Source organism: Archangium gephyra (assembly GCF_049060025.1).
Classification (GTDB): domain Bacteria; phylum Myxococcota; class Myxococcia; order Myxococcales; family Myxococcaceae; genus Archangium; species Archangium gephyra_A.
Genome location: NZ_JBMEQQ010000002.1, coordinates 3551914 through 3664829, shown reverse-complemented (window position 1 = coordinate 3664829; position 112916 = coordinate 3551914). Strand labels below are relative to the sequence as shown.

The window sequence follows — 112916 nt, the reverse complement described above, 5'->3', positions numbered from 1 at the left end:
AGATGCGCGACCGCAACGTGCTCGTCACCGGCGAAGTCATCCAGTTCATCTCCTCCCAACCGTGAGACTTCCTTCCATGCGTCTCCTCGTCGCGCTCGCGCTCGTGGCGCTCACCGGCTGCACCGTCATCAACACCGCCTCCGTCCCGTCCGACCGCAGCGGCAGGGACGTCTTCGTGACGGCGGGCGACATCCCCGAGCCCTATGAAACGCTCGGCATGGTCCAGGCCACGCGCTCGGGCGTGCTGCTCTTCGGCTTCGTGGACGTGATTGGCACGGACCTGAATGCCGGCTTCAAGGAAGTGCTCATCCCCCAGGTGCGGGAGATGGGGGGAGATGGGGCCATCAACGTCCGCTTCCGCCAGACGCAGTACCTGCCGGTGACGAAGGTGTTCGGCGCCATCCTCTTCTTCATCCCGCTGCCCAGCAGCGTGACGGTGACGGCCGAGGTGGTGAAGCTGCAGCGCCGCGCGGACCGGCCTGCCGGTGACGCGGCGCCCGTGGTCTCCCGCTGAGACTGCCGGCGCCTGCCGAGAGCCCGGGGGCGCTGTCATCTCGTCTGCCATGACCGGGAGCTCGTGCGAGCTCCAGTCTTGGAGACGGGTGAGCGTGCTGCGGCCGGAGGAAGGGCAGGTGGGCCAGAAAAGGCGAAGGGCCCGGAACCTTGCGATTCCGGGCCCTTCTATTGGCGAGGAGTACGGGACTTGAACCCGTGGCCTCCGGCGTGACAGGCCGGCGTTCTAACCAACTGAACTAACTCCCCACGACACCGCTGTGCTGCTCTACCACTCTTACTGCTTGGGCGGAACAGGGATTGAACCTGTGACCCTCGCCTTGTAAGGGCGACGCTCTACCGCTGAGCTATCCGCCCCTCGCTTGCGTCACCGCGTTGCGACGGGGCGGGCTTGTATCGGCCACGCCCGTCACTGTCAAGCATACGTTTTGGACGGACGGATCATTCCGGACCGCCCTGACACGAGCGTTGACCCTGGCGATGGCACCTGACAACCCTCGCCCCCGCCCACTCCTCAGGGAAGAGGGGGCAGACACGGAGCCCACCCCTTGAACGATCGCCTCCTGCGAGCCGCCCGCCGCCAGCCCACCGACACCACGCCGGTGTGGCTCATGCGCCAGGCCGGCCGCTACCTCCCCGAGTACCGAGCCATTCGCGGCACCATCGCCTTTCTCGACCTGTGCAAGAACCCGGACCTCGCCGCCGAGGTCACCGTCCAGCCCATCACCCGGCTGGGCGTGGATGCCGCCATCATCTTCTCGGACATCCTCATCCCCGTGGAGGCCATGGGCATCGAGCTGGAGCTCGGGGACAAGGGGCCGCACTTCCCCAACCCCGTGCGCTCCGCCGCCGACATCGAGCGGCTGGGCGTGCCCGACCCCGTCCAGGGCACCGGCTTCGTCGCCGAGGCCATCCGCCGCACCCGCCGCGCGCTCAATGACTCGGTGCCCGTCATCGGCTTCTCCGGCGCGCCCTTCACCCTCGCCGCGTACATGGTCGAGGGCGGCGGCTCCAAGAGCTACATCCAGATCAAGCGGCTCCTCTTCGAGCAGCCGAAGCTCGCCCACACCCTCTTCGAGAAGCTGACGAGCACGCTCATCCCGTACCTGCTGATGCAGGTGGAGGCCGGCGCGAGCATCGTGCAGATCTTCGACTCGTGGGGCGGGGAGCTGTCGCCCTGGGACTACGAGCGCTTCTGCCTGCCGTACCTCACGCGCATGGTGAAGGAGGTGCAGGCCAAGGGCGTGCCCGTCATCGTCTTCGGCACCGGTATGTCCAACCACCTGCCGCTGCTCAAGCGCACCGGCGCGGACGTCATCGGGCAGGACTGGCGCACGCCCATCGACGAGGCCCGGCGCGTGCTCGGGCCCGACGTGGCGGTGCAGGGCAACCTGGATCCGCTCCACCTCTTCCTGCCGCGCGAGGAGCTGGAGCAGCGCGTGGTGGACATCCTCCGCCGCGCCGGGTCCGTGGGGCACATCTTCAACCTGGGCCACGGCATCCTCCCGCCCACGGATCCGGACGCCGCGAAGTTCATGGTGGACGCCGTGCACAAGCACGGTGCCGCGCTCCGCCAGGGCACTTGATGACGTGACCCCGTGAGTCGGCCGGGGATGTCAGGGGCACCCGGTAGGGTGGCGTGAGTGGGGTCGGGGAAGGGGACGGGTGCCGTGACAGATGAGGGCAGGGGCGGCGAGTACCAGCGCAGGGTGCTCGCGCTCGATCATTCAGGGTTGATGGAACTGTGGCAGGGCCTTCGGGCGGGAGTCTCGCCCCCCGAGTGGCCCGCCGGTGTGCTGCTGGAGTACCTGCTCTTGAGGGCCTTCCAACTGGAGGGCGCCGAGGTGACCTGGCCCTACCGGGTCTACCAGGCGAGGGTCCTCCTGGAGCAGATCGATGGAATCATCTATTTCGATGGGGTGTCCTGTCTGGTAGAGTCCAAGGATGTGACCAGAGCGGTAGATGCCATTGCCATCGTCAAGCTGAAGTCGCAGCTCCTGCGCCGTCCGAGAACGACGATTGGGGCGGTGTTCAACACGGGCAGGTTCTCGCCCACTGCGCTGTCGTTGCTGCCGATGCTCCCGCCGCCGGATGTGTTGCTGTGGGAGGAAGATGAGATTGACTTTGCCCTCCAGGGACAACGGCTCCTCGAGGGGATGAGGAGGAAGTTGCGGCACGCGGTGGAGATGGGATTCGCGGATTTGAATCTGGTGAAAGGGAGGAACGCCCGATGAGTGCGGTCATCGTGACCACGGGAGCTGTGGCGGGAGGGCTTTTCGAGCGGATGGTGGCAGGTCATCCCCGTCTGCGAGAGCAGGGCATCCAGGTTGAGACAGCGACGGGCAATGGTTCAGCTTCATCCATTGCGAGAGACATCCTTCTGCTCCAGGGGGAGCCCGTGGCCGTGGTGGGCGATGCGGAGACGCTCACGCTGGATGTGATGGCGGAGCAGCGCGGTTTGATGGAGTACATCGTGGGGGCAGGGGGACCCCTGAGTGAATGGCGGGTCCTGTTGATCGCGCCCGAGGTCGCCACGCTCCTCTTCCGGGACGAGCACCTGCTGCGCTCCCTGTTGCCGGTGGAGCCCTCGTTCGAGCAGCTCATCCGGGGCCGCTACGAGCCCAACCGGGTGCTCGCCGAGCTCTTCGCGCAGGCGGGGGTGCGGCCCTTCCCCGAGGCCCTGCTGCGCCAGCTCGAGCAGGCGGACCTGTCCTCGCTCTGGGCCGCTCCGGAGCTGCGTCCCCTGGAGGAGTTCCTCCTGGAGAAGTCGGCTGCTCAACAGCCGGGCACCGCTCCCTGAGCCGCCCACCGAGGGGCAGAGGGGGCCTCGTTCCACCCGGTTGACTCCGGAGTCAATCTCCCGTTGACGCGATGCGACACGGCCCATTAGATGCGCCTCACCTACGTCGTGAAGGTGAGGCACACATGGCTCGCGAGAAGCAGCGTAACGGTCACCGCAGGGTGGCCATCGTCCGCGGATTGCGGACGCCCTTCGTGAAGGCGGGAACCGACTTCGCCAGGCTCACCGCGCTGGACCTGGGCCGCATGGTGGTCCAGGAGCTGGTGCAGCGCGCGGAGATCGATCCCCAGGAGATCGACCAGGTGGTGTTCGGCCAGGTCATCCCCACGCTCACCGCGCCGTCCATCGCGCGCGAGGTGGTGTTGGCCGCGGGGCTGCCGCGCAAGATTGAAGCGTTCACCGTGGCGCGCGCCTGCGCCACCTCCATCCAGGCCATGACGACCGCGGCCAACGCCATCTCGGTGGGCGAGGCGGACGTGGCGCTCGTGGGTGGCACCGAGTCCATGTCGGACGCGCCCATCTTCACCAGCCGGCCGCTGGCCCAGGCGCTGGTGGCCGCCTCCAAGGCGCGCAGCCTTCCGGAGAAGCTCAAGGCCTTCCAGACGCTCAAGCCGCGCGACCTGGTGCCCGTGCCCCCGGCCATCGCCGAGTACTCCACCGGCCTCACCATGGGCGAGAGCGCCGAGAAGATGGCCAAGGAGAATGGCATCTCCCGCCAGGAGCAGGACGCCATCGCCTTCACCTCGCACCAGAACGCCGCGCGCGCCTGGAAGGACGGCTTCTTCGACGCCCAGGTGATGCACGTGGTGGTGCCGCCCAAGTACGAGAAGGTGTCCCAGAAGGACAACATCGTCCGCGAGGACACCAGCCTGGAGGCCCTCTCCCATCTCCGGCCCGTGTTCGATCGCAAGTACGGCTCCGTCACCGCCGGCAATGCCTCGCCCCTCACCGATGGCGCCGCCGCGCTGCTGCTGATGAGCGAGGAGAAGGCGAAGGCGCTCGGCCTGGAGCCGCTCGGCTACCTGCGCGCCCATGCCTACGCCGCCACCGACCCCGGAGATCAGTTGCTCCAGGGCCCGGCGTACGCGGCCCCCATCGCGCTGCAGCGCGCGGGCATGAAGCTCTCCGACATCGATCTCGTGGAGATGCACGAGGCCTTCGCCGCCCAGGTGGCCAGCAACATCCAGGCGCTGGCCTCCAAGGAGTTCGCCCGGAAGGCCGGCTGGAGCGCGCCGGTGGGCGAGGTGGACCGTACGCGGCTCAACCTGTCGGGTGGCTCCATCTCCATCGGCCATCCCTTCGGGGCCACGGGGGCGCGCATCGTCACCCAGGCCCTCCATGAGCTGAAGCGTCAGAACAAGAACACGGTGCTGTGCACCGTCTGCGCCGCCGGTGGCCTCGGAGCCGCGGTGGTCCTGGAGCGTGCGTGATGGCTGCGATGATGGCTCAGGAGCTCGAGGCGAAGCAGGGCTTCACCTACCACGTCGAGGACGGTGTCGCGCTCCTCGTGCTGGACCTGCCGGGCGAGCCGGTGAACACGCTCTCCCCCGAGACGGGCGAGGTGTTCTCGACGCTGCTCACCCGCGCGGAGAAGGATCCCACGGTGAAGGCCGTCGTCTTCATTTCCGGCAAGAAGGATGGCTTCGTGGCCGGAGCGAAGATCGACTTCCTCCAGAACGCTCAAGTCCGCCTCCGAGGCCACCGCCGCCTCGCGTCAGGGGCAGCAGGGCTTCGACCGGCTGGAGGCCTTCTCCAAGCCGGTGGTGGCGGCCATCCACGGCGCGTGCCTGGGCGGCGGCCTGGAGTGGGCGCTCGCCTGTGACTACCGCATCGCCACGGACAGCCCGAAGACGACGCTCGGGTTGCCCGAGGTGCAGCTCGGCCTCATCCCCGGCGCGGGCGGCACCCAGCGGCTGCCGGCCCTCATCGGCGTGCAGGCCGCGTTGGATCTCATTCTCACCGGCAAGAACGTGAAGCCCGCCAAGGCCAGGAAGCTGGGCCTGGTGGACGAGGTGGTGCCCGCGCCCATCCTCCGCACCCTGGCCGTGCGCCGCGCCCGCGAGCTGGCCGAGGGCATGCTGAAGGCGGAGCGTCGTCCCCGTGGCCAGGGCCTCAAGGCGGTGGCACAGCAGGGCCGCAAGGGCCTGGGCGGACTGCTGCTGGGGCTGGCCAACAAGGAGATGTGGGCCGAGGTCGCGCTCGAGGACAATCCGGTGGGCCGGAAGATCCTCTTCGATCAGGCGCGCAAGCAGCTTCGCAAGAAGACGCGCGGCAAGTACCCGGCGCCGGAGCGGGCGCTCGAGGCCATCCGCATCGGCGTGGAGTCCGGCCGCGCGGCGGGTCTGGAGGCCGAGGCCCGGTTCTTCGGCGAGCTGGTGGTGTCCGACGTCTCCAAGCGGTTGGTGGAGATCTTCTTCGCCACCACCGCGCTCAAGAAGGAGAACGGCACGGCCAGCGCGGACGTGAAGCCGCGCGAGGTGAAGAAGGTGGGCGTGCTCGGCGGCGGCCTGATGGGTGGCGGCATCGCCTACGTCAGCTCGGCGCTGCAGGGCGTGCCGGTGCGCGTGAAGGACAAGGACGACGCGGGCGTGGGCCGGGCCCTCAAGCAGGTGCAGGGCCTCTACGATGAGCGGGTGAAGAAGCGCTCGCTCACGTGGCGCGAGGCCGCCGCGAAGATGGCGCTCGTCACCGGTGGCACCGGCTACGAGGGCTTCAAGAGCGTGGACGTGGTCATCGAGGCCGTCTTCGAGGACCTGGCCCTCAAGCACCGCATCATGGGCGAGGTGGAGGCCGTCACCCGCGAGGACTGCATCTTCGCCTCCAACACCTCCAGCATCCCCATCACCGAGCTGGCCAAGGGCTCGCGGCGGCCCGCGCAGGTCATCGGCATGCATTACTTCAGCCCGGTGAACAAGATGCCGCTGCTGGAGATCATCACCCACAAGGGCACCGCCGACTGGGTGACGGCCACTTGCGTGGAGGTGGGCAAGAAGCAGGGCAAGACGGTCATCGTCGTCAACGACGGGCCGGGCTTCTACACCTCGCGCATCCTCGCGCCGTACATGAACGAGGCCGCGCACCTGCTGGCCGATGGCGCCGACATCGCCGAGCTGGACAAGGCGCTGGTGGAGTTCGGCTTCCCCGTGGGCCCCATCACCCTGCTGGACGAGGTGGGCATCGACGTGGCGCAGAAGGTGGGCCCCATCATGGAGTCCGCCTTCGGCAAGCGCATGGCCGCGCCCCGCGCCCTGGAGAAGGTGGTGGCCGACGGACGGCTCGGCCGCAAGAACAAGAAGGGCTTCTACACCTACGACGGCAAGAAGAAGAAGGAGGTGGACCCCACCGTCTACGAGCTCCTGCCGCACGGGAAGAACCGCAAGAACCTGGATGCGCGCGAGATGGCCGAGCGGTGCGCCCTCCAGATGGTGAACGAGGCGGTGCGCTGCCTGGGCGAGGGCATTCTGCGCAGCGCGCGTGACGGCGACGTGGGCGCCATCTTCGGGCTCGGCTTCCCGCCGTTCCTCGGAGGCCCCTTCCGCTACGCCGACAGCCTCGGCCCCGCCGAGCTGCTGCGGCGCCTGGAGCACTACCAGGACAAGTACGGCGAGCGCTTCACCCCCGCGCCGTCCCTGGTGGAGATGGTGAAGGCGGGCAAGACGTTCTACCCGCGCTAATCCCCTTCAGGTAGGTCCGCGAAGATATCCCCTCTCCCTTCGGGAGAGGGACGGGGTGAGGGTGCCAGGGCCTCGGGTTGAACCCCCTGTCCACACTGAGGGCCACGGGTTGGAAGAACGGGCTCGGGGGGGAGAGGGAGCAGGAGCTCAATCACTCGGGAGGGGAGGGCAGGGGGCCCGTTGCTCCCCGCCCTCCCGGGTGCGTCAGTCGTCCACCGCCGGCAGCACGCCCACCTTGAGCGAGCTGGGGTGCGCCGCCGAGCGGTGCACCCGGTGGAAGGCGCGCACGAAGTCCTCTTCCTTCGCCTCGAAGATGTTGGGCACGAAGGTCTGCGGGTTCCGGTCGATGAAGGGGAACCAGCTCGACTGCACCTGGATCATCACCCGGTGCCCACGCTTGAAGGTGTGGAAGACGTCGTTGATGACGAAGCGCACCTTCGTCACCTCGCCCGGCTTGAAGGGCTTGGGCTCGCTGTAGCTGTCACGGAAGCGGCCGCGGAACGGCTCGCCGCGCACCAGCGTCTGTTGGCCTCCGCGGTTGCGGGTGTTGCCCTCCTCCGAGTCTCCACGGCTGGCGCCGGGCATCTTCCCCGGGTTCACGTCCACGAGCTTCACCACCCAGTCCGCGTCGGTGCCCGTGGTGGACACCCACAGCTCCGCCTCCAGCGGGCCCGCGAGCGTCAGGTCCTTCTCCAGCGGCGCGGTCTCGTAGACGAGCACGTCGGGCCGGCGCGAGGCGAAGCGCTGGTCCTCGGTCATGTAGTTCTTGGTCCAGCCCGTCGTCAGCTCCGTGGTGTAGGGCACCGGCTTGTTCGGGTCACTCACGTACTCGTCGAAGGCCGCCTCGGTGGACGCGGGGGGCGCGTAGGAGAGGCCGCCCTTGGGCTGGAAGTAGAGCTTCGCCTCGCGCACGCCCTTGGGCGGCCACGTGTCGAAGCGCCTCCAGCGGTTGGCGCCCGTCTCGAACACCAGGGCCTCGGGCAGCTCCGGCTTGTCGCCCCCCTTGAGGTGGTGCCTGAAGAAGGCGAGCCTCCAGCTCCTGGTAGAGGTCGCTCGTGCGGAAGCCGAACTCGACGTCGCCGAGCGCGGTGCTGTCCCCGCGCGTCCAGCCGCCGTGCGGCCACGGGCCCATGACGAGCGTGTTGGTGATGCCCGGGTTCTGCTTCTCGATGGCGGCGTAGGTGCGCAGCGGGCCGTACAGGTCCTCGGTGTCGTACCAGCCGCCCACCGTCATCACCGCGGCCTTGATGTTCTTCAGGTGCGGCAGGAGGTTCCGCGCCTGCCAGAAGGCGTCGTAGTTGGGGTGCGCGACGATGTCCTTCCAGAAGGCGATGTCACCCTTGAAGTAGCGCGTGTCCGCGTTGGCCAGCGGCCCCAGGTCGAGGAAGAACTGGTAGCCGTCCGGCGTGCCGTGGTCGAAGCGGTGCCAGTTCTCGTTGGCGACGGGCTGCGGCCGGGGCTTGCCGAAGCCCGAGAAGAAGTTGAAGGCCAGCACCAGGTTGAAGGCGCCATGCCGGTGCATGTCGTCCCAGAACCAGTCGGCGATGGGTGCCTGGGGCGACACCGCCTTGAGCGCCGGGTGCGAGTCGATGGCGCCCGCAGAGGCGTAGAAGCCCGGATACGAGATGCCCCACTGGCCCACGCGGCCGTTGTTGCCCGGCACGTTCTTCACCAGCCACGCGATGGTGTCGTACGTGTCGGTGCTCTCGTCGATGTCCTTGGGCCCGCTCTTCTTCGCGACGTGGGGGCGCACGTTGACGAACTCGCCCTCGGACATGTTGCGGCCGCGCACGTCCTGGAAGGCGAAGATGAAGCCCTGCTTCTCGTACTCGGCGGTGGGCCCGAGCCGGCGCGCGTACCGGTCCTGGCCGTATGGCGCCACCGTGTAGGGCGTGCGCACGAGCAGGATGGGGTAGCGCTTGCCGGGGCTCGCGTCGTTGGGGACGTAGACGGACGTGAACAGCTTCGTCCCGTCGCGCGTGGGCACGCGGTACTCGAACTTGGTGTAGCGCGAGCGGATGTACTCGGCGCGTTCGGACTCGGCGGTGGGCGGCTGGGGCTTCGTGGCCTGGGCCCTCGCCGGGCCGGCGAGCGCGACAAGCACGAGCACCATGAGGCTGCGGAACATGAGGTGCATCCACTCTCCTGGTGGGGAAGGCGGGCATTGTCGATGAACGGTGGCGGTGCGGAAAGCGCTGTCTCGTGCTCGCGGGGCAGGGGCGCTCTCGCACCCGGGGTCCGGGTTCCGTCCTTGACCCCGGCACGTTTCTGGATGATGCCTGCGCCGCATGTCCCGCTCCGCCTCCCGCACCCTGGCTCTCGTCATCCTGGCCGCCGTCCTGGCCTGTGCCGTGTCGGCGGGGCTCGGCGCCTGGCGCTTCCACCACAAGAATCCCCAGAACCCGGTGGTGCGGCTCGACGAGTACGTGGTGATGGGCTGGGTGGGTTGGGACTCCAGTTGGTACATGCGCATCGCCGAGGAGGGCTACCGCTTCACGCCCGGCGAGCAGAGCTCCGTGGCCTTCTTCCCCGTCTACCCGCTGGCCATCCGCGCCGTCGAGGTGCTCGGGCCCAACGTGTACCAGGCCGGGGTGCTCGTCACCCTGCTGTGTGGACCGCTCGCGCTCATGCTCTTCCTGCGCTGGGCGCGCTTCCGGGTGGAGGAGCCCCTCGCGCTCCAGGCCGCGCTGCTGCTCGCCCTCTACCCCTTCACCTTCTTCCTCTACGGCGTCATGTACTCCGACGCGCTCTTCCTCCTGCTCGTGGTGGGCGCCTTCCTCCTGCTGGAGAAGGGGCACCTGGGGCCGGCCGTGCTGCTCGGCGTGGTGGCCACGGCGGCGCGGCCGGTGGCGCCCGCGGTGGTGCTCGGCCTGCTGGCCCGCCGGCTCGAGTGGAAGCGCGAGCGGGGAGAGCGCTGGACCGCGCTCGACTTCCTGCCCCTCCTGTCCGCGCTCGGCTTCATCCTCTACATGCTCTACCTGGACCAGCGGTTCGACGCGCCCTTCGCCTTCGTCGAGGCCCAGGCCGCGTGGGGCCAGGAGCAAGGCTGGCGCTCCTGGCTGAAGCTGTCCTGGTTCAAGACCGTCTTCTCCCCCGACTCCAACCGGGAGACCATCGTGCGCCTGTGCGTCCACGCGTTGTTGACGCTGGGGGCGCTCGCGCTGGTGTGGCCCACCTTCAAGCGCCTGGGGTGGGGCTATGGCGTGTACTGCGCCGTGCTGGTGGGCATCCCCACCGTGTCCACCAAGGACTTCATGGGCATGGGGCGCTACCTCATCTCCGCCTTCCCCCTCTTCCTCACCCTCGCGCTGCTGCTGCGCGAGCACCCGCGCGTCCGCCACGGCCTCCTCGCCGTGGGCGCCGTGTCGCTCGTCTTCCTGACGGCCGCCTTCGCCCTGGACCACTACATCTCGTGAACGCTCCCCTCGCTCCCGCTCTGGCGCTGTTCTCCCACCTCCCGCTCAGCGAGCGCTTCCACGTGCACGCCCGGGCCTTCTCCGCGCCCCTCGAGGCCGTTGCCTCCCGCGTGCCCGCCGGGGGCAGGGTGGCCGATGTGGGATGCGGCCACGGCCTGCTCTCCGCCCTCCTGGCCCTCGGGGACTCCCGGCGCATCGTGCATGGGGTCGATCCTGACCCACGTAAAATCGAGTGGGCCCGCAGCGGTGTCGGCCGCCTGCCCAACGTGCGCGCCGAGGTGGGCACCGTGGAGTCGCTCGCCGAGCAGTACGCCGGCCAGTTCGACGCGGTGGTGGTGAGTGATGTCCTCTATCTGCTCCCCGTGGAGCGCTGGCCCGGCTTCCTGCGCGAGGCCCGGCGCCTGCTGCGTCCCGGTGGGCGGCTCCTCCTGAAGGAGGCCGAGGGCGACCGCTCCTGGAAGCACTTCAAGTGCCTCGCCCAGGAGGTGGTGATGGTGAAGCTGCTCGGCCGGACGAAGGCGGGAGGCGCGCTGGTGCTCCAGCCCCGCGAGGCGATGCGGGCCCTGTTGCGCGAGGCCGGCTTCACCCCGCGCGAGACGGTGGAGCTGGGGGAGGGTTACTCCACGCCCCACATCCTCTACGTGGCGGAGGCCACCGCCGGGGACGGGGCGGCCGACAGCGCGCCGTAGGTGGTCAGCTCCACCCCGAGCTGCTCGAGCCGGGCCCGCACGCGCGGACTGGTGAGCGCGTCCAGCTCGGACTGCCAGCCGTAGGTCCACGCCGGGTCTTCCGGGACGTGGGGACGGCCCTCGCCCGGGTGGCAGCCGAGCTCGAAGTCTCCCGGGGGCAGCGCCTCCAGCAGCGCGAGCAGGGCGGACTCGGTGAGCTGGCCCGCCTCGAAGATGCCTCCCGCGCTCACCCGCCGGACGCCCGGCAGCGGCCCCGGTGCACTCCGCGCCAGCAGCGACAGCAGCGACGTCTTCACCGCCGGCCCGGGAGCCCGCAGCCACGACCTCCGCGGCAGCCGGTCCGGCCAGCGCAGGGGCAGTCCCTCTCGCATCGCCAGGGCCTCCACCAACGGGCGCACCCCGGGCAGCAGGTGCAGGTGCTGGTGGCCGTCCAGGTGGTCCACCTCCGCGCCCAGCTCCCGCGCGCGCCGCACCTGCGCGGCCAGCTCCAGCTCCAGCTCCTCGCGGCGCACCTGCCCGGTGAGCCAGGCCCGCGCGAAGTCCGCCCAGCTCCCGCGCAGCCGCCCTCCGGGGGCCACCGTGGGCACGTGCGAGGCGGGCGCCGCCGGGGGCAGCCGCGTGCAGAAGGCCAGGTGGACGCCCAGGGCCAGCCCTCGCGCCCGGGCCTGGGGCACCGCCTGCTCCGCATTCGGGCCCATCACCAGCACGGTGGCGCTGGTGACGATGCCCTCGCGGTGCGCCCGGAGGATGCCCGCGTCCAGGGACGGGTGCAGCCCCAGGTCATCCGCGTTGACGACGAGGCGTGTGCGCGCGCGTCCCACCGCGCTACCCGTGGCCGCGCGCCTTGTCGCGCTCGCGCGCCGAGCCATGCAGCGGGGCCACCGACGGGGGCAGCCGCACCGGACGCCTGGCCGCCCGCGGATGGCGCGTCTCCGGGTACAGCTTCACCAGCTCCCGCATCATCTTCGCGATGACGGTGGGCGAGGACAGCGTGGAGATGCCGCGCGTGCGCGGGAAGTAGTCCACGCCCATCTGGAACACCTTGAAGCCCTGATGGATGGCCTTCACCACCAGCTCCGCGTCGATGAACGAGCCCTGGCTGTTGAGCTCCACCGCCTCCAGCACCCGCCGGTGCATCACCTTGAAGCTGAAGTTGATGTCCTTCACCTGGACACCGAACAGCGTGCGGATGAGCAGGTTGTAGGCGAAGGAGTACACAATCCGCTTGGGCCCCTCGCTGGTGCGGTCGAACCGGAAGGCGCAGATCATGTCCGCCTCCAGGTACTTCATCAGGTGCAGCGCCCGCTCCAGCTCCTTCAGGTCGAAGGGCAGGTCCATGTCCGAGTACACCACGATGTCCTTGGTGGACGCGGACAGGCCGGTGCGCATGGCCCCGCCCAGCTTCAGGTTGACCGGGTGCGTGATGACCCGGAACTGGGGGATGCGCGCGGCGAGCTGCTCGCAGACTTCCTGGGTCCGGTCCGTGGAGGCGTCGTTGACGACGATGATCTCGAAGTCGTCCGTCAGCCGGGGGAGCACCTCCATGGCGCGTGACACCGTGCGCTCCACATAGTCCTCCTCGTTCCAGGCGGGAAGGAAGAGGCTGATGCTGGGAGATTGACCCACGATGTGACCTCGGTGATGTGCCCCTGTGACAGGCGTAGCGGAACTGGGGCGGCTGGCTATCAAACATCGCAGGGCAAGCGCAATCCAACGGTCGCGAGCCTTCGCTCGGGCGTGGTAGCGTGGAAGCTTGGGTTGGTTTCGGGGATAGATGTGGGAGACAGTCGCCTCATTCTGTTGGTGGACGAACTGCCCGAGCGGCAGGCCGAGCTGGCGAGCACCCTGGAGCAGGAGGGATTCTCCGTCCGATTGGTGTCGGCCGGCCCGGAGGCTCAACGCCTTCTCGCCGATGCCGCGCTGGTGCTTCTCGTCCTGGGTCCCGCCGGGGGGCCCTCGCGCGCGCTGTTGCAGCACCTGATAGGCCGGGACGACGAAGGGCAGGGGCCCGCCATCATCGCCCTGGTGCCCACCGAGGAGCGCGCCGCGGTGGTGGCCGTGCTGCGGCTGGGCGCCGAGGTGGTGTGCACCCCCGTGGACCCGGACGAGCTGGTGGCCCGCATGGGCCGCTGTCTCCAGGAGCGCGAGCGCCTCACCTCGCTCCTCACCCGCGTGGCCTCGCTGGAGCGCCTGTCCGTCACCGATGGGCTCACCGGCGTCCACAACCACCGCTACTTCCAGGAGCGGCTGCGCGAGGAGTTCCGGCGCGCCCAGCGCTACGACGACACGCTCTCGCTCATCCTCATCGACCTGGACCACTTCAAGGCCTTCAACGACACGCACGGCCACCAGGTGGGCGACATCGTGCTGCGCGACGTGGCGGCCTCGCTCCAGCGCAGCGTGCGCGAGACGGACCTGCTCGCCCGCTATGGAGGCGAGGAGTTCGCCATCCTCCTGCCGCGCACCCCGCTGGCCGGCGCTCTGACCGTGGCCGAGCGCGTCTGGCGCGAGCTGGGCTTGCTTCACACCGGCCCCCAGCGCACCCTGCGCGTCACCGCCTCGCTCGGCGTCTCCACCTTCCCCCACCACGCCGTCAGCAGCGCGGAGTTGCTGGTGCGCGCCGCCGATCAGGCCCTCTACCGAGCCAAGGACGAGGGCCGGAACCGTATCTGCCTCTACGTCGCCCCCTCACCCTTCGATAGGCCCACCCCTCGTTAGGCCGCTCCCCATACTCCGAGTGGGTCAACATTGACCCGATTCATCGGTCGGGGTATGGAGGGACCCAGGGTGGTCGCGAGCCCCGGGTGCGGAAGCACCCGGTATCAGAGGGCTTTGCGAGGTGGCGGACGTTGGCAGCGTCATTGCAAAAGCTCGGGTCTCGGACCCAACGAGGTTGCCACTGGAACTGGCGCAGACACAGGGAGCGGTGCCACGCGGACGGCTGCTGCTGGTGGACGACGAGGAATACATCCTGAAGTCCATCCGGCGGGTGCTCCGTCGCGGCGATTGGCAGATCGAGACGGCCTCTGATGCGGAGGAGGGCCTCAAGGCCCTCGAACGCTTCACGCCCGAGGTGGTGATCTCCGACTTCAGGATGCCGGGGATGAACGGCGTGGAGTTCCTCAGCCGGGTGAAGGCGCAGGTGCCGCGGGCCCAGCGCATCATGCTCACCGGGCAGGCGGATCAACAGGCCATCGAGGAGGCGATCAACCGGTCGGAAATCTTCCGTTTCATCTCCAAGCCTTGGAACGACAGCCATCTGGTGCTGACGGTCAAGAGCGCGTTCGAGCAGTACGCGCTCCAGGCGGAGAACGAGCGGCTGTTGCGGGTGACGCAGCAGCAGAACGAGGAGCTGCGGCGGCTCAACGCGGAGCTGGAGACGCGGGTGGCGCTGCGCACGCACCTGCTGAGCCAGGCCAAGCGCGAGTGGGAGTTGTCGTTCGACTCCATCGAGACGCCGCTGGCGGTGGTGCGCCGGGACTACGGGGTGCGCCGCGCCAACCGGGCCTACACGGACCTGGCCGGAGACCGGCTCAAGGAGCCGTTGTCCGAGGAGGGCGCCGAGCAGCTCTGCCACAAGCTGCTGTTCGATCGGGACACGCCCTGTCAGGGCTGCCCGCTGCCCGAGGCGGTGCAGAGCGGCAAGGGCGGGCGCGCGGAGATCAGCCAGCGTGGGCGCACCTACGCCATGGCGGCCTACCCGCTGACGACCGAGGGGCGTGCCGTGTGCTCCTACCGGGACATCAGCGACGAGCGCGAGATGACGCGCCGGCTCATCGACACCGAGAAGATGGCGGCGGTGGGCCAGCTCGCCGGCGGCGTGGCGCATGAGATCAACAACCCGCTGGGCGGCATCCTCGCCTTCGCGCAGTTGATGAAGCGCGACGAGGGCCGCAACGCCTCGGACCTGGAGTCGTTGGACCTCATCGAGGAGAGCGCGCTGCGCTGCAAGCGCATCGTCGAGAGCCTGCTGAAGTTCAGCCGCCACAGCCGGACGGAGGATCGCCGCGCCTTCCAGCTCAACAAGTGCGCGGAGGACTCGGCGGTGCTCTTCGGGGCCCAGCTCAAGGCGTACTCGAAGGTGCGGCTGGAGCTGCGCCTGGCGCCGGAGCTGCCGGAACTGTTCGGCGATCCGGGGCAGCTCTCGCAGGTGATGCTCAACCTGCTGCAGAACGGGCTGTACGCGCTGCCCGCCGAAGGTGGCGTGCTGTCCCTGGAGACAGGCAAGGACGGCGAGCGCTGCTACTTCCGCGTCGCCGACACGGGCACGGGTATCGATGAGCGCTACCTGGGGCACATCTTCGAGCCGTCGTTCACCACCAAGCCTCCCGGCCAGGGCACCGGCCTGGGGCTGTCGATTGCCTACCGCATCGTCGAGGACCACGGCGGCGTCATCAAGGTGGACACCCAGGTGGGTGAGGGCTCGCGCTTCACCGTCTACATCCCCATTCCCTTGCAGCTCGAGAGGTTGCCGTGACTCCACAGCCAGCCCCTACCGGCGCCCGGCGCGCCAAGATCCTGGTCGTGGATGACGATCCGATCGTCCTCAAGGCGGTCACGTCCATCCTCAAGCGGGAGGACTACCAGGTCGTCTCCATCGACGACGCCGTGGAGGGACTCACGGCGGCGAAGGACCCGTCCATCGACGTGGCCGTCCTGGACATCAAGATGCCCAACCTGTCCGGCATGGACCTGCTGCGCGGGATCAAAGCGGCGCGGCCGGACGTGGAGGTCATCATGATGACGGCCTTCGCCACCGTGGAGACGGCGGTGGAGGCGGTGAAGGCCGGGGCGTACGACTACCTCACCAAGCCCTTCGAGAACATCGACGAAGTGAGCATGACGGTGGCCAAGGCCGCCGAGCGCAAGGCCCTGAGGGACCGGGCCCGCGCGCTGGAGGAGGCGCTCACCGCGCGCAACCAGTTCGAGGAGCTCATCGGCCAGTCGGGGCAGATGCGCGCCGTCTTCAAGCTGGTGGAGACGGTGAGCCACTCGACGGCGACGGTGCTCATCCAGGGCGAGAGCGGCACGGGCAAGGAGCTGGTGGCCCGGGCCATCCACTACCGCAGCGCGCGCAAGGACAAGCCCTTCGTGGCCGTCAACTGCTCGGCGCTGTCGGACACGCTGCTGGAGAGCGAGCTCTTCGGCCACGTGAAGGGCAGCTTCACCGGAGCCACGTCCAACAAGAAGGGCCTCTTCGAGGCGGCCGACGGCGGCACCATCTTCCTGGACGAGATTGGTGACGTGCCTCCCGCCACCCAGGTGCGCCTGTTGCGCGTGCTGCAGGAGGGCGAGGTGAAGCGGGTGGGCGCCAACGAGCCCGTGAAGGTGGACGTGCGCGTCATCGCCGCCACGCACGTGGACCTGAACCGCGCCAAGGAGCAGGGCAAGTTCCGCGAGGACCTGTTCTACCGGCTCAACGTCATCACCATTGATCTGCCGCCGCTGCGCGACAGGCCCGAGGACGTGCCGCTGCTGGCGCACCACTTCCTCAAGCTGTACACGGCGAAGGTGGACAAGCGGGTGACGGGCTTCACGCCGCGCGCGATGGAGGCGCTCACCTGCAACCGGTGGACGGGCAACGTGCGCGAGCTGGAGAACGTCATCGAGCGCGCGGTGGTGCTCACCTCCAAGGAGGTGCTGGACGTCGACGACCTGCCGCCGGGCTTCCAGGACGCGCCGCAGGCCGGGGCCCAGGTGGAGGTCTTCAGCCTCGCGCACCTGCCGTACGCCCAGGCGAAGCGGCTGGCCATGCGCGCCTTCGAGCGGCGCTACCTCACCGCGCTGCTCGAGAAGCACAACCACAACGTCTCCAGCGCCGCGCGCGCCGCGGGCGTGGACCGCTCCAACTTCCGCCGCCTGCTCAAGCAGTACGAGGTGGCCGGGCGCTCCATGAAGCGCGGCAAGGACGGAGACGACGACGCGCTCGAGGCCGCTTCCTGACGTGAGGGAGCGGGCTCAGCCCTCTTCACCCGGCTCGCGGGGGTGCTCCGCGAGCTGGCGTTGGATGTCCTCGTAGCGCTCGGACAGCTCCTCCTCGAAGCCGTTGCGCGTGGGCTGGTAGAAGTGCCGGCCGTGCAGGGCCTCGGGGAGGTAGTCCTCGGGGACGTAATTGCCCTCGAAGTTGTGCGGGTACTTGTAGCCCGCCCCGTACCCCAGCGACTTCATCAGCTTCGTGGGCGCGTTGCGCAGGTGCAGGGGCACGGGCAGGGGCCCGCCCTCGGTGACGGCGGCGCGCGCCGCCGCGTACGCGGTGAGCACGGCGTTCGACTTGGGTGCCAGCGCCAGGTACGTCACCGCCTGGGTGAGGGGCAGGGTGCCCTCGGGCAGGCCCACCAGCTCGAAGGCCCGCAGCGCGTCCACCGCCACGCCCAGCGCCCTCGGGTCCGCGTTGCCGATGTCCTCCGAGGCGAAGATGACCATGCGCCGGAAGATGAAGACGGGGTCCTCGCCCGCCTCCAGCATGCGCGTCATCCAGTAGAGCGCCGCGTCCACGTCCGAGCCGCGCATGGATTTGATGAAGGCGCTGACGACGTTGTAGTGCTCCTCGCCGCCTTTGTCGTAGAGCAGCGCCTTGTGCTGCATCGCCTCCTCGGCGATGGCCTTGTCCACCCGGGTGCCCCCGTGCGCGGCCGCCGCCTCCAACGCGGTGAGCGCCCGGCGTGCGTCGCCTCCCGAGGACTCGACGATGAAGGTGAGGGCCTCGTCGTCCACCTCCACCCGGCCGCCCAGGCCCCTGGGGTCCTCCACCGCCCGGCGCAGCAGCTCCACCAACTCCTCCTCCTCCAGCCCGCGCAGGGTGACGACGCGCGTGCGGGACAGGAGAGCGGCGTTCACCTCGAAGGAGGGATTCTCCGTGGTGGCCCCGATGAGGGTGATGGTGCCCTTCTCCACGTGGGGCAGCAGCGCGTCCTGTTGCGCCTTGTTGAAGCGGTGGATCTCATCCAGGAAGAGCAGGGTGCGCTGGCGGTTCATCCTCCAGCGCTCCTGGGCGCGGGCCACCGTCTCGCGGATGTCCTTCACGCCGGAGAGCACGGCGGAGAGCGACTCGAAGGCGGAGCCGGTGAAGTGGGCGATGACGTAGGCGAGCGTCGTCTTGCCCGTCCCCGGGGGGCCCCAGAGGATGAGCGACGGCACCTGGTCCTGCTGGATGGCCCGGCGCAGGAAACGGCCCTCGCCCGTCAGGTGCTCCTGGCCGACGAACTCCTCCAGGCGGGTGGGGCGCATCCGCTCGGCCAGGGGGGCCAGGGTGGCCTGGTCCTTCTGGCTGGCATGCTCGAAAAGGTCCATGCGGCAATCCTGGCGTCCGGGTCCCACGTGTCACAGGGTCATCGAAGCGGCCATTTCGTCCAGCGCTCCCCTGGCCGCCTGGACTAGAACCTGGACCCATCGTGCACACCCTGTTGCTCGTCGCGAAGAAGGACAAGCCCGAGGCGGCGGAGCTGGCCGCCCGGATCCGGGAACGCTACCCCTCGCATGAGGTGCTGGGAGACCGCCTCCTGGCCCATACGCTCGGCTGGCCCCGGGTGGATGACCGCGAGCTGGCCTCCCGGGCGGAGCTGGTGGTGGTGCTGGGCGGAGATGGCACCCTCATCCACGCGGCCCGGCTGCTGGACGGGCGCCCCACGCCGATTCTCGGGGTCAACCTGGGCAGCCTGGGCTTCATGACGGAAATCCCCGTCGAGGAGCTGTTCCTCGCGCTGGACGAGGTGCTCGCCGGCCGCTTCAAGACGGACTCCCGGATGAAGCTCTGCTCGCGGCTGGTGCGCGACGGCAAGGTGCTGGTGCAGGACGAGGTCCTCAACGACATCGTCATCAACAAGGGCGCGCTGGCGCGCATCGCGGACCACGAGGTGTCCATCGAGGGCGTGCCCATCGCCACGTACAAGGCGGACGGCGTCATCCTGGCCACGCCCACCGGCTCCACCGCGTACTCGCTGAGCGCGGGCGGGCCCATCGTCCACCCCTCGGTGGACTGCACGGTGCTCACGCCCATCTGCTCGCACGCGCTCACGCACCGCTCCATCGTCGTGCCGGCGGACCGCACCATCCGCGTCACCCTGGCCACCGAGACGGCGGACACCTTCCTCACGCTGGACGGGCAGACGGGCCACAGCCTGCAGTGCGGCGACAGCATCGAGGTGGTGCGCTCGCCCAACCGGGTGAACCTGGTGCGCAACACCCGCGTGGGCTACTTCACCATCCTCCGGCAGAAGCTCCACTGGGGCGAGCGGTAGCGCGGCGTGTTCGTCTTCCTGTCGAAGGTGTTGGATCTGCTGCTCGCGCCGCTCTCCTGGGGGCTGCTGCTGGGCGGGGTGGGCCTGCTGCTGAGCCGGAGGCGGGCACGGCTGGCGGCGGGGCTGCAGGGGCTGGGGCTGCTGGTGGTGTACGTCTTCTCCCTGGAGCCCACGGCCAATGGCCTGCAGCGGTGGGTGGAGGCGGGCGCGGTGTCCACGTACCGGCCGGACACGGTCTACGACGCCGTCATCGTGCTGGGCGGAGCGGTGGACGCGGACGCCACCGAGCGCTCGGGGCTGCCCGAATACACGCACCCGGTGGAGCGGATCCTCCGAGGCTACGAGCTGCTGCTCCAGGGGAGGGCGCGCCAGGTGCTGATTTCCGGAGGCACGCTGGACAGGCGGCCCGGGGCGCTGGTGGAGGCGGACATCCTGGCGGGGCAGCTCCGGCTGTGGGGGATAGAACCGGAGCGGATCGTCCTGGAGGGGCGCAGCCGGAACACGCGGGAGAACGCGGTGGAGTCGGAGCGCCTCATCCGGGAGAAGGGCTGGCAGAAGCTGGTGCTGGTGACGAGCGCGGCGCACATGCCGCGGGCGCTGGGGACGTTCCACGCGGTGGGGCTGAAGCCGGACACGCTGGTGGTGGACGTGCGCGCGCACGAGTGGCACCTACGCGGGGCGTGGTGGCAGCCGCGGGCCTCCAACCTGTCGGCGGGCACGGACGCGCTGCGGGAGCTCTTCGGGCGCCTCGTCTACCGGCTGCGCGGCTGGACTCCCTCTCCCACCGGGAGAGGGCTGGGGTGAGGGTAGCCGTCCCCGTTCTCTTTCCCCGTCGCCCTACTGAGCCGCTCGCGCCGTGCCCGGGCAGGCCATGGCGTCCTTGTCGTCCTTGTCGTCCTTGCTGGCGAGCTTCCCGGGCGCCGCCGCGCAGCCGCTCGATGCGGCCACTGGTGGCGGGAGCAATGGCCTGGGCGGAGGCGAAGGCCTCGCGCAGCACGTCCTGCGTGGTGCGGCCCTTGTCGGGCGAGACGCGGTACTTCGCGCCCTTGAACATGGTGTACCCGTCACCGCCGCCGGACATGTACGAGTTGGTGGCGAGCGAGTACGTCCGCTTGGCCTCCAACGGCTCGCCATTCACGGTGACGCGGACGATGCGGTCACCCGCGGGGCGGCACACGTCGAAGGCGTACTGGATGCCGGAGACCTGGGGGAAGCGGCCGGGGCCGGTCTCCTCGGCGCTGCGGCTGACGCCGTGCTCGAGCGCCTGGAGCAGCACCGCGCCCGTCACCTCGATGCTCACCACGGAGCCCGGGTAGGGGTGGACGGCCAGCACGTCGCGCCGGGTGAGCGGGCCGGGCCTGAGCACCGAGTCGGAGCGGATGGAGCCGCCGTTGATGAGCGCCACGTCCGCGCCGGTGGCCTGGCGGTAGGCGTCCGCGACGAAGGAGGCCAGGTTCGTCTCGTGGTTGCGGTTGGCCTCCTCGCTGGCGTCCAGGGGCACCTGGGTGCGGCCCACCGGCTGGGAGAGCTCGGCCATCATCGCGTCGTACTCGCGCATGGCGCTGGCGAAGGTGGGGTCCTCCGGCACCTCGGACGTCACCGGCAGCATGCCGAAGTCCATGCTCTTGAGCTTGCCGCTCCGGGTGCCCACGTGCAGGGTGACGCGTCCCAGCTCCCGCGCCTCGGAGGACATCTTGATGATGGGCGTGCCATTGGACACCGCCTGCATCATCTCGTGCTCGTGGCCGCCGATGATGAGATCGATGGGGGCGCAGCGGGCGAGCACCTTGTCCTCGGCGACGAACAGGTGCGTGAGACCGATGATGATCTGCGCGCCCTGCTTGCGCATCTGCGGCACCAGCTCGCGCGCCTTGGCGCACGTGTCGGTGAAGTACACGTCCGGCCCCGGCTTGGAGCTGTACTTCGTCTTGCCCAGCACCACGCCGAAGAGGCCCACCTTCACGCCGCCCACGTCGCGGATGACGAAGGGCGGGGTGTCGGCGAAGGGCCTCTTGGTGCGCTTGTCCATGACGTTGGCGCCCAGCCAGGTGAAGCGGGACTCCTGGATGCGCTCGCGCAGCACGTCGGGGCCGAAGTCGAACTCGTGGTTGCCGAGCACCGCGAAGTCCAGGCCCAGCGCGTTCCACGCGTCGATCATCTGCTTGCCCTTGTGGACGGTGGACTCCACCGAGGGCCCCAGCGTGTCACCGGCCATGAGGAACAGCGTGTTGGGCGACTCGGCGAGCACCTGCTTGCGCAGCGTGGACAGCCGCCCCAGTCCGCCCCGGGCCCCGAAGTCCACCGGGGTGAACTGGTACACGTCGTTGACGTGCAGCAGGGTGAGGGTGACGGTGGGCTCATCGTCCTGCTCGGACTCGGGAGCCGCGTTCTCGGAAGGTTTGGACCCCGCTCCCGCGGAGGACGTGGGCGCGCTCCCTGGCAGCGAGGCGCAACCGGCGGCGAGGAGCAGGGCGGCCAGGAGTGTGGCCAGGGGGCTCGGCAAGCGGAACGGGAAGGACATGGGAGATCGTCGGGGTGTCCAATGTCCCACGTCCGGCGCGCGGGTGCATCCTTTCGCGTGACACCGGCGTGACGCGGTGTGGCGAGGCTCGTTTCCCTCCTCGCCCTGGAGGCGGCGGGTGGCCCGGAGGCGCTTGACCGCGGGTGGAGGCGGCGGGGGGAGAGCACGCCCGCTCGCTCGGAGAGCAGCGCTTATACGGTGTAGCGGCGACCCTGCGCGAGCGGCTCGATGTTGCTCGCCCCGAGGTCGAAGTCATCCGGGTAGTGGATGAGCCGCATCTTCGCGCGCGTGGCGGCGGGCAGCGCGGCCAGCTTCTCGTAGGGCGTGTGCACGCCGTAGTTGGTCTCGTGCACCATGAGGTCCGCCTCGGAGAGCCAGGAGAGGAGGCCCTCGTCGTAGGCGGTGTCCGCGCTGTAGCCCAGGCAGCGCCCGCCGGCCCGGATGCGCAGGGCCGTGGTGGGCACGTGGTGGTAGGTGAGGCGGCTCTCGATGGAGAAGGGTCCGAAGCGCACGGCGGCCCCGGTGGAGAGCGGGTGGGGCTCGAAGTAGTCCTCGAAACCATGGCGCTGGGGCTCGCCGCCGGGCTTGCGGATGAGGTCCTCCATGCCCGCGGCGAGGTGGCCGTCCCAGAGCCGCCGTGTCACGTCCGGGTGGGCGAGCAGTTGCAGCTTCCGCTGGAGCACGAAGAAGGAGAAGTAGCCGAGCCCTTCCACACCCGAGCTGTGGTCCGCGTGCAGGTGGGTGAGGACGAGGCCGGACACGCGGTCCGCGTCCAGCGTCACACCCGAGGAGAGGCTGGCCTCGCGCATCATCTTGCGGATGGGGTGCGGGCAGTCGATGAGGAGCACCTGCCCCTCGGCTTCAAGCGCCAGGCACGAGGAGTAGTGCAGGGCGGAGAAGGCATCGCCAACGCCGAGGGTGACGAAGGACAGGCTCATCACGGACTCCGGAGGGAGGAGGGGGACAACCGCAGGCGCAGCTTCGCCGCGACGGCGGGCGGGCAGAAGTCGGAAACGTCCTCGCCGCGCGCCAGCTTCTCCTTGAGGCGGCTGCTGCTCACCTCGGCGAGGTGGGATTCGGCGGGGAGGAAGAGGGTGGAGAGGTCCGGGGCGAGGGCGCGGTTGGCCTGGGCGAGCGTCGTCTCGAACTGGGCATCCGTGGCGCCGCGCACCCCGCGCAGCAGCACGCTGGCGCCGATGGCCCGCGCGTAGTCCACGATGAGCCCCTCGGTGCTGGCCACGGTGACGTTGGGGTGGAGCGCCACCACCTCGCGCAGCAGCTCCATGCGCTCGGCCACGGTGAAGAGGGTGCGCTTCTCGGGGTTGATGGCCACCACCACCACCACGTGGCCGAAGAGGCGCGCGGCCTGGCGGACGACGGAGAGGTGGCCGGCGGTCACCGGATCGAAGCTCCCGGCATAGACGGCGATGGTCATCACGACACCTCCGGGTGAGCCCCGGACACGAGCGTCCGGGGAGGATGGAAGGTGAGGGCCACCCAGACCACGGCCAGGGCGCAGACGGCCGCCGAGAGCGCGAAGTGCCACGCGTAGCCGAGGGCCTGGGCGCTGAAGCCACTGGCGGCTGCGGCGGCGCCGGTGGCCAGCACCACGAGCGAGGCCTGCACCGTGTAGTCGGAGGCGGCGTGCTCGGGGCGGCAGGGCTCCATCATCACCGTGAAGAGGGCCGCGGTGGCCATGCCGCTCGTCAGGTGCTCCACGCCGCATACGAACGTGAGCAGGGGAATGGAGGTGCTCCGTGTGGCCAGGGCGTAGAGGAGCACCGCGCCGGCCTGCAGGGTGCCGAAGACGAGCAGCGAACGCCGGTGGCCCAGCCGGTTGACGAGCGCCCCGCCCACGAGCGCGCCGAGGAGCCCGGTGGTGAAGCCCACGACGCCGAGCATCCACCCCACCTGCGACAGGCGCAGTCCTGCGTCGACCAGGAAGGTGCGCAGCATCCCCGTCGCCAGGTGCTCGCCCGCCTTGAAGAGGACGAGCAGGGTGAACCACGCGCCCGAGCCAGGGCGGCGGCTCCAGTACAGCAGGGTCTCCCGGAGCCAGTGCCACGTGCTCACGGACCCGTGCCGGGGCGCGGCGGAAGGGGGCTCGCGGAAGCGCACCACCGGCACCGTGGCCAGGAGCAGCAGCGTCCCCATGCTCAGCAGGGTGGCGCGCCAGCCGAGCGTGTCGATGACCATGAGCATCACCCCACCGCCGAGCACCATGCCCACCCGGTAGCCCGCCACCTGGATGCCGTTGCCCACGCCGCGCTCGTGGGGCTCGAGCAGCTCCACCGCGAGCCCGTCCGTGGCCACGTCCTGCGTGGCCGCCAGCAGGTTGACGAGCAGCACGGCCACGAGGAGCACCGGGATGCTCACCGCGCCCTCGGGAAGGGCGAGCCCCAGGAGGAGCGCCGCCGAGAGGACTTGCAGCGGGAGGATGTAGCCGCGCCGCCGGCCCAGCCGCTCCGAGCCGTACCGGTCCATGAGCGGGGCCCAGAGGAACTTGAGCGCCCAGGGCAGGGCGAGGAGGTTGGCCAGACCGATGTCCGGCAGCGACATGCCCTGCGTGCGCAGCAGCACGGGCAGCGTCTGGGTGAAGAAGCCGAAGGGCAGGCCCTGCGAGAGGTAGAGGCTCGTGAGCAACCCGAGCTTCTGAGGCGTCGTCAGCGAGGTCTTCATGTGCCCTCCGGGGACTCCGCCGTGTCGAGCAGCCCCGCGGCCATGCGCTTCACCGTGCCCGCGGCGGAGCCCGGGGGCGTGAGGCCCGGCGCCGCCGTCGAGAGGACGAAGTAGCCCTGCACCGCCGCGAAGAGGCCCGCCGCCACCGCCCGCGCCCTCCGGCGGCCGATGACCGCGCCCACCAGCTCCTCCAGGTGCTCCAGGTCCGCGCGCACCACCTTCTCGTATGCCGCGCGCACCTCGGGCTGCCGCACCGCCTCCGCGCTGATGGTCACCCACGCGGCCACCGAGGATGGATCCGAGTCTTCCCCCGTGGCCAGGTAGGCGTCGAGGAAGGCGTCCACCTGCGCCCGGGCTCCACCCTTCACCCGCTCCAGCCGCGCCTTCACCCGCTCGCGCACGCGCCCGGCGAGCTGCTCCACCAGCGTCAGGAGGATCTCCTGCTTCTCCGTGAAGTGGTAGTGCACCAACCCTGGGCTCAGCCCCGCCGCCTTCGCGATCTCCGCGATGGACGCGCGCTCGTAGCCGCGCTCGGCCATAACGCGCAGCAGTCCCGAGACGATCTGCTGCCGGCGCTCCTCCGTATTCGATGGGCGGGCCATCCTCGGCTCCGTTTCTAGGTTGGTTGACCAACTTATAAGCCCGTGGACCCACGGCGTCAACCGGGACTCCGGGGTTCAGCGTGGTTGTCTCAGTAGGAGAGCAGCGAGCAGACCTTCTCGCGGCCCAGCCGCTCGCGCCCGGGCAGGAAGTCCAGCGAGATGAGGACGCTGAAGCCCACCACCTCGCCGCCGAGCTTCGTCACCAGGCGCGCCGTCGCCTCCGCGGTACCGCCCGTGGCCAGCAGGTCGTCCACGATGAGAACCCGATCCCCGCGGGCCACCGCGTCCTCGTGGAGCTGCAACCCGTCATCGCCGTACTCCAGGGAGTAGCGCTCCGTCACCGTCTTGTACGGCAGCTTTCCCGGCTTGCGCGCCGGAGCGAAGCCCGCGTGCAGGGCCAGGGCGATGGGGGCTCCCACCAGGAAGCCACGCGCCTCCACGCCCACCACCTTGTGGATGTGACGGCCCCGGAAGGGCGCCGCCATCGCGTTCACCACCCGCCCGAAGAGGTGCGGATCCGCCAGCACCGGCGTCACGTCCTTGAAGATGATTCCCGGCTTGGGGAAGCCCGGCACGTCGCGGATGCGGGCCTTCACGTCCTCGACGAGGTTGGAGTCGTGGCCGGGGATGAAGAGGGAAGGGGTGTTGCTCATGGGAAGAGCTCCGGGTTGACGCAGTGAGGCGGTTTCCGCCCTTGCAGTGCGGCGAGGAGATTATCCACCGCCATGGACGCCATGCGTCCACGGGTGGCGTGGCTGGCGCTCGCGATGTGGGGGGCGAGCAGGACGTTGGGGAGGTTCAGCAGCGGGCTGTCGGAGGGCAGGGGCTCGGGGTCCGTCACGTCCAGCGCGGCGCCGCCCAGGTGCCCGCCGGAGAGCGCCTCCGCCAGCGCGGCCTGGTCCACCACCGTCCCCCGGGCCGTGTTCACCAGCAGGGCCCCCGGCTTCATGGCCGCGAACTCCGCCCGCCCCAGCCAGTGCCGGGTCTCGGCGTTGAGCGGCACGTGCAGCGAGACGAAGTCCGACTCGGCGAGCAGCGTGGCCTTGTCCACGCGCGTGAGCCCCAGCTCCGCCTCCAGGTCCGGCCGGGCCCGGCGGTTGACGTAGAGGATCCTCATTCCGAAGCCGCGCGCCCGCCGGGCCATCGCCGCGCCGATGGCGCCCAGCCCCACGAGGCCCAGCGTCGCCCCGTACACGTCCGTGCCCAGCAGCAGGCCGGGCTCCCACGTCCGCCACTTGCCGGCCCGGACGTACGCGTCCGCCTCGGCCACCCGCCGCGCCAGACCCATGAGCAGGGCGAAGGCGAAGTCCGCCGTCGTCTCGGTGAGCACCCCCGGCGTGTTGCCCACGGGGATGCGCCGCGCGGTGCACGCCGCCACGTCGATGTTGTCGTACCCCACCGCCACGTTGCTGACGGCCCGCAGGCGGTGGGCGCCGTCGAGCAGGGGCTCGTCCACCTGGTCGGTCAGCAGGGTGATGAGCCCGTCCACCTCCCGGGCCTCCGAAAGCAGCACGTCCCGTGGGGGAGGCAACTGCTCTTCCCATACCCGGAGTGAGACCTGAGCGGCCAGCCGGGCCAGCGCGTCTCCGGGAAGTTGTCGCGTGACGAAAACTCGGGGGCGGGTGGGGCGTTCCATTTCGACCGCCAATGCTCGCACAGCCGTGAGCCGTGCGGTGGATGACCGAGCAACCATCGCCCGGCCATCGACCTGCATTTTTCCCACGACGGAGGCTGCCCCGTCTGTGGTAATCGAATGGATTCCCCTCGTACCGGGGGGAAGGGACTGACGAGAACGTGCCCTCCACCGCCGACACCCGAGAAGCTTCTTTCCCGCCTGATGGCCAGTGGCTGCGCGCCCTCAAGGCGGAAGTTCAGCCCGCTACCTTCAAGAAGGGCCGCGAAGTCGCGGAGACGCGCCGCGTCTTCGGCCTCCAACGAGAGGGAGACCTCATCAGCGCCCAGGTGGCCGCCGCCTCCTCCTCCCAGGAGCGCTACGACGTCGCCCTCGAGGTGGGCAACGGCAAGCCCACCTCCAAGTGCACCTGCCCGGCCTGGAACGCCGCCGGGCTGCACTGCGAGCACGTGGTGGCCGCGGCGCTCGTCTATGCCGCGCGTCTGCGCGCCTCGATGATCGCCTCCTCGGCCGCCGCCGCCGCCGCTGCTTCGGCCGCCGCCGCCGCCCCGGTGGCCGCCGTGCCCGACACTGCTTCCGACGAGCCCTCGCCAGACGGCGAGGCGGACGCCGATTTCGACGCTCCCGTCCCCTCGGCGGACGGGCCCCTGATGGACGCGGTGAGCCTGCCCGCGCTCGCCAAGGTGGAGAGCTGGCTGGGCCTCTCCTCCCAGCCGGATTACGAGTTCCTCTACCGGCTCACCCCCTCCAACACGGGTCCCGGCGGGCGCCACTGGCTGATGGACGTGCGCCGCCAGGACGCGCAGATGAAGGGGCCCGTGCACATCAAGCGCATGCTCCAGGCCGGCACCCGCATCGCCCCGGCCGACGAGCGCGTCTTCATCCTGCTCGCCAAGCACGAGCAGCGGTACGACTCGCGCATCGTCCTCTCCGACGAGGACCTGTGCGAGATGCTCGAGTTCCTGCGCCCGCGCCGCGTCATCTACCGCGGCACCGCGCTGCTCTTCTCGGACGAGCCGGTGCGGCCGCAGATCCACCTCGAGTCCCGCCCGGACGGCGCCACCGCCCGCATCGAGCTGCTCATGCCGGACGGGACGAGCCTGTCCCTCAAGGATGCCATCCTGCTGGCGGGCATGCGCACCTACATCATCACGGGGCAGACGCTCTCGCCGGTGGAGCCGAATCTGCCGCCGCGTCTGGTGCGCAAGTGGCTGCTGGAGCCCACCATGGCCTTCCCGGTGGGGCAGTTGGACCGGGTGCTCACGTTCTTCGCCGCCCACCTGCCGCGCTTCCAGATGGCGCTCAAGGCGGACGACATCGACGTGGACGAGTCCGTGGAGCCGCGCTTCCTGCTCACGCTCGAGGGCACCGCCGAGCGCGTGAAGGTGCAGCTCGCCGCGCGCTACGGGCAGACCACCGTGCCCGTGTCCCCCACGGCCTCGCACCTGGGCTACGCCAGTGGCGTGGGCACCGACGGCCGCAAGCTGTACCGGCGCCGCGAGGAGCTGGAGCGCGCCGCGGGCAAGCGCCTGCAGGAGCTGGGCATGCGCTACGACAGCCACACCCACGCCTACGAGACGAGCGGGGATGGGGCCATCGAGTTCTGGGCTCGCGGGCTCGCGTCGCTGCCCGACGACTGGGAGCGCTACGGCGTGCAGGCCCCCAAGGTGCGCCTGCGGCCCAAGCTGCGTCCGCGCATCCGCGTGGGCATGAGCGGGGTGAGCTGGTTCGAGCTGGATGCCGAGTTCGTCACCGATGACCAGGCGGTGGACCTGGGCGCGGTGCGCATGTTTCTCGACTCGGGCCGCCGCTTCGTGCCCCTGAAGGACGGCACCTACGCCGAGGCGGACCTCGCGGAGATCAAGCGCGCCGCGGACCTGCTGGAGGAGGCCGGCGCCATGCCCGGCCGGACCCGCACGCGCCTGCCGCTGCACCAGGCCGTCGCGTTGGATCTGCTGGTGGAGCTCGGCGAGTACACCGAGGTGGAGGCCAAGGCGCGCAAGGCGATGACCGAGCTGCGCGACACCAACGGCGTGCCCAAGGTGGGGCTCCCCGAGGGGCTCCAGGCCACGCTGCGCCACTACCAGGAGGCGGGCCTGTCCTGGCTCTGGTTCCTCCACCGGCACGGGCTGTCCGGCATCCTCGCGGACGACATGGGTCTCGGAAAGACGATCCAGTCCCTGAGCCTCCTGCAGAAGGTGGCCAACGAGGAGGGCCGCAAGCCGTCGCTCGTGGTGGCGCCCACCAGCGTGCTCGCCAACTGGGAGCGCGAGGCCGAGCGCTTCACCCCGGGCCTGAAGACGATCGTCTGGCACGGCCAGGATCGCAAGGAGCGCGTCGAGGACCTCAAGGGCGCGGACCTCGTGCTCACGTCCTACGCGCTGGTCCGGCGCGACCTGGAGGCGCTCAGCGAGGTGGGCTTCCGCTACGTCATCCTCGACGAGGCGCAGAACATCAAGAACGCGGACAGCGCCACGGCACAGGCGTGCAAGTCGCTGCCGAGCGACACGCGGCTCGCGCTCACCGGTACGCCGCTGGAGAACCGGCTCAGCGAGCTGTGGAGCCTCTTCGACTTCCTCATGCCGGGCTTCCTCGGCAGCGCGGAGGGCTTCAGCGACCGCTTCGAGCAGCCCATCCAGGTGGCCAACGACAGCAACGTGCGCGACCGCCTGCGCCGCCGCATCCAGCCCTTCATCATGCGCCGTCTGAAGACGGAGGTGGCCAAGGACCTGCCGCCCAAGACGGAGAGCGTGGCCTGGTGCGAGATGGAGCCCGGGCAGGCGGCCCTCTACCGCGAGGTGCTCGAGGAGAGCCGCCGCAAGGTGAACGAGTCCATCGAGAAGATGGGCTTCAAGCGCAGCCGCGTCTCCATCCTCGCGGCGCTCATGCGCCTGCGCCAGGTGTGCTGCGATCCGCGGCTGCTCAAGATGCCTCCCGGCACGCTGCTGCCCGCCAGCGCGAAGCTGGAGCGCTTCGGCCAGCTCGTGGACGACCTCGTCGCCGAGGGCCACCGCGCGCTCGTCTTCAGCCAGTTCACCGAGATGCTCGAGCTGCTCAAGGGCGAGGCGGACCGCCGGGGCCTGCGCTACCTCTACCTGGACGGCCGGACGAAGGACCGCATGGGCAAGGTGGACGAGTTCAACCGTCCGGACGGGCCTCCGCTCTTCTTCATCAGCCTCAAGGCGGGTGGCACCGGCCTCAACCTCACCGCGGCCGACTACGTCATCCACTACGATCCGTGGTGGAACCCGGCCGTGGAAGACCAGGCGACCGACCGTACCCACCGCATCGGCCAGACGCGCGCCGTCATCAGCTACAAGCTCATTACGCGCGGCACTGTGGAGGAAAAGATTCTCAGCCTCCAGAAACGCAAGAAGGACCTGGCCGCGGGGGTTCTCAGTGCGGATGGCGACTTCGGCAAGCTGCTGACCGAGTCGGACATCGTCGACCTCTTCCAGGGCGAGTAACCCTGGAGGGCTACAAGAGAGTCCGACGCCTCACATCACCCCCCGTGCATGCAAGCTGGCGCACGAGCCACGGGACGGAACGCTTGTGCAGTGTCAGAGCCCACTGCTAGGTTGTTCAGGTACGGTCCGTATGGCGAAGGAGGGCACCGTGCTGCTGGGCTTGCGCATTTCGAATGTGGCGGTGATTGAGGAGGTGGAGGTGACGTTCGGAGCCGGCCTGACCGTGCTCACGGGCGAAACCGGAGCGGGCAAGTCCATCCTGGTGGACGCCCTCGGGCTGCTGCTGGGCGGGCGGGCGGATGCAGACGCCATCCGCTCGGGCTGCGACGAGGCCTCGGTGGAGGGCGTGTTCGAGCGCACTCCCGTGCTGGCCACCCGGATGGAGGAGCTGGGCGTGCCGGACCTCGGAGAAGAGGTGCTGGTGCGCCGGGTGGTGGGCCGCAATGGCCGCGCCAAGGCCTACATCAATGGTTCGCTGGTGACGGTGGGCGTGCTGGCCCGCTTCATGCGCGGCACGGTGGACATCGCCGGCCAGCACGAGCACGTGAGCCTCTTCGACTCCGGACTGCACCGGGTGCTGCTGGACCGTTACGGGCGGCTGGAGGAGCAGCTCGCCGCCTATGGGCGCGACTATGCGGCCGTGGCGGAGGTGGTGTCGCGCATGGAGGCGCTGGGCGGGGACGAGTCCCGGCTGCGCGAGCGCGCCGAGTTCCTGCGCTTCCAACTGGATGAAATCACCCGCCTGGAGCCGGAGTCCGGTGAGGACGTGCGGCTGGACGCCGAGCGGCGCCGGCTGGCGGGCTCGGAGAAGCTCAAGCGGCAGGGCGCCGAGGCGGAGCAGCTGCTCTCCGGCGAGGAGTCGAGCGCCGTGGAGACGGTGGGCCGCGCGCTGGGGCTGGTGACCGAGGCGGTGAAGTGCGATGCCACGCTCGCCCCGGTGGCGGATGCGCTGGGGTCCGCGCTCGCGGAGCTGGAGGAGGCGCAGCGCCGGCTCAGCCGGTACGTGGAGGGCCTGGAGTCCGACCCGGCCCGGCTGGGGGAGGTGGAGGATCGCCTCGACGCCCTCAAGCGGCTGTGCCGCAAGCACGCCACCACCCTGGACGGCGTTCTCCAGAAGCGCGACGCGCTGGAGACGGAGCTGTCCACGCTGGACAACCGGCAGGAGGTGCTGGAGCAGCTCGCCCGTGAGCGCAAGGCGGTGGAGGAGCGGGCGCGCCGCAGTGGCGAGGCCCTGTCGCGGGCGCGCACCGCGTGCGCCGTCTCCTTCGGCACCCAGGTGCGCGAGGGGCTGGGCATGCTCGCGCTGGGCAAGGCCGCCTTCGAGGTGCGGGTGACGCCCGGCACCCAGCTCAAGGCCGAGGGCCTGGACGACGTGGAGTTCTTCTTCAGCGCCAACCCGGGCGAGCCCGCCCGTCAGCTCGCCAAGGTGGCGTCGGGAGGTGAGGCCTCGCGCCTCCTCCTGGCCCTCAAGCGTGCACTGGCCGACAGTGACGGCTGCGGCTGCTACATCCTGGACGAGGCGGACTCGGGGGTGAGCGGCGCCATCGCGGACGTGGTGGGGCGGATGATTCGGGACGTCAGCGGGCACCGTCAGGTGCTGACCATCACCCACCTGCCGCAGGTGGCGGCCTACGCGGACGCCCACCTGCTCATCCGCAAGGGCTTCAAGGGCGAGCGCACCGTCTCGGAGGTAGTGCCTCTGGAGGCGGGAGCCGAGCGCACCCAGGAGTTGGCGCGGATGATGTCCGGAGTAGAGGTGACGCGCGAGGCGCTGGGGGCGGCCGAGGCCCTGGTCCGTTCGGCCAATCGGGCGTCCGGACCCCCCCGGGCCCGGCGGGATCAGACCCCGGATGGCGGCTCCCGGGGCAGGCTGCGCCGCAGTGCGTAGACAGGTACGTGCAACGCCTCCTTGCTCCGATAAGGTCCCTCACATAGCATCCAGCCCGTGTCCAGAACCGCAGGGCAGACCGCGGCTCCCCGCATGAAGGTCGTCTCGGCCGGCCTCACGGATGTGGGGCGTAAGCGCAACCATAATGAAGACAGCTTCCTGATCGACGACGAGCTACAGCTCTATGTCGTCGCGGATGGCATGGGTGGCCATGCTGGGGGCGGTACCGCCTCCCGCATCGCCGTCGAGACCATCGACAAGGAGCTCAGACGGGCCCGTGAAGGCCGGGACAACCCGTTTGTCACCACGTCCAACCTGCAGGACGCGCTCCTGCCGGATGCCTTGCGTACGGCGGTGGAGAGGGCCTGTCTGGCCATCTTCACCACCGCGCAGGAGGATCCGCGCCTGTCGGGGATGGGCACCACCGTCATCTCGCTCGTCGTGCGCGACAATCAGGCGTTCTTCGCGCACGTGGGCGACAGCCGGGCCTACCTCGTCCGGGGTCCCCTCATCCAGCAGATCTCCGAGGACCACTCGTTGGTCAACGAGCAGATCAAGGCCGGGATGATCACCCCCGAAGAGGCCAAGCACTCCCGCTACAAGAACATCATCACGCGCTCCGTGGGCTTCGAGGAAGAAGTCCAGGTGGACGTGATGGGTGTGGTGGCGGAGCCAGGAGACGTCTTCCTGCTGTGCTCGGACGGGCTCGCCAACATGGTCGAGGACCGGGAACTGCACGAAGCCGTGCAGGCCTCGGCCAGCCTCGCCGACGTTCCCAAGCGGCTCATCGACCTGGCGAACGAGCGTGGCGGCGACGACAACATCACGGTCATCGTCGTTCAGGTTTCAGCCTGAAATCAGGGCGCTCCGAGTGGGCGCCTGGAATTGTTCCACGCGACTGGACGTGGGACGTTGGGTGTCGTGTGTCCTTACTTGACACCCTGAGAGGTCGGGTGGTAGCTGCCCAAACGATTCCCGTGCTTTAAGAGGCACGCTGGATGACGGATGGGTGGGTGTCGGGGCGTGGGGGAGATGAAGCGCACTCGGGCATGACCTAGATTGTGGCCCCGGGTTCGCACGCCGAAGCGCTGAGGCGCACTATAGGGAGCTGGCATTGGCGAAAAAGTCCTACACCCTGATCGTGGTCCCGGACCACGAATCTCCGGTCAAGCGCTACCGCGTACAGAAGTCGCTGTTCCTCCAGGTGGGGGGCGGGCTTCTGCTGCTGGCGGGGCTGGCCCTGGGGGCCACCCTCCACTACTTCCAGGTGGCCCGGGACGCGGCGGAGAACCGGATCCTCCGTGAGGAGAACCTGACGCTGCGCGGCCAGTTGAAGTCGGTGCGCGAGCGCATCGAGCACATCGGCTCCACGCTGGACCGGGTGGAGCGGTTCGACCAGAAGCTGCGGGCCATCACGCTGTTGTCGGATCCGCAACGCAACCTGGCCATGGGACCGGTGGAGCAGGAGCCGGGAGTGGGCTCGCCCACGGCGGAGACGGCGTTCACCGAGCTGGCCAGCATGGAGTCGCCCAAGGCGCTGACGGGGAAGTTGGATCGGCTGAGCGCCGAGGCCACCCGGCAGGAGCAGAGCCTCCACGAGCTGCAGGCCTACTTCCAGGACCAGAAGTCGCTGCTGGCCTCCACGCCGTCGCTGTGGCCGACGCGCGGCTGGGTGACGAGCGACTTCGGTTCGCGGTTGGATCCGTACACGGCGGACCGGGTGATGCACGCGGGCATGGACATCGCGGCGCCGCACGGCAAGGACGTCTTCGCGCCGTCGGACGGCACGGTGGTGTTCGCGGGCCTCGAGGGCGGTTACGGCAACGTGATCGTCATCGACCACGGCTACGGCATCAAGACGCGCTACGGCCACCTGGCGAAGATCCTGGTGAAGGCGGGTGACCGGGTGAAGCGTGGCGGGTTGATCGCGGCGGTGGGCAACACGGGCCGCTCCACGGGTCCGCACCTGCACTACGAAGTGCGCGTCAACGGCATCCCGCAGAACCCGCGCAAGTTCATCCTCGAGGAGTAATCCACCCCTCTCCCCCCGGGAGAGGGACGGGGTGAGGGTGCCTCGCCTCCCAGGTTGAATCCCGCGTATGCCCCCTCTCCCTCTGGGAGAGGGCTGGGGTGAGGGTCTTCGGACCCTCGCCCCTTTCGCGTTTCAGGGCTCGGAGCGGCCGGGCACGAAGCCGCCGAGCTGCAGGCGCCGCCGCTGCAGACCCCCCGCGTTGCCCATGCGCTCCAGGGTGTAGGCGCGCTCGAGCTCGCCCCACACGAGAGGCCCGAGCACCTGCCAGTGGGTGGGCTGCTCGATGGTGAGCTCCAGCAGGGCGAGCGTGAAGTCGGGAGCCTCGGCGCCCGCGGGGAGCGCGGCGAGAGCGTCCGCCGCGAGCCGGGAGCGGGTGGGCTCGCGCAGTCCCTCCGTCACCGGCAGCCCCGAGGTGGGCACGAGCAGCACGGCGAAGTTGTCCCCCTGCAGCCGCACCACCTTGGCCCCGGGGAACTGGGCGCGCAGGGACTCCACCACGGCGCGCAGCAGGGCATCGCCCGCGGGGAAGCCGTGGCGCGCGTTGACGTGGATCATCCCCTTCACGTCGGCAATGAGGGCGCCGAGCGTCCAGCCCTCGTGGTGTGCGTGGGTGGAGAGGTCGAACTCCTCCTTGAGGAGCGTCCCCTGGGTGAGGGCGAGCGGATTGAGCGCGCCCGTCGCGTCCGGCACGCCGCGGCGGGCGTGCTCCTCGTCGAGCAGGCGCTGGAGCGCGACCTTCACGGGCTCGGGCGAGCGCTGCACGAGCCGGGGGTAGAGGGTCACCAGCGCGGTGGCCATGGCTTCGTCGATGGCGTAGGGCATGGCCGCTCTTTAACCGCGAGGGGAGGGCTAGGTCACCTTGTGCGCGGTGACGGTGACCTCGTCGCGGTCGTGGTAGAGCTGGCGCATGGTGAGCCCCTGCCAGCCGCCCTCCTGCGTGAGGATGTGCCGCACGCGCACGAGGATGGGGTTCTTGTCCTTCATGGGCAGCTTGATGTTGGCCACCAAGTGGGAGGCCCAGCCGCGCCGGCCCCACTTGGCCAGGAGCTGCGCCACCTCGATGGGCCGCCAGGCCATGTCGCAGAAGAGCCAGTCGGCCGGCTCCTCGGGGGCGTAGGCGAAGGCGCTCTCCTGGATGTGCTCCACGCGGGGCTGCCGGGCCAGCTCGGGCATCAGCTTGGCCGGGTCCACGGCAACCACCCGGGCTCCCCGGGCCACCAGCCGCTGTGTCCACCCGCCCGGCGCCGCGCCGAGGTCCACACACACCTCACCCCGGCCCGGCTCGAAGGGGAGGTTGACGAGGGCCTCCTCGAGCTTCATCGCCGCGCGGGAAGGGGAGTCGGCCGAGCGCCGCATCCGCTGTCGTCCCCCGGGCGAGAGCGAGAGGGCCTCGCGGGCGGGCACCGAGCCCACCAGCACCACCCCGGGCGCCACGCACAGCTCGACGAGCGTCGCCCCGGCCTCCCGGGCGCGCCACGTTTCCTCCAGCAGCCGGTCCGCGGGCAGGCGAGCCCGCACCGCCTCCAGCAGGGCATCCGCCTCGTCGGCCATCCGGTTGCCGGCCGGGCTGTCGGGGGTGAATGCCTGCAACACGAGCGAGCCGTTGGGCAACGCCTCGGCCACCCGGGTGGAGATCGACTCGGCGAGGAGTTCGGGCGATTGCTCGGAGGGGAGGGAGGCCTGCACGCGGATGCCGGTGCGGGCGAAGACGGGGGGCTCGGAGGGGCGCTTCTCGCTCTCCACGAGCACCTCGCCGAGCATCCGGGGGGAAGCTCCCGCCCATGCCAACTCTTCGAACAGGTGGGGCTCGAAACCGGCGCGGCAGGTCCATAGCCACCGCCCGGGTTGAGAGGGGAGGGTAACTGCCGGTATCGGCGGTGACTTCACCCGGGGTGGAACTGCGGGAAGTGGTACGGGCGCCCGCTTCGCTCCCCGAGCAGGGGGAGGGCCCTTCTGAGGGCGTTGAGCAGGGCGCCTTGCGGGACGACTGGTCTCTTTTCGACGAGAGGGCATTGCGTGGCCTCGGTTCCGCTTTACTCTGTCCTGCCGCTCGCGCGGCGGCCAATCAGGTGGAATGACGCGGGAGAAACGCATGGTTTCCTTCCTGCATCCCACCTACAATCCAGGGATTTCCCTTCACTCGCCGCGTCCCTTCGAGGATTGTCGGGCGAGAGAGTCAGAATCGCATGATCGAATGGACGCTGAAGAAGATCATCGGGACGAAGAATGAGCGCGAGCTCAAGAAAACGCTCCCGAAGGTAGCCCGCATCAATGAGCTCGAGAGCAAGATGCGGGCGCTCAAGGATGAGGATTTCCCCGCCGCCACCGCACGGATGAAGCAGGAGGTGGCGAACGGCCGCCCGCTGGACGAGCTGCTGTTCGACGCCTTCGCCATCACACGCGAGGCCGCCCGCCGGGTGATCGGCCAGCGGCACTACGACGTGCAGATGATCGGCGGCATGTTCCTCCACCAGGGGTGCATCGCGGAGATGCGCACCGGTGAGGGCAAGACGCTCACCGCCACGCTGCCCTCGTACCTCAACGCCCTGTCCGGCCGCGGCGTGCACGTGGTGACGGTGAACGACTACCTCGCCCGGCGCGACTCCGAGTGGATGGGCCGCGTGCACCGCTTCCTGGGCATGACCACCGGCTGCATCCTCCACGAGCTGAACGACCGTCAGCGCCAGGAGTCCTACCGGGCGGACATCACCTACGGGCAGAACAACGAGTTCGGCTTCGACTACCTGCGCGACAACATGAAGTTCCGCCTGCAGGACTACGTCCAGCGCGAGCTGAACTTCGCCATCGTCGACGAGGTGGACTCCATCCTCATCGACGAGGCCCGCACCCCGCTCATCATCTCCGGCCCCACGGACGACACCACCGACAAGTACTACATCGTCGACAAGGTGATTCCGGGCCTCGTGCCGGACCAGGACTACATCCTGGACGAGAAGCACAAGTCGGTGTCCCTCACCGACTCGGGCATCGAGAAGATCCAGCAGCGGCTGAAGATCGGCAACCTCTACGATCCGGGCGAGATCGAGACGCTCCACCACGTGGAGCAGTCCCTGCGCGCCCACACGCTCTACAAGCGTGACCGCGACTACGTGGTGCGCGACGGCGAGGTGGTCATCGTCGACGAGTTCACCGGCCGCCTCATGGCGGGCCGCCGCTGGTCGGACGGCCTGCACCAGGCCGTCGAGGCCAAGGAAGGCGTGAACATCGAGAACGAGAACCAGACGCTGGCGACCATCTCGTTCCAGAACTACTTCCGCATGTACTCCAAGCTCTCGGGCATGACCGGCACCGCCGACACCGAGGCCGAGGAGTTCGCGAAGATCTACAACCTCGAAGTCCGCGTGGTGCCCACCAACCGGGCGATGATCCGCAAGGATCAGGACGACGTCGTCTACAAGACGGAGCGCGAGAAGTTCGAGGCGGTGGCCAAGGACATCGTCGAGCTGCACCAGAAGGGGCAGCCGGTGCTGGTGGGTACGGTGTCCATCGCCAAGAGCGAGGTGGTGGCCAACTTCCTCAAGAAGCAGGGCATCCCCCACAACGTGCTCAACGCGAAGCAGCACGAGCGCGAGGCGGAGATCGTCGCGCAGGCGGGCCGCAAGGGCGCCGTCACCATCTCCACCAACATGGCCGGCCGCGGCACGGACATCCTCCTGGGCGGCAACCCCGAGGTGATGGCCCGCTCCGAGGTGGGCCCCGAGCCCGAGGCTCCCGCCGTGACGACGGGGCCGGACGGCCAGCCGGTGGACCTGACGGCCTACGAGCAGGCGCTCGCCGAGTACAAGCAGCGCTACGAGACGGTGCTGGCCCGGTTCAAGGAGCAGACGCAGAAGGAGCGCGAGGAAGTGGTGGCCGCCGGCGGCCTCTACATCATCGGCACCGAGCGTCACGAGTCGCGCCGCATCGACAACCAGCTCCGTGGCCGTGCCGGCCGCCAGGGAGACCCGGGTGGCAGCCGCTTCTACCTGTCGCTCGAGGACGACCTGATGCGCATCTTCGGCTCCGAGCGCATCTCGGGGCTGATGGAGCGCCTGGGCATGGAGGAGGGCGAGGTCATCGAGCACGTGTGGCTCAGCCGCGCCATCGAGAGCGCCCAGCGGCGCGTCGAGGGTCACAACTTCGACATCCGCAAGAACTTGCTCGAGTACGACGACGTGATGAACCAGCAGCGGCGCACCATCTACAAGCTGCGCCGCAAGGTGCTGGCCGCCGGTGCCGGCATCCCGCTGGTCGAGTACGAGGAGGACAAGAAGACCAAGGCGAAGATCCGCTCCGAGCAGACCGTCTCCTGGGCGGACTACCGGGAGCTGCTCCTCGACGCGGTCGAGGACGTCATCGTGTCGCTCACCGACACCTACTGCCCGTCCAGGAACCCCGCGTCGTGGGACCTGGAGGCGCTCACCCGCGGGGTGAAGGAGTCGCTCAACCTGGAGCTGTCCTTCACGAACGTGAACTCGCGCGAGGAACTGCAGGAGGACATCTACAAGGCGGCGGAGAAGGTCATCCAGGCGCGCGAGCAGGAGTTCGGCGAGGAGTTCCTGCGCTTCCTCCAGGTGCGCTACCTGGTCACCATCGACACGCTGTGGAAGGACCACCTGCTGGCGATGGACCACCTGCGTCAGGGCATTGGCCTGCGCGGCTACGGCCAGAAGGACCCGAAGCAGGAGTACAAGAAGGAGGGCTACAACGGGTTCATGCAGATGCTGGGGGCCATCAGCACCCAGTTCGCCATGCAGATGATGCGGGTGCAGGCCAAGGGGGCCGCCGCCGCCGCCGAGGAGACGGCACGGCTGGCCCGGCAGATGGCCCAGCGCCAGCGGCAGATGCACGAGGGCCGTGCGAACGCCGATGGCAAGCTGGACGAGGCCCAGGCCGCCGCCGCCCGTCCCGGCCCCGCCCGCCAGGCCGCTCCGGCCGCCGGTCCCAAGCTGGGCCGCAATGACCCCTGCCACTGCGGCAGCGGCAAGAAGTACAAGAAGTGCCACGGGGCGTCCGAGGCCAGCGTCTAGGCCGGCTCCCCAGGGGGGAGACCGGGCCCCAGCTCCCCTGGGCGCCCGGCTCCCGTCCACCTCTCCCCACCCCGCGTCGCGAAGCTTGCACCCGCGGCATGGGTTTTGTTAGAGAAGCCCGCCCGCCGCCAGCCCAGGCTGGTGGTGGGCTCGTCGTTTCAGTCAACCCACTACGCACACGTTCCCGCCGGTCCTCGGTGCTCCTGTCTGGGAGCAAACGGCCGGAGTCGTTGACGGAACGTGGAGGAAGAACCGAGATGGAAACTCAGGACAATACGACTCAGCAGCAGGCCATGGCCGCCGCCAGCGGCATCACGATGCGGCAGCTCCTGGAGGCCGGTGTTCACTTCGGCCACCAGACGAAGCGCTGGAACCCGAAGATGAAGCCCTACATCTTCGGCGCCCGCAACGGCATCTACATCATCGACCTGCAGAAGACGGTCAACCTGGCCCGCGCGGCCTTCCGCTTCGTGGCCGACATCACCGGCCGTGGCGGCTCGGTGCTCTTCGTGGGCACCAAGAAGCAGGCCCAGGACGTCATCCAGGAGGAGGCGCGCCGCGCCGGTCAGTTCTTCGTCACCAGCCGTTGGCTGGGTGGCACGCTGACCAACTTCAAGACGATCAAGCAGGGCATCGACCGTCTGAAGACCCTGGAGAAGATGGCCGAGGACGGCACCTTCGAGCGCCTCCCGAAGAAGGAAGTGGCTTCCCTCGAGCGTGAGCGCGAGAAGCTGGAGAAGAACCTGGGCGGCGTGAAGGAGATGGCCAAGCTGCCCAAGTGCATCTTCGTGGTCGACCCGAAGAAGGAGCACATCGCGGTGCACGAGGCCAACCGCCTCGGCATCCCCGTGATCGGCGTGGTGGACACCAACTGCGATCCGGACGGCATCGACTTCGTCATCCCGGGCAACGACGACGCCATCCGCTCCATCAAGCTCTTCACCTCGAAGATCGCCGAGTCCTGCATCGAGGGCGGGGCCCGTTACCGCGCCAGCGGGGCGGCCGACCGTGACGAGGACGAGCAGCAGGAGCGTGGTGACCGCCGCGACCGCGACGACCGTGGCGACCGCCGCGGGCCGCGCCGCAATGACCGGGGTGGTGACCGCCGCGGTGGTGGTGACCGTGGCGGCGAGCGCCGCGGGCCCCTCGTGGAGATGAAGGGCGCCGCCGCTCCCGCTGCCGCGGGCGAGGGCACCGAGGGTGGCGGCGAGGCTGGCGGGGAGACCCCCGCCGCCGAGTAGTGCCGCCGCGCTCCCCCGAGGAGCGCGTGGAGTCCAGCCGGGCGGCGCTTGGTCGCCGCCCGGCTTTTCCTTTTCAACCCAGCAGTACCTTCAAACCTCAATCCCCCCCAGTCACGGGGTGGGTCCCTGGAGACGAACATGGCCGAGGTCAGCGCCACGATGGTGAAGGAGCTCCGCGAGAAGACCGGCGCGGGCATGATGGATTGCAAGAAGGCCCTCGCCGAGACCGGTGGCGACTTCGTCAAGGCCGAGGAGTGGCTGCGCAAGAAGGGCATCTCCCGCGCCGCGGGCAAGGCCAGCCGCGTGGCCGCCGAGGGAATGATCGGCACCTACGTCCACGGTGGCCGCATCGGCGTCATCGTGGAGGTCAACTGCGAGACGGACTTCGTGGCCCGCAACACGGACTTCCAGGACCTGGTCAAGGACGTGGCCATGCAGGTCGCCGCGGCCAACCCCAAGTTCGTGAGCCGGGAGGAGGTCCCCACCGAGCAGCTGGAGAAGGAGCGGGAGATCCAGCGCGAGCTGCTCAAGCAGCAGGGCAAGCCCGAGGCCATGTGGGACAAGATCCTCGTGGGCAAGGTGGAGAAGTACTACGAGCAGGTGTGCCTCGTGGACCAGCTCTGGGTGAAGGACGACAAGAAGAAGGTCGGTGAGATGATCACCGAGCGCGCGGCGAAGATCGGCGAGAAGGTCGCCGTGCGCCGCTTCGTGCGCTACGAGGTGGGTGAGGGCATCGAGAAGAAGAAGGATGACCTGGCCGCCGAGGTGGCCAAGACGCTGGGCCAGGCCTAGCCGTCCGCCTCCCGCCGTCCCGAGGGCCGCGCGTTCCGGTATTCCCGGAGCGGCGCGGCCCTTGCCGTTCGGGGGGGCCAGGTGGCGGGGGAGGGGCCACTGGCGGACGGCCAGGGCACTCCGGCGTTGATCGCCGCCGGGGCGAGGGATAGAAGCGGGACCAATGTCCGCTCCAGCCACGGCCCGTCGTTACAAGCGCATCCTCCTCAAGCTGTCGGGTGAAGCCCTGATGGGTGAGGGGAAGTACGGAATCCATCCTCCCACGCTGACGCGCATCGCCTCCGAGTTGAAGGAAGTGGTGGAGGCGGGCGTGGAGATGGCGGTGGTCATCGGCGGAGGCAACATCTTCCGCGGCGTGGCGGGCTCCACCGAGGGCATGGATCGCGCGAGCGCCGACTACATGGGCATGCTCGCCACCTGCATCAACTCCATGGCGATGCAGGACGCGCTGGAGAAGCAGGGCTGCCACACCCGGGTGCTCTCGGCCATCAAGATGGAGCAGATCGCCGAGCCCTACATCCGCCGGCGCGCGGTGCGCCACCTGGAGAAGGGCCGCATCGTCATCTTCGCGGCGGGCACCGGCAACCCGTACTTCACCACGGACACCGCCGCTTCCCTGCGCGCCATGGAGATCAACGCCGAGGTCATCCTCAAGGCGACCAAGGTGGACGGCATCTACAACGCGGATCCGAAGAAGGACCCGGAGGCGCGCCGCTACCGGACGCTGACGTACATGGACGTCCTCAAGCAGAACCTGAACGTGATGGACTCCACGGCCATCTCGCTCTGCATGGACAACAAGCTGCCGATCATCGTCTTCGATCTGACCCAGCGCGGTAACATCCACAAGGCGATCCTGGGCGACGCGGGCGAGATCGGAACCGTGGTGGGCGTGGGCGAGACGGCCTGGGCCTGAGAGAAGCACGGACGCGCTTCATAAGGAGACCTGCACATGGCAGACGTCGTGACCGAACTGAAGGGCCGTATCGACAAGACGCTCGATGATCTCCGCCGCGACCTGACGAAGGTGCGCACGGGCCGGGCCAGTCCCAACCTGCTGGACGGCATCCGGGTGGACTACTACGGCACGCCCACCCCGCTGAGCGGCGTGGCCAACATCACCTCGCCCGAGCCCCGGCTCATCATCATCAAGCCGTGGGAGAAGAGCGTCCTCAAGGACATCGAGAAGGCCATCCGCGAGGCCAACCTCGGCATCAACCCGATGAACGACGGTGAGGTCATCCGCCTGCCCTTCCCGCCCCTCACCGAGGAGCGGCGCAAGGAGATCGCCAAGGCGGTGAAGACCAAGGGCGAGGAGCACAAGGTCGCCATCCGCAACATCCGCCGCGACGCCAACGAGGTCCTCAAGGCGCAGCTCAAGGACAAGAAGATCACCGAGGACGACTCCAAGCGCCTGACGGACAAGGTGCAGAAGGAGACGGACGACGGCGTGAAGAAGGTCGACGAGATCATCTCCAAGAAGGAGAAGGAAGTGATGGAGGTCTGAGATGGCCTTCATTCTCGTCGCGGAGCCGGCCGCCGCGGTGGCCGGGGCGCTGCGCAAATTCCTGGAGAACGCCCACCACGAGGTGACGGTGGCGGGCGACGTCCGGGATGCCCTGGAACGGGTGCGGGAGCTGGCGCCCGCGTTGGTGCTGGCTTCTGTCACCGAGAGCTTCGACGGCGAGACGCTCTGCCGGCAGGTGAAGGAGGAGGCTCCGACGATTCCGGTGCTCCTGCTGTACCTGCCGGAAGAGGAGCAGCCGGAGGCGCGCGCGGCCGCCGCGGGGGCGGAGGCGTGCCTGGTGGGGCCGCTCAAGCGGGCCACCGTGGTGTCCTGCGTGAGCCTGATGATGCAGCTCGCGCAGGCCCGGGAGACGGTGTCGGTGGTGCGCACCGAGATGCAGCTCATGCAGCATCAGGGGCCCCGCCGCGAGTCGAGCACCTCGGGAGCGGACCTGGAGTTCCTCAAGCGGCTGCTCTTCATGGAGGTGAAGCGCAGCCGTCGCTACCGCTACCCCATCTCCTACCTGTTGCTGGAGCCGGACCGGTACGCGGAGCGCCTCGCGACGCTGCCGGCGGCCCAGCGCACGTCCGCGCTGGCGGAGGTGCTCCGGCGGCTCTCCGAGGGGCTGCGGGACATCGACGTGGCGGTGCCGTTCGCCGAGGGACGCTTCATCGTCTTCCTGCCGTACACGCCCCACGAGGGCGCGATGGTGGTGGCGGAGCGGCTGCGGCAGCGGGTGAAGGAAGTGGAGTCGGTGCCGGGGCTGACGGCGTCGATGGGCCTGGCGGTCTTCGAGCCCTCGGCGCAGAAGGGCCAGGCGCAGGTGAGCTTCGGCAGCCTCATGAAGGAGGCGGGAGACGCGCTGCGGCGGGCCCAGGCCGCGGGCGGAGATCGCGTCGAAGGCGGCCGTCAGACTCCCGTCGCGGAACCCATCACCGAGTAGGCCGTGCCCTCACTCCGCGAACCCCTCCCTCTCCCTCTGGGAGAGGGTCGGGGTGAGGGTCTACGGGGTCTCGCTACTCACCCCGGGTACGCGAGCCTCCTGGCCGGAGATGTCGCGCACCACGTCGGCCACGAAGCGGAACAGCTCGAGCCCCTTGCCCTTGTCGTCCAGCCAGGAGCCACTGGCGGCGTCATAGGAGAAGTGGATGCCCTGAGAGCGGCCGGCGACCCAGATCTGCCGCACGGCGCGCTGGGTGTTGATGATGCACTTCTCGCGGGAGGGCGTGGTCAGGGTGACCATGTCGCCGGTGCTCTCGGCCTCGAGATCATCGGGGTCGAGCGCATCCGCAGCGGCCATGATGCGCTTGAACGCCGTGGTGACGAGCTGGTTGTAGCTGGCTTCGTCCATCATCGGCGAACCCTCCCGGAGGGCGGAGCGGCTACTGGATGACGTCGAGGACCGGCTGGCCGGGGGCGGCGAAGAACAGCAGCTTCGCCGGAGCGGGCGCGGCACCGGGCTCGGTGGAGTCCGGGCGCTCGATGGCGATGATGGTGCCCGGGTTGACCTGCTTGGGGAAGGACTGCATGCCCAGCAGGTGGGTGGCCAGCGCTCCCATGGACGGCTGGTGCCCCACGAGCACGATGTTCTCACCCGTGTGCTCGTCGAGGACGGGCGCCACGGCTCCCACCGGCATGTCCGGCAGCAGGCAGCGATGGGCGCGCAGGGTGCCCTCGTGCTTGAGGACGGTGGAGAGCAACTGCGCCGTCTGCACGGTGCGCACCAGCGGGCTCGTGAGAATGAGCGAGACCGTACCGATACGCTCCGCCAGTGACGCGAAATGCGCGACCGTGCTGGCTCGGGCCTTGGCAGTGAGCGCGCGCGCCTCGTCTCCGAGACCCTCGGGGGCCTCCGCGTCCGCCTCGCCGTGCCTTACCAGGAAGATCCTCAAGGTGCCTCCACCGCTCTGAACGGACCGCGGTTCGTACACGACCGCGCCAGGGTTGGTCAAAGGTAATACGGCGAATGTTGGCTGGTGACGGCCCCCTCCCGCTGGGGGGGCAGGCAGCCGGGGCCATTCCGCCCCGGGCGGATGCAATCCCGTCCGTGGCCAACTGTGCGTGGACGTATACTCCGCCCCTCGGGTCACCGGGGAGGACCCCTGGAGGAGTGTGGATGCGCAAGCTGCTGTGGGTGCTGTTCGCCGCGGGAATGCTGTCCGGCTGCAAGAAGGAAGAGGCCTCCGCGCCCGCCCGGGAGGAGACCGGGGTGGCGGCCGGAGAGGACTCGCGGGCCTCCCCGGCCGACGCCGTCGAGGCGTTCGATGACAGCAAGCCCTACGCCCTCACCCAGGCGAAGCTGGATGCCTACGTCGGCTACCAGCGCCAGGTGCTGGACGCCTACGCCGCCATGGCCCGCGAGCTTCCAGGCCGCCAAGGTCCGGCTCACGGCCGGCACGCTGGACGCCCAGGGCAGGCCCATGGGCATGAGCGAGTCCATGAAGGCCATCGAGAGCAAGGCCGAGTCCGAGGCCAAGGCCCGCCGCGACGCCGGCCTCACCGAGGATGACGTCAACCGCATCGGCTCCCTCGTCATGGACGTCATCACCCAGCGCCACATGGCCGCCGTGTTGGATCTCGCCGGCGAGCTCAAGAAGCTCGAGGAGATGCAGGCCCGCCTCAAGCCCGAGCAGCAGAAGGATCTCGCGCCCCAGATCGAGGTCATGCGCAAGCGCGTGGAGGAGACGGAGAAGCTCGTGGCCGTCCGGAAGATCCACGGAGACGCCAACGTGGACCTCGTCCTGACTCGCGAGCAGGACCTGATGCGCAACTACCAGGACATGCTCAGGTCCTTCGGCGGGAAGGCGCAGTAGGGGCTTCTCACGGGTTCAACCCGGGGCCCGGGAACCCTCACCCCGTCCCTCTCCCGGGGGGAGAGGGGTTCTTGGGGTGAGGGGGACGGCGATGAGGCGGGTCAGACGCGGCGCAGGCCCGGCACCTTCTTGAGCAGCTGCGCCAGGTACAGGTCCGCCACCTTCTCCAGCACCGTGTTGCCGCGCAGGCGCTGGTTCAGGTTCACGAAGTCCACCTGGTCCAGCCGCTGATCCTGGTTGAAGCAGGAGAACACCCACGTCTCCTTGCCCGTCCGCGGATCCACGTGCCTCTGGAGGCACTGCGCGCAGATCTCCTTCATCATGCACTGCATCGGCGAGTTGATGGAGCCGATCGCCTCGTGCTCGGGGTTCAGGTACGGCTGCAGCACCCCGTGCCGCGCCTCCTGCACCGCCCTCATCATCCGGTCCGAGCCGATCGCGATGATCCGCTGCACGTCCTTGAAGGACGCCACCGGCGCCACGCCCAGCTCTCCCTTGGCGTAGGCCAGCATCGCCTGCACCACGTTGCCCCGGAACGACGTGTCCTGCGGCCGCCGCGCCTCGATCATCTCTCCAGCGTCCACCGACCACACCACCTGGTCCGTGGCCGCCTCGATCTCCTCGCGCTTGAAGACGTCCGCGCGCTGACGGAAGCCGGCGAAGTACGCCACCTTGCACCCGGCCGCCTTGAGCGAACGCGCGATGGAGAAGAGCACCGCGTTGCCCAGGCCTCCGCCCACCAGCAACACCGTCTCGTTGTGGCCGATCTCCGTCGGCGCACCCGTGGGGCCCATCACCACCACCGGCTCGCCCGGCTTCAGCGCCGCGCACAGCCGGGACGACGAGCCCATCTCCAACACGATGGTGCCCATCAGCCCCTTCTCCTTGTCCACCCACGCCCCCGTGAGGGCCAGGCCCTCCATCGTCAGGCGCACCCCGTCCACCACCGGCGCGCTCCGCTCGAAGTTCTGCAGCCGGTAGAACTGGCCCGGCTCGAAGTGCTTCGCCGCGAACGGCGCCTTCACCACCACCTCCACGATGGTCGGCGTCAGCCGGTTCACCGTCACCACCCGCGCCAGCAGCGCCTCGTCCAGCGCCCCGAAGTGCGCCGCCAGCTTCTCGTCACGCCGCGCCTGCGCCAGCTCGTCGTGGAAGTCCATGGCCTCCACTTCCTTCGCGTACAGACGCGCCACCTCGGGGTAGCCGTCCTTCGCGCTCGCCATGGCCTTCACCACGTTGCCCGCGTACGTGGGGTGGTTGTCTCCGAAGTACGAGATGAGGTGCCCGTCCTTCCGGTACGAGGTGAAGAAGCCCACCTTCGCCGCGATGTCCTCCACCGGCTCCACCGGCGCCAGCCCGAAGCCGTCCGCCTGCTCCGCCAGCTCGTAGCTCTTGAAGTACTCGCCGTTCTCGTCCAGCTCGAACGTGCCCGGGTACTCCTTCTCGTACGTCACGTTGGGCGCCGTGCCCGCCGCCACGCACACCGTGCGCGCCGGCAGCTCGAAGAACTCGCCGCTGCCCCGCAGCTTGCCCTCCTTCGTCACCATGCGCTCGAAGCGGATGCCCTTCACCGCTCCCTTCTCGTCCGGCAGCGCCTCCACCGGGCTCATGCGCTCGATGAAGCGGATGCCTTCCTCCAGCGCCTTCGCCACTTCCTCGTGGTTGAGGCGGTAGGCCGGCGACTCCGTCAGCCCACGGCGGTACACCAGGCTCACGCCACCCCAGCTGCGCACCAGCCGGATGAAGTCCGGCGCCCGGCCCTCGTCCTGCGCCGCCTGACGCTCGGCGCGCACCGCGCGGCCGTGCTCCAGGAAGGTCTGGTACGTCACCTTCTCGTCGGCATCCAGCCGCGCCAGCACCGCCTCCTCGCCCAGCTCGGCCACCAGCTTCTCGTGGCGCTCGAGCGTCTTCTCCACCTGCACCGGGTAGTAGGCCAGCAGCTCCGTGGCCGTATCGATGCCCGTCAGACCGCCGCCGATGACGATGGCCGGCAGCTGCACCTGGAGGTTGGCCAGCGAGTCCTTCTTGAAGGCGCCCGTGAGCTGCAGCGACATGAGGAAGTCGCTCGCCTTGCGGATGCCCCGGATGAGGTTGTTCTTCATCCCGATGATGGTCGGCTTGCCCGCGCCCGCCGCGATGGCGATGTGGTCGAAGCCCATCTGCCACGCGTCCTCGATGGTCAGCGTGCCACCGAAGCGGATGCCGCCGTAGATGCGCAGGTTCTGCCGCCGCTCCAGCGTCAGGTGCATCAGCGTGAGGAAGTTCTTGTCCCAGCGCACGGTGATTCCGTACTCGGACACGCCGCCGAAGCCCTCGAGAATCCGCTCGTCCAGCTCGCGCGTGAGCGCCTTCCAGTCACGGATGGGCCTCATCGCCTTGCCGTTGCGGCCGACCAGGTCGTCCTCGAAGGGCTCGATCTTCAGGCCGTCGATGCCCGTGACGCCGAAGCCCTCGTTGAGCAGGTAGTGCGAGAGCGTGTAGCCCGCGGGCCCCAGGCCCACCACCAGCACGTTGCGGCCCACGTACGGCAGCGCGTACGGACGGCGCACGTTCAGCGGGTTCCAGCGCGTCAGCAGGCCGTAGATTTCAAAGCCCCACGGCAGGTTGAGCACGTCCGTCAGCGCGGCCGTCTCCACCATGGGGATGTTCACCGGCTCCTGCTTCTGGAAGATGCAGGCCTTCATGCAGTCGTTGCAGATGCGGTGGCCGGTGCCGGGGCACATCGGGTTGTCCACCATCACCACCGCCAACGACGCCAGCGAGTTGCCCTCGCGCTTGAGGGCGTGCGCCTCGGAGATGCGCTCGTCCAGCGGGCAGCCGGTGAGCGGAATCCCCAGCGGGTTCTTCTTGAAGGTGTGGCCCTCGGCCACCGCGTCCTTCGCCTTGAAGCCCGTGGAGCACGAGTCCTTCTCGCGCTCGTGGCAGATGACGCAGTAGTCCACCTCGCCCATCACCTCGCGCGGCGTGCCTCGCGGATCCGTCAGCTTGAAGCCGTCGCGGTAGCGCAGGTGGTGGTCCGAGCCCTGGGTGATTTCCGGCAGCTTCTCGTCCGGACGCTCGAGCTGCACGAGCTGGTCGAACACCAGGGGCTTGGGCACCCGGTGCGTGGCCCACTTGTGGAACAGCTCCTTCATCTCCGGGTGCAGCGCGCGGGCGTACGTCCAGCGGTCCGCCAGCGCCAGCAGGTTGCGCACCGACTGCAGCTCCGCCGCGTCGTCACCGTGCATCACCAGGCTGGAGCCGAACGCCTCCTTGCCCTCGGCCTCGGCCAGCAGCGCGGTGCGGATGCTCGTCCACTTCACCCGCAGCGCCTCGCCCTGCTCGGGCGTCAGCGGCGGCAGGTTGCCGGACGTGTTGGAGAAGAGCCGCTCCAGGTCCATCAGCGTGAGGATGGACTCGGCCAGCGCCCGCTCCACGTCGTCACTGGCGAGCGCCTCGGGGAAGGCGAGCGACAGCATCAGCCGCATCCGCGCGTCCAGCGAGGGGTACTCGGAGAGCGACGGCCGGTCCGCCGCGCCCTTCTTGAAGACCCGGCGGGTGATGAACTCGCGCTTGAAGTCGAAGAGCGGCAGCTCGCCCTTGAGGTGGCGCGCCAGCCGGTCCGTGTCGGTCTCCAGGCCGAAGAGCCGGGTCACGAAGGCGGACACGTGGCGCGACACGCGGATGAGCAGCTCGGACTCGGCCGGGCCGGTGAGGCTCTCGCCACCGGACTTCCGGTAGGCCTCGAAGGTCTTGAAGAGCTCGGGCTCGTCGGCGGCGAGCTGCTCGTCGAAGCGCTCGGACAGGCGCCGCAGGCCGCGGGGGCGGTACAGGTCCTCGAAGCTGAAGCCGGGGATGCCGAGGGTCAGCGTGGAGCCGTCGTGGGTAGGAAGGGCGGTCAAGGGGCGCATGTCACTAGGAGTGTTAGAAGGCAACCAGGGAAAAACGGCTACCAGACGGGCCCTATTTCGCGGCCCGACGGCTGGAAATCAAGCAGACTCGATCAGCCAGGCTACTGGAGCCGCTTCAATCGGCCTGTACGGGGTTCCCGCCTGCCTGCTCGGGCCTCCGTCGTCTTGCGCCGGGGCGGGGCTCAATCGAGGACGAGCGCCGTGTAGGGGCCCATCGTGAGCCGCTCGAAGCGGCGCCCCTCGCGGCGGAAACGGGCCTCCCACGGCTCGGGCACGCGGAACGGGCTCCCCGGGATGTGGGGGAAGAAGATCAACGCCGTCCTGCGGGCCGAGGCGAGCCGCTGCCGGTACGGGCGATAGCGCTCCACCCCGGAGGACGGCGGCACCACCAGCTGCTCCCTCCAGAGGTAGGTGAGCCGGTAGGCGACCCAGTAGTCCCCCGTGGCGGCCTCCACGCCCCGCGCCTGGAGCGCCGCCAGCAGGGCCCGCTCGTCCTCTCCGCTCCCGTAGCGCGTCACCGTCGGAAGGCCGCCCTCCAGCCAGCCGCCATAACCCAGCCACCCCGCCACCCCGAAGTGCGCCACCCCCACCCCCAGCAGGACCACTGCCAGCTTCGTCCTCCCCGTGCGCACGAGCCTGTCGAGCACCGGGGCCGCCACCAGCGGAAAGCCGAGCAGCACGGGGACCAGGTAGCGCGCGCTCATCAAATCCATGGCCCGGTGGGTGAAGAGGAAGCCGATGATCGACACCCCCATCCAACCCGCGCCACACCACGCCAGCCGGCGGGCGGTCCTGTCCGCCACGGGGAGCAGGGCGATGACGCCGCCTCCGAGCACCAGCAGCAGGAAGGCTCCCAGTCCCAGCACCACCAGCAGCAGCGCGAGTCCCTCGGGCCGCAGCTCCGGCCGATCGAACCCGGTGGCCGAGGCGAACAGCTTCGCCCCGGTGAGGTAGGGCAGGCACTTCTCCCAGAAGAGCGGCCAGACCCGCGGCAGATGGGCGGTGGTGAGCTCGCTGAGCTGGGGCGGCTGCATGGCGGCGAGCAGGCGGGGGATGCTGCCCACCCCGTAACCGGCCAGCGCGGCCCCCAGGGCGAGCCACCGCGGCCGGGCCACCCCCCACGTCCACCACAGCAGGTACAGCACCAGTCCCGGGAGGAGCTGGAGGACGAACAGGTCCGAGTAGTAGCCCAGCCCCACCGCCAGCCCGGCCAGTGCGGCGAGCAGCAGGCGCCTCCAGGGGCGGGCCGTGCCCGCGGCCCGCTCGGCGAGGTAGAGCCCCAGGAACACCAGGGTGAAGGCCCAGATCCGGAAGGCGCTGTAGGTGAGGAAGTTGAGCGGCTCGGGGCACACCGCGACGCTGCCCGCGCCGAGCGCCGCCAGCGGCAGGGGCAGCACCCGCCTCAGCACCCCGAACAAGGCGAGCACCAGCACCACGTGCCCGAGCACCGAGGACAGCGCCAGGGCCAGCGAGGGACGCACGGGCAGCAGCGTCTCGACGAGCAACACGGCCAGGGGCGCGGTGATGCCCTGGTAGTTCGTTCCCCACAGCAGCGGGGAGAACTCCCCGCGCGCCAGGTGCCAGGCCTGCAGGCCGACGACGGCGATGTCCGAGTCGAGCGCCTCGGCGTTGAGGAACACCGGGAGGCGGAACAGCAGGGTGCCCAGTGCCAGCAGCGCGCCCGTCGCGAGCACCCGCCGCGGGCTGTCGGCCGCCGGGCCCGGCGTCACGGCGAGGTTTCCTGTTCCCACCGAGGAGGCCTCCAGGCCGCGATGGCGCAGCACAGGGCTCCGATGATGAAGAAGTAGTAGTTGGCGAAGGCCTGCTTGCTGAATGCGAAGAACAGCAGGAACGTCAGGGCCACCGCGGCGGCGAAACCCGCCGGCGTCCGGGGGGCGCGCCAGAGCGACAGCCCGAGCGCGGGCAGCAGCGCCGCGAAGCCGAGCCACGTGGGGGGCCGTTGGCCCTTCACCACGTCCCACCAGGCCAGATAGCTGAGCGCATCCCTGCGGAAGGGCTGGCGGAGCTGGAAGCCGACCAGATCATGGAAGAAGGCCGCTGGATCCAGCACCGCGAAGGGCAGCGTCACCACCGCCGCGATCGCCGCGGCCTTCCACAGCGTGCGCACCGTGTCCCGCCAGGGCCGGGGACCGGGGTGCAGCAGCACGACGAGCGGGGTGGCGAGCACCAGGTAGTGCTTGGTGGCGAAGAGCAGGCCCAGCGCGACCGGCAGCAGCCGGGGCGTCCGGCAGGCACACCAGACGGTGGCCGCCAGCAGGAGCACGAGGTACGCGTCCGTCCAGCCCTGCTCGAGCACGAAGAAGGAGCGGGGAGTGAACAGGAAGAGCGCCGCGGCCACGGGCGCCCAACGCCCCGGCTGGCAGGTGCCCATCAGCAGCGCGGCCAGGCCCATCGCCGCCAGATTGGCGAAGCGGTAGTCCCCCCCGAGCAGGTGTCCGGCGCCAGCCAGCAGCAGGCTGAAGGGAGGGTAGGGGAAGCCCACCTGGACACGCCCGTTCACCAGCAGCCCCGGCCCGTAGAAGTGATCGTGCCCGTAGATGTCGGGCATGGTGATGGCATACGGGTTGAGGCCCTGGCCCAGGGCCTGGAAGGCCTCGACGTGCCACGCGTAGACGTCGATGGCCGGCCGGGGCGAGTGGTGGAGGATCCACGCGCCCAGCGTCAGGTGCACGCCCACCAGCAGCGGCAGCCGCAGCCGTCCCAGCCAGGGGGTGCCACCCAGGCCCGCTCCGGCCAGCACCGCCGCCGTCACGATGCCTCCCAGGAAGGGGGCGAAGCCCGTGGGGCCGGGGCGCAGGTAGATGGCGGGCGCGCTGGTGCCCAGTTGGATGAACTGCAGGACGAGGCCGAGGCCGAGCAGCAGGACGGCGACGTGCTCGGCCCGCCGCACCAGCCAGGCCTGCCGGGGGGCGGGAAGCGAGAGGGCCAGCAGCGCGGCGCCCAGCGCCACCGTCAGCAGGCTCACCGCCGAGGGGTGGAGGGCTCCGTTGGAGCGTTGGATGGCGTACCCGAGCGCCACGGCCGCCACGGTCAGCAGCGGCGCGAACAGGGCGCCCTCTTCCCGGGAGGGCCCGGGCGGGCTCTCCGGCGGAGGGGCGCTCATGAGGTGACGGCGCGGGCGGAGACGATGAGCGTCCCCCCGCGCCCCAGCAGGGTGGAGGCGAGCGTGGCGGGCACGGCCATCGCGGTGAAGGCCGGGCCCAGCGCGAAGCTGGCGGCCACCTCGGCGGAGCCGCCCCGCGCGGGCTTCCCGGTGAGCCGGTCGAAGAAGACGTTGGGGTGGGGCAGCAGGGTGTTGAGGGCGCTCTGCGCGAAGCCCATCAAGTCGTACTCGAGCCTCCTGGTGCCAGGTGCGCTCCACCCGGAAGCCCGCGCGCCCCAGCATCCGCTCCAGCGAGCCGCGGCCGAAGTGGTACAGGTGGCGGGGCACGTCGAGGTGGAACCAGGAGGCCCCGAAGAGGCGGGCCTGGACTCCGTCCGCGTCCGGCACGGCCACCACCAGCACGCCGCCCGGTGCCAGCGCTCCGGCCAGGGTGCGCAGGCTCGCCAGCGGATCTCTCAGGTGCTCCAGGCTGTGCCAGGCCGTGATGCAGTCGAAGGGTCCCAGCGGAAGCGCCTCGTCGATGCTCTCCCGCACCTCCAGACCCGCCTCGCGTGCCAGGCGCGGGTTGAGCTCCGTGCCGGAGACCCGCCAGCCCCGTGCTCGCGCCGCCAGCAGGAACGCGCCGTCCCCACACCCCACATCCAGCAACCGACGCCCCGCGCCCGTGCCCATGGCCCGCCGCACCAGTCCCACCCGCCGCGCGTTGCAGTACGCCGCCGTCACCCCATGCCGGCCGCCGTGATAGGTCCGCCCGTAATAGGGGGCGAGCTGCTCGGGCTGGGGCGTGGTGTGGCCCAGCCCGCAGTCCTGGCACTCGTCGATCGCGAAGAGCTTCTCGCGTCTGGGGGTCCTCGACCCGGGCGAAGCGCGGCCGCAGCGCGCCCCCACATCCGGCGCAGGCCTCGGGCCTCACATCGCCTCTCGGGTGGCGGGAGCGCGCTCGGGCTCCAGCTCGAGCTTGCGCCCATTCTTGGAGAGGAAGCGGGGGTGGGCCAGCCCCATCCGTGCCAGCCGCAGCTGGGCCGCCGCCTCCAGCACGCCGAACCCGTAGCGCACGCTCTTCATGAAGCCGATGGAGGACGACTGGTCCTCGTAGCGCGTGGGGCAGCTCACCTCGCCGATGCGGAAGCCGAAATGGATGGCCTGCACCAGCATCTGGTTGTCGAACACGAAGCCGTCGTCGTTCTCCTCGAGCGGCAGGGTGAGCAGCACCTCGCGCGAGAAGGCCCGGTACCCCGTGTGGTACTCGCTCAGCTTCTGCTCGACGAGGATGTTCTCCACCGCCGTCAGGAAGCGGTTGGCCACGAACTTGTAGAGCGGCATCCCGCCCTGGAGCGCCGTGTTGCCGAGGATGCGCGAGCCCAGCGCCACGTCATAGACGCCGCTGCTGATGCACGAGGCCAGCGCGGGGATGAGCTTGGGGGTGTACTGATAGTCCGGATGGACCATCACCACGATGTCCGCGCCGCGCCGGAGGGCCTCGGTGTAGCAGGTCTTCTGGTTGCCGCCGTAGCCCCGGTTCTTCGGGTGCACGAGGGTGTGGACTCCCAGGGAACGCGCGACCTCGGCCGTCCGGTCGCTGGAGCCGTCGTCGACGAGAATCACATCGTCGACGATGTCCTTGGGAATCTCCTCGTAGGTCTTCTGGACGGTGTGCTCGGCGTTGTAGCCGGGCATCACGACGCAGATCTTCTTGTTGTTGAGCATGGGTGCATCCCCCCTGGGCGCGGACGGAGGTTCTCCGGGGAGGCCCTCTCTAGCACGCTTCCAGGGGGGGAGAAGGGGGGCTACTTCTCGTCCGAGGCCTTCGCCTGCTTCGCCGTGCGACGGGGTCGCGCCGGAGCCTCGGCGGGCGGCGGCTGGGCCGGGGAGGCCCCCTGGGCGGCACGCAGCGTCTCCACCTCGGCGCGCAGGCGGATCACCTCGGCGGAGAGCTGCGCGTACGAGTCACGCACGTGGCCGTTGAAGACGCGCTGGCGCGAGAGCGCTTCGTTGATGAACACCTGGCACGTCTTGCGGAAGGCCCACTTGGCCACCAGCACCAACTGGCCCGCGCCACCCCGGTGGGTGTGCAGCGGCAGCGCGCGCGTGGCGTCCGCGTTCTCCTCCAGCGCCTGGAGGTTGAAGGAGAGCGGATCCACCCGCGGCTCCACGCCCTCGTCCGGCACGTCCGCCGGCTCCGAGGTGGGCAGGCCCCTCGTGCGCAGGCGATCCTCGATGCGCGCGAGCAGCTCGCGCGCGGGGATGTCCCGTCCCATCAGCTTCATCGGCTCTTCTCCCTGAGGATGCTTTCCATCTCTTCCCGGTAGGCGTCCACCACCCGGGGCCACGTGTACTTCGCGGCGTACGTCTTCGCCCGCCGGCTCATCACCGCGCGCTGCTCGCCCACTTCGCGCAGGCCCGTGATGAAGGACTCCAGGTCCGTGTACGTCCGGCCCGCGCGGCTGCGCTCCACCTGGCCCACCAGCACCTCCGAGTGCCCGTTGACCAGCACCGGCGTGCCCGAGGCGAAGGCCTCCAGCGTGAGCAGCGAGAGGCTCTCGTAGCGCGAGGGCACCGTCACCGTCAGCGCCCCGGCCAGCGCGTCGTACTTGTCCTGCTCGCTGATGCGGCCCACGTGGCGCACGCCCTCGCCGCGCAAGTCCATGTGCGCCTCGCCCGCGAGCACCAGATCCGGCGCGTCGTGGAAGCGCGCACGCAGCTCCCGGTGGTGCGCGAGCAGCTCGGGGATGCCCTTGCCCGCCTCCAGCCGCCCCACGTAGAGCAGGTACGGGTTGCGCACGCCGTACTGCTCGCGGAAGCGCCGCGGGTCCACCTTCTCCGGCACGTCCACCCCCACACCCACCACCCGCGCGGGCGCATGGTCCGGGTAGTACCGGCCGATGAGCTCCACCTCCTCGGGCGTGTTGCAGAGCAGGGCGCGCGGGCGCTCGAAGACGTCCGCGTACACGCCGAAGCGGATGGGCGGCTCGTCGTGCGCCGTGGGGACGATCAGCGCCCGGTCCGCCACCATGGGCAGGCCCCACACCGTGGGCGCGTACAGGTAGGTGAAGAAGACGAAGCCGTCGTAGTCCGCCCCGTGCGCGTCCAGGTGCTCCAGCAGGCCGGGGGCCAGCGGGCCCTGCTCGGCCACCCAGTGCTCCTCGCGCAGCCGCTCGTTGGGCTTGTCGAAGACCTGCTTGGACAGCCCGTTGAAAGGACGGATGTTCCGCACCCGCGTCACCGGGAAGCGCAGCACCTTCACGCCCTCCACGTGCGCGTCCTGCTCCTCGCCCGGCGGGAAGACGTTCTCCCAGGTGAGGTGGTTCTTCGCGCACGTGGTGAGCACTGTCAGATCCCAGTGCGGCGCCAGTTGCTCCACCACCTGCTGCGCGTGGCGCTCGGCTCCGCCCGTCACCTCGCCGTAGCGCTGCACCACCACGCCCACCCGGGGCTTCTTCCTCCCCGGCGGGGCGCGGCGCCTGGGGCGCTTGTCCTCGCCCAGGGCCTTCGCGAGGGCCTTCCGGCTCGCATCGGCGGAGAAGTCCTTCAGCCGCCGGGCCTGTCCCGCGAGCAGGCGCTCGCGCAGGGCCGGGTCCTCGCACAGGTCCACCACCAGCTCGGCGAGGAAGGCGAAGCGCTTCTGGTCGAAGGCGATGCCCGCGCCCCCGAGCGTCTCGGGCACGGCCGCCGCCGCGTAGGCCAGCACCGGCACCTCGGCCGCCATGGCCTCGATGAGCGGGACGCCGAAGCCCTCGTGCTCGCTCATGGAGACGAAGACGTCGGCCGTGCGGTACGCGGCCACCAGCTCCGCGTGGTTGAGCCTCCCGAGGAAGTGCACCCCGGACAGCTCGCGTGCCCTGTGCTGGAGCGACTTGAAGTAGCGGCTGCCCGGCTCGTAGCCGCCCACCACGAGGAGGCGCGCGGTGGGCCGCAGCCGGAGCAGCTCCGCGTGCAGCGCCAGCAGGTCCTCGAAGCGCTTGTGTGGCGCCACCCGGCTCACCGAGAGCACCACCGGGCCGGGCCCGGCCAGGCGCGCCAGCAGCGCCTTGTCCGCGTTGGCCTCGGAGAAGCGCTGGGGCTCGACGAAGAGCGGGACGGTGTGGACGTCGCGGTAGCCGGCCTCGCGCAGCTCGGCGCGGTTGTAGTCCGACACACCGATGGCCACGTCCACGAAGGGGGCCATGGCGGCGAGCTGCGCCCGCCCCGTGAGGAGCGCCTCGGCCAGCGGAGTGCCCGTGTAGTAGCGCGCGGGGCTGATGTTGTGGAAGACGATGCCCCGGCGGCAGGGCAGGTGCAGCAGCCGGCTGCTCAGCGGCGAGGCGATGCCGTGGTGGTAGAGGACGAGGTCGTCCGGACCGGGGCGCAGGGCCGAGACGGGATGCGCCAGGGACTCCAGGCCCGCTCCGACCTCGCCCGCGTAGAGGCTCGCCGGAGTGACCCAGCCGGCGCAGCAGGAGCTGCAGGTGCAGCGCCGCCTGTCCGGTGGCGTCGCCCGCCACGAAGCTCGGAATCAGCTGATGGACCGCCATAGGGGAACCCTGCCTATCACAGCACCGTGCTATGAGGCGCACCGTGTCAATCGGTCCTGTCGCTTTCGATGCGAGTCTCTGGGACGAGCCCACCACGGGCATTGGTCTCTACACCCGCTGTCTGGCCGAGGGCCTGGAGGCCCGGGGCGTCCGCCTGGAGCGGTGGGGCGCCCGGGTTTCGGGGGAGGACCCGAGAGGCCACCTGGGACGCACCGCCTACGTGCTGGGCCGGCTGCCCCAGGTGCTGAGGGACTCGGAGGCGCGGCTGTACCACGCGCTGGGCAACTTCAACCTTCCGCTGATGCGCACCCCCGGCAAGGCGTACGTCGTCACCGTTCACGACCTGATTCCCCTGCTGATGCCCGAGACGGTGTCGCGGGCGTACCGCTGGCAGTTCCGCCTGTGGCTGGCCCGGAGTGTCCGGGTGGCGGACCGCATCCTCTGCGTGAGTGCGTGCACCCGGGATGATCTGCTGGCGCGCCACCCCGAGGCCGAGGGCAAGGTGTCGGTGGTCTACAACGGGGTGGACCACGTGGACCGCCATGTGCCGGATGCGACCACCGAGGACTTCCTGCGCACGCAGTCGCTGCCGGAGCGGTACGTGCTGTACGCGGGCTCGCTGGACGTGCGGAAGAACGTGAGCCTGGTTCTGGACGCGCTCGAGCGGCTGAAGGCGCGGGGGCGGCCGGCGGCGCTGGTGATGGTGGGGCAGAGCTGGTTCGGCTCGGGGACGGTGGAGTCGCGCGTGGCGCGCATGCGCTCGGAGGGGCATGACATCCGCTTGCTGGGGTACCAGTCCGAGGCCGTGTTCTACGAGCTGATGCGGCGGGCGACGGTGTTCGCGTTCCCGTCGAAGTACGAGGGCTTCGGGCTGCCGCCGCTGGAGGCCATGCGGTTGGGGACGCCGGCCATCGTGTCCACCACGGGAGCGACGCCGGAGGTGTGCGGACAGGGGGCGCTGGCGGTGCGGCCGGATGACGAGGAGGGGCTGGCGGAGGCGATGGACCGGCTGCTGTGCTCGGACACAGAGCGGCGGCACTGGGCGGAGGAGGGGAAGCGGCAGGCGTCCCTGTTCACCTGGGTGCGCTGCGCGGACGAGACGCTCGCGGCCTACGAGGAGACGCTGCGGCGCTGAGGGGAACTGACCCCAGGTGAGCCTCACTCGTAGTCGACTACGAGTGGTGTAGGTGGATGTGTGGCTTCACTCGTAGTCGACTACGAGTAGACGGGGCCAGACGGCTCTTGGCCGCCCCACCATCAATCCGAGCAGGAAGGCTGTCGCGCCCAGGGCGGGCTTCATCGTTGCACTCACACTTCGATGAATTTGATTCCGGTGACGTGCTCCTGCTCCAGAGCCTCCTTGATGTCCTGGGAAACAATGATCGCGACGAGCCATCCCCAAGGCCGGAAGATGCGGGCACCTTCGACCTTCGTCGGGTCGATGCGCATGTCGTAGATGGCCCGGTAGGTTCCAACCTTCTTGGGCTGTCCATCCTCTGGCTTCCAGTACACCACCTCACTACAGCGAGCGTCGTCGATGCAGCGCACGACCCGAGTGACATTGAGGATGAACCAGGGCTCTTCGCGTGAGGCGATCTTCGCCGGTAGGAATTGCACGTCTGTTGTTCCCATCCGCTCGAAGATGCGTACGACGCGCTCAGGGACAACGGGAATGTTCAGACCCGAGATGTTGAAGTCGAGCGGAGTTCCTGCAGGTTGAGCGATTCGGAACGTGGATGGCTCCGCCAGGTCTCTTACATCGAGACGCTGCCCAGCGGTGTATCGCCAGGGGTCAGCGAGCCTCGTGCCTTGCTCATTGAAGGGGCCTTGAAACACCCAACCATCACTTCCGTCGGGGGCATAGACGTTCTGGGTGAGTCGGAAATAGGTGGAGGGTGTGGTATCGCGAAGATTCATGGGCGGACCTTCTTGATCAACATTTTGTTCAGCCTCGACCCAGGGGTGCAGAGTTCGTCAGCAATGCTCTTGAGTTCATCCGTGAATGCCCGCCTGCATTCATCCAAACTTGTACATTGGCTCAATGCTCCAAAGAGCCGGTCATAGACCGTCTGATGGTACTGCTCGGAGTGAGGTCCCTCATGGCCCTGGATGTGGATGAGATTCGCGGAGTCATTGAGACTCATCCCTACTTGTTCAAAGAGTTCCTCGAATCTTGGGGTCCACGGACCACCCCGCGCGGACGACTTCCGGTTGCCGACGGTGGCGAGGTGGTGCCACTCGCCGTTCTTGCTCGAGCCGTCATCACAAATGCTCTCGGCCCGGGTGGCGGCTGCCGCGTTGCCGAGCGTCGCTCCCGCGATGACGACGCTGCCATCCGCAACGACCTGCACCGTCGTCGCTTCGGTCATCAGGACATCATCCAGCGCAGCCGCACCGGCCGGGGCCCATTGTTTGCCTCGCATGCCGCCGGGTGGAACGCCCGGTAGTGCCTTGCCCAATCCGTAACTCGCCACCATCACCAGCAGCCTCAGCCCGGTTCCTCCCAGGGCCTTTCCAAATCGCTCCGCTGCCTTCTCCAACTCCGCCACCGTCCGGGCCTGCTCGGCCTCCTTGTACAGCCGCATGACGGTCACGGCCACGTTGCGAAGCTCGGCCACGGTGAAACTCATCAGGAGCACGAGGGTCAGCCTCGCGGCGAACGCCTTGGAGAAGAGGGGCTCGGGCGCCAGCCACGCGGCCATGTAGAGGGCCGTGGAGAGGACCACGCCCGAAACGAACAGCGGATCGTTGAACAGCTCATGCGCGGCATTCCGGAAGCCACTGCCCATGGACCGTGTCGAAAGGCGGAGGGCCATCACCTGTCGGCTATTTTCGAGCGCTTCCGGCAGGTGCAGGGTCGGCGAGCCGTACTTCGCGAGGTATTCCTCGCGGAGCTGTTTCTCCCAAGTGACAGACGTGCAACCCGAGGCACATGGCACCATACCCGCGGTGGCGAGCAGGGGCCCTCGTGGTTCAGGGGCGGTCCGCGACTGGTGCTGGAGGGCCAGGATGGAGCGCGCCTCGTCAACGGTGAAGTCCCGCGACAGGAGGGGGGCGTGCTCGAACGAGAGTTTCAGCCGTCCTCCTGGCAGTGCGCTCACGTTGACGGACACGTCCCGTTCAGGCCCACCGAGGGCGGTCCGTACCGGGGCAAACGTGAGGAGGAGCGCAGCGGCGAATATCCTCAGGGGCATGGTTCCGGAATCTACCTCATGGGTAGAGGCCGTCCCGCCGCGTCAGCCCGGTTCGCCATGCCGGCTCCTCACCTCGGAGGATTCCCGCTCGGCGGCACGGACGCTCAGGCGCGGACGAGCCGGTGCATCAACCCGGGGCGGGGCGCCTCGGCGAGGCCCGACATCACCCTCCCCACCAGCCAGAACTCGCCCTGGATGATGTTTCCGGGCTCCAGCGGGGCCGCCAGCTCCCGGGGCGAGGCGAGCACGTCGTAGCTCCCTCCCAGCGTCCGCACGATGGCGTGCTGGAACGTCTCCCCGGTGGCGAGGTTCTCCCGCAGCCCCGCCTCCAGCACCCGGCCCGTGAGGAAGACCTCGGCCGCCTCGGGCCGCTCCGGTCCTTCCGGTGAGAACAGGCCCGCCGGGATGAGGGACTCGGCGGCGAACTTCACCTCCTCGTCCGCTTGCGCCGTGGTGAAGGCCGCCTCGTCCGCCCAGACCTCCAGGCCGTGGGCGAAGGCGCACAGGCCCAGCTCGAGCATGGCGCCCCCGCTCACCCGCTCGCGCGTGAGCAGGAGGTCATCGAGCTGCGTGGCCAGCGGGTAGAAGCTCGCCCCGCGCGTCGACAATCTCCACGAGCAGCGGGTCGCAGAAGCGGCAATCCGGATCGCTGGCGAACCGCGTCGCGCGTGCATGGAGCCGGGAGCGGGCGCGGAATCCCGGGGTGGCGCACTCCACCCCGTCCTCCGACAGGACGAAGCTGACGCTGGCTCCACTCGCATCCGACCAGACGCGCAGCTCGTGGCCTCCCACCTTCCCGGCGGGCTCGCTGCGCTCCAGGAGCAACGACATGCGGCGCCCGAAGTCCTGCGGATCCCTCGCGGTGATGCCGATGCACGACATGTTGCTGGCCATGCCGGTCAGCCTACCACCGCCCCTCGTGGCCCCGGGGCTGAACGGGCCACGCCGGGCGGGCTCACGTCGCGCTGCCCGCGCGTCCCTGGGTGTCCCCTCACCGGTGTGCATGTCCACGAGGAGACCGGAGCCCCGGAGGATGCGCTCGCCGGTGAACGTCTCCGGCCCGGTCCTCCTTGCGCGGGTGGGAGTTCGTGGCCAACCCGTTGCCTCGAATACCGCCCAGGAGGCCGTCGTGCGTTTCCGCACACTTCTCATCGTGGCCGTCCTACTCGCCGGCCTGCCCGCGCGCGCCCAGTCATCCCTCCAGGTGTCGCCCACGTTGGAGACGGCGCAGGTGCTCGGCTCCGGAACCGTGGTGCAGGGCGCCGCCCTGTGGGTACACCCGTCGGATCCCGCCAGCAGCCTGCTCCTGGTGGCGGACAATCAGGTGGGGCTGCTGCTCTACCGGACCGACGGCACCCTGCTGGCGACGCAGTCCTCCGAGGGCGTGGCCTCGGGCGTGGACGTGCAGGAGCGCGTCCAGGTGACGGGCATCTCCCAGTCCCTGGTGATGGTGGCCAATCCGAGCCTCCAGGCACTCGTGGCCTACATCATCGATCCCACGACGCTCGGCATCCGCGGCGCGGGGCTGTCTCCCATCACCACGCAGGGCTTCGTCCCCAACAGCGTGGCTATGTACGTGAGCCCCACCTCCGGGCGTTTCTTCGCCTTCGCCGGGAGCGCCACGGGCGTCGTCGCGCAGTTCGAGCTCACCGGCCAGGTGGGGGCTGGGGGTGTCCAGGCCTCCCTGGTGCGCCTCTTCGACGTGGGGGACTCCGTGGTGGGCCTGGCCGTGGACGATGCCCAGGGCACGCTCTACGTCGTCGAGCAGGGCTCCGGCATCTGGCAGTACGGCGCCGAGCCCGAGCGTGGGGACGCCCGCACCCTGGTGGATGGGGTCACCGGGGGGGGGCTCAGCGCACCCCTGGGCGGGGTGGCCCTCTACACGGCGTCCGGCATCCGGGGCTATCTGCTGGCGGTGAGCGGGGGCGAGAACGCGGTGCGCATCTACGAGCGGGCTCCTTCCGCCCATACGTTCCGGGGCAGCTTCACCGTCGCCCAGGCCGGTGGAATCGACCCGGTGGATCGTCCGCGCCACGTGGTGGTGAGCAACCAATCCCTGGGGACGCGCTTCCCCCTGGGAATGGTGGCCGTGCATGACGGCACCAACGCCACGGGCGGCAACGAGAACTTCAAGCTCATCCCGTGGCAGACGATCGCCACCGGGTTCGCGACGCCGCTCGTCGTGGACACGGGGAACACCAACACCCCCGCGGATGGTGGAACGCCGGACGCCGGGACGGATGGCGGGGGCGGAGGGCCGACTTCCGGCCTCCCTCCGACGGGCCCCGGTGGCTCGCCGCCGCCGGGCTACAACGAGAATGGCCCCAATTGCTATTGCTCCTCGGTGTCCGTGCCGGGCTCGGTGCTGCTCGTGCTGGCGGGCGTGCTGCTGCTCTCGCGCCGGCGCCCCAGGGCCTGATGCGGGTTGCCTGCGGGGGGCGGCTGGGCTCAACTCGCCACCCGCATGTATCCCTCCCGACTCCTCTTCGCGCTGGTGGCCCTCGTGGCCGCCGGTTGTGCCAGCGCTCCGCGTCCCGCGGAGTCCTCCCCGGCTTCTTCTCCTTCCTCCCAGGCCCTCCAGGCCCCCGCCGAGCCCGTGCGGCTCACCCTGGTGGCCACCAACGACTTCCACGGCTGGCTGATGCCCCACAAGACCTCGCTCCCCAGTGGGCTCGAGGTGGAGCAGGGTGGGGGGGCCGTCTTCGCCGGCTACCTGGCCCGGCTGCGCGCGGACAACCCGGGCGGCGTGCTGCTGCTCGACGCGGGAGACCTCTTCCAGGGCACGCTCGCCTCCAACCTCTCCGAGGGCGCCCCGGTCATCGAGCTCTACAACCAGCTCGGCTACAACGCCGCGGCGCTCGGCAACCACGAGTTCGACTACGGGCCGGTGGGGCCCCGCTCGGTGCCCGGGCCGGGCGAGGACGCCTTCGGGGCGCTCACCGCGCGCATCCGCCAGGCGCGCTTCCCGCTGCTCACCGTCAACGTGCGCGATTCCGCCTCCGGCCAGACCCCCGCGTGGCTCGGCAATGACGGCACCCTGCTGGTGACGCTCAAGGGCGTGAAGGTCGGCGTGGTGGGCCTCACCACCCCGTCCACGCCGCACATCTCCAACCCCGCCCACGTCGCCTCCTTGCGTTTCGAGGACATGGTGCCCACCACTCTGGAGGCCGTCCGGCGCCTGCGCGCCCAGGGCGCCGAGGTGGTCGTGGGCCTGGCCCACGCCGGTGGCAAGTGCTCGGACCTCTCCAACCCGCGTGACAACTCGAGCTGTGATCGCAAGGACGATGAGATTCTCGACTTCGTCGAGGCGCTGCCGCCGGGCACCGTGGACGCCGTCTTCGCGGGCCACACCCACCAGCCCATGGGCCACTTCTTCGGGGACGTGCCCGTCCTGGCCACCTCGGGCCTGGGCCGCTCCTTCAGCCTGGTGGAGCTCTTCGTGGACCCGATCAGCCGCAAGGTGCTGCCCGCCAGCACCCGCCTCCAGGCCGCCGTGCCCGTGTGCGCCCGGGTGGAGGAGAAGAGTGGAACGTGTGATCCACGCAAGCTGAGGGACGCGGCCGCCACGGCCCGGTTCGTGCCCGCCACCTTCCTCGGACAGCCCGTGGTGCCGGATGCCACCGTCGGGACGCTGGTGGGCACCGCGCTCGCGCACGTGGACGAGGTGCAGCGCCGGCCGGTCGGCGTCACCGTCCCCGCGCCGCTGTGGCGCAACTACGAGGACGAGAGCGCGCTCGGGGACGTGCTGACGGACGAGCTCCGGGAGATGGAGGGCGCGGACTTCGCCCTGGTGAACCCGGGAGGGCTGCGCGCGGAGCTGGCGGCCGGCACCCCCACCTATGGGGACATCTACAGGGTGCTACCGTTCGATAACACCGTGGCCGTCGTCACCCTCACCGGGGCGGAGCTGCGGCGCCTGCTGGAGCTGGCCTATGGCGGGGGCGTCTCCGTCTTCCAGGTGTCCGGCCTGAACGTGACGCTCGCGAGCTGCCCGGCGAAGGACCGGCTGCGGGACGTGACGCTCGCGGACGGCCGGCCGCTGAAGCCCGAGGCGCTCTACCGCGGGGTCATGCCGGACTTCCTCGCCCGGGGCGCCGAGGGGTTCTCCGCCGTGCTGGGCTCGCTGCCCGCCGGCCGCATCGACCTGGGCACCACCCGGGAGCAGAACCTGCGCGAGGCGCTGATCGCCCGCTGGGGTGCCCGGAAGACTCCCCTCGTGGCGCCCGCCCCGGGGCGGATCCGCTACGTGGAGGATGGGGCCCAATGCCCCCAGCGCGAGGCCCGCTCCCGGCGCAAGCGCTGATCCCCGCTCCCCCTTCCCCGGGGGAGTGCTGGCAAGTGGCCGAGATCTCTGCGGATCGCCTCCCGAGCCGAAAAATCGGCTCCCGATCAGTTTTCAACGCCCGATTTCCTCCTTACTCTAGGGGCCGGAACGTCGTGTCCGCCCCTCGGGGACTCTCCTCGTGGGGGCCTGGGCGGGCCGTGCCGGCAGTTCGGGAGGGTATGAAATGCTTTACAAGGTCACCCCGATGATGCCTCCGCAGGCGCCGGAGAAATCCAAGCCGCGTGAGCCGGGGCAGCCGCGCAAGCGGCGCAAGTCGGCCGTCTATGACGCCGAGGGGCACGAGGTTCTCATCTCGCTGATGTGCCTCAAGTGCCGCACGCTCAAGCCGCTGGCGCAGTTCGGCCTGCGGAAGATGGCGGACGGGGCCATCCGCAACCAGCCCTGGTGCCGGGGGTGCCGCTCGGGCGCGGGGACCCGCAAGCCCAAGGAGCAGCAGGCCGAGGCCACTCCCGCGAACGTGATCGCTCCCGCTCCCGTCGCGGCGGGCCCGAACCTGCAGGTCATCTACCCCCCCGCCTCCTCCGAGGAGTGAGCGCCCGCGGGCCCGTGCCCGCGAGGGGTGGGGACGCGTCCACTGACGCCGCTGTGCCATGATGCGGGCCCGTGCCCGCCAGAGACGACATGACGGAGGACCTTCCGCGCCACCCGGTCGATCCGGCCGTGGTGGAGGACGGTCTGGGACGGCTCCTCTACCAGGATGACCGGTGGACCTTGCGCGTGCGTGAGGTCATCTCCGCGCTCGTGGAGGCGGGCCGCCGTGTCTACGTGGTGGGCGGGACACCTCGCGACTGGCTCTCCGGCCAGGCCGCGAAGGACATCGATCTGGCGGTGGATGCACCCCTGGAGGAGACGCACCGGGTGCTGCGCGAGGCGTTTCCCGGCATCGATCCCGTGCTCTTCCACAACCCGCGCTTCGGCGTGCTCAGGTGGGGCGGCGCCAGCTCCGGCGGGGTCGATCTCAACATCCTCCGCGATCCCGGGGACATCCAGAACGGCGACATGTGGACCACCACCTTCGCCGCCCGGAAGGACTTGCGGCAGGACGCGCTCACCCGGGACTTCTCGGTGAACGCCTTCTATTACGCCTGCCATGGGGACGGCGCGCTGATGGATCCGCTCGGCTGCGGGCTGGAGGATCTGCGCTCGCGGACGCTGCGCCTCATCTGCCACCCGCGAATCCTCGACGCGGGCTACCGCCTGAGCTTCCGCATCATCCAGTTCCTGGGCCGTGGCTATGTGCCGGCGCCCAACGTGGAGGAGTACCTGCGGCGCTGCGTGGACCGGGACATCCAGGGCATGGGCAAGCGGCTGGAGCTGTGGATTCCCAACCACCTCGGCCCGAGGTCCGGCCGTTGGGAGGAGTTCCGGCGGCGGCTGGACGGCTGGGTCCACCAGGAGGCGTCGCGGAAGGTGCTCGACGAGGTCTTCACCGCCCTGGACGGGGCGGGAAGGTAGGGAGGCGGCATGGGTTTTCGTCGTGTCTACCAGGCGGGGACGTGGGACGTGGCGGGCCGCTACATGGGCGGCACGGAGATCATGCACCTGGTGCCGCATGAGGGCCGGCTCTACGCGGCCACCTCCACGCTGCAGCAGGTGCATGCGCCGGCTGCGCCCAAGGAGATGGGGCCCCAGGTGCTCGTCCTGGATGGCCCCGAGGCGGGCTGGCGGGTGGAGCGGGACTTCAACCCGTACAACTGGCGGCTGACGCTGGGCTCGGTCACCTTCACGGAGGATGGCCGGGGGAGGACGCTGCCCGGGCCGCGCTCCCTGCTGCTCGCGGCGCCGACGGATCGCATCGGGCGTCTGGCCGTCGAGGTCCTGGACGCGTCGGGTGCCTGGACCCATGTCCCGCTGGCCAAGGGCCCTGGCACCGCGAGCATTCGCAGCTTCTGCGTGTACCGGGACAAGGTCACCGGCGTGGAGCGGCTCTTCGCGGGCACGGCGCCCCTGGGCATCTTCAGCGGGGTGCTGGACCCGGACGCGCCCGGGAGCCTCCGCTGGGACGCGCGGCCCGAGCTGGAGGGCTACCGCAAGCGGCCCATGGGGTTCGCCGAGTGCAATGGGGTGCTGCACGTCATCATCCACCCCGGCATCTACCGCCGGGTGGACGGAGAGCGGCCCCGCTGGGAGCAGGTCTACACCCTCCCGGAGCAGGTCATCCCCATCAGCAGCGGCCTGCGCGGACTGACGGCCATTCCCCATCCCTCCGGAGAGGGCGAGGTGCTCCTGGCCGCGCTGGAGGGAGATCGCGCCCGCGTCCTCCGGATCGATCCGGCGGCGGGCTACCGGGACACGCTCGAGCTGGACGTGCTCGGCTTCCTGGGCGAGCGCTGGGGATGGCGGCCGACCTACGCCATCGCCGCCTACGACGACCTGACGGAGCTGCGTCACCCGGAGACGGGGGCGCCGGTCTTGTTGATGGGCGTGGGCGCCACCTTCGAGCCCGATCTGTCCTCGCACCCCAAGGACCGGTGGGATCCCGGCGGCTGGTACCTCATCCGTCACGGAGAGGGACGCTACGCCTTGCGGCACATCATCGACCCGGAGCTGGTGCCGATGCCGTCGCTGGTCGCCACCCGGAGCATCGCCCTGTCGCCCTTCGACGGCCGGACGGTGTTTTTCGGAGGGTATGATCCCAACATGAACCCGAGCCTGAACACGGCGTGGATCTTCTCGGCCCCGCTGGAGACGGTGCTCGCCTCCTGAGCCAGGAGGGGTAGGTCCTTTCAGGGGGGAGGCTCCGGCCGCGATGGAGAGCAACTGGTCCGATGGTCGGACCAGTCGGCACGCCGCGCGGCCGGAAGGTGCTGGCTTGAGCCCCTTTGCGCTGACAACCGCGGCCATTTCCCCTCGCCCTCCGGGAGAGGGTCGGGGTGAGGGTATCGGGTGAACCCGGGTTGAACCCCTTGCCCCCACTGCGGGCCACGGGTTGAAGAACGGGCTCGGGCACCCTCACCCCGACCCTCTCCCGAGGGGAGAGGGAGCAGTAATCTTCCCTGAAGGGAGTGAGGCGCGGGCTCAGCGGGTAGCGCGGGCCGCGGCCCAGGCGTTGGCGCGCTCGGTGAGCTGTTGCAGCAGGTGGCGCTTGAGGACGCTGTATTCGAGCCAGCTATGCCCGTGCGTGGCGGCGAGCTCCCGCTTGAGCCGCTCGTACTCCTCGCGCTCGGCGGGGTGCTCGCGCATGTAGTCCCGGAAGTGGAGCAGGTTCGTGTACCAGGCGGCCTCCGGGTCGCACAGGTGCACCACCAGGGCTCCGGCCTCCTCCATCCGCCAGAACCAGAAGAAGCCCGGATCGATGGGGCTCGTTCCGTGGAAGCGGTAGCCGAGCGACTCGAGCACCTCCCGCTGCCGCGCGGTGCCCAGCGGCGGGCGCAGCGCCACCGCGAGGTCGATGACGTTCTTGCTCGGCATCGGCGGGATGGAGGTGCTGCCGACGTGCTGGATGTCCAGCAGCCCCTCTTCCCCCAGGGCCTCCTGGAGCCGCTGCCGCTCGCGCTCGAAGAGGAGCGGCCAGGCCGGATCGTACGCCCGCACCTCCAGGCGCAGCTCCGGCGTCTCCACCCGGGACCAGCGGCGCACCAATTGCTCGATGGGCTCGCCGCCGATGTGGTGGATGCCCAGGCGATCCTTGAGCTGGCGGATGATCCGCATCATGCGGAAGGCGCCGTTGTCCGGTGCGTTCATGGCTCCTCGTCCTCCCTCACCACAGCGTGCGCCCGAGCACCGCCTCCAACCGCTTCACGTCGGGCCGGAGCTCCTCCTGGAGCCGGGCCCGCACTTCCGGCCGCAGGGGCGCTCCCCGCGCGCCCTGGTGGAGGTTCTTCGCCGTCTTGCGCTTGAGCTTCTCGAGCACCTCGGGCGTGGCCGAGCGCATCTGCCGCAGCACCAGGGGCCGGATGCGCTGCGTGGCCCGCTCCGGGTCCAACTCCAAGGGGAAGTCCGGATCCACCTGGAGGAACTCGAGCAGCCCGCGCATCTCGCCCTGGGGATTCTTCAGCAGATCCTCGAAGACGAGCACGCGCACGCGCTCCGGGCCGAAGACGCGCAGGAAGCGCTCCACGGGCCCGGCGAAGCGGGCGATGGAGCGGTACTGCAACCCCTCGGGGAAGTACACGCCCGCCGGCAGCCGCTGGCCCCGGGCACGTGCCGGCTCGGCCTCCAGCGCCTGCTCGAAGTCCGCCAGCTCCTCGTTGCCCGAGCGCAGGTAGAGCGCATGCAGCGACTGCATCATCTCCACCGGCTCGCGCAGCATGAGGAGGATGCGCGCCTCGGGCGAGTACGCGTGGATCTCCTCCGCGGCCCGCTCCGACATCAAATAGAAGACGGAGCCCTCGCCGACGACGCGGGCCTCACCCGCCCCGGCGAAGAGGCCCAGGTAGGCCTCCTCCCCGGAGATGGCGAGCGGCTGCCGCGTGAGATCCGAGCCGAAGAAGATGGGCTCCTTGAGCAGCGACAGGAAGATGTCCGGGTGCTGCTTGAGGTACGTGTACACCGAGGTGGTGGCGCACCGCGGAGCCCCGGCGATGAAGAAGTTCGGCTTGCGCATGCCGCGCCGCTACCAGGGGAAGTCCTGGCGGTCCTTGAAGAAGCGGCCGCGGGGCCCGTCGTCCGGGAGCGTGGCCAGCCAGGTGATGGTTTCCGCGCCCTGCTCGACGGAGCGCTCCGCCTTGACGCCCCCCAGGTGGGTACGCACCCAGCCGGGCGTCATCACGTTGACGAGGATGTTGGTGTCCTTGAGCTCGTCGGCGAAGACCTTGGTCATCGCGTTCATGCCCACCTTGGACAGGCGGTAGCCGATGCGCCCGGAGGTGATCTTCGAGAAGGAGCCCAGGCCGCTGGACACGTTCACGATGCGCCCGTAGTTGTGCTGGCGCATGAGCGGCACGAAGAGCTGGGTGAGGTGCAGCGGGCCATAGAGGTTCGTCTCCATGGTGGGCCGGATGACCTCGTCGAAGCTCACCTCCAGCGCGGGGACGTCGAAGTCGATGGAGATGCCCGCGTTGTTGATGAGGATGTCCAGCCGCCCGTACTCGCGGGTGATGGTCTCGGCGATGGCCTTGCGGTCCTTCTCCGAGGTGACATCCAGGGGGAGGAAGGACGCCTTGAGTCCCTCGGCGGCCAGCTCCTCGACGGCCGCCCGGCCCTTGTCCTCCCGCCGGGCCGTCAGGATGACGTGGATGCCGAGCTTCGCGAGCTGACGGCACGCCTCCAACCCGATGCCACGGTTCGCGCCCGTGACCAGCGCCACTCTCTGTTGCTCCACTGCGCTGACTCCTTGCTCAGAACATCGTAGTCCGGGAAGAGCTGGAACAGCATCCGCTCCCGGGTGCGCACGAACTGCTTCAGCTCGGGCGTGTAGTAGTCCTGCCAGCGATCCTCGTCCTCGCGGCCACCGCCCTCGGGGAACACCTTCTGCGCATCCAGGATGAAGGCGAGCCGCTCGCGCGGCAGCCCCAGGCCCAGCAGGAAGTCGTACAGCTCCTGGTTGAGGCGCTCGGAGCGGGTGATGTGCAGCGGGAAGAGCGTCTCCCGGTAGCGGCCGCTCGCGAGGCTCTCCTCGTCCAGGGCCTGGAAGACGGCGCGGGGCTCGCGGCAGTAGAAGCGCACGAACTGCTCGGTGTGCCAGCCCAGCTTGCGCTCCTCGGGGAAACGCTCGTTGCGGAAGCCCGTCTCCTGCCGCTGGTGGCGGTTGAGGAAGAGCGAGTTGGCCATCCGGACGAACTCCGGGAAGGTCACCTCGGGGTAGGTGGGGTAGTGGGCCCGCATCTCCTCGACGCCGCAGTACGCGTCCGGGTACCGCCGCCACCACCCGAAGTGGTACTGCGACACGTAGCGGTCGTACGGGTTGCGCATCGTGGTGAGGATGGGCTTCCCGAGGTGCTCGGCGGGGATGTCACTGCACGTGCCGTGCTTGTGCGTGTTGAGGAAGTGGCGGCCCTCGTAGAGCCGCTCCAGCACGTGCGTGACGAAGGTGCCCCCCGTCTTGGGCTGGTGGATGTAGACGAAGTCGTCGGTGATGATCATGGCTCAGGCCAGCGACTCGATGTGGGACGCGAGCCTGCGCCCGACGTAGTCGCCCCACAGGATGCCCCGCCGCGTGAGCGAGAGCGTGCGGCCGTGCACTCCGGCGAGATCGTTCTTCACCAGCTCCTCGATGACGGGAGCGCACAGCTTCACCAGGTCGAAGCCATGGCGCTGCTGGAAGCCGTCCAGGTCCAGGTGGACGAGCTTCATGCCGAGCACCGCCTCGCGCGTCATCAGCTCGCGGGCCGAGAGCTGGTAGCCGCGGGCCAGGGGCAGCTCGCCGGCCTCCAGCGACTGCGTGTAGCGCGGCAGCTCGCTGGTGTTCTGCAGGGCGTGGTTGCCCATGGAGCCGAAGGCCGAGACGCCGAAGCCATAGGTGTCCGTGCCCATCCACCGGGTGCTGATGTGGCGCTGGCGGTAGGCCCCGCCCTGGGTGAAGGTGAAGAAGTTCGCCGGCAGGTAGCCGTGCCGGTCGAGCTGCTCCAGGGCGTAGGCGGTGAACTTCACCTCCTCGTCGTCGGTGGGCAGCGTGAGGGCGTTCTTCTTCATCTCCGAGTAGTACTCGGTGTTGGCGTACACCTCCGTCTTGTAGACGGTGATGGCGTGGACGTCGGCGGAGAGCGCGCGCTCCACGGTGTAGGCCCACGTCTGGTCCGTCTCCCCGGCCAGGCCGCTCATCAGGTCCACGTTGACGACGGCGCCGGTGGCCTTGGCCATCTCGATGGCCTTGAAGGCGTGCTTCTCGGTGTCGCGGCGCCCCGTCTTCTGGATGATGTCGTCGCAGAAGGACTGGATGCCCAGGCTGATGCGGTTGACCCCGAGCGCCTTGAGGTGATCCGCCTTGGCCTGGATGAGCGTCACGGGCTCACCCTCGACGGTGATCTCCGGATCTTTCAGGGTGAGGTGCTCGTGGAGGGCCTCCATCACCCGGCTCAGGTTCTCCTTGGAGAGCAGGGTGGGCGTGCCGCCGCCGAAGTAGACGGTGGCCGTCGGGCGCTCCTTGAGGTGGAAGCGCTTGGAGACCATTTCGATCTCCCGGCACAGCGCGCTCACGTAGGCGTCGATCTCCGGCTTGCGGCTCTCGCCGAGCGTCGTCGTCTTGTAGTGGCAGTACGCGCAGCGCTGCACGCAGTACGGCGTGTGCACGTAGACGTTGAGGGGACGGGGCTCCAGCACGCCCTGGATGGCCTCGGGCCGCCAGTAGCGGTAGGGGGGATAGTTGGTGACGAACCCCCGGCGCGTCAGCTCGTTCTGCGAGGAATTGTCCGTGCTGCTCATGGTGCCGTCTCCCGGGGGGTTGTCAGACCGCGGCGCTCTTGCCCGCGCGCACCAGCTCGCGCTGCACGTAGCCCGCCAGCACGGTGAGGTTCTCGAACACCTCGGGGCGCAGGTGCTGGTCGGCGAACTCGATGCCGTAGCGCTTCTCGATGAGGGTGACGAACTCGAAGAGCACCATCGAGTCGAGCGCGAGGCCGCCCTCCAGCAGCGCCACCGTGGCGTCGATCTTCGACTCGGGGATGCGCACGTCCAGCTCGTGGGCGATCATCTTCTTGAGCTGCTCGATGATGGCGGCGGTGTCCGCGGGGGCGGGCTGGCCGCTGGTCTCCAGGCGGGGGGCGGTCGATGCGGTCGTGCTCATGGTCAGGTCCTTTCCTGGGACGGAGAAACGGGTGCCGGGGCCGTGGCGGCCTCTCGCAGGGCCTTGCGATCCACCTTGCCGCTGGGCAGCAGGGGAAGGGTGGCGAGAGGCCGGACCTCGTCCGGGATGGCGTAGGCGGGAAGCAGCTCGAAGCAGGCGGTGCGGACCGCGTCGCCCTCGAGCGGCTGGCCGTCCCGGGGCACGCAGAAGACGACGAGGCGCTGGCCCCGAAGGCTCTCGCCGCCGAGCACCGCGATGGCCCGCTCCACGCCGGGCACGCGCTCCACGGTGCGCTCCAGGTCCGTGAGCATGACGAGCCGCCCGTCGCGCTTCACGCCATGGTCGGTCCGGCCCAGCACCTCGAGCAGGCCGTCCGCGTGCAGGCGGCAGAGATCCTTCGTGCGGTACCAGCCGTCCTGGAAGGGGGGCTCGCCCTGCCAGGGCTGGCCGTCCTCGTCCACGTAGCCCAGGAAGGGGAAGGGGTGGCGGCACCAGAGCTCGCCGACCTCGCCCTCGAAGTCCTGCGAGCCCTCCACGGGCCGCAGTTGGATGCCGGCTCCGGGGACGGCCCGGCCCACGGTGGTGGAGCGGGGGCCTCGCGCCTCCTCCGCGTCCGCGGTGGCGATGACGCCCAGCTCGGTGCTCCCGTAGAGATTGACGACGCGCCGGAAGAGGGTCTCCGCCGTTTCGAAGGACTCCGGCTTCAGCTTGTCGCCGGCCACCACCACATGGCGGTAGTGCCCGGGCGCGGTGCGCCGCCGCAGCAGCATGGTGCAGAGGTTGGGCGTGAGGAATGCCACGGTCGGGCGCACCTGCGCCTCGCGCTCGAGGAAGCGCGGGAGGTTGGCGCCCTCCAGCAGCTCGATGGACGCCCCCGCGGCCAGCCCGGGCAGCAGGCCCGCTCCGAGCCCGTACATATGGGCGATGGGCACGGGCAGGCAGATGAGATCCTCGGCCGTGAGGCGCAGCCGCTCGACGCAGTGGAGGGCGTTGCCGAGCAGCAGGGCCTGGGAGTGGACCACCAGCTTGGGCGTGCCGAGGCTGCCCGAGGTGCGCAGGAAGAGGCGTCCGGGTGCACCCGCCTCACCCTCGGGAGGCGAGCGGGCACCCTCGAGGGACGTCACTTCCAGCAGGGCCTCGGGACTCAGGGGCGCGTTGGGCTCCAGGTCGTAGAGGCTGCGCACCCGCACCCGCAGGGGGAAGAAGCGCGGAGGCGGAGGCGGCGTGCCCGTGCGCGCCGGAGGAGGCAGCAGGGCGAAGCTGGAGCCCGCGCGCAGGAGCGCCAGCACCGTGAGCACGCCGGGCACGGAGGCCGCGCATTCGAGCACCACGGGCCCCTCGCGCGTCACCCCGTGGCGGGCGAGGAAGGATTCCCATTCCGTGAGAAGTGCCTCGAGCGCCGCGTAGGGCACCTGGAAGCGGCCGTCGCTCAGCGTGTTTCCCCGGGCCGCACCCGCGGCGATGGCGCCACGCAGCCACGGGTTGACGCTGGGACTCTCGGACGAAGACATGGGCTCGGGGCTTCTACTGAATCAGGGTTGTTCAGGATTACCGTTTGATACTGGAGATTACAAGGTGCTTGTCTTGAAGGGAGATTGGGCTACGCTGGTCTGTCACGGCTTTCGATGAGCACCCATTTCCTACAGCCCGCTTGGATGCCCGAGCCGCTGGCCCGCTGTTACGAGGGCCTGCCCCCGCCGCGGTTGACGGTGGTGGAGCCGAAGCAGCTGCCCTCGCCGTACCGGGAGCTGCTGGTGCATGACGGCACCATGACGCAGATGCTGGAGGGCTTCCTGGGACAGCGGCTGGCGCTGAGGGTCCTGGCCCAGGAGCGCACGGGGAGCAGCCTCTGGCGGCAGGTGGTGCTGACGGAGAGCGTGGGCGGCCGCCCGGTGGAGCTGGGGGCGATCCGGATCGATCTCACCTGCTTCGACGAGCGGGCGATGGCGCTGGTGTTGGAGGGGAGGGTGCCGCTGGGCCGGCTGCTGGAGGACTCGCGGCTGGAGTACACGAGCAGGCCGGAGTGCTTCTTCAGTACCGAGGCGGATGCGCCCATGAGCGAGGCGCTGGCCGTGGCGGGAGCGCAGCGGCTCTTCGGGCGGTGGAACCGGCTGTTGGGGCAGGGGGAGCGGGTGCTGGCGGAAGTGGTGGAGCTGCTGCCGCCGCTGGAGGCCGCGCCGATGCGGCGGGTGGCGGCGCGGAAGTGACGATGGCCGGTGGCAGTGCGGTGGCGCGAGCGCGGACCTCGCTCCTGGAGGACAGCATCCCCCGGGTGCTCATGGGGCTGACGCTGCCCATGAGCCTGGGCCTGGCCTCCACGTCCCTCTTCAACGTGGTGGATGCGTACTTCGTGGGGCGGCTGGGCGGTGGGCCGCTGGCCGCGCTGGGTTTCACCTTTCCGATCACCCTGGTGCTGACGAACATGGCGGGGGGACTGTCCGTGGCGGCCACCTCGGTGGTGTCGCGGGCGGTGGGGCAGGGGGACCAGGGGCGTGCCGCACGGACGGCGAGCCATGCGCTCTGGAGCGCCGCGGCGCTGGGCCTGGTGCTGGCCGGGGTGGGGCTGCTGACGCTCGGGCCCTTCATGCGCCTGTTGGGGGTGTCGCCGGAGGCCTCCAGCCGCTGGTGCGCGGGTACATGACGGTCTGGTACGGCGGGCTGCCCCTGCTGCTGGTGCCCATGGTGGGCAGCAGCGTCATCCGGGCGATGGGCGATGCCCGGACTCCCGCCGTGGTGCTGGTGGTGTCGGTGGTGATCAACGCCGCGTTGGATCCCCTGCTCATCTTCGGATTCGGGCCGCTGTCCGGACTGGGGCTGGCCGGGGCCGCGTGGGCCGCCGCCGTCTCCCGGGCCGTGATGCTGGGCGCGTTCCTCTTCACGCTGTTCTCGCGCGAGGGGATGCTGGAGCGCTCGATTCCCCGGGCTTCGGAAGCTCCGGGAGTCGCTCGGGCCGTTGCTCTCCATCGCGCTGCCGGCCACCGCCAGCCGGCTGGTGTTTCCGGTGTCGATGATGCTGCTCACCGGGCTCATCGCCCGTCACGGGCCGGAGGGGGTGGCGGCGCTCGGGGTGGGCAACCGGGTGGAGAGCCTGGTGATGATGATCATCGGCGCGCTGTCCACCGCGTTGATTCCCTTCGTGGGGCAGAACTGGGGAGCGGGGAACAAGGAGCGGGCCTGGAGGGGAATGCGGGTGGCGGTGCTCTTCACGCTCGCGTGGGGAGCGGCGTGTTGGGGCGTGCTGCTCTTCGCGGCCCCGTGGGTGGCGTCCTGGTTCACCTCGGACGCGGCGGTGGCGGCGGCCACCACGAGCTACCTGCGCATCCTCTCGCTGAGCTTCGGTTTCCAGGGCGTGTGCATGCTGGTGAGCGTGGCGTTCAACGCGGTGAACCGGCCGCTCGTGTCGACGACCCTCACCCTGGTGCGCATGTTTGGCCTCTACCTTCCCCTGGCGTACGCGGGCGCGTGGCTGTGGGGCCGGGACGGCGTCTTCATCGCGGGGAGTGTGGCGACCATCGCGGGCGGAGTGGCCGCGCTCGTGTGGTGCGAACGGTTCTTCTCGAGAGCGGCGCGGAGCGAGCGGGAGTTCCTCCCCGAAGCATCCTAGAGGGAGTAGCTTGGGCGCGTGTCCAACGCCGATCCGCTCCTCGAGAATGCTCCTTCACGCCGCCGGGCGCTGGCCGAAGCGGCGTTCGTGCTCGTCATCGTGTTCGTCCCGGGGTCCCTCGCCCTGCTCGACCTGGCGCCGCGCCTCGCGATCACCTGCCTCCTGGCCGCCTGGGGGCTCCTGCTCCTGCGTCCCTGGGCGGACTGGCGTTCGGGCCAGCGGAGCCGCGCCGTTGGGGGGGCCCTGCTCTTCGCACTGGCGCTGGGTGCGTCCATGGCGAGCGGCTGGTTCGGAGGAGAGGGGGTCGTGCCGCCTCCCCGGCTCGGGGTGCGGCACACGAGCGTCTCCGTGCAAGGGGAAGGGCAGGCGGTGCGGAAGGTGGTCGAGCTCACCCGCGTGGTGCCGGGAGCGCCAGCGGACGGGCGCCTGGAGGTGGGAGACCGGATCCTCGCGGTGGATGGGCAGCCGCTGTCCGCTTCGGACCCCGAGGCGGAGTTCCAGGAGCGCATCCGGACGGCGGGGGGAGGGAAGAGCACCGAGATGCGCTTCACCCTCGAGCGCAAGGGCGAGGCGCACGAGGTGACGGTGCCCGTCGGGCCCGCGCAGAATGCCAGTCCCTTCAAGAGGCCCGGGGCGATGCTGTGGCTGTGCCTCCGTGCGATCGGCGTGTGCCTCCTGGTGGGGCTGCTGCTCTGGCGAAATGGGCAGGGGCCGGCACAGCTCGGGCTCGTTCGCGAGGGGCTGGGGCGGGAGATGCTCATCGCCGTTCCTGTCGTCGTCGGCGCGTATGCCGCGAACATCGCCGTCTCCATCCCGCTCGGCCTGATTGGCATGCTCTTGAAGCTCACCGACAAGGAGATGGTCGCGCGCAAGGAGGTGGCCACCGGGCTCGTGGAGATGGGAATCAGTGTGCCGGTCTTCGCCGCGGCGATGGTGCTCGTGGCGGGTTTCGAGGAGATCGCCTTCCGGGGCTTCCTCGTCCCGCGGTTGAAGGTGCTGCTGAAGAGCTGGCCCGGTGCGGTCGTGCTCTCGGCCGCGCTCTTCGGACTGGGGCACTTCTACGAGGGGACGCTCGCCGTCGTGCAGACCGCCGTGCTCGGGGCCTACTTCGGCTTCGTCTTCATCTTCGTCCGCCGCTTCCGCCTGGCCTCCGTGATGCTCGCCCACGCCGCGTTCAATACGATCAACTTCTCGTTGATGATCTGGCTTCAGCGATCAGGGGTGCTCGACAAGATCACCGGGCAGGCTCCTCCTCCTTGAGGTCTCCGCACGGGGGATGCACGGGGGCAACCCGGGAGCCGGATACCCTCACCCCGTCCCTCTCCCGGGGGGAGAGGGGAAGTGGGGGGGAGGTGGCTTCCGTTACAGCCGCAGGCCCGCGGGCAGGGTGTCGCCGAGGGCTCGCGCTTCATCCGCGGCCTCGAGTGCGACGACTTCCGTCACCATCCGCACCCACGTGTCCGCCGCATTCGCCGTGCGCAGGGCCTGGGCTGTCTTCGCTCGCAGCTCGTGGCTGATGTCCCGCATCCGGTCTCCCGTGAGCCGCGCGAGCTGGGCCGCCGCGAACGGTGCTCCGTCGATGCGCTTGAGGTCCAGCTCCAGCAGGAGCGACAGCCAGGCCTCCGCCACCTCCACGTCCACCACCTTGTGGCTGCTGCCGTACAGCGGCACCCGAGCGCCCAGCCGTCCCAGTGCCCACGCCCACGGGCCGCCGCTCTTGTTCTCCGCCTTCAGCCGCGCCGCCACCCATCCGCCCAGCTCCGCCTTGTCCCCGGGCTCCAGGTGCTCCAGTGACGCCGCCGTGCGCACCATCTCGTCCAGGCCCTCGGGCTGGATGCCCTTGAGCTTGCCCTGCGGCTGCGGAGCGTCCAGCGGTACCTTCCTCGCCAGGTGCGGCTTGAGGTAGTCGTACAGCTTCCACTGCTGCGCCTCGCTCAGTCCGCCAGCGATGCGCCGCCACATCACCCAGAACTCGATCCACACCGACTTCTCGGTGTGGTGCTGCACCAGCGGCTCGAAGAGCGTGAACGTCTGCTCCGCCCGCCAGTGGTCCAGCGGGTAGCCGAAGCCCGGCCGCAGCGTGAAGCCCGTCAGGCTGTAGAAGACGCGCTCGTGGTCCGCCGTGCGCCGCCGCTTGGATGCCCCCGCGAAGAGCGAGCTCCACAGCTCGCGCAGCACCGGCACCCGCCACGTCTCGCGCGGGCCCAGCACCTTCTCCAGCGTGCGCGACAGTTGCTTCACGTCCTTGGGGCCAATGGGCAGCGGCTTGTTGCCGTACACCCGCTCGGCGTTCTCCTTCGCCTCGGCGAAGCGCGCGGGCATGGACTCGGTGACGGTCAACTCCCGCTCGCCGCCCGTGCCCCGCAGCTCGAACTCCAGGCGCCAGCGCTCGTCCGCCACGTTCGACACGGCGAAGAGCTCCAACGTGCCAATCTCCGTGAGCCCCGCCTGCAGGTGCACCGGTACGTCCGCCGTCTTCCCCGCGGCACCCTTGAGCACCGTGTGGATGGGCGGCAGCGGCTTCAGCTCCTCCGACAGTGTCACCACGTCGCCCGGCTTGTCGATGCGGTCGCTCGTGGTGGAGTACAGCGTGAACTGCACCGGCCGCCCCAGCGTCAGCGTGAAGGAGCGCTCGCCGATGTCGACCTGGTTGCCCTCCTCGAAGCCGCGGGGGATGAGGCACAGCACCGGCTGCTCGGTGCTGTCCGCCGGGCGCTGCAAGGCCACGTAGTACGCACGCGCCGCGCCGCCGCCAATCTTCAGGCCGTGCCCGCGCCGCACCAGCCCGTAGTAGGCCGCGCCGCGTGCCACCGCCAGCTCCAGCGACTCGTGCTTCAGCAGCCGGATGCGCGGAGCCCCCGGCCACCACGCGCTCACCGCCTCCACCAGCCGCTCGGCGAGCTGGGGCGAGTTGAAGACACCGCCATTGAGCAGGATGGCGTCGGGGCGGGGGAGGGCACCCTCCGCGGGGGCCGTCTCTCCTAGCGCCGCGAATCCCGCCGCCGCGTGCTGCGCGAGGAAGGCCGCCAGGTGCCGGGTGATGGCCGCGTCCTGCGCGTACGGCAGTCCCAGCTCCTGCAACGCCATGCGCGACACGCGCCGAGGCCGCTCCTGCGTGCCCGAGCGCGGGAAGAAGCCGTCCATGACGAGGCTCTCCGCCTCCTCGCGCGTGAGCCTCCGTGGACAGCGAGCCGCCCAGCAGCCGGCTACCCTCGGAGACGAGCGACACGCCATAACGCTCGGGCGGGTTGTTGCCGAGCAGGGCCTCCTTGGCGGTGCGTGCCGCCTGGATGGCCTGCGTCCACTGGGTGGCGGACAGGCGCCGGTTGCCGTCCGGGAAGAGCTTCTCCTCCACGCGCCTGGCGAGCGCGGCGTCCATGTTGTCGCCACCGAGCATGAGGTGCTCGCCCACGGCGAGCCGCCGCAGCATGGGGCCCTCGGGGGACACGCCCGCGTGCACCAGGGTGAAGTCCGTGGTGCCACCGCCCACGTCCACCACCAGCACCAGCCGCACGTTCTCCAGCGACTGCCCCAGGTCCTTCCGGTGGCGCGCGGTGTAGTCGTAGAAGGCCGCCTGCGGCTCCTCCAGCAGCGTGAACTTCTCCAGGCCCGCCTTGCGCGCGGCGCTCACCGTGAGGGCGCGGGCCGCCTCGTCGAAGGAGGCGGGCACGGTGATGACCACCTCCTGTTGTGCGAGCGGGGCCTCGGGGTGGGCGTGGTTCCACGCCTGGGCCATGTGCTGGAGGAGCAGGGCACTGGCCTCCACCGGGGACAGCTTCGCCACGTCCGCCGGAGCACCCCACGGGAGGATGGGGGCCGAGCGATCCACGCCCGGATGGCACAGCCAGCTCTTCGCGGACGTCACCACCCGGCCGGGCACCCGGGCTCCCTGCCAGCGGGCGAGCTCGCCCACCACCTGGGAGCCGCTCTCGCCCCAGGGGAGGCGGAGCGACCCGGCGGCGAGCTCATGGCCGGCGGGCACGTAGACACACGAGGGCAGCAGGGGCCGCGGGCTGACCTCGCCCTGACGCACCAGTTGGGGGACGGGGAAGTCCTCCACGGGAGCGGTGGGCCCTTTGGAGGGGTCCACCGAGGCGACGGCGCAGTGCGTGGTTCCGAGGTCGATGCCGACGATGTGCATAGGCGCGCGGGTTCTACTCCTTCATGCGGACGTTGAGCTCCAGCTTCCACTTGCCGGGGCCGTCCTTCTGCAGGCACCGCAGTTCCAGCGTGCCCACTTCGGTGACGGCGGCCTGGAGGTTGACGGGGGTGAGGTCCCCGTACGGTGCGGGCGTGCCCGGGAGCGTCGTCTCGATGGGGGCGAGCTCCTCGAACTCGTCATTGCCGTCCACGTCGTCCACCAGGACGCCCACCTTGTCGTCGCGCCGCACGGACGAGGCGAAGAAGCGGAAGCTGGTGGGCTCACCGGTGACGAGGCCGAACTCCTGCGGAGGCACGTCCGCCTGGGTGCCCTCCTCCATTCCGAAGGGGGCCACGCACAGGGCCTTCACCGGGGGCTCCATGCCGGGCACGGCGGGCATGGCCGTCTCCACGCCCACGTAGTAGGCGCGAGCCGTGCCGCCGCGGATGCGCAGGCCGTGGCCCTGGCGCACCCAGCCGTAGTAGGCCGCGCCGCGCGCCACGGACAGGTCCAGGTCCGCGCCCGACAGCTCCTGGGCCGGCTGGCCACCGTCCGCGGTGAGCCACGCGTTGAGCACCTCCATCACCCGGGCCTTGAGCGGGCCCGCCTTGAAGACGCCGCCGTTGAAGAGCACGGCGGTGGGGTGGATGAAGGACTTGCCGCCCACGTTCACCGGCGAGTCCGGCGAGTTGGCCAGGGCCTGTGCCTGCCGCGTGAGGAAGGCGGCCAGGTGCTTCGTCACCGCGGGGTCCTGCGCGTACGGCAGCGCCATCTGCGCGAGGCCGGTGCGCCGGGCCACGCGCGGCAGCTCCGCGACAGGGGAGGGCGGGAAGAAGCCATCGGTGAGGACACGGTCCAGGTCCTCGCGGGCCAGCTCCGTGCGCAGCGTGCCGCCGATGAGCGACGAGCCGCGGCCCGGAATCGAGATGGGCGCCTTGGCCATGGACGGATCGCCGTACAGCGTCTCCTTGGCCATGCGGCAGCCATAGGTGAGCGCGTTGAACTGCCAGGCATCCAGCTTCTTGCCCTCGGCGGTGAGGCGCTGGTTGAGCGTGTGCGCCAGCGCCAGGTCCATGTTGTCGCCGCCCAGGAGGATGTGGTCACCCACCGCCACGCGGGTGAGCTCCACGTCGCCTCCGCGGTCGCGCACGGTCATCAGCGAGAGGTCCGTGGTGCCGCCGCCCACGTCCACCACGAGGATGACCTCGCCCACCTTCACCCGCTTGCGGAACGACTCCCCCTGCGCCTCCAGCCAGGCGTAGAGCGCCGCCTGCGGCTCCTCCAGGAGGATGATGTTCTCCAGGCCCGCGGCCCGGGCGGCCTCGAGCGTCAAATCGCGCGCGGCGGCGTCGAAGGAGGCCGGGACGGTGATGATGACGTCCTGCGCGGCCATGGCGTTGCCGGCGTCCTCCTTCGACCGGGCGAAGGTGTGGTCCCATGCCTCGCGCAGGTGGCGCAGGTAGCGCGTGGAGGCCTCCACCGGGGAGACCCGCTGTACCTCCTCGGGGGCCTGCCAGGGGAGCAGCGCGGCGCGCCGGTCCACGCCGGGGTGGCTCAGCCAGCTCTTCGCCGAGGACACCAGCCGCGTGGGCACCTTGGCGCCGTGCGTCCGGGCGAACTCACCGGCGATGGTGGTGGCCGCCGGGTTCCACGGCAGCGCCAGACTTCCCTGGGGGAACTCCTGGCCGCCTGCCAGGTAGAGGAACGAGGGCAGCAACGTCCGGGCTTCCACCGTGCCCGGCGCCGTGAGCTGCGGGATGGGCAGCATGGACTGCGCCGCGCCGCGCGCCTTCGCTTCCTCCAGGTTGAAGTAGGAGACCGCGGAGTGCGTGGTGCCGAGGTCGATTCCAATCGCGTATCGGGCCATATGCGCTCCAATCTGGTGTCAGGACAGCTCGACTTCAGCGGGCGACAGCACCCGGGGATCCATCGCCGCGCTGGTGGACGGGAATTTCACGGCCGTGGTCACCCACCCGTGGTGCTTGAGCGCGCCGGTATATGGAGGTTGGCCCGCCACGTTGCCGGTGAGGCGGATGCGCTGGGCGTCGAAACCCGCGGGCACGTTCACCCGGTCCCCCTCGGACTGGGGCAGCACCGGCTCCAGGGTGAGGTACTGGCGCAGCACCTTGCGGCACCCCTCGTGGACGATACGGGCCGCGGCGCCCACGTCCGCGTCCGGGAAGGCCGCCACGTCCTCCTGGAGGAAGTCGATGAGGCGCCCCTCGCGCTGCAACATGGCGAGGAACTGCAGGGCCGCGGCGTGCTCCCGCTCGGGGGGCAGGGCGGCAACCGGCTCCTTCTTCTCCGGAACCGGCGGCCCGGCTGGCTGCCCGGAGGGTGGCGTCCCGGCCGGGAGCTGGCCCGCCGCGTCGGCCTCTTTCAGGGGGAAGACGGCCTGGGCGAACGCCGGGTTCGCCCAGATTCGCCAGAAGCACACGAAGGCGAGCCAGAAACGAGCGAAGAACGAGAGCGAAGGCTGGTCGGTCATCGGCTCCGGATAACAGACCCCCGGAGCTTTTCAATTCACTCGTAGCCCAAATGAAAAGGGCCTCACTGTTTCCAGTGAGGCCCTTCTCTGTTGCATGGTGGAGGTGGACGGGATCGAACCGACGACCTTCGCATTGCGAACGCGACGCTCTCCCAACTGAGCTACACCCCCGCAACCACTATGTATCCCAACGACTGCGTGTCCTGCCGGCCAGCGGGGCTTTTTCTCGCCGCCGAAAGACGAACGGGCAATTACAGGACCCTATTCCACGTGTCAAGCCGGGAATCTTCGGGGCCTCTTGCGCGATTGACGCGCGGCAACTTCGGGTGTCATAAGAACCCCCTCCCATCAGGCGCCTACCATCGGAATGTCTACTCCCTCATCGAAGTTGAGCCCGGCCGAGATTACGAAGCTGGAGCAAGCGTTCGCTTCCGACCCTTCCTCCGACGCGTACAAGCCGTTGGCCGAGGCCTATCTGGCCGCCGGCCGCTTCATGGAGGCGATGGTCGTCTGCAAGAAAGGGGTGAAAGCTCACCCTGATCATGCGGACCCTCGCCTTCTCCTCGCTCGCGTGTACGCGGAGCAGGGCAAGGACAAGAAGGCCTTGGAAGAGGTGCTTGGCGCACTCCAGGTGCAGCCCACCGACAAGGCCTCGCTGCGCATGGCAGGTGCGCTGCAACTCAAGACGGGCGAGGGCGAGGCCGGCAAGGCCAACCTCCTCAAGGCCTACGCGGCGGACCCCGCGGACGCCGAGACGCTCGCGGCCATGCAGCAGTACCAGGTGCAGCCGCCCCAGGCCGCCGCTCCGGCACCCGCGCCCGTGGCCGCTCCGGCTCCCGTGGCCGCGCCCGCTCCGGTGGCCGCGCCCGTGGCTGCTCCGGCGCCCGTGGCCGCCGCTCCCGCCGCCGAGCCCGCTCCGGCTCCCGCCGCCCGCAAGCGCCCCGTGGCCGCGGACGACGAGGAGGAGGCCCCGCGTCCCAAGGCCCGCGCCGAGCAGCCCGCGCGCTCCGCGGCCCGCCGCGCCGCGCCGGTGGTCGTCGACGAGGACGATGACGTCGACACCGATGACGACGACGCGCCTCGCAAGTCGCGCAAGAAGGGCGGCGGCAACAGCAAGTACATCACGCTCGCCCTGGTGATCGCCGTGCCCATCATCCTGGGCGGCTACTTCGTCCAGGGGCGCCTGGCCGCCCAGCGCAACCGCGAAATCAAGAAGCAGCTCGACGCCGCCACCGAGCAGCTCAAGCACGACTCGTTCGCCTCCTACAAGAAGGCGTGCGAGGCGGCCGACAAGGCGCTCGAGGTGGATGACACCTCCACCGCCGCCCACGGCTACCTGGCCTACGCCTACGCCATCCGTTGGGGTGAGCACGGCGGCGGCGACGACGCCCGCAAGCGCGCCGAGGAGCACCTGGCCTCCGCCAAGAAGAGCGGGGAGATCAGCTCGCACCTCTACGCCGCCGAGGCGCTCGTCAAGACGTACGGTGGCAAGGGCAAGGACGCGCTCACCGAGCTCGAGGGCCGCGTCAAGAAGTTCGACGACGAGGGCAAGCGCAGCTCGCTGCTGTACCTCACGCTCGGCCTCATCCAGATGAACGCGGGCGACCTCGACCGTGCCAAGGACAACCTGGAGAAGGCCCAGGCCCTGTCTCCGGATGATCCGCGCATCTACGCCGCGCTCGGCGCCGCGTACCGCCGGCTCGGCCAGGACGCCATCGCCTGGAAGAACTACGACTTCTCGCTGCGCTACGAGAAGGACCACCACGAGTCGCTGCTCGGCAAGTCCCTGCTCATGCTGGAGCAGGACGAGCCCAACTTCGGGCTGGCCGCGCAGATGATCAAGAAGCTGCTGGAGGCCGAGCCGCCCCCGTCGCCGCGCCAGCTCGCGGCGGCCAACCTGGCGCGCTCGCTGCTCATCTCCCGCGTGTCCGCGGCCATGGAGAAGCTCAAGCCCGACGAGCAGGCCAAGCTCGTCGAGGCCACCGGGGTGCCCGCCGAGAAGGAGAAGGCGCGCCAGGAGCTGACCAAGGCCGAGGAGACGGGCTTCACGCTGGACAAGACGAGCCCCGAGCTGTCGCTCATCAAGGGCCGCCGGCTGCTCTCCGAGAACCAGTTCGACCAGTCCGCCGAGGAGATCCGCAAGGCCATCAAGATCGACGCCACGCGCGCCCAGTTCTACGTCGAGCTGTCCAAGGCCCTCATGGGCAAGACGGGTGGCGAGAAGGAGGCCGCCGAGGCCCTGGTGACCGCCATCAAGACCATGGGGGACAGCCCCAAGCTGCTCACCATGCTGGGCAACGCCTACCGCAAGCAGAACAAGCTCAACGAGGCGCTCGACGCGTACAAGCGCTCGGTGAAGGAGCCGAACGCGAAGAACCCCGAGGCCCGTCTGGCCATGGGCACCATCTACCGCGAGCGTGGCGAGTGGACGATGGCGCAGGAGACGCTGGAGAAGGCGAGCACCGAGTTCATCGGTCAGCCGGACCGGGCCGCCATCGCGCTGCTCGAGCTGGCGCGCGTCCTCGAGGGCAAGGGCGACGCCGCCAAGGCCGACGAGACGTACCAGAAGGCGCTCAACGCGGACGAGAACTACTGCCCGGCCTACTACTTCTACGCGGCGTTCCTCAAGAAGGACCCGAAGCAGGCCACCAAGGCCAAGCCGCTGGCGCAGCAGTACATCACGTGCGCGCCCAAGGGCGAGTACGTGGCGCAGGCCGGCGCGTTGTGAGCAGGGCTGCCGCTTCCGACAAGCGGCGCTGATATCGACGGGCGCGGGGATGGTGAAAATCCCGCGCCCGTTTGCTTGAAGAAGGACTTCCCCCTGTGTAAGGGGAGGTCCAACCGCGACAGCAGCGAGCCTGTTGCGCCTTGGGGAGTCAGCCGTGAGCGCGCGTGCCGTGAGTGAGTCGAGCTTCGCTTCGGATCTGCTGTCCCTCACCAAGCCTCGGCTGTCCGGGCTGGTGATCGCCACCGCCGCCGGAGGCATGTGGCTGGCTCCGGGCGAGCTGACGGTGCCGCGCATCCTGGTGACGCTGCTGGCCACCGCGGGCACGGTGGGCGCCGCCAACGCGCTCAATTGCTACTGGGAGCGGGAGAGCGATCGCTTCATGGCGCGCACCCGCAACCGCCCGCTGCCCGCGGGGCGCATGGAGCCGGGCGTGGCGCTGGCCTTCGGGCTGGCCCTCGCGGCGCTCTCCCTGCCGGCGCTCGCCCTGGGCGCCAACCTGCTCACCGCGGGGCTGGGCCTGGTGGCGCTGCTCAGCTACGTGCTCGCGTACACGCCGCTCAAGGCGCGCACCTCCGCTTCCATGCTGGTGGGCGCGGTGCCCGGCGCGCTGCCTCCGCTCATGGGCTGGACGGCCGTCACGGGGCAGATCGACGCGGGCGGCTACGTCCTCTTCGCCATCCTCTTCCTGTGGCAGATTCCGCACACCATCGCGATCGGCCTGTTCCGCAAGGACGAGTACGCGGCGGCCGGCCTCAAGACCGTGGCGATGGAGCGCGGGGAGGACTCCAGCCGTCTGCAGATCGTCCTCTACCTGGTGGCGCTGGTGCCCATGACGCTGCTGCCCTTCCAGCTGCACATCGCCGGGGCGTGGTACCTGGCGGCCGCGGTGGTGCTGGGCCTGTCCTTCCTGGGACTGGGGGCAACCGGCCTCTTCCGGCGGCTGGGAAGGCCCTGGGCCCGTCAGACGTTCCTGTTCAGCCTGCTGTACCTGGCCGGCCTCTTCGCCGCGCTGATGCTCGACAGCGGGGGACACGGTTGATTCGAGGATGACCCCGGCCCTCCCGGCCCACTCTCCCACCGCGCGCTCCATGGCGCCGCTGCTCCAGCTCGACGGCCTCACCCGGCGCTTCAAGGCGCGGGTGGCGCTCGATGGGCTCAGCCTCGCGGTGGGCGCGGGCGAAATCGTCGGTCTGCTCGGCCCCAATGGGGCGGGCAAATCCACCACCTTCCAGTTGCTCGCCGGCCTGCTCGCTCCCGACTCGGGGCGCGTGCTGTTCGAGGGGCGGCCCCTGTCGCTCCATGATCCGGCCCTGCGCCGGCATCTGGGCATCATCTTCCAGCGCAGCAGCCTGGATGACCTGATGAGCGCGCGGGAGAACCTGATGCTCGGCGCCCGGCTGTACGGGCTGACGGGCGCGCGGGCCCAGGAGCGCGTGGAGCAGATGCTCCGCCTCATCGGCCTGGAGGACCGCGGCGGCGAGCGCGTCTCCACCTGGTCCGGCGGCATGCGCCGGAGGCTGGAGCTGGCGCGCGCCCTGGTGCACCAGCCGCGCATCGTCCTCATGGACGAGCCCACCCAGGGGCTCGACGAGGCGTCCTTCCGTTCCTTCTGGTCCCACCTGCGCGCCCTGCGCGACGCCGAGGGCCTCACCGTGCTGCTCACCACGCACCGCGCCGACGAGGCGGAGATGTGCGACCGGCTCGCGGTGCTGGACGCGGGCCGGCTGGTGGCCACCGACACCCCGGCGGCGCTGGCCGCGCGCGTGGGGGGAGACATCCTCACCCTGGAGGCCCGTGAGCCCGAGGCCCTCGCGGCCGAGCTGCATCAGCGGCTGGGCCTGGAGGCGCGCGTGGTGGAGGGCCGGGTGCAGGTGGAGGTGGAGCAGGGGCATGCGCTGGTGCCCCGGCTGGTGGAGGCCTTCCCGGCCGGCCGGCTCGCCTCGGTGTCCCTGCGCCGTCCCACGCTCGCGGACGTCTTCCTTCAACTCACCGGCCGCGTGCTCGGGGCCGACCAGCCCACCGCCGAGCCCGCCCGCAGGAGCCGCCGTCGATGACCGCCCCCGCCACCACCGTTCCCGTTCCTGACTCCTCGGGAGAGCCGGAGCGCGCGATGACCCGCCGGGTGGACACCCCCGCCTCCACCGGGGAGGCGCACGCCCCGGGAGGACTGGCGCTGCAGTGGGCCACCGTGCGCGTGCTGCTGGCGCGCGACGTGGTGCGCTTCTTCCGCCAGCCCAGCCGGATTGTGGGCGCGCTCGCCCAGCCCATCCTCTTCTGGTTCGTCATCGGCGCGGGCTTCGCCGGCTCCTTCCGCGTCGAGGGCGCGCAGGGCCTGGACTACCAGCGCTTCTCCTTCCCCGGTGTCGTCACCATGGTGGTGCTCTTCAGCGCCATCTTCGCCACCATCTCCGTCATCGAGGACCGGCGCGAGGGCTTCCTCCAGTCGGTGCTGGCCGGGCCCGGCTCGCGCCTCTCGGTGGTGCTGGGCAAGGCGCTGGGCTCCTCGGCCATCGCGCTGCTGCAGGCCTCGCTCTTCCTCCTCTTCGCTCCGCTCGCCGGGGTGAAGGCCGCCACCCTGGATGTGCCGCTGCTGGTGACGGTGATGGTGCTCTCCGCCCTGGGCCTCACCGGCATGGGCATCGCCCTGGCCTGGTGGGTGCGCTCCACCGCCGGCTACCACGCGGTGATGAGCATCGTCCTGCTGCCCATGTGGGTGCTCTCCGGTGCGATGTTTCCCCTCAAGGGGGCCGGGCCGCTGCTGGCGTGGGTGATGCGCCTCAACCCCATGCGCTTCTCCGTGGAGGGGGTCCGGCGCGCGCTGTACGGCGCCGAGGCCTCGCTCGCCGTGGGCACCACCTCCTCCGGCGCGGGTCTCGAGGTGCCGGTGCTGCTCGTCTTCGCCACGGTCTTCCTGGGGCTCGCCACCCTCAGCGTCAGCCGGCGGGAATAACCTGAATCGCTGTTCTTCCGTTGGATTACGGGTCCGCTCTTCTGTTACGAGGGGGCCCCATCAAATCTGGCCGCCCGTGCGACCCGACACGCGCCGGCGACACGAGGGAGTGTTCACATGAAGCTGCGTACGCTGGGTGTCGCGGTGCTGGGCGCGGTGGGACTCGCCGCCCTGCCGGCCTGCCAGAAGGAGGAGGCCCCCGCGGCCGCCGCCCGTGGACCCGTGGCTCCGGCTCCCGCTGCCGCGCCCAAGGCCGAGGCTCCCGCCGCGCAGCCCGCTCCGCCCGTCACCGGCGGGGCCACCGTCCGGGGCACCGTCACCTTCAAGGGTCCTGCTCCCACGCCCGCCGCCGTCACGCCCAGCGATGATCCCGCCTGTGACGGCATGGCGCTGAAGGACGAGTCCGTGCTGGTGACGGACGGCAAGCTGGCCAATGTCCTCGTGCGCGTGCGCGGCCTGGTGCCCCGCTCCCACCCGGCCCAGCCCGCCCTCATCGACCAGCAGAAGTGCACCTATACGCCGCGCGTGCAGGGCGTCACCGCCGGTCAGCCCGTCCTCATCAAGAACAGCGACGGCACGCTGCACAACGCGCGCGCGCTCACCGGCACGAAGACCGTCTTCAACGTGGCCCAGCCGCCCAACGCCAAGGCCGTGCCTCGCCCCCTGCCCGCCGACGCCGAGGTGATTCGCCTCAAGTGCGACATCCACCCGTGGATGGCCGCCTGGGTGGTGGTGAACCCGAATCCGTACTTCGCCACCTCCGGCGCCGATGGCTCCTTCTCCATCGAGCACCTGCCCGAGGGCAGCTACACCCTCGAGGCCTGGCACGAGACGCTCGGCACCCAGACCGCCGAGGTCATCGTCAAGGAGGGGGAGAGCGTGACGGCCTCCTTCGAGTTCTCCGCTGACAAGGCCAAGGGGACGGCCCTCGGTGGCGTGAAGTAGGCACGTTGGGGCCTCGGCGGGTGGGCCCTTACGCTCGTGGGGCCTTCATCGAGGCCGGGCCTTCGCGCCTCAGGGTGAAGCCCACCCGGGCGCCTCCTCCCGGACGATTCTCCGCGAAGGTGTCTCCGCCGTGTGCGCGGGCAATCCGCTGCACCAGCGCGAGCCCCAGTCCCAGGGAGCCCGCCTCGCGCGCCTCGCCCCCCCGGTCCTTCCGGTAGAAGGGCGCGAAGATGCGCGTCTCCTCGCCGGGCTGCAGCCCCGGGCCGCGATCGTCCACGCAGAAGGCGAGCTGCCCCTCCCGCTCGAGCATCCGCAGCGCCTCCACCCCGTGGCCGTGCTTGCGCGCGTTGTCCAGCAGGTTGGCCAGTGCGCGCCCCAGCAGCGTGGCGTCTCCCGTGAGCTTCGCCTCGGGCACCTCGACGGACAGCGCCTCCGCCGGCAGCCCCGTCCGCTCCAGCGCCCTCGCCGCCAGGTCCTTCCCGTCCAGCTCCCGGGGCGTCAACTGGCCGAAGTCCAGCCGCGAGCTCGCGAGCAGCTCGCCCACCAGCGCGTCCAGCTCCACCACCTCGCGCTCCATCTCGTCCGCCGTCCGCTCCGGGCCTCCCGCGTCGCGCATCAGCTCCACGAGCACGCGCAGGTGCGCCAGCGGCGTGCGCAGCTCGTGGGACACCGCCGCCAGCAGCTCGCGCTGGTCCGCCATCTGCCGCTCCACGCGCGTGGCCATCTCGTTGAAGGCGTCGGCCAGCACGGACATCTCCCCGGTGGCGTAGCGGCCCAGTTGCACGCGCGTGTCCAGCTTGCCCTCGCCCAGCTCCTGCGCCGCCCTCGCCAGCGTGTCCAGGGGCCGCGACAGCCGCCGCGCCAGCCACCCCGAGGCCATCCACAGCGTGGTCCCGGCCAGAAGCAGCACCATCGGCCCGCGCCAGGGCGTCCGGGTCCGGGTGGCTCCGGAGCAGGCCCGCGCCGTGCCCAGCCGCACCCCGCCGCGCTCCACCGGCACGGACATCTCCGCGCGAGGGGGGCAGGGCTCGCCGGTGCGCACCAGCAGCGCCCCCGAGGTATCCCGCAGCTCCACGTTGACGAGCAGATCCTCGGACACGGAGCGGACGAGCGCGTCCCGGCGCACGGGATCGTCCCACACCTCGGCGAGGCGGTTGCTGACGAAGGTGCGTGCGCGGATCGCCTCCTGGTGCCAGGAGCCATCCCCCATCAGCCCGCCCATCACGGTCATCACCGTGCCCACCACCAGGGCGGTGGTGAAGATGGAGACGCCGAACCAGAGGAAGAGTCTGCGGCGCAGCCGCGCGCGGATGAAGTTCCCCAGGCGGCTCATGGGCCCGCGAGGGTGCCCGTGCCGGAGCCTGTGCGAGGAATGGTGCGGGTGCCCGTGCGGGGGGTGTCTCATGGTCCGCCTCAGGGGCCGTCCTTGGCGAAGAGGTAGCCCACTCCGCGCACCGTCTTGATGAGGCGGTTGCCCTCGTCTCCCAGCTTCTGCCGCAGGTGGGAGATGTGCACGTCCACGGTGCGCTCGCCCACCACGGTGTCGCTCCGGCCCGCCTCGCCGAGCAGCGCCTCGCGGGGAATGACGCGTCCGGCCCGCCGCACCAGCGCCACCAGCAGATCGAACTCGAGCCCGGTGAGCTCCACCAGCCGGCCGCCCGCGCGGACTTCCCGGGCCGACACGTCGATGGACACGCCGCTGGACTCCAGTTTCTCGGCCACCGCCGAGGGCTGGGCGCGCCGCAGCACGGCCCTCAGCCGCGCGAGCAGCTCGCGGGGGCTGAAGGGCTTGGCCAGGTAGTCATCCGCGCCGAGCCTCCAGGCCCACCACGCGGTCCGTCTCGTCGCCGCGCGCCGTGAGCATGATGACGGGCAGGGTGCTCTTGGCGCGGATGCGCCGGCACACCTCCAGCCCGTCCATGCCCGGCATCATCACGTCCAGCAGCACGGCGTCGTAGGTGCTGGCTTCCAGCGCGGCCAGGCCGCGTCCTCCATCGGGTGCATGGGCGACGGTGATGCCGTTCTGCCCGAGGTACTGCGCGAGCAGCTCGTACATCCGGGAGTCATCGTCGATGAGGAGGACGCGGGTGGCCATGGGCGGGCATCGACTCTAACGCGGCTCGGGAGTGGACGCCTGGGCCTGCACCTGCGGGCCCTGGGGCGTCTGGGCCGGAGCCCACGACGGAGTGGCGTGGCGGGAGTTGAAGTCATGGGCCCGGCCCTGGCGGCAGTGCCCACCGGAGGTGTGCCCGTAGCGGTGCCAGCGGTACATGCTGGCGAAACCGGAGGAGTAGCCCGCGAGGGTGCCAAAGGCGAGCAGGGCGATGAGAACGCGGCGGCGCATGGTGGTGGTCCTTTCTTTTGTCCGGGAGGGAGGAGTGCTCAGCAGGACCGGGCGCCGCGCCAGCCGCCGCAGCCGCCGTAACCGGAGTGGCGGTAGCCGTGGCCCCAGCCGTGCTCGAGCAGATCCGCCAGCTCGCGGCGCTGCTTCGCATCCAACGCCTCGTGGGTCCGGGACAGCGCGGTGCGGAGCGTCTTGCGCAGGTTGTCGATGAGCTCGTCGTGCTTCGCGTCCAGCTCGCGCAGCGCGGCGGCGTCGAAGGACTCGCCCCGCAGCGAGCGGGCGATGGCGGCGCGGGTGGCGCTCAGCTCGTCGCGCATCTTGGCGAAGGCCTCGGTGAGATCATCCGCGGCCTGGACGAGCACCTTCTCCTGGCCGGGCGAGGTGTCCAGGCGCTCGAAGAGCCAGCGCAGGCGGCCGCGCCAGCTCCAGCGGCCGGGGCCTCCGTGGCGGTGGTGCCAGCGGCCGCGGCGCAGGGTGTAGAGGAGACCGGCCAGGCAGGCGGTACCGAAAACGAATCCGAACATGTGCTGCTCCTTCCGTGAGCGGCCGGGCACTCAGGGGCCCGGCATCCATCGGTTGGTGCAGAAGGTACGGGGGGGGTGTGAAGGGGGCGCCCAGTACTTATGAAGAAGTGTGAAGGCCACCGACTGGAATGGGGGGGAGGTACGGACCGTTAACCCCCGCAGGCACTTCAATGGGTCGGAGTGTCTGTCTGGAAGTCCGTAGAACGCACGTGCAGAAAGCAGGGAAGTACATGGCAACTGGTACCGTGAAGTGGTTCAACGACGCGAAGGGCTTCGGTTTCATCGCGCCGGATGCGGGTGGCGAGGATGTGTTCTGCCACCACTCCGCCATCAACATGGATGGCTTCCGCTCCCTGGCTGAGGGCCAGAAGGTGGAGTACGAAGTGACCAAGGGCCCCAAGGGGCTTCAGGCGCAGAACGTGCGCCCGGCGGGGTGACAGGCCCCGCATTCACGGCCTGAAGGCCGTGTCTCTCACGCCCGCTCTTCCCTTCGAGGGGGGAGCGGGCGTGTCGTTGCGGGGTACGTGTCGCCCGGCGCTCCTTACCTTGTCCGGCAAAGGACAACCGCCAGCGTCCGCGAAGGAGACGAGATGGGCGACACCAGCGTGAAGAAGGTCGACTCCCAGCACTCCCCGAAGGGTGAGATGGGGCAGAAGTACCTGGCCGGGGGCATCCGGGTTTCCATGCGCCTGTGGGAGAACGAGCAGCCGGCCGAGCCGCTGCCTCCCTCCGTGCGCGATTACGAAACCGTCGGCTACGTCATCAAGGGCCGCGCCGAGCTGCACCTCGAGGGACAGGTGCTGCTGCTCAACCCCGGAGACTCGTGGCTCGTACCGAGGGGGGCCAGCCACACGTACAAGATTCTCGAGTCCTTCACCGCGGTGGAGGCCACCAGCCCGCCGGCGTCCGTGCACGGGCGCGACGAGAAGGAGAAGAACCGCGAGGGCGCCAAGGCCTGACGCGAGGCCTGGGGCTGAGCGGGGTGCGCGGGGGAAGGGGAGTGGGCCCTCCTGGATTCGAACCAGGGACCAATCGGTTATGAGCCGGGAGCGGGCGGGTTGGCAGGGGTTCGCCGCCCCTGTCACCGGCTCGCAACCTGCGGAAAAGACTGGGGTTCCGCAAGGGGTGGGGCCGGTGCCGGTTGGCACCGTTTCCACCGTTTCGACTGGCCGTGGTGCGCCCGTGGTGCGGAACGTGGTGCGGCCGGTGGGCCCGCCGATGCTCACGGTGCGCGAGGTGGCGGAAGAGCTGGCCGTCTGCCGGGCCACCGTCTACGCGCTCCTCGAACGCGGGGAGCTGGAGCGGGTGTGGGTCGGGCGCTGCATCCGCATCCCAGCCGCGTCGCTTGATGCGCTCCTCGTCCGGGGACGGTGCTGTGGTGCGGCCGGTAGTTCCCGGTTCTCGGCCTTACAGCAGGGACTTGTAACCAGTTGAGTTCCGTGACTTGTAGCGCGAGCCCCCGCGCTGGCTTGCCGTAGTGGGCATGCTCGGGGCGCCTAAAGATCCGCGCGGAACCGACGAGGCTCCTTAGTCTCTTTCATATCCGGATGGCACCGCGAATCACGCGTGAGAGCGCGGGACAGTAGGTCATCGCGAGCGCCAGTCGCTCTCCAGTCGGCGGGACCAGTACCCAAACGGGGCTTGTAGAGCGGTCAAAAGCACCTCGACAGCGTCATGAAGAGCCTTCGCGCGTTCCGAAATCTGCTCTGCGAGTTCATCGCAGGATTCATCGAAGGCCTCTTCCAGCTGTTTCTCACTCAGCCAGAGTTCGGTCCCCCCACTCAGGTGCTGTGTGAACTCGACAAGATCGACCATATGGGTGGACTCAATGAGAGGCGCTTCGCCAGCATGGATCCATTCGTTGCGGGTTCGCTTGAGTGGGGAGGTTACCTGCTGGACTCGATCCAAGGGCGCTTTCAGCTTCCAGCGAGTCGCCCAGTCGTTCTCAACGACCGTGCTGTACTTCATCTCTCGCGGGTTTAGCCCGAGTGCCAGAGTCATGCCTGTGAGGCGTATGGCAACGTCCGAAGCGGTCTGTAGGAGCACAATGAAACTCCTATAGTGGTAGGTGACGTATTCTCCCCTGCGAATCCCGAGCTTCTTGAATGCCCGGCCCTTTGGGCGGTGAACCAGGAAGTTGGCGACCACGCGGAGTTGTTCGGGAAGGTCCGTAAGGCGCATTGCGTAACGGAAGACCTCCGATTGGTAGAGTTCCCCAAGTGAGAGTTCTACCGTATCCACTCGGTGGAGCGGTGCAGAGGGGCGGCGCAGATGTGATAACGGGTGCGCCGCCCGCCGGTCTGCCGACGGGGATGGGCGGTGCTCAGGTCGCGGCAGAAGAGGTGGAGGGCATCTGCGCGGCAGCCGCGCGCGCGGCCTTCCACATGGGCGGCAGCAGTTCATCGAGACGGCGCTGCGGCCAGCCCTGGGCGAGCTTCTCCAGCACGTCAGCCAGGTACGCCCACGGCTCCACCCCGGCCAGCACGCACGTGGCCACCAGCGTGTACACGCACGCGGCGCGCTCGGCTCCCGCGTCGCTGCCGGCGAACAGGTAGTTCTTCCTGCCGACGGCAATCTCCCGCAGCCGCAGCTCCGAGGCGTTGTTGTGCAGCGGCAGGCGCGCGTCCTCCATGAAGCGCGTCAGCGACTTCCACTGGTTGATGGCGTAGCGGCACGCCCGCGCCAGCGGACTCTTGGGCGGCTCCCGGTTGTAGACTTCGGCCACCCAGCGCCCCAGGTGCTCCGTGACAGCGCGTGAGAGCGTGTCGCGCCTGCGCAGCCGCTCGGCCTCGTCCACCTGTTGCTCGTCGGCTTCGCGCTCCACCTCGAAGAGCCGGCCGATGAGAGAGAGCGGCAGCGCCGCTCGTGTGTCACCAGCGTCCAAGGCCTCGACGAAGTAGCGACGGGCATGGCTCCAGCACCCCACCTCCAGCGCGGTGGCGCCCTGGCGGGTAAACAGCTTGTCGTAGCCCTTGTACCCGTCCACCAGCAGCCAGCCCTCACGCTTGTCCAGGAAGGACAGGGGCCCTTCTTCCTTCCAGTCCGGCGTGTAGACGAAGGCCGCCCAGGTGGTGTCCCCCAAGTACACCCACATGTGCCCGCGCTTGAGGCCGTTGGGGTGCTCTCTGTCGAGCACCTTCAGGTGCGTGTCGTCGCTCTGCAACACGTGCGAGTCCAGCGCCCGCCGGGCCACCTCCCGGGCCAGCGGCTGGAGGGTGTCGGCGCCCGCGGCCACCCAGTCCGAGAGCGTCGAGGTACGCAGCTGCACGCCATGGCGCGCGTACATGCCGCTCAGCCGGTGCAGCGGCAGGTGGTCCTTGAATTTGGAAACGAGGATGTGGGCCACCAGGCCCGGTCCGGGCAATCCCCCCTCAATCACCCTGTCGGCGGGAGGAGCCACCACCAGCCCGTCACCACACGGCCGGCAGGCGTACTTGGGCCGTACCTCCTCAATCACCTTGAAGTGACCGGGCACCCACTCCAATGTCTCGCTCCTCTCCTCGCCACAGCACGTCTTGTCCCGCCCGCATGCCTCGCACCGCAGCGCCTCGGGCGGGGGCTGGTGGACGCGCTGCTCGCGCGGCAGGCTGGAGGGGAGCGGACGGCGCCCGTGCCCCTTGCGCTCCTTCTTTCGCGACTCCTCGTGTGGTGGCTTGGAGGGCGGCGTGGAGCCCGCCGCGACGCCTGCGTCCCTGGCCTCAGGCGCCGCCGCCTCTTGGGCCCCGGCGTTCTCCTGGCCCAGTTGCTCCAGGAACAGCGACAGTTGCTCGGCGGATAGCTTCTCGCTTTGGCGGCCAAACCGCTGGCGCATCTCCTTGCGCAGCCGCAACTCCAACTCGGTGTTCTTCTCCACCAACTGCGAGAGCAGGCCCACCACCAGCTCAATCACCTGCTCGTCCTGGCCCTCGGCCAGCAGCGTGCGCAACAGCGCCGCCACGCCGTGTACGTCCGTCGTCTTCTTGCCGGGGGCCGCGCCGCTCATGTCCCGGGACATGAGCCATGGAGCTGCCCCTGGACGCAAGAGGTATTCTCAAGCAGCCGACTTCAGAGGTGGGGGCTGCCAGCGAGGCCGGCGGACACTGGCCTTCAAATCAATCCCCTCCAGCAGCAGGGTGAGCTCCACCGCGTCCAGGGTGACGGCGCCCGTGTCCTCCGGTAGCGAGCGCGGCAGGCGGAAGCTGCCCTTCTCCAGGCGCTTGGAGAAGAGGCAGAAGCCACCGGAGTGCCACCACAACACCTTCACCATGTCGCGCGTGCGGTTGAAGAAGACGAAGAGGTGTCCACTCAAGGGGTCCTCCCGCAGTACCTGTCGCGTCAGCAAGGAGAGCCCGTCGAAGGACTTGCGCATGTCCACCGGCTGGCTCGCCAGGTGGATGCGCACCGAGGAGGGCAGTGTCAGCATGCTTCCTCCAGCACCCTCACCAGCCGCGCCAGCGCGTCCGCGTCGAAGCCCGGCTCCACACGGATGCGCCGGCCCCTGGCCAGTAGCACCTCCATGCTGGCTGTGCCCGGTGCCCGCTGTGCTTCTGTCGACGGTGGCGCCGCGACGTGCACCGGGACGAACGAGAGCGCCGGGCCCGCCTCCTCGGCCCGCCGCTTCTTCCACCACCTCAGCCGCTGCGGTGTAAGCCCATGGCGGCGGGCGAACTCCGCCACCGACAACCCGCTCTCCTCGTAGGCCTCGAGCACCTCCTGCGCTTCGGCCTCCGTCCAGTAGTTGCTTGCCGCGGCCCTCGCGAGCGTTGCGTCCACTTCTTCCGTGTTGCGTCCCATGTCTACACCTCCTGGAACGCGACGCTGAACGCCTCCTCCCTCACTCGGAAGGTGTGGTCCGCCGAGCGCTTACGTTCTACCTCCACCTTCGGGCCAGGACGGATTCCGTTCCGCGTCAGTGCTTCCGCGAACTTGTCCTGCCACTGACGCCCAGCATCAAAGACGGTCCGAATGAATGGATGTACCTCGCCCGTTGAAGTTCTCTTGGTCGATTTTGTGCGCATAGGTAAGCCCAAGGTCTGAATGGTGACTCGTCGTGCCCCTGCCACTTGCGCAGGCGGAGGGGGAGGGGGCGTGGGGGCAGACGAGCAATATACAGCCCCCCTGACAGACAGCGACGCCTTGTTCAGACCGGGCAGCCACGCCCCTCGGTCTCGGATGAGCTGCGCGGGATTCTGCGTCGTCATGCGACCATCCCTCCGGGCAACCGATCTGCGCGGGGCAGGTGTCGTGGGCCGCTCCTGTGTTGATCAACAACCACGAGCGTGCCTCGCGTCCGCTCATAAGGCGGCCAGGACTGCTTCGCGCGGGCTGCTCGCACGCAAGGCCAAGGTACGGCATCCGCCGGCCGTCACCTCCGCGCGGCTTCCCACTCCATATTGATTTGATTCGAGGTGGACGCTCCCGTGACCTTTCATGACGGCACCATCGATGGCGCTCCCCCGCTCGCGATCCGGGATCATGGAGGCGCGGGTCTGGCAGTCCTGCTCGTTCATGGCATCGGACGAACCCTCGAGGATTGGAGCCTCGTCGCGCCGCTCCTCTGTCATGGGCATCGCGTGGTCTCGGTGGATCTGCGAGGCCATGGCCGCTCGGGCGATGGTGGCTGGGCGTGGGAGGACGTCGTGGCCGACCTCGAGCGGGTGGTGCGGCGTCTGGACCTGGGCCGCGCCGCCATCATCGGCCACTCCCTGGGCGGCGTCGTCGCGACGATGTACGCCGCGCGGCATCCCGACTGCCCGGCGGCGGTCAACATCGATGGACATACCTGGCTGCCACCCGACGCCTTCCCGGGCCTCCCGCCGGACATCGCGAGGGAGCGGCTCTCGCACATGCGGGAGTGGATGCGCCAACAGGCCTCCGCCATGGGCGCCCCTCTCTCCGCGGCCGGGTTCGGCGCCGTCCTCCACGCGCAGCAGCCCTGGTGGAGCAGCTCGGGGTTCCAGCCGAACTGCTGGCGGCATCCACCGAGCGCTCGGCGGTGCGTGACGCACAGGGGAACTACCGGCTCCGACCGTCAGGGGAAGCGCTTCGCGCCATCCACGAGGCCATGGACGAGACGGACCTGTTCGCGCTCTACCCGCGGGTGACCGGCTCCCTGCTCGTCTACATCCTGACCGCTCCCGCCGCGCCGGTCCCTGGTGGCCCTCCCTGGTTGCCCAAGTTCCTCGAGTGCTTCGCGAGCGGCCTCTCGCGCGACCTCCAGGCGCTCGCCCACCGTCAGCCGAACATCGAGGTCGAACTTCTCGAAGCCCCCCACCTGGCTCCCCTCACGCACCCACGGGCGCTCGCTCAGCACATCAACTCCTTCCTCGACGCGCATATGCGGTGACCGGGCTCCGAGGGCCGGAGCGCTGGAGCAACCAGTCTCCACATCTCAGGGGAGCACAGCCCCGTGCCGAGGTGCTTCCGCTGGCGGTGGGCGGCCCGCATGGTGCGCCGGTGGTGCGGAATCTGGAGAGGGGGGATTCCGTTCCCGCGCCTCGGAGGAAAATCCCGAGGCACGGGGCGGAGTTACGGGGAGTGGGCCCTCCTGGATTCGAACCAGGGACCAATCGGTTATGAGCCGACAGCTCTAACCGCTGAGCTAAGGGCCCCCAAGGTACGCACGGACGGCGCCGAAGCGCCGCACTGACCGGGGAAGTATCGCGCACCCCGCGCGCGCGCAAGAGGGCGCGTGCCCCGCTGCTCAGCGATGCACGCGCCAGTGCGTGCCCTGGCCTTCCAGGCGCACCCCCTCGGCCTTCAGCCTCCGGGCCTGCTCCACCGCCACCGCCGGCGCCAGCATCCCGTCCGAGCGGATGACACGCCACCACGGCACGTTCTCCAGCGTCTTGAGCTCCCCGTCCCACCCCTCGCGCCGCCCCTGGCCTCCCCGCGTAGAGCGCCACCTGCGCGTATGAGCGCACCTCGCCTCGCGGAATGGCTCGCACCGCCCGGCGCACCGCCTCGGGAAAGGGGAGGGGCTTGGGGGGCTTCGCGGTCTTCCGTCTCGCCGGCATGCGGACTCCCTGCAGGGCAATCCCTCACCCTGGCCCTCTCCCAGAGGGAGAGGGGATCGCAAACGAAAAAGCCCCCGGTCCTCTTGGGAACGGGGGCTTCTTCTTACGTCACTCTCCGGCCCTCGGGGCATGACCCAGGGGGGCGGGCACCCTCACCCCGACCCTCTCCCGGGGGGAGAGGGAGGGGAGGCGGCCTAGCTCTCCACGAAGGAGCGCAGGCGCTTGGAGCGGCTCGGGTGACGCAGCTTGCGCAGCGCCTTGGCCTCGATCTGACGGATGCGCTCGCGCGTCACCTCGAAGTCCTGGCCCACCTCTTCCAGCGTGTGGTCGCTCTTCTCGCCGATGCCGAAGCGCATCCGCAGCACCTTCTCCTCGCGCGGCGTCAGCGTGGCCAGCACCTTCCGCGTCTGCTCGGCCAGGTTCATGTTGATGACCGCGTCCGACGGCGACACCAGGCTCTTGTCCTCGATGAAGTCGCCCAGGTGGCTGTCCTCTTCCTCGCCGATCGGCGTCTCCAGGGAGATGGGCTCCTTGGCGATCTTCAGCACCTTGCGCACCTTGTCGAGCGGCAGCTCCATCTTCTCCGCGATCTCCTCGGGCGTCGGCTCGCGGCCGATCTCCTGCACGAGGTAGCGGCTGGTGCGGATGAGCTTGTTGATCGTCTCGATCATGTGCACCGGGATGCGGATGGTGCGGGCCTGGTCCGCGATGGCGCGCGTAATCGCCTGACGGATCCACCACGTGGCGTAGGTCGAGAACTTGTAGCCGCGCTTGTACTCGAACTTGTCCACCGCCTTCATCAGGCCGATGTTGCCCTCCTGGATGAGGTCCAGGAACTGCAGGCCGCGGTTCGTGTACTTCTTGGCGATGGACACCACCAGGCGCAGGTTGGCCTCGACCAGCTCGGTCTTGGCGCGCTCGGCGCGACGCTCACCCATGCGGATGGCCTCGTAGTTGCGCCGCAGCTCCTCCACCTCGAGGTTGGCCTCCTCCTCCACGCGCTTGATGTTGCGCGTGGCCGTGCGCACGTCGCGCTCCACCGACTCGATCTGCTCGCCGGTGGCGTTGAGCTTGCGCTGCGCCTTCTTCATGGCCTCGGGATCTTCCTTGGCCTCGCGCAGCAGCTCGCGCAGCGTGTCCATGGGCACGCCGTAGCGGCGCTCGATCTCGCGCAGCTCCGACTCCGCCTTCTCCACGCGCTCGATGAGCCCCTTGAGGTTCAGGACGATGCGGTCCACCTGCTTCTTGTTCAGCCGCATCTCCTCCAGGACCTCCATCATCTTGGTCCGGAGATCCTTCACCTCCTGCTTGAGCTCCTTCTTCTTGACGTCCGTCAGCTTCTTCTTGCCGGACAGCTCCGCCTCGAGCCCCTCGCAGTCCTTGGCGAACTTGCGGATGCGCTCGATCTGCTTGTTGATCTGCTCGATCTTGTTCAGCTCGCTCTGCGCGAGCTGGGCCGGCTGACCCTCACCCTCGGCGCCCTCCTCGACGGCCTCGACCTCGGGCTCCTCGCCCTCGGCCTGGGTCTCCTCGGGCGCGTCCTTGATGACGTCGCGCACGCGCAGCTTGCCGTTCTTCAGCCGGGTGCCGATGTCGAGGATCTCGACCATGGCCACGCGGCAGGCCAGCAGCGCCCGCAGCACTTCCTTCTCGCCGTCTTCAATCCGCTTGGCGATCTCCACCTCGCCCTCGCGGGTGAGGAGGCTCACGCTGCCCATCTTGCGCAGGTACAGGCGGACGGGATCGTTGGACTTGCCACCCGGCTCGTCGTCCTCGTCCTTCTCGTCCTCGTCGGCCTCGGCGCGCTCTTCCTCCACCGCGACCGTGGGCTTGATCTCCGCGTTCTGGGCGGCCTTCTGGGCGTCGACGATCTCGATGTCGTTGTCGCCGAACATGCTCATCACGTCGTCGATCTGATCCGACGACACGATGTCCGCGGGCAGGGCGTCATTGACCTCGTCGTAGGTGAGGAAGCCCTTCTCGCGACCGGCGGCCAGGAGATCCTTGACCTCCTTGCGGTCCGCGATGGGCTCCTCATCCACCTCGTCCTCGACGGCGTCCGGGTCCACCTCGACGGCGGCGGCGGCCTCTTCGGCGGCCTCCTCGGGGTCGACGTCGCCGTCGTCCACCTGGGTGACGGCCTTGCGCTTCTTCAGCGTCTCGGTGGCCTTCTCCGCGGCGGCGGTCTTCTCGGCCTTGTCGGCCTTCTCCGCCTTGCGCGCGGCGGAGCTGGCCTCAGCGCTGTCAGTACCCTTGGCCGAGGCTTCCTCCGGCTTCTTCTTCTTGCGGATCTCCGGGGCCACCTTCTTCTTGGGCTTGACGGCCACCTTCGAGGAGGGCTTCTGCGTGGGCATTCGGGTACTTCTCCTTGGAAAAACAGGGACCTGGCCTGGAGGGAGCCGGCCGATCTATCGCAAAGTAGAGGATTCTTACAAACGCGAACTCAAACCGGTTGCATGGGGGCCTTTGTTCCCGGGGGGGACGGGCGGATTTCCTCTTCCACGCGTTTCTTGAGGGAAAGCAGCTCCATGCGCTGCGTGAGGAGCTGTTTGGTCTCCTCGGACAAGTCGAGAGCGCCGCTCGTCTGGCTGGTGGTCCGCTTGATGTAGTCCAGCTGCTGGTTGATGCGGCGGAGCATGATGGCCCGGCATACCTGGAGGAAGTAATGCTCCAGGGCGGAGCCTTGTTGCTCGGCGAGCTGGCGCATGGCGGATTCCACGGCGCGTTTGATGGTGTCGTGGGCCTCGAAGAGGGCGTCCTCGGCCCCATGGCCCGAGGTGGCGTGGGCGAGCACCAGCCGGAGGCCGGGGTGGGACAGCTCGTCGTAGACGCGGAAGGTGTCGCGGACCACGAGCCGGGGCTCGCGCAGGACGGCGGCCACGTACAGCGTCTCCAGGGCGTCCGGGGGCTTCACCGGAGCGGGGCGGGGCGCGGCCGGGCCCTGGGGAGCGGCTCCCCTGCCTGGCTGCTGGCCGGGCCTGGGAGCGGGCTTCGCCGCCGGGGGAGGCGCCTTGCTGCGCAGGGAGGACTCCAGCTCGGCCGCGGGCAGGCCGCACCAGCCGCTCAGCGCGGAGAAGAAGGCCGAGCGCACCAGCCCCACCGGGAGCTGCGCCGACACGGGCTTGAGGCGCTCGAGGGCGGCCATCTTCTCCTCGAAGCTGGCCTCCTTCCCCTGGGGCAGGACGGTGAGGAAGACGTGGCTGGTGAGGGGCCGGGCCTCGGTGAGCAGCCGCTCCAGGCCGACGGAGCCCTCGCGGCGGATGAAGTTGTCCGGGTCATCCCCCTGGGGCAGCAGGGCCACCTTGGCGGCCGCTCCCGCGGCGAGCAGGGGGCCGGCCAGGCGCTCCACGGCGGCGAGGCCGGCCTGGTCTCCGTCCAGCAGGAGGAAGAGCTGCACGGGCCTCGGCGCGGCCGAGCACCTTGAGGTGGCCCGGGGTGAGCGCGGTGGAGCACAGCGCCACCGTGTGCTTCACCCCCTCCTGGTGCAGGGCGATGCAGTCGAAGTAGCCCTCCACGAGGACGGCGGCCTTGCGGCGGCGGATCTCATCGCGCGCCTGGTCCATGCCGAAGAGCGTCTCGCTCTTGTTGTAGAGCCGGGACTCGCGGGAGTTGAGGTACTTGGGCCCCTCCTCGGCGTCCACCAGCCGGGCGCCGAAGGCGATGGGGCGGCCCTCGGGGGCGCGGATGGGGATGATGAGGCGGCTGCGGAAGAAGTCGAAGTAGCCGTCGCCCTTGTTCCGCTTGGACACGAGGCCCGCGTTGAGGCCCCATTCAATCATTCCCGCCTTGGTGAGGCGGTCCGCCAGCGACGTCCACGCGGCGGGGGCCCACCCCAGCCCGAAGGCCCGGGCGGTCTCGTCGGAGATGCCGCGGCTGGCGAGGTAGGCGCGGGCACGGCGTCCCTCCTCCTCCCACAACAGCGAGCGGAAATGCTCGGCCGCCAGGTCGGTGGCCTCCTTGAGCTGCTGCCGCTCCCGGGCACCTGGGTCCTGCGCGGCCTCCAGGTCCACCCCCACCTCGCGGGCGAGGTCCCTCACCGCGTCGATGAACGTCTTGCCCAGGTAGCGCTGCACGAAGGACACGGCGTCACCGCTCGCGCGGCACCCGTGGCAGAAATAGAAGCGCTTCTCGGGGACGACATAGAAGGAGGGGGTCTTCTCCTGGTGGAAGGGACAGCGGCCCTTGAACTCGCGCCCGGCCTTCTTGAGCTCCACGTAGCGCGAGACGAGCCCGACCAGATCCACCCGATCGAGGACTTCCTGGATTTTATGCTCGGGGATCACGTGTCCCACCCCCTCCGCCCGGCGTGTCCGGACCGCCATGGTTCGCACACCAGCCCCTGCGGACGAGTATGGGCCCGGCCCCTGACATGGCCGCGGGTGGTCCAGCGAGAGTCGACGATGTGGAGAAGGAAGGGCATGTCAGCGCGTCGGAAACCGTCCGGAAGGGTGGACGGGAAGCGACCGCATACCCTTAATGGCCGATCAGCGGCCGGGCAAGTTCCTGAAGAACCCACCCGGCGCCGTTCGAGGCCGGAAGACCGGGACCGCTACAGCTTGGAGAGCTGGTTCTTCACTTCCTCGGAGATGGCGCGGCCCTCGGCACGGCCCTGCAGCTTGGGCGTGAGGACCTTCATCACCGCGCCCATGTCCTTGGCGCTCTTGGCACCGGCCTCGGTGATGGCGGCCTGGACCTCGGCGCGCAGCTCGTCCGGGGTGAGCTGCTTGGGCAGGTAGTTCTGGAGGACGGAGATCTCCTGCTCTTCCTTCTCGGCCAGCTCGGGGCGGCCGCCGGACTTGAACTGCTCGACCGAGTCGCGGCGCTGCTTGATGAGGGTGCCGATGACCTGAAGGATGCTGGCCTCGTCGAGAGGGCCGGTGGCGCCGGGCTCCACTTCCTTGTACTTGACGGCGCTCTTGAGCATCCGCAGGACGCTGGTGGTGCAGCTCGTTCTTCGACCGCATCGCGTCCTTGAGGTCGGCGTCGATGCGCTCCCTAACGGTGGCCATGGCAGGGCTCCAGGAATGTGTGGGAAGGGTGCTGAACGGACGAAAGCCGGGGCGCTCGACTGACGCGACCCCGGCTCACGAAAGGACGGCTAGTACGTCTTACGCGCCTTCTTCACCGCGCGCTTCTTGGCCGCGAGAGCCTTCTTCTTGCGCTTCACGGAAGGCTTCTCGTAGTGCTCACGCTTGCGGATCTCGGAGAGGATACCAGCCTTCTCGGTAGCCTTCTTGAAGCGCTTGAGAGCGCTCTCGATGGACTCACCATCCTTCACTCGAATGCCGGGCATGTGTCACCTCCTTCCGTGTGCCTGGAAATGTAAGGGGCGCCGATATGACGCAGCGGGCGCGAAAACGCAAGGACGCCCGCAGAAAAGGATCTGCCGGGTAGGTTAGAGTGGACCCCCGTGAGCCCCGCACTCTTCCTCGTCCTGCTGTTGTCGGCCGGCCAGCACGGCGGCCAGGGAGCACTCGGTTGCTGGTCGTCCTGCCAGCGGCATGTGCAGGATCAGGCCCTTCGCGCCCGGGTCTGCCAGCTGTGTGTCACCACCGGACGCTCCGATGCCTGGGTGTTGGAAGCTCGGACGTAAGCCTGGCCCCCCGGCCCAGGAGGCCCTGCGCTCGGCGCTGACGGATCCGGAATGGCGGGTGCGGTGGGCGGCCCTGCGGGCTCAGGCGAAAGCCCGGGGGCAGACAGAGCCGCGCACCCTCGCGGACTGGGTGGCCGAGGCCCCGGCCAGGGACGAGGGGCTCGTCTGTATCACCGCCGCGCGAGCCGCCGCCAGCTCGGGCCAGTCCACTGCCTCCTTTATGAAGGATGCGGGGGGGAAGGGTGGGGCGGCCGCCGCTCGCATCTGGGCCCATCGGGAGGCCGTCCGGGATGTCCTGGAGGTGGAGGTGTACTCCGAGCAGGCCGGGCTCCGGGGCGAGGCGCTCGTCCACCTCGCCACCTTCATGGGCAGGCCGCCCGCCCGGGTGCTGCTGGAGGCCATGGCCCGGCGCCCCGAGTCCGGGGACGCGGCCGCCGCCTCCGCGCTCCTCGCGGTGGCCGAGAAGCAGGACACCTCGGTGGGGCGGATGCTGCTGGCGGAGGCGAAGCCGCCGGATGAGGCCCTCATCAACCGACTCTTCGCCGTCTACTCGGGTGACCTGGAGACGCTGCGGAAGGGGCTGGCTTCCAAGGATGTCACCGAGCGGCGCGTCACCGTGCAGTCGCTGCGGCGCTACGGTCCCCTGGCGCAGCGCGAACTGGAGCGCGCCCTGGCCGACACCGAGGCCCAGGTGCGCCGGCTGGCGGCGCGGGGGCTCGCCGAGTCCGAGGGCCTGCCGCTGATGGAGGCCGCGGGCCGGAGGGTCCGCGCGGAGGGGGCCTCGCTGGCCACCCGGCGCGTCTGGCTGGAGGTGGCGGCGACCGACAAATCCTGTGAGCAGTTCCTCCTGGAGGTGGCGCACGAGACCGGGCTTCCCGCCGACACGCGGGGCGAGGCGGTGGCCATGCTCTCCGACTGTAACGGCAGGGCCGGGCGCCGCTTCCAGTTGCTGGCTCCCTTCCTGAAGGATCCGCGGGGGCCGGTGCGGGCCGGGGCGGTGCGGGCGCTCGCCATGCCGCGCTCGGTGGAGGCGGATGCCGCCGTCGCCGCCGCGCTCGAGGACCCGGCGCCGGAGGTGGTGGCCGCGGCCCTCGGTGTGGTGAGCCAGCAGCGTCAGTTGTCCCTGGGGGAGACCACGGTGGCCCTGCTCGGCTCTCCACATGCCCAGGTGCGCGAGGCCGCCGCCCGCGCGCTGGAGCGGATCGGCCGTCCCCACCATGTGAAGCCGCTCGCCCAGACCCTGCGGGAGGACAGCGTCGCCTCGGTGCGCGTGGCCGCCGCCGAGACGTTGGCCCTCCTCGGTGGACCCTTCGCCGCCTCCGCCCTCAGCCAGGCCCTGGCGAATGATCCGGACTCCCATGTCCAGCACGTGGCCCGGCGGGGACTGGAGCGGCTCGGCTTCCGGCCTCCCTGAACGCGAGTCCTTGCAGCGGCTTCAGGTGGGCGGATATGGTTCCAGGTCTGGAGAAGTGCGTATGAAGATTACACGAGCCATCGTCATCGAGCCGGGGGCGGCGGGGCGCCGCAAGCTGAAGGAGGGTCTGGAGAAGGCGGGACTCGAGGTGTCCGCCGTGGCGGGGTGGGAGGAGGCGCCGGGGAGGGGAGCCCAGGTGGTGGTGCTGGGGCCCTCGGTGGAGCGGCCGGCGCGGGTGGCGCGCGCGGTGCGGGGACAGTTGCCGCAGGCGCTCGTGCTGGCCGCGCAGGAGACGCCCGGCAAGGCCGGTTTCGCGGATGGCGTCCTTCCGCTGCCCGTTTCCGGCAAGGACCTGCGGGTGCGGCTGCCCGAGCTGGTGAAGCTGCGGACGCTCTCGCGGGGCACGCCGGTGCGCAAGGCTCGCGCCGCTCCCGCCGAGCCGGTGCGCGCCACGGGGGAGCCGCTGTTGGATCCGCTCACCCAGTTCTACGTCTTCGCGCACTTCAAGGACTTCGTCTTCGTGGAGGTGAAGCGCTCGCGGCGCCATGGCCTGCCCCTGGCGCTCGCGCTGGTGGCGTTCGATCCGCTCCCGGTGCGCGCGGGCCGCGAGCTGCGCGAGCAGCTCCATGGAGGACTGGCGCTCGCCATCCGGCGCTCGCTGCGCGACACGGACTTCCCGGTGCAGTACTCGGCGGACCGGGTGCTGTTGCTGCTGCCGCACACGGACCTGGCCGGAGCCCACACCCTGGCCCGCCGCGTCTGCGAGCGCGTGTCCCGTTCCAGCCTCGCCTTCGATGACCAGGTGGTCCGCCCCACCGTGTCCGTGGGACTGGCCGCGCTCACCCCCGGGCGCGAGGTGTCCTTCGCCGACCTCGTCCGCCAGGCGCAGAGCTCGCTCGAGTCCGCCCAGGCCGCGGGCGGCAACCGCGTGGAGATGCTCGCGGAGACGCCGGGACTCGAAATCGAGGGGACGTAGGGAGAGGGAGCGCGGGGGAGAACCGGCTACGGGCCGCTGATGGCCTTGCCGTCCACGCGGTTCCGGCCGGCGCGCTTGGCCCGGTAGAGGTACTTGTCCGCCGCGCCGATCAGATCGTCCGCCTGCGCGAAGTCCGTGTCGTGCAGCGTGGCCACGCCCAGGCTGATGGTCACCTTGATGGGCGTGCCGCTGAAGATGAAGTCGGTGCGGTCCACCGCCGCCCGGCAGCGCTCGGCACACGCCAGCGCCTGCTCCTCGGCCGACTCGCGCAACATGAGGGCGAACTCCTCGCCGCCATAGCGGGCGATGACGTCCTCGGTGCGGATGGTGTCGCTCACCCGCTGCGCGATCCGCGTCAGCACGTAGTCACCCGCCGGGTGCCCGTACACGTCGTTGATCTTCTTGAAGTAGTCCACGTCGAACATCACCAGGGACAGGGCCACCCGGTGGCGCAGGCAGTAGGCGAACTCCTTGCGCAGCGTCTCCATGAAGTACTTCTTGTTGTACAGGCGCGTCAGGCCATCGCGCGTCGCCGACTCGTAGATGCTGCGCTGGTAGGCCTCCTCCAGTTGATCCTGGATGGAGAACTTCAGCACCGTGTTGGAGCCGATCTGAATCTTGTCGCCGTCGTAGAGCGGCGCGGCGCTCACCTTCAGGCCGTTGAGGAACGTGCCGTTGGTGCTGCCCAGGTCCACGAGCTGGAAGCGGCCCTCGCCGAGCGACACCACCTTCGCGTGCTTGCGCGAGATGCCATCGTCCTCGACCTGGAACTGCGCTTCCACGCTGCGGCCGAGCACCGTCTCGGACTTGTCCAGCTTGAACATCCGGCCGATTCCGGCCGCGGACTTGGCGCTGATCACGATGAGATACGCGCTCTGCTGCTGGGGGGCGTCCCCCAGCAGGTCCGAAATCGAATGGACGGCGGTCTTCTCGTCGGACATCGTGACCCCCATCTTATGGGTCGAGGATTGTTAGCAGCAAGCAGACCTCGGGACGGACGCCCCTGGATGGTCGGCTCCTAACGCGCTCGCCTCGACTTTTTGACCGGCAACTCGGGCGCGGTGGCCGCCCGCTCGGTCATCTCCCCGACAATTGAGGTCTGGATGAAGCGGGCCAGCGCCTCCCTGTCCCGATGGTAGGCGAGGCCCTGCATCAGCTTCACCAGCGCCGCCGAGGGGGTCATGTCCCCCCCGCTCAGCGCCCCCTCCCGGAGGGCCGCCGCCCCGGACTCATAGAGGGTGAGGTCCACCCCGTTGCGGTAGGCCTGGCTCACCACCACCACCGGCACGTCCCGTTTCCGGGCCTCCTGGAAGAGGGGCAGCAGGGAACGGCCGAGCGACGGATCGCTGGGGTAGTTACCCGCGCCGTAGGCCTCCAGCACCAGACCGCGCACATGGGGCAGCAGGGCCAGGGGCAGGGCGGGGTCCAGGCCCGGGAAGACCTTGAGGAGGAAGACGCGGGGCTCCAGCTTCTGGCGCAGGCGGAAGGGGCCCTTCTGACGCAGACCCGGAGCGAAGGTGGCATCCACTCCCAGCGTGCCCAGCAGGGGGCAGTTGGGGCTCTCGAAGGCGTCGTACTCGGACACCTTCACCTTGCGGGTGCGGTTGCCCCGGTAGAGGTGGGAGTCGAAGCAGATGCTCACCTCGGGGGGGCCCTGGAGGGCGGAGAGCACCGCGTCAATGAGGTTGAGCCGGGCGTCCGAGCGGATTTCACCCAGGGGGCGCTGCGAGCCCGTCATCACCACCGGCTTGGGCAGCCCGGGCAGCATGAAGGAGAGGGCGCTCGCGGTGTAGGCAAGGGTGTCGGTGCCGTGCGTCACCACGGCGCCGTCGAAGTCCGGCAGCCGCTGGTGCAGGTGGGCGGCCAGCCCGCTCCACAGCTCCGGCTGCATCTCCGAGCTGTCCAGGTTGGAGAAGAGCTCCAGCTCGATGTCGGCGAGCCGGAAGAGCTCCGGGCAGCGGGACTCGAGCGTCTTGAAGAAGGCGGCGGGGCGCAGCGCGGACGGCCGGCCTCCGGCCATCCCCAACGTGCCGCCGGTGTGCAGCAGGAGGATTCTGGGCATGGGACGGGGTCCCTCCCTGGCAGAGCCGGCGTCGCTTTACAAGCCCCGCGCGCATCGCTAAGACCGGCTGGTGCTTCCCGACCGCCGCAACCGTGTCCTCCTGGCGCTCACCCTGGCGCTGACGGCCCTCTCGGCCTGTTCCAAGAACTCCGAGGCGGCTCCGCCCGCCCAGCCCACCGCGCCCAAGCCGTCCACTCCGGCCCCGGCGGCTCCGCCCGCGCAGGCCGCCGCGCCCGCCACCGGGGCCTCGGGGGGCTCGGTCCTCACCGGCATCCCCGGCATGGACTTCTCCGCCCTGCCGCCCGCCGCCCAGCGCGAGCTGTCCACCGTCTTCACCGACGAGTTCTGCTACTGCGGCTGCCCCCACACCCTGGGCCAGTGCCTCAAGGGGCACACCACCTGCCAGCACGCGAAGCGCATGGCCCGGCTCGCCGCCCGGCAGGCCGTCGCCGGAGTGCCGGCCACGGAGATCATCGTCGCCCTCTCCGAGTACTACTCTGCCTTCCGCGCGCCCCGGAAGACGCTCGAGGTGGACCCGCGCATGTGCATGGGGGACCCCAAGGCCCAGGTGACGCTGGTGGAGTTCTCCGACTTCGAGTGCCCCTACTGCGGCACGGCCCGCCCGCTGCTGGAGGCCTTCGCCAAGAAGAACGCCAGCCGGGTGCGCTTCTGCAACGTGCCCTTCCCGCTGCCCATGCACGCCAACGCGGTGCCCGCCGGCCAGGCGGTGCTCTGGGCGCGTGACCAGGGCAAGTTCTGGGAGATGCACGACGCGCTCTTCGAGAGCTCGCGCAACCTGTCGCCCGCCTCCATCGTGGGCATCGCCAACAAGCTGGGCCTCAAGGGCGCCGAGCTGCAGAAGGCGCTGCAGGCCGGCACCTACGCCAAGGAGCTGGAGAAGTACAAGGCCCTGGGCAACGCGGCCGGCATCCGCGGCACGCCCAGCCTCTTCTTCAACGGCCGCCCCTACGACACGCAGATGGGCCTGACGGACGAGGCGCTCACCCACTCCCTGGAAGACGAGCTCGAGTGGCGCGCGAACAACAACGCGTGGGCCGCCGACTGACGGTGACATGAGCCAGCGCTTCCGCATCGATGGCCCCCAGCTCGTCCCCGACGAGCGCCAGGGGTCGCAACAGCCGCAGCCGCCAGCGCTGGCGGGCCGCACGGGTTCCTACGTGCTTCAGCCCACCTCGCCGGACCTGCTCGTCTTCTCTCGCACGCCGGCCGAGGGCGGCTCCCTGCCCACCCCGCGCGTGGTGCTCTCCGGGGACGCCTCCGGCTTCCCCCTGTCGGACCTCATCGCCTTCCTCAGCCAGGCGCGCTGGAATGGTGTTGTGCGCGTGCAGGCCCCCGGCGGCGAGCGCTCGGTCATCCTGCGCGAGGGCGAGGTGCGCGGGGCCACCTCGGACGTGGCCGCGGACCGGCTCGGCGAGGTGCTCGTCCGGCTGGGTTACCTGGAGCGGACCGTGCTCGAGTCCGTGCTGCGCGAGCAGCCGCCCTCCAAGATTGGCCGCACCCTGGTGGAGCGGGGCATGCTCCAGGCGCACGATCTCTTCAAGTGCGTCACCCACCAGGTGAGTGAGATCTTCCACGCCATCGTCCTGTGCCGGGAGGGCAGCTTCTTCCTGGTGGACCAGCCGGTGGAGGACAAGCTCGGCCACAACATCCAGCTGTCCACGCAGAGCCTGCTGATGGACAGCATCCGGAAGATCGACGAGCTGGCGCACTTCCGCAAACGCATCCCCCACAGCCGCCTCTACGTGCTGCGCAAGGGCATGGCCAACGCCAAGCTGGAGCCGGACGAGGACAAGGTGCTGGCCCTGGTGGATGGCCGCCGCACGGTGCTGGACCTGGGGCAGGGCTCCCGCCTGTCCGAGTTCGACGTCACCAAGGTCATCTACGGCCTGCTGGAGGGCGGCTTCGTGCAGCTCTCCGACAAGCCCCTGGGCGGCTCCATGCAGTCGCTGTCCGGCATTCCCGCGGTGCGCCCGAAGACGTTCATGGGCATTCCCGTGGTGCGTCCGTCCTCCACCGGGCTTCCCTCGGTGCGGCACTCGCAGTCGGGCCTGCGCGCCATCACCCAGCCCCCGCAGCAGGCCCCGGTGATGGACGTGCGCGAGGTGGTGCGCGTCTTCAACCGCATCTTCCGGGAGATCGCCGCCGAGGTGTCCAAGCAGGGCCTGGCGCGCGAGTTCATCGCGTCGGCCAACGCCGCGCTCTCGGGGCAGGCGCTGTCCTCCTCGCCGGTGCTGGCGGGGCTGGCCTTCTCGCAGGACGGCAGCCTGCCGGACACGAAGCTGGTGAGCTCCTACGAGCAGTTCCGCGGCTCGCTGGGCTCGGAGCCGCTGGCCTCCTTCCGGCAGGCGCTCAGCGACGTGATGTTCTTCCTCCTCTTCCAGGCGGGAGAGCTGCTCGAGTCACGCGCGGACGAGGATCTCGCCCGGCGCGTGAAGGACATGCTCTCCACGCTCGGCGGGAACTGACATGAGCGCCGAACGGCCCCGGCTGACGGAGGACGTGCCGGGGTGCGGTGGCGCCTTCAAGCTCGTCCCCGAGGACTTCGAGGTGGAGGAGCTGCCCGCCTACCAGCCGTCGGGGGAGGGGGATCACCTCTACCTCTGGCTGGAGAAGCGCGGCCGCGACACCCGCGAGGTGGTGAAGGCCCTGGCCACCGCGCTGGGCGTGGACGAGGGCGACGTGGGCGTGGCGGGGATGAAGGACCGGCAGGCCATCACCCGGCAGCTCCTCTCGGTGCCCGCGAAGGCCGAGGCGCGCCTGCCAGAGTTCTCCCTGGAGGGCGTGAGCGTCCTGTGGAGCCGGCGCCATGGCAACAAGCTGCGCACCGGGCACCTCAAGGGGAACCGCTTCCGGCTGCGCCTGCGGGGCGTGAAGGACGTGGGCGCGGCGCGCGAGAGCTTCACCCGGCTGGGCACCCGGGGCGTGCCCAACTACTTCGGCGAGCAGCGCTTCGGCCGCGAGGGCGACAACGCGGACTTCGGCCGCCTGTTGGTGCTGGGCCAGCGGCTGCCGCGCCGCCCCGACAAGTTCCAGCGCAAGCTGTACCTCTCGGCCTTCCAGTCCCGCCTCTTCAACCGGGCCCTGGTGGACCGGCTGCGCGCGGGCACCTTCGACACGGCGCTCCTGGGCGACGTGCTGCGCAAGGAGGACTCGGGCGGCCTCTTCGTCTGCGAGGCGCCCGAGGTGGATGGGCCCCGCGCCGCCGCCTTCGAGGTGAGCCCGGCCGGGCCCCTCTTCGGCCCGAAGATGACCGCGGCCGCCCACGCCGTGGCCGAGGCCGAGGCGAAGCTGCTCGTGGACGAGGGCGTGACGCTGGACGACTTCCGGCGCGGCGGCGACGAGACGCAGGGCGGGCGCAGGCCCTACCGGGTGCGGCTCGGCAACCCCTCGCTGGAGGTGGACGGGGAGGACCTGGTGCTCACCTTCGAGCTGCCCAAGGGCTCCTACGCCACCGAGGTCCTCCACGAGCTGCTCAAGGACGGCTGACGCGGGCCTCAGGTTTCTGAGTCCGGGTGTGGCCGGAATGGCGCCTTTCTGAACCCGGGAGGGCGCCGCGGCGCTCGGGGCGGAGGGAAGGAGGGTCATGGCATCCCCGTTGCTCCAGGGAGGCGCACCTCATTCCCCTGGAGCCCTCCATGACTTCACCCTTGCTGCGCCAACTCTTCTCGCGTGCCCTGCGCGCCTCGCTCGCCTCTCCGCTGGTGATCGCCGGCTGCGGAGGCGCGGACCTGACGGGCTACTCCGCGCCCGCCTGTGGTGATAACGGGATTCTGGCGCTGAGCGGCCTGTCTCCCGCGGTGCCAGTGGACCTCATGCAGCTGCGGTCCTTTTCCACGGATTCGAGCGGGGAGCGTCACAACGAGGCGGTGA

Annotated in this window: 95 protein-coding genes, 4 tRNA genes and 10 pseudogenes (2 of these 109 only partly in view); 54 read left to right on the top strand and 55 right to left on the bottom strand. The window is 69.8% G+C overall.

The genetic code is table 11. The annotated features are described in order from the left end of the window. Both ACN28I_RS15880 and ACN28I_RS15875 read left to right on the top strand, forming a co-directional pair. Window positions 1-65, top strand: the 3' portion of a protein-coding gene (locus tag ACN28I_RS15880; protein ID WP_420942862.1) for a hypothetical protein. The gene continues 379 nt to the left of window position 1, outside the view; only the last 65 of its 444 coding nucleotides appear in the window; the start codon falls outside the window, past its left edge; the stop codon is at window positions 63-65. Window positions 66-76: 11 nt separating this feature from the next. Beyond that, entirely contained in the window at window positions 77-514 is a 438-nt protein-coding gene (locus ACN28I_RS15875) for a hypothetical protein (RefSeq protein WP_420942861.1), read from the top strand. A gap of 171 nt (window positions 515-685) precedes the next feature. Here ACN28I_RS15875 and ACN28I_RS15870 read toward each other — a convergent pair. Continuing rightward, window positions 686-762, bottom strand: a tRNA-Asp gene (locus tag ACN28I_RS15870). Between the two features lie 36 nt (window positions 763-798). Continuing rightward, window positions 799-870 (bottom strand) — tRNA-Val (locus ACN28I_RS15865). A gap of 191 nt (window positions 871-1061) precedes the next feature. Here ACN28I_RS15865 and hemE point away from each other — a divergent pair. The 5 genes and pseudogenes from hemE (at window position 1062) to fadJ (ending at window position 6987) form a co-directional block, all read left to right on the top strand. Continuing rightward, on the top strand, window positions 1062-2099 hold the full coding sequence (hemE, locus tag ACN28I_RS15860) for a uroporphyrinogen decarboxylase (protein ID WP_420942860.1): 1038 nt from the start codon (window positions 1062-1064) through the stop codon (window positions 2097-2099). Window positions 2100-2183: 84 nt separating this feature from the next. Then, entirely contained in the window at window positions 2184-2747 is a 564-nt protein-coding gene (locus ACN28I_RS15855) for a hypothetical protein (protein WP_420942859.1), read from the top strand. Window positions 2748-2911: 164 nt separating this feature from the next. Further along, a complete protein-coding gene (locus ACN28I_RS15850; RefSeq protein WP_420942858.1) occupies window positions 2912-3313 on the top strand; it encodes a hypothetical protein in 402 nt (133 codons plus the stop codon). Between the two features lie 125 nt (window positions 3314-3438). Beyond that, entirely contained in the window at window positions 3439-4743 is a 1305-nt protein-coding gene (fadI, locus tag ACN28I_RS15845) for an acetyl-CoA C-acyltransferase FadI (RefSeq protein ID WP_420942857.1), read from the top strand. Then, a pseudogene (gene fadJ / locus ACN28I_RS15840) lies at window positions 4743-6987 on the top strand (fatty acid oxidation complex subunit alpha FadJ). The gene fadI and the pseudogene fadJ overlap by 1 nt, the downstream one beginning before the upstream one ends. 204 nt (window positions 6988-7191) lie before the next feature. Here fadJ and ACN28I_RS15835 read toward each other — a convergent pair. Further along, a pseudogene (locus ACN28I_RS15835) lies at window positions 7192-9100 on the bottom strand (CocE/NonD family hydrolase). A 175-nt stretch (window positions 9101-9275) separates the two neighbouring features. Here ACN28I_RS15835 and ACN28I_RS15830 point away from each other — a divergent pair. Together ACN28I_RS15830 and ACN28I_RS15825 are read left to right on the top strand one after the other, a co-directional pair. After that, window positions 9276-10403: a mannosyltransferase family protein gene (locus tag ACN28I_RS15830; RefSeq protein ID WP_420942856.1), complete on the top strand. Its 1128-nt coding sequence runs from the start codon at window positions 9276-9278 to the stop codon at window positions 10401-10403. Beyond that, the gene (locus ACN28I_RS15825; RefSeq protein ID WP_420942855.1) at window positions 10400-11092 is read left to right on the top strand and encodes a class I SAM-dependent methyltransferase; all 693 of its coding nucleotides are present in this window, start codon (window positions 10400-10402) and stop codon (window positions 11090-11092) included. Before ACN28I_RS15830 ends, ACN28I_RS15825 begins: the two co-directional genes overlap by 4 nt. Here the strand turns inward: ACN28I_RS15825 and ACN28I_RS15820 are convergent. Then, window positions 11041-11913 carry a carbohydrate deacetylase gene (locus ACN28I_RS15820; protein WP_420942854.1) on the bottom strand — a complete coding sequence of 291 codons (873 nt, stop codon included), beginning with the start codon at window positions 11911-11913 and terminating at the stop codon, window positions 11041-11043. The two genes, ACN28I_RS15825 and ACN28I_RS15820, sit on opposite strands and share 52 nt — an antisense overlap. Window positions 11914-11917: 4 nt before the next feature. Further along, entirely contained in the window at window positions 11918-12718 is an 801-nt protein-coding gene (locus ACN28I_RS15815) for a glycosyltransferase family 2 protein (RefSeq protein ID WP_420942853.1), read from the bottom strand. A 150-nt stretch (window positions 12719-12868) separates the two neighbouring features. On the opposite strand from ACN28I_RS15815, the gene ACN28I_RS15810 reads away from it, so the two are divergent. From ACN28I_RS15810 to ACN28I_RS15800, 3 genes are all read left to right on the top strand, one after another. Continuing rightward, window positions 12869-13810 carry a diguanylate cyclase gene (locus tag ACN28I_RS15810; protein ID WP_420942852.1) on the top strand — a complete coding sequence of 314 codons (942 nt, stop codon included), beginning with the start codon at window positions 12869-12871 and terminating at the stop codon, window positions 13808-13810. A gap of 181 nt (window positions 13811-13991) precedes the next feature. Continuing rightward, entirely contained in the window at window positions 13992-15569 is a 1578-nt protein-coding gene (locus ACN28I_RS15805) for an ATP-binding protein (protein ID WP_420948646.1), read from the top strand. After that, a complete protein-coding gene (locus ACN28I_RS15800) occupies window positions 15566-17035 on the top strand; it encodes a sigma-54-dependent transcriptional regulator (protein WP_420942851.1) in 1470 nt (489 codons plus the stop codon). The genes ACN28I_RS15805 and ACN28I_RS15800 overlap by 4 nt, the downstream gene beginning before the upstream one ends. A gap of 15 nt (window positions 17036-17050) precedes the next feature. Here the strand turns inward: ACN28I_RS15800 and ACN28I_RS15795 are convergent, their stop codons facing one another. Next, complete coding sequence (locus tag ACN28I_RS15795; protein ID WP_420942850.1) at window positions 17051-18382, bottom strand: replication-associated recombination protein A; 1332 nt, start codon at window positions 18380-18382, stop codon at window positions 17051-17053. Window positions 18383-18483: 101 nt separating this feature from the next. Between ACN28I_RS15795 and ACN28I_RS15790 the strand changes: the two genes are divergently transcribed. Further along, window positions 18484-19329: an NAD(+)/NADH kinase gene (locus ACN28I_RS15790; protein ID WP_420942849.1), complete on the top strand. Its 846-nt coding sequence runs from the start codon at window positions 18484-18486 to the stop codon at window positions 19327-19329. 6 nt (window positions 19330-19335) lie between these two features. After that, window positions 19336-20133, top strand: coding sequence for a YdcF family protein (locus tag ACN28I_RS15785; protein WP_420942848.1), 798 nt, complete (start codon window positions 19336-19338; stop codon window positions 20131-20133). A gap of 301 nt (window positions 20134-20434) precedes the next feature. Here the strand turns inward: ACN28I_RS15785 and ACN28I_RS15780 are convergent. The 7 genes and pseudogenes from ACN28I_RS15780 to ACN28I_RS15750 all read right to left on the bottom strand — a co-directional run. Continuing rightward, window positions 20435-21850: pseudogene (locus ACN28I_RS15780) on the bottom strand (bifunctional metallophosphatase/5'-nucleotidase); the annotation flags it as partial. A gap of 191 nt (window positions 21851-22041) precedes the next feature. Further along, a complete protein-coding gene (locus ACN28I_RS15775) occupies window positions 22042-22788 on the bottom strand; it encodes an MBL fold metallo-hydrolase (protein ID WP_420942847.1) in 747 nt (248 codons plus the stop codon). Next, window positions 22788-23285, bottom strand: coding sequence for a pantetheine-phosphate adenylyltransferase (coaD, locus tag ACN28I_RS15770; protein WP_375771982.1), 498 nt, complete (start codon window positions 23283-23285; stop codon window positions 22788-22790). Before coaD ends, ACN28I_RS15775 begins: the two co-directional genes overlap by 1 nt. Beyond that, window positions 23285-24529 carry an MFS transporter gene (locus ACN28I_RS15765; protein WP_420942846.1) on the bottom strand — a complete coding sequence of 415 codons (1245 nt, stop codon included), beginning with the start codon at window positions 24527-24529 and terminating at the stop codon, window positions 23285-23287. The genes coaD and ACN28I_RS15765 overlap by 1 nt, the downstream gene beginning before the upstream one ends. Further along, window positions 24526-25131 carry a TetR/AcrR family transcriptional regulator gene (locus ACN28I_RS15760; protein WP_420942845.1) on the bottom strand — a complete coding sequence of 202 codons (606 nt, stop codon included), beginning with the start codon at window positions 25129-25131 and terminating at the stop codon, window positions 24526-24528. Before ACN28I_RS15760 ends, ACN28I_RS15765 begins: the two co-directional genes overlap by 4 nt. Window positions 25132-25220: 89 nt before the next feature. Next, entirely contained in the window at window positions 25221-25784 is a 564-nt protein-coding gene (locus ACN28I_RS15755) for an adenine phosphoribosyltransferase (RefSeq protein ID WP_420942844.1), read from the bottom strand. Further along, window positions 25781-26767 carry a 2-hydroxyacid dehydrogenase gene (locus ACN28I_RS15750; protein WP_420942843.1) on the bottom strand — a complete coding sequence of 329 codons (987 nt, stop codon included), beginning with the start codon at window positions 26765-26767 and terminating at the stop codon, window positions 25781-25783. Before ACN28I_RS15750 ends, ACN28I_RS15755 begins: the two co-directional genes overlap by 4 nt. Window positions 26768-26925: 158 nt before the next feature. On the opposite strand from ACN28I_RS15750, the gene ACN28I_RS15745 reads away from it, so the two are divergent. The 4 genes from ACN28I_RS15745 to ACN28I_RS15730 all read left to right on the top strand — a co-directional run bounded on the left by ACN28I_RS15745 (window position 26926) and on the right by ACN28I_RS15730 (window position 34151). Next, window positions 26926-30231 (top strand): SNF2-related protein, encoded by a 3306-nt coding sequence (locus tag ACN28I_RS15745; protein WP_420942842.1) that lies wholly within the window; start codon window positions 26926-26928, stop codon window positions 30229-30231. 148 nt (window positions 30232-30379) lie between these two features. Continuing rightward, entirely contained in the window at window positions 30380-32119 is a 1740-nt protein-coding gene (gene recN, locus ACN28I_RS15740) for a DNA repair protein RecN (protein ID WP_420948645.1), read from the top strand. A gap of 93 nt (window positions 32120-32212) precedes the next feature. After that, window positions 32213-32974, top strand: coding sequence for a Stp1/IreP family PP2C-type Ser/Thr phosphatase (locus ACN28I_RS15735; protein WP_211276508.1), 762 nt, complete (start codon window positions 32213-32215; stop codon window positions 32972-32974). 259 nt (window positions 32975-33233) lie between these two features. Then, on the top strand, window positions 33234-34151 hold the full coding sequence (locus ACN28I_RS15730) for a M23 family metallopeptidase (RefSeq protein ID WP_420942841.1): 918 nt from the start codon (window positions 33234-33236) through the stop codon (window positions 34149-34151). Between the two features lie 132 nt (window positions 34152-34283). Here ACN28I_RS15730 and ACN28I_RS15725 read toward each other — a convergent pair whose 3' ends face one another. Continuing rightward, the gene (locus ACN28I_RS15725) at window positions 34284-34973 is read right to left on the bottom strand and encodes a diguanylate cyclase domain-containing protein (protein WP_420942840.1); all 690 of its coding nucleotides are present in this window, start codon (window positions 34971-34973) and stop codon (window positions 34284-34286) included. A 27-nt stretch (window positions 34974-35000) separates the two neighbouring features. Further along, window positions 35001-35912: a 23S rRNA (cytidine(2498)-2'-O)-methyltransferase RlmM gene (gene rlmM / locus ACN28I_RS15720; protein ID WP_420942839.1), complete on the bottom strand. Its 912-nt coding sequence runs from the start codon at window positions 35910-35912 to the stop codon at window positions 35001-35003. Window positions 35913-36337: 425 nt separating this feature from the next. Here rlmM and secA point away from each other — a divergent pair, with 425 nt between their 5' ends. From secA to ACN28I_RS15690, 6 genes are all read left to right on the top strand, one after another. Further along, the gene (gene secA, locus ACN28I_RS15715) at window positions 36338-39181 is read left to right on the top strand and encodes a preprotein translocase subunit SecA (RefSeq protein ID WP_420942838.1); all 2844 of its coding nucleotides are present in this window, start codon (window positions 36338-36340) and stop codon (window positions 39179-39181) included. Between the two features lie 257 nt (window positions 39182-39438). Beyond that, window positions 39439-40422 (top strand): 30S ribosomal protein S2, encoded by a 984-nt coding sequence (gene rpsB / locus ACN28I_RS15710; protein WP_420942837.1) that lies wholly within the window; start codon window positions 39439-39441, stop codon window positions 40420-40422. Between the two features lie 138 nt (window positions 40423-40560). Continuing rightward, the gene (tsf, locus tag ACN28I_RS15705; RefSeq protein WP_420942836.1) at window positions 40561-41214 is read left to right on the top strand and encodes a translation elongation factor Ts; all 654 of its coding nucleotides are present in this window, start codon (window positions 40561-40563) and stop codon (window positions 41212-41214) included. 163 nt (window positions 41215-41377) lie between these two features. Then, window positions 41378-42130 carry a UMP kinase gene (gene pyrH, locus ACN28I_RS15700; RefSeq protein WP_420942835.1) on the top strand — a complete coding sequence of 251 codons (753 nt, stop codon included), beginning with the start codon at window positions 41378-41380 and terminating at the stop codon, window positions 42128-42130. 36 nt (window positions 42131-42166) lie between these two features. Then, entirely contained in the window at window positions 42167-42721 is a 555-nt protein-coding gene (gene frr, locus ACN28I_RS15695; RefSeq protein WP_420942834.1) for a ribosome recycling factor, read from the top strand. Window position 42722: 1 nt separating this feature from the next. Beyond that, entirely contained in the window at window positions 42723-43664 is a 942-nt protein-coding gene (locus tag ACN28I_RS15690; RefSeq protein ID WP_420942833.1) for a diguanylate cyclase, read from the top strand. Window positions 43665-43724: 60 nt separating this feature from the next. On the opposite strand, the gene cyaY is transcribed toward ACN28I_RS15690, so the two are convergent. Together cyaY and ACN28I_RS15680 are read right to left on the bottom strand one after the other, a co-directional pair. Continuing rightward, on the bottom strand, window positions 43725-44075 hold the full coding sequence (gene cyaY, locus ACN28I_RS15685; RefSeq protein ID WP_420942832.1) for an iron donor protein CyaY: 351 nt from the start codon (window positions 44073-44075) through the stop codon (window positions 43725-43727). Window positions 44076-44103: 28 nt separating this feature from the next. Beyond that, window positions 44104-44613, bottom strand: a complete 510-nt coding sequence (locus tag ACN28I_RS15680) for a SixA phosphatase family protein (RefSeq protein WP_420942831.1) — start codon at window positions 44611-44613, stop codon at window positions 44104-44106. Window positions 44614-44837: 224 nt separating this feature from the next. Here ACN28I_RS15680 and ACN28I_RS15675 point away from each other — a divergent pair, with 224 nt between their 5' ends. Continuing rightward, window positions 44838-45230 (top strand): hypothetical protein, encoded by a 393-nt coding sequence (locus ACN28I_RS15675; protein WP_420942830.1) that lies wholly within the window; start codon window positions 44838-44840, stop codon window positions 45228-45230. After that, window positions 45160-45534: a hypothetical protein gene (locus tag ACN28I_RS15670; RefSeq protein ID WP_420942829.1), complete on the top strand. Its 375-nt coding sequence runs from the start codon at window positions 45160-45162 to the stop codon at window positions 45532-45534. The genes ACN28I_RS15675 and ACN28I_RS15670 overlap by 71 nt, the downstream gene beginning before the upstream one ends. Before the next feature lie 101 nt (window positions 45535-45635). Here ACN28I_RS15670 and ACN28I_RS15665 read toward each other — a convergent pair whose 3' ends face one another. From ACN28I_RS15665 to ACN28I_RS15640, 6 genes and pseudogenes are all read right to left on the bottom strand, one after another. Further along, window positions 45636-49424, bottom strand: coding sequence for an FAD-dependent oxidoreductase (locus ACN28I_RS15665; RefSeq protein WP_420942828.1), 3789 nt, complete (start codon window positions 49422-49424; stop codon window positions 45636-45638). Between the two features lie 182 nt (window positions 49425-49606). Continuing rightward, on the bottom strand, window positions 49607-51175 hold the full coding sequence (locus ACN28I_RS15660) for a hypothetical protein (protein ID WP_420942827.1): 1569 nt from the start codon (window positions 51173-51175) through the stop codon (window positions 49607-49609). Next, window positions 51151-53436 (bottom strand): methyltransferase domain-containing protein, encoded by a 2286-nt coding sequence (locus ACN28I_RS15655; protein ID WP_420942826.1) that lies wholly within the window; start codon window positions 53434-53436, stop codon window positions 51151-51153. Before ACN28I_RS15655 ends, ACN28I_RS15660 begins: the two co-directional genes overlap by 25 nt. 21 nt (window positions 53437-53457) lie before the next feature. Then, on the bottom strand, window positions 53458-54255 hold the full coding sequence (locus ACN28I_RS15650; RefSeq protein ID WP_420942825.1) for a glycosyltransferase family 2 protein: 798 nt from the start codon (window positions 54253-54255) through the stop codon (window positions 53458-53460). A gap of 80 nt (window positions 54256-54335) precedes the next feature. Continuing rightward, window positions 54336-54815: a hypothetical protein gene (locus ACN28I_RS15645; protein ID WP_420942824.1), complete on the bottom strand. Its 480-nt coding sequence runs from the start codon at window positions 54813-54815 to the stop codon at window positions 54336-54338. Continuing rightward, a pseudogene (locus tag ACN28I_RS15640) lies at window positions 54812-57059 on the bottom strand (glycosyltransferase family 4 protein). Before ACN28I_RS15640 ends, ACN28I_RS15645 begins: the two are co-directional and overlap by 4 nt. Window positions 57060-57102: 43 nt before the next feature. Between ACN28I_RS15640 and ACN28I_RS15635 the strand changes: the two are divergent. After that, window positions 57103-58194: a glycosyltransferase family 4 protein gene (locus ACN28I_RS15635; protein WP_420942823.1), complete on the top strand. Its 1092-nt coding sequence runs from the start codon at window positions 57103-57105 to the stop codon at window positions 58192-58194. Between the two features lie 173 nt (window positions 58195-58367). Here ACN28I_RS15635 and ACN28I_RS15630 read toward each other — a convergent pair whose 3' ends face one another. From ACN28I_RS15630 to ACN28I_RS15615, 4 genes are all read right to left on the bottom strand, one after another. Beyond that, window positions 58368-58976 (bottom strand): imm11 family protein, encoded by a 609-nt coding sequence (locus ACN28I_RS15630; RefSeq protein ID WP_420942822.1) that lies wholly within the window; start codon window positions 58974-58976, stop codon window positions 58368-58370. After that, window positions 58973-60172 (bottom strand): AHH domain-containing protein, encoded by a 1200-nt coding sequence (locus ACN28I_RS15625; protein WP_420942821.1) that lies wholly within the window; start codon window positions 60170-60172, stop codon window positions 58973-58975. The genes ACN28I_RS15630 and ACN28I_RS15625 overlap by 4 nt, the downstream gene beginning before the upstream one ends. A 185-nt stretch (window positions 60173-60357) precedes the next feature. Next, window positions 60358-60861: a hypothetical protein gene (locus ACN28I_RS15620; protein ID WP_420942820.1), complete on the bottom strand. Its 504-nt coding sequence runs from the start codon at window positions 60859-60861 to the stop codon at window positions 60358-60360. Further along, the gene (locus tag ACN28I_RS15615) at window positions 60812-61147 is read right to left on the bottom strand and encodes a hypothetical protein (RefSeq protein ID WP_420942819.1); all 336 of its coding nucleotides are present in this window, start codon (window positions 61145-61147) and stop codon (window positions 60812-60814) included. Before ACN28I_RS15615 ends, ACN28I_RS15620 begins: the two co-directional genes overlap by 50 nt. 235 nt (window positions 61148-61382) lie before the next feature. Between ACN28I_RS15615 and ACN28I_RS15610 the strand changes: the two genes are divergently transcribed. From ACN28I_RS15610 to ACN28I_RS15590, 5 genes are all read left to right on the top strand, one after another. Continuing rightward, on the top strand, window positions 61383-62672 hold the full coding sequence (locus ACN28I_RS15610; protein ID WP_420942818.1) for a myxosortase-dependent phytase-like phosphatase: 1290 nt from the start codon (window positions 61383-61385) through the stop codon (window positions 62670-62672). Window positions 62673-62717: 45 nt separating this feature from the next. After that, window positions 62718-64556: a bifunctional metallophosphatase/5'-nucleotidase gene (locus ACN28I_RS15605; RefSeq protein ID WP_420942817.1), complete on the top strand. Its 1839-nt coding sequence runs from the start codon at window positions 62718-62720 to the stop codon at window positions 64554-64556. A 205-nt stretch (window positions 64557-64761) separates the two neighbouring features. Further along, window positions 64762-65130, top strand: a complete 369-nt coding sequence (locus tag ACN28I_RS15600; protein WP_420942816.1) for a hypothetical protein — start codon at window positions 64762-64764, stop codon at window positions 65128-65130. A gap of 89 nt (window positions 65131-65219) precedes the next feature. Then, the gene (locus ACN28I_RS15595) at window positions 65220-66053 is read left to right on the top strand and encodes a CCA tRNA nucleotidyltransferase (RefSeq protein ID WP_420942815.1); all 834 of its coding nucleotides are present in this window, start codon (window positions 65220-65222) and stop codon (window positions 66051-66053) included. A gap of 9 nt (window positions 66054-66062) precedes the next feature. Next, window positions 66063-67304 (top strand): hypothetical protein, encoded by a 1242-nt coding sequence (locus ACN28I_RS15590; RefSeq protein ID WP_420942814.1) that lies wholly within the window; start codon window positions 66063-66065, stop codon window positions 67302-67304. 312 nt (window positions 67305-67616) lie between these two features. Here the strand turns inward: ACN28I_RS15590 and ACN28I_RS15585 are convergent, their stop codons facing one another. Genes ACN28I_RS15585 through ACN28I_RS15555 form a run of 7 tightly spaced genes read right to left on the bottom strand, consistent with a single transcriptional unit; the run spans window position 67617 to window position 73772 of the window. Further along, on the bottom strand, window positions 67617-68282 hold the full coding sequence (locus ACN28I_RS15585; protein WP_420942813.1) for a GrpB family protein: 666 nt from the start codon (window positions 68280-68282) through the stop codon (window positions 67617-67619). A 16-nt stretch (window positions 68283-68298) separates the two neighbouring features. After that, the gene (locus tag ACN28I_RS15580; RefSeq protein WP_420942812.1) at window positions 68299-69144 is read right to left on the bottom strand and encodes a sulfotransferase family protein; all 846 of its coding nucleotides are present in this window, start codon (window positions 69142-69144) and stop codon (window positions 68299-68301) included. A gap of 9 nt (window positions 69145-69153) precedes the next feature. Next, entirely contained in the window at window positions 69154-69846 is a 693-nt protein-coding gene (locus ACN28I_RS15575; RefSeq protein WP_420942811.1) for an SDR family oxidoreductase, read from the bottom strand. Next, window positions 69762-70622, bottom strand: coding sequence for a sulfotransferase family 2 domain-containing protein (locus tag ACN28I_RS15570; protein WP_420942810.1), 861 nt, complete (start codon window positions 70620-70622; stop codon window positions 69762-69764). The genes ACN28I_RS15575 and ACN28I_RS15570 overlap by 85 nt, the downstream gene beginning before the upstream one ends. A gap of 3 nt (window positions 70623-70625) precedes the next feature. Then, window positions 70626-71900 carry a coproporphyrinogen-III oxidase family protein gene (locus tag ACN28I_RS15565; protein WP_420942809.1) on the bottom strand — a complete coding sequence of 425 codons (1275 nt, stop codon included), beginning with the start codon at window positions 71898-71900 and terminating at the stop codon, window positions 70626-70628. Between the two features lie 22 nt (window positions 71901-71922). Beyond that, a complete protein-coding gene (locus tag ACN28I_RS15560; protein ID WP_420942808.1) occupies window positions 71923-72261 on the bottom strand; it encodes an acyl carrier protein in 339 nt (112 codons plus the stop codon). 2 nt (window positions 72262-72263) lie between these two features. Beyond that, a complete protein-coding gene (locus ACN28I_RS15555) occupies window positions 72264-73772 on the bottom strand; it encodes a class I adenylate-forming enzyme family protein (RefSeq protein WP_420942807.1) in 1509 nt (502 codons plus the stop codon). A gap of 144 nt (window positions 73773-73916) precedes the next feature. On the opposite strand from ACN28I_RS15555, the gene ACN28I_RS15550 reads away from it, so the two are divergent. The 5 genes and pseudogenes from ACN28I_RS15550 to ACN28I_RS15530 all read left to right on the top strand — a co-directional run bounded on the left by ACN28I_RS15550 (window position 73917) and on the right by ACN28I_RS15530 (window position 77125). After that, complete coding sequence (locus tag ACN28I_RS15550) at window positions 73917-74468, top strand: hypothetical protein (protein ID WP_420942806.1); 552 nt, start codon at window positions 73917-73919, stop codon at window positions 74466-74468. A 2-nt stretch (window positions 74469-74470) separates the two neighbouring features. Further along, complete coding sequence (locus tag ACN28I_RS15545) at window positions 74471-74902, top strand: MATE family efflux transporter (protein WP_420942805.1); 432 nt, start codon at window positions 74471-74473, stop codon at window positions 74900-74902. Further along, window positions 74899-75084, top strand: a pseudogene (locus ACN28I_RS15540) (MATE family efflux transporter); the annotation flags it as partial. The gene ACN28I_RS15545 and the pseudogene ACN28I_RS15540, both read left to right, overlap by 4 nt. Before the next feature lie 130 nt (window positions 75085-75214). Continuing rightward, window positions 75215-75865, top strand: coding sequence for an MATE family efflux transporter (locus tag ACN28I_RS15535; RefSeq protein WP_420942804.1), 651 nt, complete (start codon window positions 75215-75217; stop codon window positions 75863-75865). A gap of 18 nt (window positions 75866-75883) precedes the next feature. Beyond that, complete coding sequence (locus ACN28I_RS15530; protein ID WP_420942803.1) at window positions 75884-77125, top strand: type II CAAX prenyl endopeptidase Rce1 family protein; 1242 nt, start codon at window positions 75884-75886, stop codon at window positions 77123-77125. Window positions 77126-77227: 102 nt separating this feature from the next. Here ACN28I_RS15530 and ACN28I_RS15525 read toward each other — a convergent pair. From ACN28I_RS15525 to ACN28I_RS15510, 4 genes and pseudogenes are all read right to left on the bottom strand, one after another. Beyond that, window positions 77228-80006, bottom strand: a pseudogene (locus ACN28I_RS15525) (Hsp70 family protein). Window positions 80007-80019: 13 nt separating this feature from the next. After that, window positions 80020-81873 (bottom strand): Hsp70 family protein, encoded by a 1854-nt coding sequence (locus ACN28I_RS15520; protein ID WP_420942802.1) that lies wholly within the window; start codon window positions 81871-81873, stop codon window positions 80020-80022. A gap of 18 nt (window positions 81874-81891) precedes the next feature. Next, a complete protein-coding gene (locus tag ACN28I_RS15515) occupies window positions 81892-82494 on the bottom strand; it encodes a DUF2760 domain-containing protein (RefSeq protein WP_420942801.1) in 603 nt (200 codons plus the stop codon). A 95-nt stretch (window positions 82495-82589) separates the two neighbouring features. After that, a tRNA-Ala gene (locus ACN28I_RS15510) sits at window positions 82590-82665 on the bottom strand. 196 nt (window positions 82666-82861) lie between these two features. Between ACN28I_RS15510 and ACN28I_RS15505 the strand changes: the two genes are divergently transcribed. The 5 genes from ACN28I_RS15505 to ACN28I_RS15485 all read left to right on the top strand — a co-directional run bounded on the left by ACN28I_RS15505 (window position 82862) and on the right by ACN28I_RS15485 (window position 89117). Beyond that, the gene (locus ACN28I_RS15505) at window positions 82862-85222 is read left to right on the top strand and encodes a tetratricopeptide repeat protein (RefSeq protein WP_420942800.1); all 2361 of its coding nucleotides are present in this window, start codon (window positions 82862-82864) and stop codon (window positions 85220-85222) included. A gap of 154 nt (window positions 85223-85376) precedes the next feature. Continuing rightward, entirely contained in the window at window positions 85377-86261 is an 885-nt protein-coding gene (cyoE, locus tag ACN28I_RS15500) for a heme o synthase (RefSeq protein ID WP_420942799.1), read from the top strand. Window positions 86262-86268: 7 nt separating this feature from the next. Then, the gene (locus ACN28I_RS15495; protein ID WP_420942798.1) at window positions 86269-87276 is read left to right on the top strand and encodes an ATP-binding cassette domain-containing protein; all 1008 of its coding nucleotides are present in this window, start codon (window positions 86269-86271) and stop codon (window positions 87274-87276) included. Beyond that, window positions 87273-88172, top strand: a complete 900-nt coding sequence (locus ACN28I_RS15490; protein WP_420942797.1) for an ABC transporter permease — start codon at window positions 87273-87275, stop codon at window positions 88170-88172. Before ACN28I_RS15495 ends, ACN28I_RS15490 begins: the two co-directional genes overlap by 4 nt. Window positions 88173-88289: 117 nt before the next feature. Next, entirely contained in the window at window positions 88290-89117 is an 828-nt protein-coding gene (locus ACN28I_RS15485; RefSeq protein ID WP_420942796.1) for a carboxypeptidase regulatory-like domain-containing protein, read from the top strand. A gap of 28 nt (window positions 89118-89145) precedes the next feature. Here the strand turns inward: ACN28I_RS15485 and ACN28I_RS15480 are convergent, their stop codons facing one another. The 4 genes and pseudogenes from ACN28I_RS15480 to ACN28I_RS15465 form a co-directional block, all read right to left on the bottom strand. After that, on the bottom strand, window positions 89146-90450 hold the full coding sequence (locus ACN28I_RS15480) for a HAMP domain-containing sensor histidine kinase (RefSeq protein WP_420942795.1): 1305 nt from the start codon (window positions 90448-90450) through the stop codon (window positions 89146-89148). Between the two features lie 80 nt (window positions 90451-90530). Next, a pseudogene (locus ACN28I_RS15475) lies at window positions 90531-91212 on the bottom strand (response regulator transcription factor). Between the two features lie 15 nt (window positions 91213-91227). Next, window positions 91228-91461, bottom strand: coding sequence for a hypothetical protein (locus tag ACN28I_RS15470; protein ID WP_420942794.1), 234 nt, complete (start codon window positions 91459-91461; stop codon window positions 91228-91230). Between the two features lie 38 nt (window positions 91462-91499). Continuing rightward, window positions 91500-91985, bottom strand: coding sequence for a periplasmic heavy metal sensor (locus tag ACN28I_RS15465; RefSeq protein ID WP_420942793.1), 486 nt, complete (start codon window positions 91983-91985; stop codon window positions 91500-91502). A gap of 230 nt (window positions 91986-92215) precedes the next feature. Here ACN28I_RS15465 and ACN28I_RS15460 point away from each other — a divergent pair, with 230 nt between their 5' ends. From ACN28I_RS15460 to ACN28I_RS15450, 3 genes are all read left to right on the top strand, one after another. After that, a complete protein-coding gene (locus ACN28I_RS15460) occupies window positions 92216-92422 on the top strand; it encodes a cold-shock protein (RefSeq protein ID WP_047856399.1) in 207 nt (68 codons plus the stop codon). Between the two features lie 153 nt (window positions 92423-92575). Then, window positions 92576-92944: a cupin domain-containing protein gene (locus tag ACN28I_RS15455; RefSeq protein ID WP_420942792.1), complete on the top strand. Its 369-nt coding sequence runs from the start codon at window positions 92576-92578 to the stop codon at window positions 92942-92944. Between the two features lie 223 nt (window positions 92945-93167). Then, window positions 93168-93419: a helix-turn-helix domain-containing protein gene (locus tag ACN28I_RS15450; protein WP_420942791.1), complete on the top strand. Its 252-nt coding sequence runs from the start codon at window positions 93168-93170 to the stop codon at window positions 93417-93419. Window positions 93420-93572: 153 nt separating this feature from the next. On the opposite strand, the gene ACN28I_RS15445 is transcribed toward ACN28I_RS15450, so the two are convergent. The 4 genes from ACN28I_RS15445 to tnpA all read right to left on the bottom strand — a co-directional run bounded on the left by ACN28I_RS15445 (window position 93573) and on the right by tnpA (window position 96758). Further along, window positions 93573-94166 carry a hypothetical protein gene (locus tag ACN28I_RS15445; RefSeq protein WP_420942790.1) on the bottom strand — a complete coding sequence of 198 codons (594 nt, stop codon included), beginning with the start codon at window positions 94164-94166 and terminating at the stop codon, window positions 93573-93575. Between the two features lie 142 nt (window positions 94167-94308). After that, a complete protein-coding gene (tnpC, locus tag ACN28I_RS15440; protein WP_420942789.1) occupies window positions 94309-95979 on the bottom strand; it encodes an IS66 family transposase in 1671 nt (556 codons plus the stop codon). A 36-nt stretch (window positions 95980-96015) separates the two neighbouring features. Continuing rightward, complete coding sequence (gene tnpB / locus ACN28I_RS15435) at window positions 96016-96387, bottom strand: IS66 family insertion sequence element accessory protein TnpB (protein WP_420941580.1); 372 nt, start codon at window positions 96385-96387, stop codon at window positions 96016-96018. Then, window positions 96381-96758, bottom strand: a complete 378-nt coding sequence (gene tnpA / locus ACN28I_RS15430; RefSeq protein ID WP_420941581.1) for an IS66 family insertion sequence element accessory protein TnpA — start codon at window positions 96756-96758, stop codon at window positions 96381-96383. Before tnpA ends, tnpB begins: the two co-directional genes overlap by 7 nt. Before the next feature lie 626 nt (window positions 96759-97384). On the opposite strand from tnpA, the gene ACN28I_RS15425 reads away from it, so the two are divergent. Together ACN28I_RS15425 and ACN28I_RS15420 are read left to right on the top strand one after the other, a co-directional pair. Beyond that, window positions 97385-98068, top strand: coding sequence for an alpha/beta fold hydrolase (locus ACN28I_RS15425; protein ID WP_420942788.1), 684 nt, complete (start codon window positions 97385-97387; stop codon window positions 98066-98068). After that, window positions 98029-98310 (top strand): alpha/beta fold hydrolase, encoded by a 282-nt coding sequence (locus ACN28I_RS15420; protein WP_420942787.1) that lies wholly within the window; start codon window positions 98029-98031, stop codon window positions 98308-98310. The genes ACN28I_RS15425 and ACN28I_RS15420 overlap by 40 nt, the downstream gene beginning before the upstream one ends. A 192-nt stretch (window positions 98311-98502) precedes the next feature. On the opposite strand, the gene ACN28I_RS15415 is transcribed toward ACN28I_RS15420, so the two are convergent. From ACN28I_RS15415 to rpsU, 7 genes and pseudogenes are all read right to left on the bottom strand, one after another. After that, window positions 98503-98575 (bottom strand) — tRNA-Ile (locus ACN28I_RS15415). A gap of 92 nt (window positions 98576-98667) precedes the next feature. Next, window positions 98668-98799, bottom strand: a complete 132-nt coding sequence (locus ACN28I_RS15410) for a hypothetical protein (RefSeq protein ID WP_420942786.1) — start codon at window positions 98797-98799, stop codon at window positions 98668-98670. Between the two features lies 1 nt (window position 98800). After that, a pseudogene (locus ACN28I_RS15405) lies at window positions 98801-98980 on the bottom strand (MGMT family protein); the annotation flags it as partial. 194 nt (window positions 98981-99174) lie between these two features. Further along, window positions 99175-101334 carry an RNA polymerase sigma factor RpoD gene (gene rpoD, locus ACN28I_RS15400; protein WP_420942785.1) on the bottom strand — a complete coding sequence of 720 codons (2160 nt, stop codon included), beginning with the start codon at window positions 101332-101334 and terminating at the stop codon, window positions 99175-99177. An 89-nt stretch (window positions 101335-101423) separates the two neighbouring features. Beyond that, window positions 101424-103302: pseudogene (gene dnaG, locus ACN28I_RS15395) on the bottom strand (DNA primase). 227 nt (window positions 103303-103529) lie between these two features. Next, window positions 103530-103989, bottom strand: a pseudogene (locus ACN28I_RS15390) (GatB/YqeY domain-containing protein). 89 nt (window positions 103990-104078) lie between these two features. Next, on the bottom strand, window positions 104079-104273 hold the full coding sequence (gene rpsU, locus ACN28I_RS15385; RefSeq protein ID WP_002621505.1) for a 30S ribosomal protein S21: 195 nt from the start codon (window positions 104271-104273) through the stop codon (window positions 104079-104081). Between the two features lie 117 nt (window positions 104274-104390). Between rpsU and ACN28I_RS15380 the strand changes: the two genes are divergently transcribed. The 3 genes from ACN28I_RS15380 (at window position 104391) to ACN28I_RS15370 (ending at window position 106963) form a co-directional block, all read left to right on the top strand. Continuing rightward, window positions 104391-104573, top strand: coding sequence for a hypothetical protein (locus ACN28I_RS15380; protein ID WP_420942784.1), 183 nt, complete (start codon window positions 104391-104393; stop codon window positions 104571-104573). A gap of 220 nt (window positions 104574-104793) precedes the next feature. Then, window positions 104794-105987 carry a HEAT repeat domain-containing protein gene (locus ACN28I_RS15375; protein ID WP_420942783.1) on the top strand — a complete coding sequence of 398 codons (1194 nt, stop codon included), beginning with the start codon at window positions 104794-104796 and terminating at the stop codon, window positions 105985-105987. Window positions 105988-106048: 61 nt separating this feature from the next. Then, a complete protein-coding gene (locus tag ACN28I_RS15370; protein ID WP_420942782.1) occupies window positions 106049-106963 on the top strand; it encodes a GGDEF domain-containing protein in 915 nt (304 codons plus the stop codon). A gap of 26 nt (window positions 106964-106989) precedes the next feature. Here ACN28I_RS15370 and ACN28I_RS15365 read toward each other — a convergent pair whose 3' ends face one another. Both ACN28I_RS15365 and ACN28I_RS15360 read right to left on the bottom strand, forming a co-directional pair. Further along, on the bottom strand, window positions 106990-107904 hold the full coding sequence (locus ACN28I_RS15365; protein ID WP_420942781.1) for a diguanylate cyclase: 915 nt from the start codon (window positions 107902-107904) through the stop codon (window positions 106990-106992). Window positions 107905-107981: 77 nt separating this feature from the next. Continuing rightward, on the bottom strand, window positions 107982-109025 hold the full coding sequence (locus ACN28I_RS15360) for an asparaginase (protein WP_420942780.1): 1044 nt from the start codon (window positions 109023-109025) through the stop codon (window positions 107982-107984). A gap of 70 nt (window positions 109026-109095) precedes the next feature. Here ACN28I_RS15360 and ACN28I_RS15355 point away from each other — a divergent pair, with 70 nt between their 5' ends. The 4 genes from ACN28I_RS15355 to ACN28I_RS15340 form a co-directional block, all read left to right on the top strand. Beyond that, the gene (locus tag ACN28I_RS15355) at window positions 109096-110091 is read left to right on the top strand and encodes a DsbA family protein (RefSeq protein ID WP_420942779.1); all 996 of its coding nucleotides are present in this window, start codon (window positions 109096-109098) and stop codon (window positions 110089-110091) included. 7 nt (window positions 110092-110098) lie between these two features. Further along, on the top strand, window positions 110099-111511 hold the full coding sequence (locus tag ACN28I_RS15350; protein ID WP_420942778.1) for a DUF4388 domain-containing protein: 1413 nt from the start codon (window positions 110099-110101) through the stop codon (window positions 111509-111511). A gap of 1 nt (window position 111512) precedes the next feature. Next, window positions 111513-112532 (top strand): tRNA pseudouridine(13) synthase TruD, encoded by a 1020-nt coding sequence (truD, locus tag ACN28I_RS15345; protein WP_420942777.1) that lies wholly within the window; start codon window positions 111513-111515, stop codon window positions 112530-112532. A 149-nt stretch (window positions 112533-112681) separates the two neighbouring features. After that, window positions 112682-112916, top strand: the beginning of a protein-coding gene (locus ACN28I_RS15340) for a ferritin-like domain-containing protein (RefSeq protein WP_420942776.1). The gene runs 1088 nt beyond the window's last position; the window shows 235 of its 1323 coding nt (coding positions 1-235); its start codon is at window positions 112682-112684; its stop codon lies off the right edge, out of view.

What these genes read in the sequence shown, in the direction of transcription:
- ACN28I_RS15875 (WP_420942861.1), top strand. Translation starts at nt 77, where the DNA reads ATGCGTCTCCTCGTCGCGCTCGCGCTCGTGGCGCTCACCGGCTGCACC.
- fadI (WP_420942857.1), top strand. Translation starts at nt 3,439, where the DNA reads ATGGCTCGCGAGAAGCAGCGTAACGGTCACCGCAGGGTGGCCATCGTC.
- ACN28I_RS15830 (WP_420942856.1), top strand. Translation starts at nt 9,276, where the DNA reads ATGTCCCGCTCCGCCTCCCGCACCCTGGCTCTCGTCATCCTGGCCGCC.
- ACN28I_RS15795 (WP_420942850.1), bottom strand. Translation starts at nt 18,382, where the DNA reads ATGGACCTTTTCGAGCATGCCAGCCAGAAGGACCAGGCCACCCTGGCC.
- ACN28I_RS15775 (WP_420942847.1), bottom strand. Translation starts at nt 22,788, where the DNA reads ATGAGCCTGTCCTTCGTCACCCTCGGCGTTGGCGATGCCTTCTCCGCC.
- coaD (WP_375771982.1), bottom strand. Translation starts at nt 23,285, where the DNA reads ATGACCATCGCCGTCTATGCCGGGAGCTTCGATCCGGTGACCGCCGGC.
- ACN28I_RS15765 (WP_420942846.1), bottom strand. Translation starts at nt 24,529, where the DNA reads ATGAAGACCTCGCTGACGACGCCTCAGAAGCTCGGGTTGCTCACGAGC.
- ACN28I_RS15760 (WP_420942845.1), bottom strand. Translation starts at nt 25,131, where the DNA reads ATGGCCCGCCCATCGAATACGGAGGAGCGCCGGCAGCAGATCGTCTCG.
- ACN28I_RS15755 (WP_420942844.1), bottom strand. Translation starts at nt 25,784, where the DNA reads ATGAGCAACACCCCTTCCCTCTTCATCCCCGGCCACGACTCCAACCTC.
- ACN28I_RS15750 (WP_420942843.1), bottom strand. Translation starts at nt 26,767, where the DNA reads ATGGAACGCCCCACCCGCCCCCGAGTTTTCGTCACGCGACAACTTCCC.
- ACN28I_RS15735 (WP_211276508.1), top strand. Translation starts at nt 32,213, where the DNA reads ATGAAGGTCGTCTCGGCCGGCCTCACGGATGTGGGGCGTAAGCGCAAC.
- ACN28I_RS15725 (WP_420942840.1), bottom strand. Translation starts at nt 34,973, where the DNA reads ATGCCCTACGCCATCGACGAAGCCATGGCCACCGCGCTGGTGACCCTC.
- rlmM (WP_420942839.1), bottom strand. Translation starts at nt 35,912, where the DNA reads ATGCTCGGCGAGGTGCTCGTGGAGAGCGAGAAGCGCCCCTCCGAGCCC.
- secA (WP_420942838.1), top strand. Translation starts at nt 36,338, where the DNA reads ATGATCGAATGGACGCTGAAGAAGATCATCGGGACGAAGAATGAGCGC.
- rpsB (WP_420942837.1), top strand. Translation starts at nt 39,439, where the DNA reads ATGGAAACTCAGGACAATACGACTCAGCAGCAGGCCATGGCCGCCGCC.
- tsf (WP_420942836.1), top strand. Translation starts at nt 40,561, where the DNA reads ATGGCCGAGGTCAGCGCCACGATGGTGAAGGAGCTCCGCGAGAAGACC.
- pyrH (WP_420942835.1), top strand. Translation starts at nt 41,378, where the DNA reads ATGTCCGCTCCAGCCACGGCCCGTCGTTACAAGCGCATCCTCCTCAAG.
- frr (WP_420942834.1), top strand. Translation starts at nt 42,167, where the DNA reads ATGGCAGACGTCGTGACCGAACTGAAGGGCCGTATCGACAAGACGCTC.
- ACN28I_RS15690 (WP_420942833.1), top strand. Translation starts at nt 42,723, where the DNA reads ATGGCCTTCATTCTCGTCGCGGAGCCGGCCGCCGCGGTGGCCGGGGCG.
- cyaY (WP_420942832.1), bottom strand. Translation starts at nt 44,075, where the DNA reads ATGATGGACGAAGCCAGCTACAACCAGCTCGTCACCACGGCGTTCAAG.
- ACN28I_RS15675 (WP_420942830.1), top strand. Translation starts at nt 44,838, where the DNA reads ATGCGCAAGCTGCTGTGGGTGCTGTTCGCCGCGGGAATGCTGTCCGGC.
- ACN28I_RS15670 (WP_420942829.1), top strand. Translation starts at nt 45,160, where the DNA reads ATGAAGGCCATCGAGAGCAAGGCCGAGTCCGAGGCCAAGGCCCGCCGC.
- ACN28I_RS15665 (WP_420942828.1), bottom strand. Translation starts at nt 49,424, where the DNA reads ATGCGCCCCTTGACCGCCCTTCCTACCCACGACGGCTCCACGCTGACC.
- ACN28I_RS15650 (WP_420942825.1), bottom strand. Translation starts at nt 54,255, where the DNA reads ATGCTCAACAACAAGAAGATCTGCGTCGTGATGCCCGGCTACAACGCC.
- ACN28I_RS15645 (WP_420942824.1), bottom strand. Translation starts at nt 54,815, where the DNA reads ATGAAGCTGATGGGACGGGACATCCCCGCGCGCGAGCTGCTCGCGCGC.
- ACN28I_RS15630 (WP_420942822.1), bottom strand. Translation starts at nt 58,976, where the DNA reads ATGAATCTTCGCGATACCACACCCTCCACCTATTTCCGACTCACCCAG.
- ACN28I_RS15615 (WP_420942819.1), bottom strand. Translation starts at nt 61,147, where the DNA reads ATGGCCAGCAACATGTCGTGCATCGGCATCACCGCGAGGGATCCGCAG.
- ACN28I_RS15605 (WP_420942817.1), top strand. Translation starts at nt 62,718, where the DNA reads ATGTATCCCTCCCGACTCCTCTTCGCGCTGGTGGCCCTCGTGGCCGCC.
- ACN28I_RS15600 (WP_420942816.1), top strand. Translation starts at nt 64,762, where the DNA reads ATGCTTTACAAGGTCACCCCGATGATGCCTCCGCAGGCGCCGGAGAAA.
- ACN28I_RS15595 (WP_420942815.1), top strand. Translation starts at nt 65,220, where the DNA reads ATGACGGAGGACCTTCCGCGCCACCCGGTCGATCCGGCCGTGGTGGAG.
- ACN28I_RS15590 (WP_420942814.1), top strand. Translation starts at nt 66,063, where the DNA reads ATGGGTTTTCGTCGTGTCTACCAGGCGGGGACGTGGGACGTGGCGGGC.
- ACN28I_RS15585 (WP_420942813.1), bottom strand. Translation starts at nt 68,282, where the DNA reads ATGAACGCACCGGACAACGGCGCCTTCCGCATGATGCGGATCATCCGC.
- ACN28I_RS15580 (WP_420942812.1), bottom strand. Translation starts at nt 69,144, where the DNA reads ATGCGCAAGCCGAACTTCTTCATCGCCGGGGCTCCGCGGTGCGCCACC.
- ACN28I_RS15570 (WP_420942810.1), bottom strand. Translation starts at nt 70,622, where the DNA reads ATGATCATCACCGACGACTTCGTCTACATCCACCAGCCCAAGACGGGG.
- ACN28I_RS15565 (WP_420942809.1), bottom strand. Translation starts at nt 71,900, where the DNA reads ATGAGCAGCACGGACAATTCCTCGCAGAACGAGCTGACGCGCCGGGGG.
- ACN28I_RS15560 (WP_420942808.1), bottom strand. Translation starts at nt 72,261, where the DNA reads ATGAGCACGACCGCATCGACCGCCCCCCGCCTGGAGACCAGCGGCCAG.
- ACN28I_RS15555 (WP_420942807.1), bottom strand. Translation starts at nt 73,772, where the DNA reads ATGTCTTCGTCCGAGAGTCCCAGCGTCAACCCGTGGCTGCGTGGCGCC.
- ACN28I_RS15550 (WP_420942806.1), top strand. Translation starts at nt 73,917, where the DNA reads ATGCCCGAGCCGCTGGCCCGCTGTTACGAGGGCCTGCCCCCGCCGCGG.
- ACN28I_RS15545 (WP_420942805.1), top strand. Translation starts at nt 74,471, where the DNA reads ATGGCCGGTGGCAGTGCGGTGGCGCGAGCGCGGACCTCGCTCCTGGAG.
- ACN28I_RS15520 (WP_420942802.1), bottom strand. Translation starts at nt 81,873, where the DNA reads ATGGCCCGATACGCGATTGGAATCGACCTCGGCACCACGCACTCCGCG.
- ACN28I_RS15515 (WP_420942801.1), bottom strand. Translation starts at nt 82,494, where the DNA reads ATGACCGACCAGCCTTCGCTCTCGTTCTTCGCTCGTTTCTGGCTCGCC.
- ACN28I_RS15505 (WP_420942800.1), top strand. Translation starts at nt 82,862, where the DNA reads ATGTCTACTCCCTCATCGAAGTTGAGCCCGGCCGAGATTACGAAGCTG.
- ACN28I_RS15495 (WP_420942798.1), top strand. Translation starts at nt 86,269, where the DNA reads ATGACCCCGGCCCTCCCGGCCCACTCTCCCACCGCGCGCTCCATGGCG.
- ACN28I_RS15490 (WP_420942797.1), top strand. Translation starts at nt 87,273, where the DNA reads ATGACCGCCCCCGCCACCACCGTTCCCGTTCCTGACTCCTCGGGAGAG.
- ACN28I_RS15485 (WP_420942796.1), top strand. Translation starts at nt 88,290, where the DNA reads ATGAAGCTGCGTACGCTGGGTGTCGCGGTGCTGGGCGCGGTGGGACTC.
- ACN28I_RS15480 (WP_420942795.1), bottom strand. Translation starts at nt 90,450, where the DNA reads ATGAGCCGCCTGGGGAACTTCATCCGCGCGCGGCTGCGCCGCAGACTC.
- ACN28I_RS15470 (WP_420942794.1), bottom strand. Translation starts at nt 91,461, where the DNA reads ATGCGCCGCCGCGTTCTCATCGCCCTGCTCGCCTTTGGCACCCTCGCG.
- ACN28I_RS15465 (WP_420942793.1), bottom strand. Translation starts at nt 91,985, where the DNA reads ATGTTCGGATTCGTTTTCGGTACCGCCTGCCTGGCCGGTCTCCTCTAC.
- ACN28I_RS15460 (WP_047856399.1), top strand. Translation starts at nt 92,216, where the DNA reads ATGGCAACTGGTACCGTGAAGTGGTTCAACGACGCGAAGGGCTTCGGT.
- ACN28I_RS15455 (WP_420942792.1), top strand. Translation starts at nt 92,576, where the DNA reads ATGGGCGACACCAGCGTGAAGAAGGTCGACTCCCAGCACTCCCCGAAG.
- ACN28I_RS15445 (WP_420942790.1), bottom strand. Translation starts at nt 94,166, where the DNA reads ATGCGCCTTACGGACCTTCCCGAACAACTCCGCGTGGTCGCCAACTTC.
- tnpC (WP_420942789.1), bottom strand. Translation starts at nt 95,979, where the DNA reads ATGTCCCGGGACATGAGCGGCGCGGCCCCCGGCAAGAAGACGACGGAC.
- tnpB (WP_420941580.1), bottom strand. Translation starts at nt 96,387, where the DNA reads ATGCTGACACTGCCCTCCTCGGTGCGCATCCACCTGGCGAGCCAGCCG.
- tnpA (WP_420941581.1), bottom strand. Translation starts at nt 96,758, where the DNA reads ATGGGACGCAACACGGAAGAAGTGGACGCAACGCTCGCGAGGGCCGCG.
- ACN28I_RS15420 (WP_420942787.1), top strand. Translation starts at nt 98,029, where the DNA reads ATGGACGAGACGGACCTGTTCGCGCTCTACCCGCGGGTGACCGGCTCC.
- rpoD (WP_420942785.1), bottom strand. Translation starts at nt 101,334, where the DNA reads ATGCCCACGCAGAAGCCCTCCTCGAAGGTGGCCGTCAAGCCCAAGAAG.
- rpsU (WP_002621505.1), bottom strand. Translation starts at nt 104,273, where the DNA reads ATGCCCGGCATTCGAGTGAAGGATGGTGAGTCCATCGAGAGCGCTCTC.
- ACN28I_RS15375 (WP_420942783.1), top strand. Translation starts at nt 104,794, where the DNA reads ATGAAGGATGCGGGGGGGAAGGGTGGGGCGGCCGCCGCTCGCATCTGG.
- ACN28I_RS15370 (WP_420942782.1), top strand. Translation starts at nt 106,049, where the DNA reads ATGAAGATTACACGAGCCATCGTCATCGAGCCGGGGGCGGCGGGGCGC.
- ACN28I_RS15365 (WP_420942781.1), bottom strand. Translation starts at nt 107,904, where the DNA reads ATGTCCGACGAGAAGACCGCCGTCCATTCGATTTCGGACCTGCTGGGG.
- ACN28I_RS15360 (WP_420942780.1), bottom strand. Translation starts at nt 109,025, where the DNA reads ATGCCCAGAATCCTCCTGCTGCACACCGGCGGCACGTTGGGGATGGCC.
- ACN28I_RS15350 (WP_420942778.1), top strand. Translation starts at nt 110,099, where the DNA reads ATGAGCCAGCGCTTCCGCATCGATGGCCCCCAGCTCGTCCCCGACGAG.
- truD (WP_420942777.1), top strand. Translation starts at nt 111,513, where the DNA reads ATGAGCGCCGAACGGCCCCGGCTGACGGAGGACGTGCCGGGGTGCGGT.